The organism is Streptomyces sp. NPDC037410 (genome assembly GCF_055602235.1).
The window spans coordinates 274,608-388,273 of the sequence record NZ_JBVJWR010000002.1 but is presented as its reverse complement, the minus strand read 5'-3'; the positions used below and the strand labels follow the sequence as shown (position 1 = coordinate 388,273).

At 73.4% G+C, this 113,666-nt stretch carries 99 protein-coding genes (1 of these 99 only partly in view); 63 read left to right on the top strand and 36 right to left on the bottom strand.

Annotated elements, in window-relative coordinates:
• Positions 1–363 carry the 3' portion of a right-handed parallel beta-helix repeat-containing protein gene (locus tag ACZ7HT_RS04680; protein WP_471159693.1) on the top strand. Its footprint begins 702 nt before the window's first position, so the window shows 363 of its 1,065 coding nt (coding positions 703–1,065); its start codon lies beyond the left edge, outside the window; it ends in the stop codon at positions 361–363.
• A 49-nt stretch (positions 364–412) separates the two neighbouring features.
• Positions 413–1,441, top strand: coding sequence for a methyltransferase (locus tag ACZ7HT_RS04675; RefSeq protein ID WP_471159691.1), 1,029 nt, complete (start codon positions 413–415; stop codon positions 1,439–1,441).
• Between the two features lie 83 nt (positions 1,442–1,524).
• Here ACZ7HT_RS04675 and ACZ7HT_RS04670 read toward each other — a convergent pair whose 3' ends face one another.
• The 7 genes from ACZ7HT_RS04670 to ACZ7HT_RS04640 all read right to left on the bottom strand — a co-directional run bounded on the left by ACZ7HT_RS04670 (position 1,525) and on the right by ACZ7HT_RS04640 (position 6,807).
• Entirely contained in the window at positions 1,525–1,857 is a 333-nt protein-coding gene (locus ACZ7HT_RS04670; protein WP_030690533.1) for a TcmI family type II polyketide cyclase, read from the bottom strand.
• A gap of 35 nt (positions 1,858–1,892) precedes the next feature.
• Positions 1,893–2,372, bottom strand: coding sequence for an SRPBCC family protein (locus ACZ7HT_RS04665; protein ID WP_471159688.1), 480 nt, complete (start codon positions 2,370–2,372; stop codon positions 1,893–1,895).
• A gap of 1 nt (position 2,373) precedes the next feature.
• Positions 2,374–2,631 carry an acyl carrier protein gene (locus ACZ7HT_RS04660; RefSeq protein WP_471159686.1) on the bottom strand — a complete coding sequence of 86 codons (258 nt, stop codon included), beginning with the start codon at positions 2,629–2,631 and terminating at the stop codon, positions 2,374–2,376.
• Between the two features lie 26 nt (positions 2,632–2,657).
• Entirely contained in the window at positions 2,658–3,908 is a 1,251-nt protein-coding gene (locus tag ACZ7HT_RS04655; RefSeq protein WP_471159684.1) for a ketosynthase chain-length factor, read from the bottom strand.
• Positions 3,905–5,173 carry a beta-ketoacyl-[acyl-carrier-protein] synthase family protein gene (locus tag ACZ7HT_RS04650; protein WP_471159682.1) on the bottom strand — a complete coding sequence of 423 codons (1,269 nt, stop codon included), beginning with the start codon at positions 5,171–5,173 and terminating at the stop codon, positions 3,905–3,907. The genes ACZ7HT_RS04655 and ACZ7HT_RS04650 overlap by 4 nt, the downstream gene beginning before the upstream one ends.
• Complete coding sequence (locus ACZ7HT_RS04645) at positions 5,170–5,595, bottom strand: cupin domain-containing protein (RefSeq protein WP_471159680.1); 426 nt, start codon at positions 5,593–5,595, stop codon at positions 5,170–5,172. The genes ACZ7HT_RS04650 and ACZ7HT_RS04645 overlap by 4 nt, the downstream gene beginning before the upstream one ends.
• A gap of 90 nt (positions 5,596–5,685) precedes the next feature.
• Entirely contained in the window at positions 5,686–6,807 is a 1,122-nt protein-coding gene (locus ACZ7HT_RS04640; protein WP_471159678.1) for a SchA/CurD-like domain-containing protein, read from the bottom strand.
• A 231-nt stretch (positions 6,808–7,038) separates the two neighbouring features.
• Between ACZ7HT_RS04640 and ACZ7HT_RS04635 the strand changes: the two genes are divergently transcribed.
• Positions 7,039–8,697, top strand: a complete 1,659-nt coding sequence (locus tag ACZ7HT_RS04635; protein WP_471159676.1) for an FAD-dependent oxidoreductase — start codon at positions 7,039–7,041, stop codon at positions 8,695–8,697.
• Positions 8,698–8,860: 163 nt separating this feature from the next.
• Here ACZ7HT_RS04635 and ACZ7HT_RS04630 read toward each other — a convergent pair whose 3' ends face one another.
• Positions 8,861–9,508, bottom strand: a complete 648-nt coding sequence (locus tag ACZ7HT_RS04630) for an alpha/beta fold hydrolase (protein ID WP_471159674.1) — start codon at positions 9,506–9,508, stop codon at positions 8,861–8,863.
• A gap of 336 nt (positions 9,509–9,844) precedes the next feature.
• Between ACZ7HT_RS04630 and ACZ7HT_RS04625 the strand changes: the two genes are divergently transcribed.
• Positions 9,845–12,082 carry an alpha-N-acetylglucosaminidase gene (locus ACZ7HT_RS04625; protein ID WP_471159672.1) on the top strand — a complete coding sequence of 746 codons (2,238 nt, stop codon included), beginning with the start codon at positions 9,845–9,847 and terminating at the stop codon, positions 12,080–12,082.
• A 58-nt stretch (positions 12,083–12,140) separates the two neighbouring features.
• Here ACZ7HT_RS04625 and ACZ7HT_RS04620 read toward each other — a convergent pair whose 3' ends face one another.
• Positions 12,141–13,538, bottom strand: coding sequence for a TerD family protein (locus ACZ7HT_RS04620; RefSeq protein ID WP_471159670.1), 1,398 nt, complete (start codon positions 13,536–13,538; stop codon positions 12,141–12,143).
• A gap of 185 nt (positions 13,539–13,723) precedes the next feature.
• On the opposite strand from ACZ7HT_RS04620, the gene ACZ7HT_RS04615 reads away from it, so the two are divergent.
• The 4 genes from ACZ7HT_RS04615 (at position 13,724) to ACZ7HT_RS04600 (ending at position 19,161) form a co-directional block, all read left to right on the top strand.
• A complete protein-coding gene (locus ACZ7HT_RS04615; RefSeq protein ID WP_471159668.1) occupies positions 13,724–15,823 on the top strand; it encodes a DUF4139 domain-containing protein in 2,100 nt (699 codons plus the stop codon).
• A 7-nt stretch (positions 15,824–15,830) separates the two neighbouring features.
• Positions 15,831–17,393, top strand: a complete 1,563-nt coding sequence (locus tag ACZ7HT_RS04610) for a DUF4139 domain-containing protein (RefSeq protein WP_471159666.1) — start codon at positions 15,831–15,833, stop codon at positions 17,391–17,393.
• Positions 17,394–17,493: 100 nt separating this feature from the next.
• On the top strand, positions 17,494–18,708 hold the full coding sequence (locus ACZ7HT_RS04605; protein ID WP_471160064.1) for a nitric oxide synthase oxygenase: 1,215 nt from the start codon (positions 17,494–17,496) through the stop codon (positions 18,706–18,708).
• A gap of 159 nt (positions 18,709–18,867) precedes the next feature.
• Positions 18,868–19,161, top strand: a complete 294-nt coding sequence (locus ACZ7HT_RS04600) for a hypothetical protein (protein WP_471159664.1) — start codon at positions 18,868–18,870, stop codon at positions 19,159–19,161.
• Here the strand turns inward: ACZ7HT_RS04600 and ACZ7HT_RS04595 are convergent.
• From ACZ7HT_RS04595 to ACZ7HT_RS04575, 5 genes are all read right to left on the bottom strand, one after another.
• Positions 19,151–19,768 (bottom strand): class I SAM-dependent methyltransferase, encoded by a 618-nt coding sequence (locus tag ACZ7HT_RS04595; RefSeq protein WP_471159662.1) that lies wholly within the window; start codon positions 19,766–19,768, stop codon positions 19,151–19,153. The genes ACZ7HT_RS04600 and ACZ7HT_RS04595 overlap by 11 nt on opposite strands.
• A 37-nt stretch (positions 19,769–19,805) precedes the next feature.
• On the bottom strand, positions 19,806–20,153 hold the full coding sequence (locus ACZ7HT_RS04590) for a DUF190 domain-containing protein (protein ID WP_471159661.1): 348 nt from the start codon (positions 20,151–20,153) through the stop codon (positions 19,806–19,808).
• Between the two features lie 131 nt (positions 20,154–20,284).
• A complete protein-coding gene (locus ACZ7HT_RS04585) occupies positions 20,285–20,410 on the bottom strand; it encodes an ALQxL family class IV lanthipeptide (RefSeq protein ID WP_471159658.1) in 126 nt (41 codons plus the stop codon).
• 65 nt (positions 20,411–20,475) lie between these two features.
• Positions 20,476–23,304 (bottom strand): class IV lanthionine synthetase LanL, encoded by a 2,829-nt coding sequence (gene lanL, locus ACZ7HT_RS04580; protein ID WP_471159656.1) that lies wholly within the window; start codon positions 23,302–23,304, stop codon positions 20,476–20,478.
• A 94-nt stretch (positions 23,305–23,398) separates the two neighbouring features.
• A complete protein-coding gene (locus ACZ7HT_RS04575) occupies positions 23,399–23,557 on the bottom strand; it encodes a hypothetical protein (RefSeq protein WP_471159655.1) in 159 nt (52 codons plus the stop codon).
• A 227-nt stretch (positions 23,558–23,784) separates the two neighbouring features.
• On the opposite strand from ACZ7HT_RS04575, the gene ACZ7HT_RS04570 reads away from it, so the two are divergent.
• From ACZ7HT_RS04570 to ACZ7HT_RS04525, 10 genes are all read left to right on the top strand, one after another.
• Positions 23,785–24,819: a hypothetical protein gene (locus ACZ7HT_RS04570; protein WP_471159653.1), complete on the top strand. Its 1,035-nt coding sequence runs from the start codon at positions 23,785–23,787 to the stop codon at positions 24,817–24,819.
• Positions 24,820–24,864: 45 nt separating this feature from the next.
• Positions 24,865–26,841 carry a serine/threonine-protein kinase gene (locus tag ACZ7HT_RS04565; protein WP_471159651.1) on the top strand — a complete coding sequence of 659 codons (1,977 nt, stop codon included), beginning with the start codon at positions 24,865–24,867 and terminating at the stop codon, positions 26,839–26,841.
• Positions 26,842–26,979: 138 nt separating this feature from the next.
• Positions 26,980–28,488: a sensor histidine kinase gene (locus ACZ7HT_RS04560; RefSeq protein WP_471159649.1), complete on the top strand. Its 1,509-nt coding sequence runs from the start codon at positions 26,980–26,982 to the stop codon at positions 28,486–28,488.
• The gene (locus ACZ7HT_RS04555; protein WP_030212242.1) at positions 28,485–28,886 is read left to right on the top strand and encodes a roadblock/LC7 domain-containing protein; all 402 of its coding nucleotides are present in this window, start codon (positions 28,485–28,487) and stop codon (positions 28,884–28,886) included. Before ACZ7HT_RS04560 ends, ACZ7HT_RS04555 begins: the two co-directional genes overlap by 4 nt.
• Positions 28,883–29,236, top strand: coding sequence for a DUF742 domain-containing protein (locus ACZ7HT_RS04550; RefSeq protein WP_471159646.1), 354 nt, complete (start codon positions 28,883–28,885; stop codon positions 29,234–29,236). Before ACZ7HT_RS04555 ends, ACZ7HT_RS04550 begins: the two co-directional genes overlap by 4 nt.
• Positions 29,217–29,843, top strand: coding sequence for a GTP-binding protein (locus ACZ7HT_RS04545; RefSeq protein ID WP_471159644.1), 627 nt, complete (start codon positions 29,217–29,219; stop codon positions 29,841–29,843). The genes ACZ7HT_RS04550 and ACZ7HT_RS04545 overlap by 20 nt, the downstream gene beginning before the upstream one ends.
• Positions 29,840–31,069 (top strand): cytochrome P450, encoded by a 1,230-nt coding sequence (locus ACZ7HT_RS04540; RefSeq protein ID WP_471159642.1) that lies wholly within the window; start codon positions 29,840–29,842, stop codon positions 31,067–31,069. Before ACZ7HT_RS04545 ends, ACZ7HT_RS04540 begins: the two co-directional genes overlap by 4 nt.
• A complete protein-coding gene (locus ACZ7HT_RS04535; RefSeq protein ID WP_471159640.1) occupies positions 31,066–32,310 on the top strand; it encodes a cytochrome P450 family protein in 1,245 nt (414 codons plus the stop codon). The genes ACZ7HT_RS04540 and ACZ7HT_RS04535 overlap by 4 nt, the downstream gene beginning before the upstream one ends.
• A gap of 212 nt (positions 32,311–32,522) precedes the next feature.
• The gene (trpS, locus tag ACZ7HT_RS04530; RefSeq protein WP_471159638.1) at positions 32,523–33,614 is read left to right on the top strand and encodes a tryptophan--tRNA ligase; all 1,092 of its coding nucleotides are present in this window, start codon (positions 32,523–32,525) and stop codon (positions 33,612–33,614) included.
• Between the two features lie 75 nt (positions 33,615–33,689).
• A complete protein-coding gene (locus ACZ7HT_RS04525; RefSeq protein ID WP_471160062.1) occupies positions 33,690–34,127 on the top strand; it encodes an Lrp/AsnC family transcriptional regulator in 438 nt (145 codons plus the stop codon).
• Between the two features lie 17 nt (positions 34,128–34,144).
• On the opposite strand, the gene ACZ7HT_RS04520 is transcribed toward ACZ7HT_RS04525, so the two are convergent.
• Positions 34,145–34,597, bottom strand: coding sequence for an SRPBCC family protein (locus ACZ7HT_RS04520; RefSeq protein WP_471159636.1), 453 nt, complete (start codon positions 34,595–34,597; stop codon positions 34,145–34,147).
• Between the two features lie 236 nt (positions 34,598–34,833).
• On the opposite strand from ACZ7HT_RS04520, the gene ACZ7HT_RS04515 reads away from it, so the two are divergent.
• The 6 genes from ACZ7HT_RS04515 (at position 34,834) to ACZ7HT_RS04490 (ending at position 41,583) form a co-directional block, all read left to right on the top strand.
• On the top strand, positions 34,834–35,922 hold the full coding sequence (locus tag ACZ7HT_RS04515) for a substrate-binding domain-containing protein (RefSeq protein WP_471159634.1): 1,089 nt from the start codon (positions 34,834–34,836) through the stop codon (positions 35,920–35,922).
• A 165-nt stretch (positions 35,923–36,087) separates the two neighbouring features.
• On the top strand, positions 36,088–36,870 hold the full coding sequence (locus tag ACZ7HT_RS04510) for an ATP-binding cassette domain-containing protein (protein WP_471159632.1): 783 nt from the start codon (positions 36,088–36,090) through the stop codon (positions 36,868–36,870).
• Positions 36,867–38,141, top strand: coding sequence for a sugar ABC transporter permease (locus ACZ7HT_RS04505; protein ID WP_471159630.1), 1,275 nt, complete (start codon positions 36,867–36,869; stop codon positions 38,139–38,141). The genes ACZ7HT_RS04510 and ACZ7HT_RS04505 overlap by 4 nt, the downstream gene beginning before the upstream one ends.
• A 27-nt stretch (positions 38,142–38,168) precedes the next feature.
• Positions 38,169–38,675, top strand: coding sequence for a DUF6328 family protein (locus ACZ7HT_RS04500; RefSeq protein ID WP_471159628.1), 507 nt, complete (start codon positions 38,169–38,171; stop codon positions 38,673–38,675).
• Between the two features lie 209 nt (positions 38,676–38,884).
• Positions 38,885–40,162: an amidohydrolase family protein gene (locus ACZ7HT_RS04495; protein WP_471159626.1), complete on the top strand. Its 1,278-nt coding sequence runs from the start codon at positions 38,885–38,887 to the stop codon at positions 40,160–40,162.
• An 83-nt stretch (positions 40,163–40,245) separates the two neighbouring features.
• Complete coding sequence (locus ACZ7HT_RS04490; protein ID WP_471159624.1) at positions 40,246–41,583, top strand: amidohydrolase family protein; 1,338 nt, start codon at positions 40,246–40,248, stop codon at positions 41,581–41,583.
• Between the two features lie 102 nt (positions 41,584–41,685).
• Here ACZ7HT_RS04490 and ACZ7HT_RS04485 read toward each other — a convergent pair whose 3' ends face one another.
• From ACZ7HT_RS04485 to ACZ7HT_RS04475, 3 genes are all read right to left on the bottom strand, one after another.
• Positions 41,686–42,060: a VOC family protein gene (locus ACZ7HT_RS04485; RefSeq protein WP_471159622.1), complete on the bottom strand. Its 375-nt coding sequence runs from the start codon at positions 42,058–42,060 to the stop codon at positions 41,686–41,688.
• 261 nt (positions 42,061–42,321) lie between these two features.
• Positions 42,322–43,008, bottom strand: coding sequence for a hypothetical protein (locus ACZ7HT_RS04480; RefSeq protein WP_471159620.1), 687 nt, complete (start codon positions 43,006–43,008; stop codon positions 42,322–42,324).
• Positions 43,009–43,054: 46 nt separating this feature from the next.
• Positions 43,055–44,095 (bottom strand): NAD(P)-dependent alcohol dehydrogenase, encoded by a 1,041-nt coding sequence (locus ACZ7HT_RS04475; RefSeq protein ID WP_471159618.1) that lies wholly within the window; start codon positions 44,093–44,095, stop codon positions 43,055–43,057.
• A 242-nt stretch (positions 44,096–44,337) separates the two neighbouring features.
• Between ACZ7HT_RS04475 and ACZ7HT_RS04470 the strand changes: the two genes are divergently transcribed.
• Complete coding sequence (locus ACZ7HT_RS04470) at positions 44,338–45,060, top strand: beta-glucanase (RefSeq protein ID WP_471159616.1); 723 nt, start codon at positions 44,338–44,340, stop codon at positions 45,058–45,060.
• A 49-nt stretch (positions 45,061–45,109) separates the two neighbouring features.
• On the opposite strand, the gene ACZ7HT_RS04465 is transcribed toward ACZ7HT_RS04470, so the two are convergent.
• Both ACZ7HT_RS04465 and ACZ7HT_RS04460 read right to left on the bottom strand, forming a co-directional pair.
• Positions 45,110–46,249 (bottom strand): aminotransferase class V-fold PLP-dependent enzyme, encoded by a 1,140-nt coding sequence (locus ACZ7HT_RS04465; protein WP_471159614.1) that lies wholly within the window; start codon positions 46,247–46,249, stop codon positions 45,110–45,112.
• The gene (locus ACZ7HT_RS04460) at positions 46,246–46,389 is read right to left on the bottom strand and encodes a hypothetical protein (RefSeq protein ID WP_471159612.1); all 144 of its coding nucleotides are present in this window, start codon (positions 46,387–46,389) and stop codon (positions 46,246–46,248) included. The genes ACZ7HT_RS04465 and ACZ7HT_RS04460 overlap by 4 nt, the downstream gene beginning before the upstream one ends.
• A gap of 100 nt (positions 46,390–46,489) precedes the next feature.
• On the opposite strand from ACZ7HT_RS04460, the gene ACZ7HT_RS04455 reads away from it, so the two are divergent.
• From ACZ7HT_RS04455 to ACZ7HT_RS04440, 4 genes are all read left to right on the top strand, one after another.
• Positions 46,490–47,221 (top strand): hypothetical protein, encoded by a 732-nt coding sequence (locus tag ACZ7HT_RS04455; protein WP_471159610.1) that lies wholly within the window; start codon positions 46,490–46,492, stop codon positions 47,219–47,221.
• 190 nt (positions 47,222–47,411) lie between these two features.
• Positions 47,412–48,464 (top strand): iron-siderophore ABC transporter substrate-binding protein, encoded by a 1,053-nt coding sequence (locus ACZ7HT_RS04450; RefSeq protein ID WP_471159608.1) that lies wholly within the window; start codon positions 47,412–47,414, stop codon positions 48,462–48,464.
• Between the two features lie 15 nt (positions 48,465–48,479).
• Positions 48,480–49,514: a FecCD family ABC transporter permease gene (locus ACZ7HT_RS04445; RefSeq protein WP_471159606.1), complete on the top strand. Its 1,035-nt coding sequence runs from the start codon at positions 48,480–48,482 to the stop codon at positions 49,512–49,514.
• Positions 49,511–50,599 (top strand): FecCD family ABC transporter permease, encoded by a 1,089-nt coding sequence (locus tag ACZ7HT_RS04440; RefSeq protein WP_471159604.1) that lies wholly within the window; start codon positions 49,511–49,513, stop codon positions 50,597–50,599. Before ACZ7HT_RS04445 ends, ACZ7HT_RS04440 begins: the two co-directional genes overlap by 4 nt.
• A 6-nt stretch (positions 50,600–50,605) precedes the next feature.
• Here ACZ7HT_RS04440 and ACZ7HT_RS04435 read toward each other — a convergent pair whose 3' ends face one another.
• Positions 50,606–51,178: a histidine phosphatase family protein gene (locus ACZ7HT_RS04435; RefSeq protein ID WP_471159602.1), complete on the bottom strand. Its 573-nt coding sequence runs from the start codon at positions 51,176–51,178 to the stop codon at positions 50,606–50,608.
• A gap of 305 nt (positions 51,179–51,483) precedes the next feature.
• Between ACZ7HT_RS04435 and ACZ7HT_RS04430 the strand changes: the two genes are divergently transcribed.
• From ACZ7HT_RS04430 to ACZ7HT_RS04410, 5 genes are all read left to right on the top strand, one after another.
• Positions 51,484–51,711 (top strand): CbtB domain-containing protein, encoded by a 228-nt coding sequence (locus tag ACZ7HT_RS04430; protein WP_392152218.1) that lies wholly within the window; start codon positions 51,484–51,486, stop codon positions 51,709–51,711.
• A 14-nt stretch (positions 51,712–51,725) separates the two neighbouring features.
• On the top strand, positions 51,726–52,553 hold the full coding sequence (locus ACZ7HT_RS04425) for a CbtA family protein (protein WP_471159600.1): 828 nt from the start codon (positions 51,726–51,728) through the stop codon (positions 52,551–52,553).
• A 174-nt stretch (positions 52,554–52,727) separates the two neighbouring features.
• Positions 52,728–57,113: a DEAD/DEAH box helicase gene (locus ACZ7HT_RS04420; RefSeq protein WP_471159598.1), complete on the top strand. Its 4,386-nt coding sequence runs from the start codon at positions 52,728–52,730 to the stop codon at positions 57,111–57,113.
• Positions 57,110–57,358, top strand: coding sequence for a hypothetical protein (locus ACZ7HT_RS04415; RefSeq protein WP_471159596.1), 249 nt, complete (start codon positions 57,110–57,112; stop codon positions 57,356–57,358). Before ACZ7HT_RS04420 ends, ACZ7HT_RS04415 begins: the two co-directional genes overlap by 4 nt.
• Before the next feature lie 102 nt (positions 57,359–57,460).
• The gene (locus ACZ7HT_RS04410; protein WP_471159594.1) at positions 57,461–57,637 is read left to right on the top strand and encodes a hypothetical protein; all 177 of its coding nucleotides are present in this window, start codon (positions 57,461–57,463) and stop codon (positions 57,635–57,637) included.
• Positions 57,638–57,797: 160 nt separating this feature from the next.
• On the opposite strand, the gene ACZ7HT_RS04405 is transcribed toward ACZ7HT_RS04410, so the two are convergent.
• A complete protein-coding gene (locus ACZ7HT_RS04405) occupies positions 57,798–58,700 on the bottom strand; it encodes a LysR family transcriptional regulator (RefSeq protein ID WP_471159592.1) in 903 nt (300 codons plus the stop codon).
• Between the two features lie 61 nt (positions 58,701–58,761).
• On the opposite strand from ACZ7HT_RS04405, the gene ACZ7HT_RS04400 reads away from it, so the two are divergent.
• Positions 58,762–59,112: a DoxX family protein gene (locus ACZ7HT_RS04400; RefSeq protein ID WP_471159590.1), complete on the top strand. Its 351-nt coding sequence runs from the start codon at positions 58,762–58,764 to the stop codon at positions 59,110–59,112.
• Positions 59,113–59,145: 33 nt separating this feature from the next.
• On the opposite strand, the gene ACZ7HT_RS04395 is transcribed toward ACZ7HT_RS04400, so the two are convergent.
• Entirely contained in the window at positions 59,146–60,564 is a 1,419-nt protein-coding gene (locus ACZ7HT_RS04395) for a polysaccharide lyase 6 family protein (RefSeq protein ID WP_471159588.1), read from the bottom strand.
• 427 nt (positions 60,565–60,991) lie between these two features.
• On the opposite strand from ACZ7HT_RS04395, the gene ACZ7HT_RS04390 reads away from it, so the two are divergent.
• Positions 60,992–64,744 (top strand): choice-of-anchor D domain-containing protein, encoded by a 3,753-nt coding sequence (locus tag ACZ7HT_RS04390; protein WP_471159586.1) that lies wholly within the window; start codon positions 60,992–60,994, stop codon positions 64,742–64,744.
• Positions 64,745–64,790: 46 nt separating this feature from the next.
• On the opposite strand, the gene ACZ7HT_RS04385 is transcribed toward ACZ7HT_RS04390, so the two are convergent.
• From ACZ7HT_RS04385 to ACZ7HT_RS04365, 5 genes are all read right to left on the bottom strand, one after another.
• Entirely contained in the window at positions 64,791–65,669 is an 879-nt protein-coding gene (locus ACZ7HT_RS04385) for a DUF4232 domain-containing protein (RefSeq protein WP_471159584.1), read from the bottom strand.
• A 53-nt stretch (positions 65,670–65,722) separates the two neighbouring features.
• Entirely contained in the window at positions 65,723–66,796 is a 1,074-nt protein-coding gene (gene surE / locus ACZ7HT_RS04380) for a 5'/3'-nucleotidase SurE (protein ID WP_471159583.1), read from the bottom strand.
• A gap of 120 nt (positions 66,797–66,916) precedes the next feature.
• Positions 66,917–68,185: an MFS transporter gene (locus tag ACZ7HT_RS04375; RefSeq protein ID WP_471159581.1), complete on the bottom strand. Its 1,269-nt coding sequence runs from the start codon at positions 68,183–68,185 to the stop codon at positions 66,917–66,919.
• A gap of 94 nt (positions 68,186–68,279) precedes the next feature.
• Positions 68,280–69,671 carry an NAD(P)/FAD-dependent oxidoreductase gene (locus tag ACZ7HT_RS04370; RefSeq protein ID WP_471159579.1) on the bottom strand — a complete coding sequence of 464 codons (1,392 nt, stop codon included), beginning with the start codon at positions 69,669–69,671 and terminating at the stop codon, positions 68,280–68,282.
• Between the two features lie 426 nt (positions 69,672–70,097).
• The gene (locus tag ACZ7HT_RS04365; protein ID WP_471159577.1) at positions 70,098–70,955 is read right to left on the bottom strand and encodes a PaaX family transcriptional regulator; all 858 of its coding nucleotides are present in this window, start codon (positions 70,953–70,955) and stop codon (positions 70,098–70,100) included.
• A 155-nt stretch (positions 70,956–71,110) separates the two neighbouring features.
• Between ACZ7HT_RS04365 and ACZ7HT_RS04360 the strand changes: the two genes are divergently transcribed.
• From ACZ7HT_RS04360 to ACZ7HT_RS04345, 4 genes are read left to right on the top strand one after another with little or no spacing between them, the layout of a single operon-like run.
• Positions 71,111–72,022, top strand: coding sequence for an SDR family NAD(P)-dependent oxidoreductase (locus tag ACZ7HT_RS04360; RefSeq protein WP_471159575.1), 912 nt, complete (start codon positions 71,111–71,113; stop codon positions 72,020–72,022).
• Positions 72,023–72,036: 14 nt separating this feature from the next.
• Complete coding sequence (locus ACZ7HT_RS04355) at positions 72,037–72,906, top strand: amidohydrolase family protein (RefSeq protein ID WP_471160059.1); 870 nt, start codon at positions 72,037–72,039, stop codon at positions 72,904–72,906.
• 10 nt (positions 72,907–72,916) lie between these two features.
• The gene (locus tag ACZ7HT_RS04350; protein ID WP_471159573.1) at positions 72,917–74,431 is read left to right on the top strand and encodes an acyl-CoA synthetase; all 1,515 of its coding nucleotides are present in this window, start codon (positions 72,917–72,919) and stop codon (positions 74,429–74,431) included.
• A 59-nt stretch (positions 74,432–74,490) separates the two neighbouring features.
• The gene (locus ACZ7HT_RS04345; RefSeq protein WP_352028654.1) at positions 74,491–74,946 is read left to right on the top strand and encodes a MaoC family dehydratase; all 456 of its coding nucleotides are present in this window, start codon (positions 74,491–74,493) and stop codon (positions 74,944–74,946) included.
• Positions 74,947–75,036: 90 nt separating this feature from the next.
• Here the strand turns inward: ACZ7HT_RS04345 and ACZ7HT_RS04340 are convergent, their stop codons facing one another.
• On the bottom strand, positions 75,037–75,747 hold the full coding sequence (locus tag ACZ7HT_RS04340; RefSeq protein WP_471159571.1) for a TetR/AcrR family transcriptional regulator: 711 nt from the start codon (positions 75,745–75,747) through the stop codon (positions 75,037–75,039).
• A 149-nt stretch (positions 75,748–75,896) separates the two neighbouring features.
• On the opposite strand from ACZ7HT_RS04340, the gene ACZ7HT_RS04335 reads away from it, so the two are divergent.
• A complete protein-coding gene (locus ACZ7HT_RS04335; protein ID WP_471159569.1) occupies positions 75,897–77,531 on the top strand; it encodes an amidohydrolase in 1,635 nt (544 codons plus the stop codon).
• Between the two features lie 7 nt (positions 77,532–77,538).
• On the opposite strand, the gene ACZ7HT_RS04330 is transcribed toward ACZ7HT_RS04335, so the two are convergent.
• Positions 77,539–78,588 (bottom strand): LacI family DNA-binding transcriptional regulator, encoded by a 1,050-nt coding sequence (locus ACZ7HT_RS04330; RefSeq protein ID WP_471159568.1) that lies wholly within the window; start codon positions 78,586–78,588, stop codon positions 77,539–77,541.
• Positions 78,589–78,733: 145 nt separating this feature from the next.
• On the opposite strand from ACZ7HT_RS04330, the gene ACZ7HT_RS04325 reads away from it, so the two are divergent.
• Genes ACZ7HT_RS04325 through ACZ7HT_RS04305 form a run of 5 tightly spaced genes read left to right on the top strand, consistent with a single transcriptional unit; the run spans position 78,734 to position 83,967 of the window.
• Positions 78,734–80,371 (top strand): ABC transporter substrate-binding protein, encoded by a 1,638-nt coding sequence (locus tag ACZ7HT_RS04325; protein WP_471159566.1) that lies wholly within the window; start codon positions 78,734–78,736, stop codon positions 80,369–80,371.
• Positions 80,368–81,321, top strand: coding sequence for an ABC transporter permease (locus ACZ7HT_RS04320; RefSeq protein ID WP_471159564.1), 954 nt, complete (start codon positions 80,368–80,370; stop codon positions 81,319–81,321). Before ACZ7HT_RS04325 ends, ACZ7HT_RS04320 begins: the two co-directional genes overlap by 4 nt.
• On the top strand, positions 81,318–82,187 hold the full coding sequence (locus ACZ7HT_RS04315) for an ABC transporter permease (RefSeq protein ID WP_471159562.1): 870 nt from the start codon (positions 81,318–81,320) through the stop codon (positions 82,185–82,187). Before ACZ7HT_RS04320 ends, ACZ7HT_RS04315 begins: the two co-directional genes overlap by 4 nt.
• Before the next feature lie 5 nt (positions 82,188–82,192).
• Positions 82,193–83,176 carry an ABC transporter ATP-binding protein gene (locus ACZ7HT_RS04310; RefSeq protein ID WP_471159560.1) on the top strand — a complete coding sequence of 328 codons (984 nt, stop codon included), beginning with the start codon at positions 82,193–82,195 and terminating at the stop codon, positions 83,174–83,176.
• Positions 83,173–83,967: an ABC transporter ATP-binding protein gene (locus tag ACZ7HT_RS04305; protein ID WP_471159558.1), complete on the top strand. Its 795-nt coding sequence runs from the start codon at positions 83,173–83,175 to the stop codon at positions 83,965–83,967. Before ACZ7HT_RS04310 ends, ACZ7HT_RS04305 begins: the two co-directional genes overlap by 4 nt.
• Positions 83,968–84,099: 132 nt before the next feature.
• Here the strand turns inward: ACZ7HT_RS04305 and ACZ7HT_RS04300 are convergent, their stop codons facing one another.
• Entirely contained in the window at positions 84,100–85,599 is a 1,500-nt protein-coding gene (locus ACZ7HT_RS04300) for an alpha/beta fold hydrolase (RefSeq protein WP_471159556.1), read from the bottom strand.
• 139 nt (positions 85,600–85,738) lie between these two features.
• On the opposite strand from ACZ7HT_RS04300, the gene ACZ7HT_RS04295 reads away from it, so the two are divergent.
• The 3 genes from ACZ7HT_RS04295 to ACZ7HT_RS04285 all read left to right on the top strand — a co-directional run bounded on the left by ACZ7HT_RS04295 (position 85,739) and on the right by ACZ7HT_RS04285 (position 88,685).
• The gene (locus ACZ7HT_RS04295) at positions 85,739–86,671 is read left to right on the top strand and encodes a MerR family transcriptional regulator (protein WP_471159554.1); all 933 of its coding nucleotides are present in this window, start codon (positions 85,739–85,741) and stop codon (positions 86,669–86,671) included.
• A 116-nt stretch (positions 86,672–86,787) separates the two neighbouring features.
• Positions 86,788–87,615 (top strand): VOC family protein, encoded by an 828-nt coding sequence (locus ACZ7HT_RS04290; RefSeq protein WP_471159552.1) that lies wholly within the window; start codon positions 86,788–86,790, stop codon positions 87,613–87,615.
• A 113-nt stretch (positions 87,616–87,728) separates the two neighbouring features.
• Entirely contained in the window at positions 87,729–88,685 is a 957-nt protein-coding gene (locus tag ACZ7HT_RS04285; protein WP_471160056.1) for an SMP-30/gluconolactonase/LRE family protein, read from the top strand.
• 13 nt (positions 88,686–88,698) lie between these two features.
• Here ACZ7HT_RS04285 and ACZ7HT_RS04280 read toward each other — a convergent pair whose 3' ends face one another.
• Positions 88,699–90,168 carry an MFS transporter gene (locus ACZ7HT_RS04280; protein WP_471159550.1) on the bottom strand — a complete coding sequence of 490 codons (1,470 nt, stop codon included), beginning with the start codon at positions 90,166–90,168 and terminating at the stop codon, positions 88,699–88,701.
• A 122-nt stretch (positions 90,169–90,290) separates the two neighbouring features.
• Between ACZ7HT_RS04280 and ACZ7HT_RS04275 the strand changes: the two genes are divergently transcribed.
• Positions 90,291–90,746, top strand: a complete 456-nt coding sequence (locus ACZ7HT_RS04275) for a MarR family winged helix-turn-helix transcriptional regulator (RefSeq protein WP_116157378.1) — start codon at positions 90,291–90,293, stop codon at positions 90,744–90,746.
• Positions 90,747–90,753: 7 nt separating this feature from the next.
• Here ACZ7HT_RS04275 and ACZ7HT_RS04270 read toward each other — a convergent pair whose 3' ends face one another.
• Positions 90,754–91,146: a YrdB family protein gene (locus ACZ7HT_RS04270; RefSeq protein ID WP_471159548.1), complete on the bottom strand. Its 393-nt coding sequence runs from the start codon at positions 91,144–91,146 to the stop codon at positions 90,754–90,756.
• A 178-nt stretch (positions 91,147–91,324) separates the two neighbouring features.
• Here ACZ7HT_RS04270 and ACZ7HT_RS04265 point away from each other — a divergent pair, with 178 nt between their 5' ends.
• From ACZ7HT_RS04265 to ACZ7HT_RS04240, 6 genes are all read left to right on the top strand, one after another.
• The gene (locus ACZ7HT_RS04265) at positions 91,325–94,321 is read left to right on the top strand and encodes a carbohydrate binding domain-containing protein (RefSeq protein WP_471159546.1); all 2,997 of its coding nucleotides are present in this window, start codon (positions 91,325–91,327) and stop codon (positions 94,319–94,321) included.
• A 100-nt stretch (positions 94,322–94,421) separates the two neighbouring features.
• Positions 94,422–95,765, top strand: coding sequence for an RNA polymerase factor sigma-54 (locus tag ACZ7HT_RS04260; RefSeq protein ID WP_471159544.1), 1,344 nt, complete (start codon positions 94,422–94,424; stop codon positions 95,763–95,765).
• Positions 95,766–95,916: 151 nt separating this feature from the next.
• A complete protein-coding gene (locus ACZ7HT_RS04255) occupies positions 95,917–96,825 on the top strand; it encodes a hypothetical protein (RefSeq protein WP_471159542.1) in 909 nt (302 codons plus the stop codon).
• A gap of 43 nt (positions 96,826–96,868) precedes the next feature.
• Positions 96,869–99,313, top strand: coding sequence for a M15 family metallopeptidase (locus tag ACZ7HT_RS04250; RefSeq protein ID WP_471159540.1), 2,445 nt, complete (start codon positions 96,869–96,871; stop codon positions 99,311–99,313).
• Positions 99,314–99,315: 2 nt separating this feature from the next.
• Complete coding sequence (locus tag ACZ7HT_RS04245) at positions 99,316–100,704, top strand: hypothetical protein (protein ID WP_471159538.1); 1,389 nt, start codon at positions 99,316–99,318, stop codon at positions 100,702–100,704.
• On the top strand, positions 100,689–102,500 hold the full coding sequence (locus ACZ7HT_RS04240) for a PKD domain-containing protein (protein WP_471159536.1): 1,812 nt from the start codon (positions 100,689–100,691) through the stop codon (positions 102,498–102,500). The genes ACZ7HT_RS04245 and ACZ7HT_RS04240 overlap by 16 nt, the downstream gene beginning before the upstream one ends.
• Positions 102,501–102,509: 9 nt before the next feature.
• Here the strand turns inward: ACZ7HT_RS04240 and ACZ7HT_RS04235 are convergent, their stop codons facing one another.
• Positions 102,510–103,931, bottom strand: coding sequence for a sigma 54-interacting transcriptional regulator (locus tag ACZ7HT_RS04235; RefSeq protein WP_471159534.1), 1,422 nt, complete (start codon positions 103,929–103,931; stop codon positions 102,510–102,512).
• A gap of 289 nt (positions 103,932–104,220) precedes the next feature.
• On the opposite strand from ACZ7HT_RS04235, the gene ACZ7HT_RS04230 reads away from it, so the two are divergent.
• The 3 genes from ACZ7HT_RS04230 (at position 104,221) to ACZ7HT_RS04220 (ending at position 108,794) form a co-directional block, all read left to right on the top strand.
• Entirely contained in the window at positions 104,221–105,996 is a 1,776-nt protein-coding gene (locus tag ACZ7HT_RS04230; RefSeq protein WP_471159532.1) for a S8 family serine peptidase, read from the top strand.
• Positions 105,997–106,196: 200 nt separating this feature from the next.
• Complete coding sequence (locus tag ACZ7HT_RS04225) at positions 106,197–107,099, top strand: AurF N-oxygenase family protein (protein ID WP_116157386.1); 903 nt, start codon at positions 106,197–106,199, stop codon at positions 107,097–107,099.
• Between the two features lie 33 nt (positions 107,100–107,132).
• Positions 107,133–108,794, top strand: coding sequence for an FAD-dependent oxidoreductase (locus ACZ7HT_RS04220; RefSeq protein WP_471159530.1), 1,662 nt, complete (start codon positions 107,133–107,135; stop codon positions 108,792–108,794).
• A gap of 62 nt (positions 108,795–108,856) precedes the next feature.
• Here ACZ7HT_RS04220 and ACZ7HT_RS04215 read toward each other — a convergent pair whose 3' ends face one another.
• Entirely contained in the window at positions 108,857–109,435 is a 579-nt protein-coding gene (locus ACZ7HT_RS04215; protein ID WP_471159528.1) for a Type-2Aa cytolytic delta-endotoxin, read from the bottom strand.
• 125 nt (positions 109,436–109,560) lie between these two features.
• The gene (locus ACZ7HT_RS04210; RefSeq protein ID WP_471159526.1) at positions 109,561–110,379 is read right to left on the bottom strand and encodes a LysR family substrate-binding domain-containing protein; all 819 of its coding nucleotides are present in this window, start codon (positions 110,377–110,379) and stop codon (positions 109,561–109,563) included.
• A 63-nt stretch (positions 110,380–110,442) separates the two neighbouring features.
• Between ACZ7HT_RS04210 and ACZ7HT_RS04205 the strand changes: the two genes are divergently transcribed.
• The 4 genes from ACZ7HT_RS04205 (at position 110,443) to ACZ7HT_RS04190 (ending at position 113,574) form a co-directional block, all read left to right on the top strand.
• The gene (locus tag ACZ7HT_RS04205) at positions 110,443–110,841 is read left to right on the top strand and encodes a DUF5997 family protein (protein WP_471159524.1); all 399 of its coding nucleotides are present in this window, start codon (positions 110,443–110,445) and stop codon (positions 110,839–110,841) included.
• Positions 110,842–110,928: 87 nt separating this feature from the next.
• A complete protein-coding gene (locus ACZ7HT_RS04200) occupies positions 110,929–111,888 on the top strand; it encodes a universal stress protein (protein ID WP_471159522.1) in 960 nt (319 codons plus the stop codon).
• 288 nt (positions 111,889–112,176) lie between these two features.
• Positions 112,177–112,677: a nucleotide triphosphate diphosphatase NUDT15 gene (locus ACZ7HT_RS04195; RefSeq protein ID WP_471159520.1), complete on the top strand. Its 501-nt coding sequence runs from the start codon at positions 112,177–112,179 to the stop codon at positions 112,675–112,677.
• Between the two features lie 96 nt (positions 112,678–112,773).
• Complete coding sequence (locus ACZ7HT_RS04190) at positions 112,774–113,574, top strand: VOC family protein (RefSeq protein WP_471159518.1); 801 nt, start codon at positions 112,774–112,776, stop codon at positions 113,572–113,574.
• Positions 113,575–113,666 lie beyond the last annotated feature (92 nt).

The window sequence follows — 113,666 nt, the reverse complement described above, 5'->3', positions numbered from 1 at the left end:
GACGAGTCCACACCGCGCGCCGGGGCGATGACCGTGCGCCAGAACACCATCCGCGAGAACAACAAGTTCTGCCCCAAGACCCCGCGCCTGCCCGCCCTCCAGGGCTCGGGCATCGTGCTCACCGGCGCCGAGGACACCCTCGTCGCGCACAACACGGTCGAGGACAACGTGGGCGACACGCCGCTCTCCGGCGGCATCGTGCTCTTCAAGAGCTTCGTGGGCGTCCCCAACGAACGGATCGAGATCCGCGACAACGTGGCGCTGCGCAACGGCGCCGCCGACCTCGCCGACCGCGACACCGCCAAGACCAACACCTTCCGCGGCAACACCTGCGGCGTCTCCCAGCCCGCGGGCATGTGCTGACCTCCCTCGCCCACCCGTACCGCACGACAGCAAAGGCAAGGCGAAACAGATGACGACCGTCGAATCCGCTCCCCCGCCGCCCATGCGGCTGCGAGAACTCGTCTTCGGCGCGGCGTGCGCCGCCGCCGTGCGCGCGGCCGCCCGCCTGGGCGTGGCCGACGCGCTGGCCGACACGCCCATGAGCGCGGAGGCCCTCGCGGCCGCGGTGAAGACCGAACCCCGCACCCTGCGCAGGCTGTTGCGCGCCCTCGCCTGCCAGGGCGTCTTCACCGAGCAGCCCGACGGCACCTTCGGGCACACGGAGATGTCCCGGCTGCTGCGCGAGGACGACCCGCACAGCCTGCGCTACATCGCGCTGTGGTGCACCGAGCCCTGGACCTGGGACGTCTGGCCCAAGCTCGACGAGGCGGTGCGCTCCGGCCGCAACGTCTTCGAGGACGTGTACGAACGGGAGTTCTTCTCGTACCTCAACGAGGAGGCGCCCGAGTCCGCGTACGTGTTCAACCGGGCCATGACGACGTCGAGCCGCCAGTCGGCCGAGGACGTCGCCGAACTGCTCGATCTGCGCGGGGCCTCCTCCGTCGTGGACATCGGCGGCGGCCAGGGCCACGTCCTGGCGAGCCTCCTGGAGAAGCACCCCGGACTCCACGGCACGCTGCTCGACCTGCCGGCGGTGGTCGGCAACGCCGATCCGCGGCTGCGGGAGGGCGGCTCGCTGGCCCCCCGGGTCCGGATCGTGCCCGGTGACTGCCGGGAGGACATCCCGGTCCGTGCCGACGTCTACGTCATCAAGAACATCCTGGAGTGGGACGACGACAGCACCCGCAGGACGCTGGCGAACGTCCGGAAGGCGGCGGAGCCCGGGGCCCGCGTCGTCGTCATCGAGAACCTCGTGGACGACACCCCGTCCATGCGGTTCACGACGGCCATGGACCTGCTGCTGCTGCTCAACGTGGGCGGCGCGAAGCACACCCGGCAGAGCATGGTGGACCGGCTCACGGACGCCGGGCTCGTCATCGGCGAGATCCGTCCGGTGAACGCGTACCTCCACGCCTTCGAGTGCACCGTGCCCGCCTGACGAGGACGCCGGGAAACCCGAGGCCGCCCGCTCCGCGACTGTCGCGGGGCGGGCGGCCTCGGGTTTCACCTGTGGTTCCCGGCTCAGGAGCCGGCGTCCCGCTCCCAGCGGTAGAAGCAGTGCGCCATGGCGTCCTTGGGGCTGCGCCAGGTCGTCGGGTCGTACGCGCTGACGTACGCCGACAGACGCTCGCTGACGCCGCGGAACTCGGGGTGTCCGGCCAGCCTGGCGACGTTCGGCGCCGGGTCCTGCTCGGACTCGATGAGGTGCAGGTAGACGTCGCCGAACTGGAACAGGCTGCGCCGCGCGACCCCCACCAGGTGCGGCAGTTCACCGCGGTCGGAGTCGGCGAACACGTCCGCGATCGCGGGCGCCGAGCCGGGCGCCATACGAGCGACGATCAGTGCGTGGTGCATCGGTGTCCTTCCTTGGTCGGTCCTGACGGGGTGCGTCAGACGGGCCTGACCGACGCGCTACGGCCTTCGCGCGCGGCCTCCACGAGCTTGTCCCGGATGAGGGCCATCTGGGTGCGGGAGTTGCGGTTGATGTTGTCGGTCATCCAGTCGTCGTCGACGGGGGCGTCGGGCTTCATCGCGAAGTCCTGGACCCACCGCATCTGGACGCCGCCGGGCAGTTCCTCGTACTCCCAGGCGATGTCCATGTGCGCGAACGGTCCGGTCTCGACGCGGCGGGCGCGGACCCGGCGGTTCACCCGGTCCATGGTGCGCTCCGACACCCAGCTCCATACCTTCCCGTTGTCGTCGGGGTGCATGGTCAGGCGGAAGGTGGTCGTGTCGCCCTCGCGCTCGAGGACTTCGACGGAGGCGTACTCGCTGAAGAGCCGCGGCCAGTTCTCGATGTCGTTGGTCATGTCCCAGACGAGGTCGAGGGGGGCGTCGATGGTGATGCTGTTGTCGGTGTGTCCGGACACGTCAGACTCCTGCGAGGGCGTTGTTGACGAGGGCGACGAACTCGGCGGGCGTCTTGCAGCGCTCGGCGTCGGTGGGCAGCGTCACGCCGTGCCCGTTCTCCAGCTCGCCGACGATGCCGAGCAGGCCGAGCGAGTCGACGCCGAGGCCGCTGAAGGGGGTCTCGGGGGACTCCGCGAGCTGCTCCGCCGCGACGGTGACGCCGGCCGACTGCTTGATCAGGGCGGCCAGGTCGCCGTAGGTGAATTCCGTGGTGATCATGTGCGTTTCTCCTTCGCCGCCCGGTCCTACCGGGCGAGTCCGCCACCGCGGCGCACGACGAGCGCCGCGTTGGATCCCATGAGTCCCCTGCTGAGGACGAGGGCCGTGCGCAGCTCGGCGGGCCGAGCGCGGGACATCACCACGTCGAGGTCGCAGTCGATGTCGTACACGTGGGGGGTGGGGGGCACCAGGCCGTGTTCCATGGCGAGCACGGCGGCCGCGGTGTCCAGTACGGGTGCCCCGCAGTAGGCCCGGCCGTAGCCGGTCTTGGGGGCCGTCACCGGGACGCGCGTGGCGTGCGCGCCCAGGACGTCGGCGATCGCCAGGGCCTCGGCGCGGTCCGCCTCCGGTACGCCGAGGGCGTCGGGGAAGACGACGTCGATCTCCTCCGGGGCGCAGTCGGCCTCGTCGAGGGCCACCCGGATGGCCTGGGCGAGTCCCTCCCGGGACTCCTTCCAGCGGGAGGCGCCGGTGAAGGTGGCGCCGTGGCCGGCGACCGTGGCCCGCACGGTCGCGCCCCGGTCGAGGGCCCGGGTCTCGTCCTCGACGACGAGCATGGCGCCGCCCTCGGCGGGGACGAAGCCGCAGGCCTTGGCCGTGAAGGGGCGGTAGGCGCGGTCCGGGTCGTCGACGGTGCTGAGCTCGCGGTAGCCGAGCTGGCAGACCATCGAGTACGGCGCGAGGGGCGCCTCGGCGGCGCCGACGACGACCGCGCCGGTCCCGCGCCGGACGGCGCGGGCGGCGTGGGCGACGGCGTCGAGGCCGCCGGCCTCGTCGCTGGCGACGACCCCGCACGGCCCCTTGAAGCCGTGCCGGATGGAGATCTGGCCGGTGCTCGCGGCGTAGAACCAGGCGATGGACTGGTACGGGCCGACGAACCTGGAGCCCTGTCCCCACAGCTTCTGCAGCTCGCGCTGGCCGAACTCGCCGCCGCCCGATCCCGCGGCGGTGACGACGCCGATGTCGAAGGGCTCCTCGGATCCCTCCTCGTGGCCGAGGCCGGCGTCGTCGAGGGCGAGCGCGGCGGCGGCCATGGCGTAGTGGGTGAACCGGTCGGTCTGGACGAGGAAGCGCTCGTCGATGAGGGCCGAGGCGTCGAAGCCCTCGACCTGCCCCGCGACCTTGAGGGGCAGGTGCTCGCAGCCCTCGCGGGTGATCCGTCCGAGAACGCCGAGGCCTTCCCGGACGGACTTCCAGTACGCGTCGGTGCGCAGTCCGTTGGGGGCGATCACACCGATCCCGGTGACGACCGCCGGCCGTGGCCGCTGTGTGCTCATCGTGTCCTCCCGCCCGGCCCGGTCAGGAGCACGGCGGACTGGAAGCCGCCGAAGCCGCTGCCGACGGAGAGCACGTTCCTCAGCTTCCGGGGGCGGGCGGTGCGCGGCACGTAGTCCAGGTCGCACTCGGGGTCGGGGATCTCGTAGTTGGCGGTCGGGGGCACCACCTGGTGCTGCAGGGCGAGCACGCAGGCGGCGACCTCTATCGCGCCGATCGCGCCGAGCGAGTGGCCCACCATGGATTTGATGGAGCTCATCGGCGTGTCGTACGCGTGGGCGCCGAGGGACCGCTTGACGGCGGCGGTCTCGTGCCGGTCGTTCTGGCGGGTGCCGGAGCCGTGCGCGTTGACGTAGTCGATCGCCGTCGGGTCGAGCCTGGCCTGGTCGAGCGCGGTGTCGATCGCCCGGGCCATCTCAAGGCCTTCGCCGGTCAGACCGGTCATGTGGTAGGCGTTGCCGTAGGTGGCGTAGCCGCTGATCTCGCAGTAGATGTGCGCGCCGCGGGCCCTGGCGTGCTCGTACTCCTCCAGGACGAGGACCGCGGCGCCCTCGCCCATGACGAAGCCGTTGCGGCGGTTGTCGAAGGGCTTGGAGGCGTGCTCGGGGTCGTCGTTGTCGGGCGACGTGGCTTTGATGGCGTCGAAGCAGGCCATGGTGATCGGGGAGATCGGCGAGTCCGACGCCCCGGCTATGACCACGTCCGCCCGGCCCTCCTCGATGGTGTGGAAGGCGTAGCCGACGGCGTCGAGGCCGGAGGTGCAGCCGGTGGAGACCGTCTGCACCGGGCCCTGGGCGCCGTACTCCTCGGCGACCACCGAGGCGAGCGTGCTGGGCGCGAACGCCAGGTGCAGCTTCGGATCGGCGGCGCGGTGGTCCACGTCCCAGCGCCGGCCGCGCTCGCTGACCAGGACGTAGTCGTGCTCCAGACGGGTGGTGCCGCCGACGGCGCTGCCGAGGCTGACGCCGACGCGCCAGGGGTCCTCGGCGGCGGTGTCGAGCCCGGAGTCGCGCACGGCCTCTCCCGCGGCGACGACGGCGAACTGCACGTACCGGTCCGTGTGCCGGCTCAGCTCCGCCGACAGGCCGTGGGCGTACGGGTCGAAGTCGCACTCGGCGGCGATGCGGGAGCGCAGGCCCGCCGGGTCGAACAGGGTGATGCCGCGGGTCGCCGTACGCCCCTGGGTGAGGAGGTCCCAGAACGCCGCCGTTCCGGCGCCGCCGGGGGCGACCACGCCGATGCCGGTGACCGCCACGCGCCGGGTCACTCGAGGGCCCCCTCCCGCTCGCGCGCCCCCTCCGGCTCGCTCGCCTCGGTGTCGACGTGGCCGAGGCTCGGGTGCGGGGCGAGGGGGCCCAGGTGGAAGACCATGCGGGCCTCGATGTCGCCGACGTTCCGGAACCGGTGCCGGACGTCGATCGGGATGAGCAGCCCCTGCTCCGGGCGGAGCGTGTGCGTCTCACCGTCCAGGTCCACTTCGAGCAGGCCCTGGACGACGTACACGAACTCCTCGGAGTACGGGTGGTAGTGCTCGCCGATGCGGTCGCCCGGCTCGATGAGGGCCAGCCCCATGAAGCCGCTGGTGGAGCCGACCGTGGCGGGCGTGAGCATGGCCCGCAGGTCCCCACCGCGTCTGCGGTTGGGTTCCGTGTCGCTCAGGTTCACGATGCGCGGACGCTGCTGGAGCATGGTTGATACCTCCGGGTGTGGCGATGAGATGTGACGCACGGTCGGGGGGCGCGGCCCCTGGGAGGGGGCCGGTGCCCCGGGTCCGTCCTCTCAGGAGTCGGCCGCGCGGCGGTCGGTGACGGGCAGCATGTCGGCGTGCGACAGGAGCCGGTTGAGGTTGCGCTCGCTGTCCAGGGACCCCTCGATGCCGATGGCGGCGCCGTCGAGGAGGCGCTCCAGGACCTTGGCCTTCCGCTCGCCCTTGACGCCGAGGGCGGCGACGGGATGGAGGTCGAGGTCGCCCTCGGCGTCCACGAGCCGCACGACGACGTCGTCGCGCTGGAAGACGGTGCTGCCGTAGATCGGGCTGCCGGGGTCGACCGCCGCCTCCGCGTCCTGCTGGGCGAGCAGCCGGGCCAGGTCGGTGCCGCGGCCCTCCTTGGCCGGGTAGTACAGGGCGTGGCGCCGCAGGTCGGCCGGCTCGGGCCGGGCGGAGACCACGTGGTGCACGGCCGGGAGGGCCGCACGTGTGAAGAAGACGCGGGCCGACTCGGGGTCGGTGAGGTCCCGGTCCTGCTCCAGGTAGGGGTTGATGGCCTCCTCGACGGCCCGTACGCCGGGCTGCCGGGCGACGTGCCGCAGGGCGGACAGGAGGTCGCCCTCCACCTCGACCGCCCGCACGACGCGGTTGCCGTGCATGAACAGCGAGGTGCGGCGCAGCCGTGTGTTCTCGTCGACCTGGGCCTCGGGCGACTCGTAGCCGGCGAGGAGCTCCGCGACCTTGGACTCGGAGCCCGGCTTGACGGTGAAGGTGAGCGCGTGGCGGGTCACTCCGTCGCCGACACGGGCCGCGACCTGCTCGGCCGTGGCGGTCTCCGGGGTGAGCGGCCGCCGTGCGCCGGTCTCCCGGAGGATGCTGTAGCGCATGGACCGGGTGTCCCGGACGCAGCTGTGCATCGGCTTGACCATCTCGACGTGCTCCTCGCTGTTCACCCAGGCGAGGAAGGGCGGGGCGCTCTCCCATTCGCTGGTGATCAGCCACTGCGAGGGGTTCTCGATGGACTGGCACAGCTGGTCGCTGATGTGGCCGGGGACGCCGGCCACCTGCTTGCGCATCACCTCGTACGCTTCGAGGAACTGCTGCTGGGCTCCGTCGTACAGGTCGAGCAGCAGGATCACCCGCAGCCTGGACCCGTCGAACACCGACTGCGATATGCGTGCCGTGCTGGTCATACGGCGCACCTCTTCTCGTATGCGAGTGCGGGGAGGGACCGCCTGGCTCGGATGGCCGGGGTCGTCATGTACCGAACCTTCACGCGGGCCACACGTCGACGCGAGCCCCACGGGGCGGATGAGTGAACCGCGCGTCATTCGGGTGGCCCTCGCGCACGGTCCCGGGCTCGGCCGGGCAGGCATCTGCATCCCATCCCCGACCCGCGTCACCGGTGACGCTGGAGGCCATCGATGAACCGAAGCGAAGCGACCGGTGAGATCGGACACCGCACGCCCGTCCTGATCGTGGGCGGCTCCCTGGTGGGCCTGTCCACCTCGCTCTTCCTGGGGCGTCTCGGCGTGCCCCACACGCTCGTCGAGCGCCATGCCGGCACCTCGGTCCACCCGCGGGGACGCGGGAACAACGTGCGCACGATGGAGGTGTTCCGGGGCGCCGGCGTCCGGCAGCGCATCCACGAGGCCGCGAAGGTCCTGTCGTCGAACAACGGGATCCTGCAGACGCCGACCCTGGTGGGCGATGCCGGCGAATGGCTGTTCCGGAGCATCGACCCGGGCGGCGGCCTGGCCCGGTTCAGCCCCGCCGAATGGTGCCTGTGCAGCCAGAACGACCTCGAACCCGTGCTCCTCGACGCCGCGCGGGAGCTGGGCGGCGACCTGCGGTACTCGACGGAGCTGATGTCGTTCGAGCAGGACGACGAAGGCGTGACCGCGCGGGTCAAGAGCCGGGAGACCGGCGAGCACACCACCATCCGGGCGGAGTACCTCGTCGCGGCGGACGGCCCGCGCAGCCCGATCCGCGAGCAGCTCGGCATCGGGCAGACCGGGCCGGGCGACCTGTTCCACAACGTGAGCGTCACGTTCGAGTCGCGTGACCTGGCGGCCGTCGTCGGCGACCGGCGCTTCATCGTCTGCTACCTCACGTCCCCGGAGGGGGACGGGGCGCTCCTGCCGGTGGACAACGGCGAGCGGTGGGTGTTCCACGCCCCCTGGCACCCCGAACACGGGGAAACCCTGGAGGAGTTCACCGACGAGCGGTGCAGGGAGCACATCCGGCGTGCCGTGGGCGTGCCGGACCTGCACGTGGAGGTCACGGGCCGGGCGCCGTGGCACGCGGCCGAGCGGATCGCCGAACGGTACGCGGACGGGCGGGTGTTCCTCGCCGGCGACTCGGCCCACGAGATGCCGCCCACGGGCGCCTTCGGCTCCAACACCGGCATCCAGGACGCCCACAACCTCGCCTGGAAGCTCTCCGCGGTCCTCGACGGCTGGGCCGGTCCCGGGCTGCTCGACTCGTACGACGCGGAGCGCCGGCCGGTCGCGGAGGCGACGAGCGCCCGGGCCTCCTCGCGTTCGGTCGAGCACAGCCACCCCGGCTACTCCCCGGAGCCGGGGGCGGGCGGCCCCGGCGGGAAGCGGGGCGGCATCCTCAACGTCGCGCTCGGGTACCGCTATCCGCGCGGCGCGGTCCTGGGCGCGGACCCGGCGGTGCCGGTCGTCCCGGACGGGCTGCGGCTGACGGGCGAGCCCGGCAGCCGCGCGCCGCACCTCTGGCTCGACCGGCCGGGTGAGCGGATCTCCACCCTCGACCTGTACGAGCGGACTCCCGTGCTGCTGAGCTCGGCGGGGGCCCTCGGCGGCTGGCACACGGCGGCGGCGCACGTCGCCGAGCGCCTCGCGGTGCCCCTCGCCTCGTACCGCATCGGCGCAGGACCGGACGCGGAGCTCTCGACCGTGGACGGCGAGGACTGGGCCGCGGCCCACGGCGTCACCGTGGACGGTGCGGTCCTCGTCCGCCCGGACGGCTTCGTCGCCTGGCGGTCCGAAGGGTCGTCGGAGGACCCGGAGTCGGCCCTGCGGGGGGCCCTCGCGGCCGTGCTCGACCTGGGCTGACGAGCGGGGCGGTCCGCGCACCTCCGGGAGCGGGCCGCCCCGTTCCGTCTCCGCCGGCCCGAGGCGCCTATGCGGCGCGGCGCACGAGCCGCTGGTCCCGGCTCATCCGGGCCCCAGCACGGAGCATCTCGCCAGCCGCTGGTCCCGGCTCCCCCCGCCCGCCTCAGCCGTGTGAAAGGAGCGACGCCGTGAGTTCGGCCGCGCGGCGGTGCCAGAGGTCCGCGCCCCGGAGCATGGAGTGGCCGCCGGTGGGCATCGGGATCCCCGCCGCGTCGGCGCCCGCCGCCTTGGCCCGGCGGACGAACTCCCAGGACTGGCGGGCCGAGGTGACCCGGTCGGTCTCGTCGTGGAGCAGGTAGAGGCGACGGCCGCCGAGGTGCTCGACGGGCTCGTCGGCGGGGCACCACGGCGCCAGGGCGACGACCCCGCGTACGGCAGGGTCCCCCGCCGCGCGGAGGGCGGCCCGGCCGCCCATGGAGTGGCCGACGAGCACGACGGGCACGGGCCCGGCCTGCTCCCGGAGCCGCGCGAGGGCGGCCTCGGCGTCGCGGGCGGCGTCGGCGCGGTCGCCGTTCCAGCCGCGGTGGCGGTAGCGCACCTCGGCGACCAGCACTCCCCTGCCGCGCACGGCCCGGGTCACGGCCCCGGCGAAGGGGCGCATGCGGAGCGCCGGCAGGTTGAGCGCGGGCGGCGGCTCGGGGCCTTCGGCGCGGCCGCCATGGAGCAGCAGCACGGCGGCGGTGGGCTCGGCGGGCGCGTTGCGGACGACGAGCGCGGTCGGATCGGCCCGACGGGCGGGGCACAGGTTCATCGCGCGGCCTTCCCGCCCGCGCGCCGGCGCGGTGGCCGGGGGACGTACGCGCGCGTGCGGGCGGTGCGGGCCGTGTGACCGGGCCGCTGCGCCATGGGGCCTCCAGGAGTCGCGTGGACGGGACGACGTGAGGCCCGCAGTCTGCCAGGCCGGACGGGCCTTCAGGTACACCGCCTGTCCGGCTCCGGCGTGCCCCTCCGCTCGCACCCCCGGCTCGAACACGCACACCCGCACGGATGAGCCCCGCCGTTCCCCCGGCTCGGCTTGCGTGGCCGGGGGCGCGGGCCGTCGGAGAGTGGTCGCCCGAGCCGTCGTCCCGTTCGAGCAGGGAGTCTGATGGGCAGCCGCCTGATCCGTCGTTGCCGCACCACCTTCGCCGTCACGGTGCTCGCCGTCGTGACCGCCGCCGCGCCCGGCGTGCCCGGGCCGCCGGGCACCACCGCCGCCGCCGCCGCGCTCCCCTTCGACCCGGGTCCGGCCCGGGCGGGTCTGGAGCGCCTGCTGCCCTCCCGGGCGGAGCAGTTCACCCTGGTCCCGGTCGAGGAACCGGCTTCCGGGGACTACTTCTCGGTCTCGGGCAGGGCGGGCGCGATCCAGGTGAGGGGTACCTCGCCGGCCACGCTGCTCACCGGGGTGGGCTGGTATCTGGAGCGGGTCGCGGGGGTCGACATCGGCTGGCCGGGCGACAGTCTCGGCCGGCTGCCGGCCACGCTCCCCGCGGTGTCCGGAACGGTCACCCGGTCGGCGGCGGTGCCGCACCGCTACGCGCTCAACGACACCGACGAGGGCTACTCCGGCGCGTACCGCGACTTCGCCTCGTACCAGCGCGACATCGACCTGATGGCGCTGCACGGGGTGAACGAGGTCTTCGTGCCGACCGGCGCCGAGTACCCGTACTACCGGGCCCTCCAGGGCTTCGGCTACGACCCGGCGGAGCTGCGCGCCTGGATCCCGGGACCGGCGCACCAGGCCTGGTGGCTGCTGCAGAACATGTCAGGTTACGGCGGCCCGGTGTCCGAGCAGCTGATCGAGGCCCGGGCCGCCCTGGGCAGCCGGATCGCGGCGCACCTGCGCTCGCTGGGGATGACGCCCGTCCTGCCGGGCTTCTTCGGCACGGTGCCACCGGGCTTCGCCACCCGGAACCCCGGCGCGCGCACCGTGCCACAGGGCAAGTGGGTCGGGTTCGCCCGGCCGGACTGGCTGGACCCGACCGGACCCGTCTTCGCGGAGCTGGCCGCCGCCTACTACCGGGCGCAGCAGCGCCGGTTCGGTGACAGCGACATGTTCAAGATGGACCTGCTCCACGAGGGCGGCACCCCCGGGCCGGTCGACGTCACGCAGGCGGCGGAGGCCGTGCAGCGTGCCCTGGACACCGCCCGTCCCGGCGCCACCTGGGTGATGCTCGGCTGGCAGAACAACCCGTCCACGGCTCTCCTCAGCGGAGTGGACCGCGGCAGGGTGCTGATCGTCGACGGCCTCTCCGACCGGTACGAGGGGCTCGACCGCGAGAAGCAGTGGGGCGGCACGCCGTACGCGTTCGGCGCGATCGCCAACTTCGGCGGCCACACCAGCCTGGGCGCCAACACCGGCGTGTGGACGGAGCGCTTCCGGGCCTGGCTGACCCGGTCGGACAGCGCGCTGCGCGGCATCGCCTACCTCCCCGAGGGCACCGGCGGGAACCCGGCCGCGTTCGACCTGTTCACCGAACTCGCCTGGGAGCCGGGCCCGGTCGACCAGCGCGCCTGGTTCGCCGCGTACGCGGCCCGGCGCTACGGCGGCGCCGACGCGCACGCGGCCGCCGCGTGGGAGCAGCTGCGCCTCGGCCCGTACAGCGGCGCCTCCGGTACGTGGAGCGAGCCGCAGGACAGCCTCTTCACCGCGCGGCCGAGCCTGACCGCGACGAAGGCGGCCCGCTGGAGCCCGACCGCCATGCGGTACGAGGCCGGCACGGTGGAGCGCGCCCTGGCGGAGCTGCTCCAGGTGGCTCCGGCGCTGCGGACCTCGGACGCGTACCGCTACGACGTGGTGGACGTGGCGCGCCAGGCGCTCACCAACCGCGGCCGCGTCCTGCTGCCGCGCATCAAGGCCGCGTACGAGGCCGGGGATCCGGAGCGCTTCCGGGCGCTGGTGCGCGAGTGGAACGCCTCCGAGGAGCTGCTCGGCCGGCTCGTCGCCTCCGACCGGCGCTTCCTCCTCGGTCCGTGGCTCGCCGCCGCCCGCTCCTGGGCGGCCGACGCGGAGGAGCGGGACCGGCTCGAGTACGACGCCCGCTCGATCCTCACGACCTGGGCCGACCGCGGGCCGAGTGATTCCGCCGGTCTGCACGACTACGCCAACCGCGAGTGGGCCGGTCTCGTCCGGGACGTGTACGCGCCGCGCTGGGCCGCGTACTTCGCGAGCCTCGACACGGCGCTCGTCCAGGGCACGGCCCCGGCCGCCCTCGACTGGTTCGCGAGGGAGGACGCCTGGGCGCACGGCCACCAGGCCTATCCGACCTCGCCGACCGGTGACCCGGTCGCTCTCGCGGGCGAGGTCGGGGCGGCTCTGACCATGGCGAGCGCGGCCGAGCGGTGACGGGGTGCGCGGCCGGGCCCACCGTGAGGTGGGCCCGGCCGCCGCCGGTGGCCCGGCGTCACCCCCGGCCGCGTGAGAACCAGTTCTTCCGTCCGGCCTGACCGTCCTGCTTGTCCGGCCAGGCCGGTTCGCCGGGGGCGGCGAACGGGACGGGTGCCGCCGCGCCCGGCGGGGCCGGGGGCAGGGGCCGGGTCGGCGGCTGCAGGCGCTTCAGCCGCGCCCGCCACGGGCCGTCCGCCATCTCGAAGTGGACGAGGAGCGGCCCCTCGGGAAGCGGAACGGTCTCGCGTCGCTTGCCGATCTCGTTCACCGCGTTGTCGTACTGGGGCAGGCTCGTGTGGTCGTCGTGCCCCGCGAGCTCGTAGACGTGGACGATGAGGTTGTCGTCGCCGCGGTAGTGGATGGCCAGGTCCGCCACGCCTCCCGTGTGCAGCAGCACGTCGGGGCCGCGGAACTCCGCCTCCTCCTCCGTCAGGCGACGGGCCGCCGCCAGCGGCGACACCTGGACCTGCCAGGGCCCCTCGGCCTGCAGCTTCAGACGCAGGGTCCCGTGCGCCGGGACCGTGGCGAGCAGACGGCCCTGGAAGTCCTCCTCCGTGCTGTTGACGAGGTTGTCCTCCTCCTTGTTGCGCCGGTTGAGCACCCAGAGGCCCGTGTATCCGTCGCCCCGGACGTCGAGCTGCACGACGACCGGCCCCGGCGGAAGCCCGGCCACGGTGATCACGTCGTTGTCCCGGCCCGTCTCGGTGTACGGCGCGAAGACGGGCCCGTACGTCCACCAGTCGGCGGCGCCGGGAGGAACGGGAGTCACGGGCGGAACCCGGGTCACGGGCGGAACCGCCCCGGGCGGCGGCGTGAAGCCGGGCGCAGGCGGAGGCGCGAATCCTGGCGTGGGCGCCGGAGGCGTCACGGTCTGCGCCGGCGTGTTTCCGCCGGGCGGCGCTCCGTGCGCTCCCTCGTCGGCCACGTCCACGCCGTGGTCCGTGGCCAGGCCCGCGAGCCCGCTCACCCATCCCTGGCCCACGGCGCGGAACTTCCATCCGCCCGCCCGCCGGTAGAGCTCGGCCAGCACCATCGCCGTCTCCCCGGCGGCGTCCGTGACGTCGTACCGCACCACCGAGGTGCCGTCGGGCGCGAAGGCCTCCACCGACAGCCCGGCGGCGTCCCGCATCGCGCCGTGCTCCGTGGAACCGACCACGAGGACGCGGGTGATCTGCTCCTCCACCGCGGCGAGGCCGACCTCCAGCCACGCCGTACCGGGCCGCGTCGGCCCCGGCGTCGCCTCCGTCAGGCGGACCGCTCCGGAAGGATGCACCGGGGCTCCGTGGAAGACGACGTCCGCGTCGCCCCTGACCTTTCCGGTCTCGCCGAGCAACAGCGCCATGGCGTCCACGCCACCGCGTACCGCGATCCTCAACGGCACCGACGGAACGAATCCGTTGCTTCCCTTGGTCATCTCCCCCACGGCGACCCGACCTTTCCTTCTCCGCTCCCACCCGAATCCCTCACAAAGAGGATCTTGCAACCGTCGGCGCTCCCGGGACAAGGTCCCGGCCCCCGCCGCCGCCGGAGCTCCGCGACCGCGCGGACCGGTCCGGCGTAGGCTTCCCTCCGGCACGGACGCGGCGAAGTGGGGGGCGCATGACGGTCGGTACGGCGCGCAGGTGGGGGTCGAGCCTCGACTCGGTCGTGGTGTACGCGCAGGGCGCGCTCTGCCGGCGCCTGGCCCGGGGCGTCGTGCCACCGGACGGCCGGGTACGGGTGACGGGGCTGCCGCGCGCGCTCGACCCCGGTTCGCTGCGGGCCCGGGTCCTGGGCGCCTCCGGCGCGCGGGTCACCGAGGCGCGTGTGGAGGTCGAGGCGGAGCCGTACGAGGACGGCGCTCCCGACGAACTGCGGCGCGAGGTCGACCGGCTGGGCGAGGCGCTCGCGGCGGCCACGGCGCGTCGCGACCGGCACCAGGAGCTCATCGGGGAGGTCGGCGGCCTGCGCCCGATCCCGCCCGGCCGCAAGCGCGAGGACCCGCACCGCCGCACGCCGGTCGACGCCTGGCTGGAGCTCGCCGCATTCGTCGACGAGCGGCTGACGGGGCTGCACGCCCGGCTCGCCGAGCTGGACGAGGCGGTACGGCTCGCCGGGCACGAGCTCGACCTCGCCCACGACAGGCTCCACCGCGCCTCCACCGACGCGCCGTCGGCTCATGTCGCGACCTCGGTCTGCGCCGTACTGACCCTCGACGGCGGCGGTGGGCCGGAGGAGGTGGAACTGGAGCTGGAGTACGGCGTGCCGGGTGCCGTCTGGGTGCCGACGTACCGCCTCACCCACCGTCAGGGCGACGGCAGCGGGCAGCTGGTGCTGCGCGCCTCGGTCGCCCAGCGCACCGGCGAGGACTGGACCGGGGTGCGCCTCGCCCTGGCCACCGCCGACCTGCGGCGGCGCACCGATCTCCCGGCGCTCCGCTCGCTCCGGATCGGACGGCGTCAGGCCGCGCCCGCGCCGTCCGGCTGGCGTGAACCCCCGGCGGGGCTCGCCGATCTGTTCAACGGGTACGAGGCGGCCGGCCCCGCGCCGCTGCGGGGCGGCTCGGCGGTGGCGGGCGCCGTCGCCGGTTCCGCGTCCCTTCCCGTGGCGGCGCCCGCACCTGTGGCCGCGCCCGTGCCGGCACCGGCACCGCTCGCGCCTCCGGCGTTCACCGGGCCGCCGCAGCCCGGTGGCGCGTACGGCTCCGCTCCGGAGTTCCCGGGGAGCGGGGCGCCGGAGGCGAGGGCGGCGGCGCCACGGCCGGGCGGCCGGCCGCGCACCGGTGGCCGGGGCGGCTTCGGATCCCGCCCATCCCAGGGCCCCGCGGCTCCGGGCGCGGCGGCTCCCGGGGCGGCGGCTCCTGCGCCGCCGCCACCGCCGGCGGGTCCGCCGCAGCCGAGCGGCGCCGAACTCGACTACGCCGCCCTCGTGCTGTCCGGCCCCGAGGAGCCGGGCGCCCGCCGTGGCCGGCTGTTCCCGGGCGCCTCCTCCGACGCGGTGGCCGACGAGTACCGGCGCCGCGCCGAGGCGGTGGCCGGTCTCCCGCTGCCCCCGCACGCGGTGCGCCCCCGCACGTCGGCGGGCTCGTTCGACCACCGTTTCGACGCGGCCGCCCGCGCCGACATCCCCTCGGACGGCACCTGGCACACCGTCACCGTCGGCGAGATCCCGGTCGTCCTGCACACCGAGCACCTCTGTGTGCCGTCCGTGGACCAGACCGTGTACGCGACCCTCCTGGTCTCCAACACCACCCGTGAGGCGCTGCTGGCCGGCCCGGTCGAGGTCACCGTCGACGACGAGCACCTGCTGACCGCCGCCCTGCCCACGCTCGCGCCCGGCGGCGTCCGCCGGCTCGGTCTCGGACCCGCCGAGGGCGTCCGCGTGACCCGCCGCACCCATCTGAAGGAGTCGACCGCGGGCCTGCGCAACCACGTCACCGTGCTCGACCACCGCGTGCACGTCGAGCTCGCCAACCGCCTCGCGGGGCCCGTCACCGTCGAGGTCCACGAGCGGGTGCCGGTCTCCTCCGAGCCGGACGTCCGCATCGAGGAGCGCGCCGACTGGACGGCACCGGAGGACGCCGCGCCGGAGCGGCACGCCCCCGGCACCCGCGTCTGGCGGGTGGAGCTGCCCGCGGGCGGCACCGCCGCGCTCGACGGCGGCTACGAGATCCGCATCCCGGCCGGCAAGGCCCTGGTCGACGGCAACCGCAGGAGCTGACAACCCCATGTCCACGGAACCCAAGCCGATCGCCCTGCCCGTCACCGCCGTCACCTGTCTGGAGGACCGCGCCCACGTCGAGCGCACGGCCGTGCTCGACCTGGCGGCGGGCGTCCAGCGCCTGCGCCTCGGGCCGGTCAGCGCGCTCGCCGTCGACCGCACCCTCCACGCCGAGCTGGCCTCGGACCACCCCGCCACCGTCCTCGACGTGCGGATCGTCCGCGACTGGACGCCGCGCGGGCCGGTGCCGCCCGTCGAGGGCGACTCCGCGCTCCGCCACCGCGCGCACGCCCTCGAAGAGGAGCGCCGAGCCGTCGAGCAGCGCCGCGACCGGCTGCGGGCGCGCCTCGACCTCCTCGGCCGGCTCGCCGCCGACCTGCTGCGGGAGATCGGCGAGGGCGCCGGTCACGGAGAGTCCGAAGGGCCCCGCTGGGGCCGCGAACTCGACCGCGTGGACGCCGAGCGCGACACGTACGGCGAGGAACTCCGCACCAGTGAGGGCCGGTTGGCGGTCCTCACCGCGGAACTCGGCGAGACCCGGCGGGCCATGGAGCTCGCCGAGGAGGAGCCCGCCGAGCTCGTCGCCCATGTCGAGCTGACGGTGGACTCCGCCGTCGCCGGGCCCGTACGGCTGCGACTGAGCCACCTCACGCCGTGCGCCCTGTGGCGGCCCGCGTACCGAGCCGTGCTCGACGGGGACTCCCTGACCCTGGAGACCGACGCCGTCGTCTGGCAGCGCACCGGCGAGGACTGGTCGGACGTACGGCTGACGCTGTCGACCGCCCGCTCGGCACTCGCCACCGATCCGCCGCGGCTGACCGAGGACCGGCTGACGCTCAAGGACCGCACCGCCGCGGAACGCCGCACGATCGACGTCGAACTGCGCGAGGAGGAGATCGCGACGCTCGGACCGGCCCCGGTGCTCGGCCTGCCGGGTGTGGACGACGGCGGCGAGACGCGGGTCCTGCACTCGCCCGCGCCCGTCTCCGTGCCGAGCGACGGCCGCGCCCACCGGGTGCCGCTCTCCGCCTTCACGACGGCCGCGCGCGGCGAGTACGCCTGCTCACCGGAACTCTCCCCGCTGGTCACGCAGTTGGTGAGGTTCGACAACCTGTCCGGGCACGCGCTGCTCGCCGGTCCCGTGGACCTGGTCAGGGGCAGCGGCTTCACCGGCCGCGGCACGCTGGACTTCACGGCGCCCGGCGCGGCCGTCGAGCTCGCGTTCGGCAGCCGTGACGACCACCGGGTGGTGCGGTACGCGGAGGAGTCCCGCGACACGACCGGCCTCACGCAGCGGACCGTGGTCACCCGCACGGTCCGGCTGCACCTGTCCCGGTTCTCGGCGCCCGGGGAGGCGGACGACCGGCTGGTCGTCCTCCGGGAGCGGATCCCCGTCTCCGAGGTCTCGGCGGTGGAGGTGCGCCTGCGCGGGGAGGCCTGCTCGCCGGCGCCGGACGCCGTGGACGACGAGGGCATCGTCCGCTGGAACATCACGCTGCCGCCGGGCGGACGGCGTACGGTCACGCTGGTGTACGAGGTGTCGGCGACGTCGAAGGTCGCGGGGCTCTGAGCCGCTGACGGGTACGGGGCCGGGCACCCTACCAGCCCGGCACCCTTCCCATCCGGAACTCCCCCTACTCTCCACAACCGTGCGGTTGCATGCGGTAGTCATGAGGGCGGGAGGGAACACCTTGGTCTTCAGTCTGGGTCGCCGCCGCAAGGCCGCCGCTGTCAGTGCTTGTCCGTTCACGTCCGCCCCCTCGTCCGGCGAGTGGCCGGGCCGACCATACCCATCCGTACCGCAGGTGACGGACCGTCGGGAGGCGGAGAGCTTCGTCCGGCAGTTCCATCACGAGCAGCCCGACGCCGGGGACGTGGAGCGCAGGGTCCGCGAGGTGCTCGCCGAGATCGACCGCGGCGGCACGTACGAACACACCCCCGCCGAACTCTCCTTCGGCGCCCGGGTCGCGTGGCGCAACTCGGCCCGCTGCATCGGCAGGCTCTACTGGCGGAGCCTCGTGGTGCGCGATCTCCGGCACGTCTCCACGGCCGACGGCATCGCCGCCGACTGCTTCGAGCATCTGCGGATCGCGGGGAACGGCGGCCGGATCCGCCCGGTGATCTCGGTGTTCGCCCCGGACCGGCCGGGCCGTCCCGGGCCCCGGATCGTCAACGACCAGCTGGTGCGGTACGCGGGACACCGCACCGCCGAGGGCCGCCGGCTCGGCGACCCGCGCGCCGCCGCGCCCACCGCCCGCGCCCGCGATCTGGGGTGGAAGCGGTCCGAAGAGGCCTTCCAGGTACTCCCGTTGATGATCGAGGAACGTCCGGGCGCGCGGCCGGAGTGGTACGAACTGCCGGACGGCTCCGTGCTGGAGGTACCGCTCCGGCATCCGGACCACGGGTGGTTCGCGGAGCTCGGGCTGCGCTGGTACGCGGTGCCGGCGATCAGCGACATGACGCTGGAGATCGGCGGGGTGCGCTATCCGGCGGCGCCGTTCAACGGCTGGTACATGGGGACGGAGATAGGCGCCCGCAACCTCGCCGACGCCGAGCGCTACGACCTCCTCCCGGTGGTCGCCGACCACCTGGGGCTTGACCGCTCCTCGGAGCGGACGCTGTGGCGGGACCGGGCGCTCGTCGAGCTGAACGTGGCGGTGCTGCACTCCTTCCAGGAGGCCGGGGTGACGATGGCGGACCATCACACCGAATCCGAGCGCTTCCTGCGGCACATCGCGCAGGAGAGCCGGCACGGCAGGCCCACGCCCGCCGACTGGAGCTGGATCGTGCCGCCCGTGTCCGGCTCCGCGACACCCGTCTTCCACCGGTACTACGACCCGGTGGACACGTCCCTGCGCCCCGCGTTCCTCGCCCGGGAGCGCTGAGCCGGTCCGGAGCGGCGCGACGGACGGCCGGTCCGCAGCCTCCCGACGGCGCCGGCCCCGAGTGGCCCCGCCGCCGGGTGAGGAGGACGCTGTAACTGAGCGCGTCCGGGTCCCGGGCGCCCCGAGGGGAGCGCCCGCCCGGTCGGGAAAGGCCGCGTCATGCGCATGCTGCTGAAGGTTCAGATGGACACCCAGGCCTCCAACGAGGCCATCAAGCAGGGCAGGCTGCAGAAGCTCGTCGAGAGCGCACTGGAGGAACTCAAGCCCGAGGCGGCGTACTTCACCGCCACCAACGGGTGTCGGACCGCGTATATCTTCTTCGACCTCGCCGACCCCTCGCTGATGCCGAAGATCTCGGAGCCGTTCTTCATGGAGATCGGCGCCAAGATCGACTACTCGCCGGTCATGAACCCTGAGGACCTCCGCAAGGGCCTTGCGGCGATCATGCCGTGAGCGGCTTCTCCCAGGTCAGGGAGTACCGGCGGAGCACGTGCCGACGGTAGCGGACACCGGGCAGCAGCCCTCGCGCCTCGGCGCGTACCTGCCCGTAGGTCATCCGCGGCTCGGCGACCGGCATGCCCTGCGGGGCGCGTGCGCCGCGCAGCGACTTGGTGATGCGGACGGCCGGCTCGGCGGCCAGCCGGAACGTCCAGTCGGCGACGCCCGCGTCGAGGGCGAGTCCGACCACCACCAACGTACCTCCGGGCCGCAGCAGTTCACTCATGCGGATGAGGGCCTCTCCGAAGTCCAGGTGATGGACGGTGGTCACCGAGCAGATGAAGTCGTAGCCCTCGGCGGGCAGTTCGACGGTGAGGAAGTCGCCTTCCACGAAGGAGAGTTCCGGGTGGTCGGTTGCCGATGCTCGGGCGCGGGAGATCATGTCCGGGGACAGGTCGATCCCGGTGACGTGCCGCGCCCGCCCGGTGAGTCTCCGTGCGAGCAGCCCGTCGCCGCAGCCGACGTCGAGGGCCTCGCCGCACCCCGCGGGAACGGCACGCAGGATGCCCGCGTGGCGGGCCACGTTGGTGTTCCAGTACGGCTCCGCGTCAGCCTCGCGCATCGGGTCATCGTAGGCCCGGCACCGGTGTGAGACGGGCTCAGGCGGGTTTCTCGCGGCCCACGTAGCGGATGACCTCGCAGTCGTCGAGGATCACCAGGCCCTCCTCGACCAGCTCGTCGAGCTCCGACAGGAAGGCGCGGATCTTCTCCTCGGTGTCGACGATGACCACGGCCACGGGGAGGTCCTCGCTCAGCGAGAGCAGCCGCTGGGTGTGGATCAGCGAGGACGCTCCGAAGCCCTCGATGCCGCGGAACACGCTCGCGCCCGCGAGACCGGCCTCGCGGGCCCGGCCGACGATCTGGGTGTACAGCGGCTTGTGGTGCCACAGATCGGTCTCCCCCACGAAGACCGTCACCCGCAGGGCCCTGCCCGTCAGCCTGGTCATCGCCGCCTCCAGCCGTGAGCGCGGGGCGCGGCACGCCCGTCCTTCGAGTCTACGGGCGTGCCTCTCCACGGGCGTGCCTCCGAGGGAGGGGGCCGGCCGGGACGCCGGCCCCCTCGCCCGGGCGGAGTGGGTCAGCAGCCGCTCGTGAGCCAGCGGCAGGCCGTGATCAGCCCGGCGGCGTGCTCCTCGCCGCGGGCGTCCTCGGTGCGGACCTCCTCGGGCAGGACCTGCAGGGCGTCGATGTCGAACTCGGTCATGACGGTCTCCTTCGATGGATGCGGATACTTCGGTGGAACGCCGGCGGCCTCGGGCCGCCGGACACTCAGGGGTGGGCCGGCCCGTCCTCGGGCAGCCAGGCCCGCGGGCCCCCGCAGCGCATGCGCAGCAGCAGGGAGAGGCTCCCGGCGAGGCCGGTGGCGTACTCGGCGAGGACGGTCCTGCGGTTCTCGTCGGGCACCAGGAGGCGCCCGTCGCGCAGCACGGCCTGCGCGGCCAGGTGCTCGACGAGGAGCTCGGCGGCGGCGCGGTGACTCCCGTCGCCCGTCCGGTCGGCGGCGTCGAGGAGGAACTCGGCGTTGCCCGCGAGGCCGTGGCAGGTGGCCGGCGAGTCCGTCACCCTGCCCGCCCGTACGGCGCGGGCCGCGCCGTCCACCAGGTCGCGCACGCGCTTGTCGGACGCGCCGGTCGCCGCCCAGAGCCGGACCAGGAAGGTGCCGACGCCGGAGGAACCACTGCACCAGTGCCGGGCGAGCTCCGGGGAGTCCGAGAGGTGGCGGGCCCGGTCGACGGGCCAGAGCGCGCCCGCCGGTCCGCTGCGGGCGGCGGCCGCGAGGGTGGCCCCGGCCTCGGTGGCCGCGTCGAGGAACCGTACGTCCCCGGTGGCCTCCGCCGCGAGCAGGAGGAACGTGCCGACCCCGGCCACGCCGTGCGCGAAGCCGTAGTGCCAGGCGCCGGCGAGCGCCGAGGCGAAGTCCTCCGGCACCGGCCAGAAGACACCCTCCGGGGTGCGCCGCGCCGCGCCGAGCAGTCCCTCCGCGGCCTCGGCGGCGCGGTCCAGGAACCGGGGGTCTCCGGTGGTCCGCCAGAAGTGCAGCTGCGTCAGTCCGGAGCCGGCCACTCCGTGGCAGACGTCCGGGTGGGGGCCTCGCACGGGCAGGCCGAGGGCGAGCGAGACGGCCCGGCCCGCCAGGGCGGCGTCGTCCAGGGCCCAGGCGGCGTCGAGCAGGGCCCAGGCCGTGCCCGAGCGGCCGAAGTGCAGCCCTGGCGGGTCGCTGGGGAGGGTCTCCTGCCGCTCCACGGTCCAGCGGGCGGCGGAACGGAGGCCTTCGGCGAGCGCCTCGCGCGTCACGGTGCCGGTCTCCGGGAGGCCGATTCCGGTGTCCCAGTGGCCGAGGGCCCGGGCGAGGAGGGCGACGCCGCCGGCCGAGCCGTGCTGGAGGGCCACCGGGTCGCAGGTCTCGCCGAACGAGTCCGAGGTCCAGAGCCGTTCGGGGTCGTGCGGGCGCATCGTGGCCAGCAGGTGGGCGATGCCGTCGTGCAGGAGACGCGCCCGCGTGGCCGCCGGGTCCGGACGTTCGACGAGGGTCCGATCGGCTTGCGTCCGCGCCGGTGGACCCGCCAGGAACTCCCGTGCCCGGTCCAGGCTCCAGCGCTCCCCGGGCTCGTCCCGCGTCAGCCCGAGGATCAGGGGCGCGTAGTGGCGTACGAGTCCGTGGTCGCGGGCGAGCAGGTCCACGAGGTCCGCGAGGCGCCGCTCGTCCGGCCGTGCCGTCTCCCGTGGGAGATCCTCCGCGAGGACGGGATCGGCACCGCTCAGGGCGTGCAGGACGGTGGCGCCGAGGGCGTACAGGTCGACGCTCGGCGGCAGGGCGGGGGCCACCTGGCCGAGGGCGCGCAGCTCGGGGGCCGTGTAGCCGGGAGTGGCCCCGAGTATCCAGCGCTCCCCCTCCCGGGCCGCCATCTCCAGGTCGATGAGGACGAGCCGCCCGTCCGGGGTGGCCATGACGTTGTTGGGGTTGAAGTCGTGGAGGGTGACGCCGAGTTCATGGGCGGTGGCGACGAGCTCGACGAGCTGTCGGACCCGCGACGCGGCCGTACGGTCGTCGGCGCAGGCCTCACCGTCCCGGGCCAGGTGCTCGGCGACGGTACGCCGCAGCGTGGCCCCCGGGACCGCTTCGGTGGCGAGGAAGGCGCTGCCCTGCTGTTCGAACACCTCGACGAGCCCGGGGACCCGGTCGGGGCGCTCCCGTCCGAAGCGTTCGAGCAGTGCGGCCTCACGGCGCAACAGGTCCCGGACGTCCAGGCCTTCGAGGCCGGCGCCCACGTGGGGCCGCGCCTGTTTGACGACGACCTGCGCGCCGGTGACGGTGTCCTCGGCACGGAACACCCCGCCCTTGTTGGAGTGCTGGATCGCGCCCCGTACGAGGAAGCGGTCGCCGAGCAGGACGGGCTTGGCGGTGGCGGTGCTGCGCGCGGGTGCGGCGGGGCGGTCGGGGAACGGGTCGCCGGCCCAGGCCGGCGGGCTGAACCAGGCGTTGCGCTCGTCGGCGACGGGCCGGCCCTCTGGGTCGGTGAGGCGGGCCGCGAAGGAGCCGTCGGCGGTCAGTTCGCGGACGCCCTTGAACACTCCGTACCGGTAGAAGACCTGGCTGCCGGGGAGGTAGCGCCGGTCGGAGAGGACGGCGGGGCCCGGCAACCCCTCGGTGGCGTGGTGGAGTTCCTCGGCGAGCAGCCGGAACTGCTCGTCGTCGGCGGGGTACACGGTGAGGAACTTGCCGCCCCCGCCGCGTGCGAAGCGCCCGGACACCAGCGCGGCGACCTTCGCCGGGGTCCCCGCGAACTTGAAGGCCGCGCGGCGGGCCACCAGGACCTCGGCGGACCGGGCGAGGACCAGGGGCGCCGAGAGCGGGGTGGCCGGGACGTGCAGCTTCCATCCCTGGGCCCGTCCGACGGCACCCTCGGGCACGGCGTGGCACCAGAACGCGCCGGGTTCGACGCTCCAGTCCGCCTGCGCCGCGCACGCCGGATCCGGCCCCTGCCGGGCGATCACGGCGCGCACGATGTCCGGCAACAGGGCCCGGTCGGCGGGGTTCTCGGCGCGCGACCGCCGGGGGCCGGGGCCGGACGGGGAATGCGCGGTGGGTGACGACACGCTCTTCGTCCTCGCGTTTCGCATGGGTGACGAGCAGGGACCGGGGCGTCCTGCGGGAGGCGCCGGCTTGTCCTGCGGGAGGGGCCGATCGGTCCTACTGGAGGGGCCGGTCGTAGTCGTCGCCCCAGCTGGTGTCCAGGGGGCTCGCGGCGACCGTCCGTGTCGTCCCCGCTGCGTCGTCCGTCGTGGCGGCGGTCGCTCCGCCGGCGAGCAGGACGGCGAGAAGAAGAAGGCAGCGGACGGCAACGGACATGGCGCGGCTCCTGGTTCGGGAGAGGAGAGGGCGGCGGGAAGCTCCGTGTCTGGCGGGTTCACGCCGTATGTCGGCCTGATGGGGTTTCCCTCGGCCGGACACCACCAGTTCATCCCGGCGAGCCCGCTTGGTCCAGCGCCATGACCTGGCAATACCCTGCATGGCACGGAAGTAGCAGGGCCGCATCACGGGGGAAACGGGTGACTACTGGGGTGGATGTGGACGGAATGCCTCGGCTGGACGCCGGGGCCGTCGCCGTCTTCGCGTACGTACTGGAGCACGGCAGCCTCCCGGCCCTGCCGCCGGACGGGCTTCCGGCCCTCGGGCTGAGCGGGGCGGAGGTCGGGGCGGCCTGCCGCACCCTGGAGCGGCTGCGTCTTCTGCGGCCGGCGCCGGGGAACCCGGGGGAGCTGATCCCGGTCAACCCGGAGGCCGCCGCGGCGGAGGTCGTCGGGCCGGTGGAGGCGCGGCTGGCGCTGGCCGCCGCGCACGCCCAGTCGCTCCGTGACGATCTGCACTCCCTGATGCCGCGGTACCGCGCCGCACGGCGCGAACAGGGCCGCCGGGAGGGCCTCGACGTGCTGCCCGACATGGCGGCGGCCTCCGCGATGCTCACCGAGGAGTCGGCCCGCTGCCGGGAGGAGGTGTTCAGCATCCAGCCCGGCGGCGGGCGGGCCGCGCACCGTCTCGGGGACGCCGTCGAACGGGATGTGGCGATGCTCCGCCGGGGTGTGCGGATGCGCACGCTGTACCAGCACTCGGCGCGGGCCAGCCTGTCGACCCAGGGCTATGTGGAGCGGCTCACCGAGGCGGGTGCCGAGTACCGGACCGCCGCCGAACTCCCCGACCGGGCCGTGGTGTTCGACCGGTCCGTGGCCTTCCTTCCCCGGCGCGCCGACGGCGGTACGGGCGAGGGGGCGGTCCTGGTCAGGGACCCCGACGTGGTGGCGTACCTCTGCCGGGTGTTCGAGCAGCACTGGTCCGGCGCGGTCCCGTTCCGGGGCAGCAGCGAGGCGGCGTACAAGGAGGTCGGTCCCAGTCTGCGGCGGGCGCTCGTGGGGCTGCTCGCGGAGGGCGCGAAGGACGAGGTGATCGCCCGGCGCATGGGGATGTCGCTGCGCACGTGCCGCCGTCACATCGCCGAACTCCTGGAAGAACTGGGGGCGGAGAGCCGCTTCCAGGGCGGTGCGCTCGCGGAGCGTGCCGGGCTCACGGGTACGCAGGACGGGACGGACGCGGCCGAGGGCGCGAGCCACCGGTAGGGTGCCTCCGTTCATCAGTGTTCTGCGTGGGGAGACATGGGTTTCATGGGTGGTCAGCAAGCGGAGCGGGGCGGCTCCGAGGTCTTTAAGGCGCTGGCGGCGGACGACCCGACGACGGTCGCCGGCTACCGGCTCGCCGCCCGGCTCGGCGCCGGCGGCATGGGCAAGGTGTATCTGTCGTACACGCCCGGCGGCCGGCCGGTGGCGATCAAGCTGATCCGTCCCGAGTTCGGCGAGGACGCCGAGTTCCGCCGCCGGTTCGCCCAGGAGGTGCGCTCCGCGCAGCGGGTCCAGGGGCTGTTCACCGCGCCCGTCATCGACGCCGACCCCGAGGGCGCCCAGCCGTGGCTGGCCACCGCGTACGTGCCGGGTCCTTCGCTCGCCGACGCGGTCGTGGCGCACGGCGCGCTGCCCGTGGAGACGGTGCTGCTGCTCGTCGCCGGCATGGCCGAGGCCCTGCACGTGATCCACGGGGCGGACATCGTGCACCGCGACCTGAAGCCGTCGAACGTGCTGCTCGCCTCCGACGGGCCCCGCGTCATCGACTTCGGCATCGCCCACGCGGCCGACGCGACCTCCCTGACGGGCAGTGGAGTCACCATCGGGACCCCGTCGTTCATGGCTCCCGAGCAGGCGGCGGGCAGTCGGGTGACGCCGGCCACGGACGTGTTCGCGCTCGGTCAGGTCGCGGCGTACGCGGCGACGGGCGTCCCCGCCTTCGGCGAGGGCACCGGCCACGGGGTGCTGTACCGGATCGTGCACGAGCAGCCGGACCTGAGCGCCGTCCCGGAGCGGCTCACCGAGCTGGTCACGCGCTGCCTCGCGAAGGAGCCCGAGGCCCGGCCGTCGCTCGCCGAGATCATCCAGCTCTGCCAGGCCGCGAACGCGGCGACGGTGCTGCGCCGGCCCGAGGACTGGCTGCCGGGCGCGGTCTCCGCCGAGATCACGGCCCGCGCGGCGGCGCCCGCTCCCCCGCAGACGCCCCCGCCGCCGACGACCGCCCCGTCGGCCGCCCCTCCGGCCGCGCCGGTGGGGTACGCGCCGACGGCGCCGTCCGCGCCTTCCGCGCCGTCGACCCCGCCGCCCGGCTACGGCCCGCCGGTCACCCCGCCGCCGAACACGGTGCCGGTCGCCCCGTCGGCCCCGGTCGCCGCCCCTGCCGCCGCCGCTCCCGCGCCCGGCTTCGCGTACGCGCCGACGCAGGGCCCCGGGGGTCCCGCGTACCCGCCGCAGACCTACCCGGGTCAGCCGGGGCAGACCTACCCGGGCCAGCCCGGGCAGACCTACCCGGGCCAGCTCGGACAGACCTACCCGGGCCAGCCGGGGCCGACCGGTCACCAGCCGCCGCAGCCGCCCCGGCAACCGCAGAAGAAGGGCGGCAGGCGCGGTCTCGTGGTCGCCCTGGCCGCGGTCCTCGCCTTCGCCGTCGCGGGTGGCGTGACCGCCTACGTCGCGCTCAAGGACAAGGACAACGGCGGGCAGTCCGCCTCGAACGGCGGCGGGAAGCCGAACGGGAAGGGATCGGCGAGCCCGCAGGGCTCCGGGGGCACGGGCACCGGGAGCACGGGGACCGGGGGCACCGGGACCGGGAGCCCCGCACCGGCGCCGACGACGGCACCGGCCCCGCAGGCCGCCACGTACACGGACATCGACCTGACGGCCGGTTACCACCTGACCTTCGGGGACGAGAACGTGCGCCCGCAGGACGGCGAGGACAACAACTACGACCTCTCCTACGACACGGGCGGGTACCTCGACGCGGAGAGCAGCGGCGGCAATCTGGTCCTGCTCGACCCGGGCCAGGAGGGCTCCCTCGAAGCGTGCCGCGCGGAGACCCGGTTCACCCAGAACATCTACGTGAACAAGCTGTCGCCGGGCCGTCAGGTCTGCGTCACGACGGGGACGGGCCATCTCGGCCTGGTCACCGTCAAGGCGTTCTCGCCGGAGGACTCGCCGAGCACCTACATGACGCTCGATCTGACGCTGTGGCGCAACGCGGCACCTTCCGCGTCGTCGAGCTGATGACGGTTGATCAATTTCGATGCATATTCCGTGATCTGAATACCGATCCGATCAAGGGAGGTTCCTAACCGATCAAGATCAGATCTATAGTGCCGACGTTACGACTCCCCCGCGTGCCCGTTCTCGAGAGTCTGGTTGATGTCGGCGCCGTCCACCCCCTTCCGCCCCGCCCTGCTCGCCTCGTTGCTGACAGCCGCCGCGGGTGGTGCGCTCGCCGTCGCGGCGACCGCCGCGGCGCCGGCCGGGATCCGTCCCGCACTCGGCTGGTTCGCCGGCGGCGGTGTGCTGCTCCTCGCGGCCGCCGCCTTCGCGGTCTCCTGGTACGGGCGGACCTCACGCTCCCTGAGCCGCCGGGTCGAGGCGCTCACCGCCGAACTCGCCTCCCGGGAGAACCGCACCGCGCGGGAGACGGCGGCGCTGGAGGAGCGGTACGAGACGGAGGCCGCCGCCTCGGCGGCGGCCCACACGGCCCGGACCGCCGAGCTGACCGAGGGTCGGGCCGCCGACGTGCGGCGGCTGGAGGACCGGCTGCGGCGCGCCGAGTCCGGCCGGTCCGCCGCCATGGCCGCCGCCGCCAACGCGGCCGGCCGGATGCAGGCCCTGTCCACGAGCATGCTCGCCGACCTCCGGGAGATGGAGCACCGGCACGCCGACGAGGACGTCCTCGCCGACCTGCTCCACCTCGACCACCGCACCGCCCAGGCCGGCCGCCTCGCCGACTCCGTCGCCGTCCTGACCGGAGCCCGGTCGGGCCGGCGCTGGGCCCGCCCCATCGTCATGGAGTCGATCCTGCGCGGCGCCATGGGACGGATCGGCGGCTACCAGCGGGTGCGGCTGCACTCCAGCAGCGAAGCGGCCGTCGCCGGGCACGCGGCCGAAGGCGTCATGCACGCCCTCGCCGAACTCATGGACAACGCGGCGAACTTCTCGCCGCCCACCGCCGAGGTCCACGTCTACGTGGAGGAGGTCCCGGCCGGGGTCATCATCTCCGTCGAGGACAGCGGCCTGGTCATGAGCGACGTCCAGCTGCGCCGCGCGGAGGCCGCGGTCGGCTCGACCGCGCAGGACCTGGCCGGTCTCTCCGGCACCCGGCTCGGCCTGGCCGTCGTCGGCCGGCTGGCCCGCAAGCACGGTCTGACCGTGTCCTTCCGCCCCTCGGCGCGCGGCGGCACGGGCGCGCTGCTGATGCTCCCTCAGGAACTCGTCAGTCACGCACCCGTCGAGCCGCCGGCCGCGCCCGCCGCCCTGCCGCCCGTGACGGGCCGCCGGCTGACGGCGCCTTCCGCCCCCGCACCGGCCGGCGAGCCCGAGACCAGCCACGACACCGCGGCCGAGAGCACCGGCGAGCACCCCCTGCTCGGCGAGAGCGGGCTGCCGCGCCGCCGTCGCGGCCGGGCGATGGCCGCCGCCCACCCCGACGGTCCGGAGGCCGCCGGGCAGCCCCGCCCGACGGGCCCGCGCACCGGCGCGGCGGCGGGCGCCGCCACCCGCTTCGGCAGCTTCCGCCAGGCGGTCCGCGGCGGGGGCGGCCCGAAGGCGGAGCCACGTACGACGCCCGGCGACGAGCCCGCCGCCGAACCCCCCGCCGCGCCGAGCGGCGACGCACCCCCCTCGAACTCCCCGCACCCGGAAGGCACCCCGTCATGACCGGCACCACCACCGACGAGAAGCTCAGCTGGCTCCTGGAGGGCCTGCTGGAACGCACCCCGGGCACCCGGCACGCCCTGGTGCTCTCCCGGGACGGCCTCAAGCTCTGCCGTACGCCCGAGCTCTCCGTCGACCAGGCCGACCAGCTCGCCGCGATCGCCGCCGGCATCCAGAGCCTGTCGCACGGTGCCTCCGTGGAGTTCGGCGACGGCACGGGCGGGGTCCGCTCCGCGATGGCCGAGTTCTACGGCGGCATCCTGTTCATCGTGGAGGCGGGCGAGGGCGCCCACCTGGCGCTCGTCGCCGACGAGGACGCCGACGCCGGGCTCGTGGGCCACAACATGTCCGAACTGGTGGAGCAGTTGGGCGAGCACCTGGTCGCGAGGCCCCGGGGATGAGCCGCGGCAGGCCGGGCCGGGACGACTCGCCCGACCGGCTCTACACCCTGACCGGCGGGCGCAGCCGCGCCGGGTCCGACGCCTTCGACCTCGTGACGCTCGTCGTCTCCGAGAGCGATCCGGTCCCCGGCATGCAGTCCGAGCACGCCGCGATCCTGCGCATGTGCCGCTTCCCCACGGCGGTGGTGGAGGTGGCGGCGGAGCTCGGTCTGCCGGTGTCGATCACGCGGATCCTCCTTGCCGACCTGCACGACACCGGCCGGATCAGCGCACGGCACCCCCGCGCCTCGTACCGCCTTCCCGATCACGACATCCTGGAGCAGGTGCTCGTTGGACTCCGTAACCTCTGAACAGCGCCGGACCCTGGACAGCACCGCCGACAACGGACTGAAGATCGTCATCGTCGGCGGTTTCGGAGTCGGCAAGACCACCCTGGTCCGCTCGGTCAGCGAGATCCGTCCGCTGAACACCGAGGAGACCATGACCCAGGCCGGCGAGGACGTCGACGACACCGTCGGCGTCGCCGCGAAGACGGCCACCACGGTCGCCTTCGACTTCGGCCGGATCTCGCTGGACGCGCACAACGTCCTGTACCTGTTCGGGGCGCCCGGCCAGGAGCGGTTCTGGTTCCTGTGGGACCGGCTGTTCTCCGGGACGCTCGGCGCGGTCGTCCTCGTCGACACCCGGCGGCTCGCCGACTCCTGGTACGCGATCGACCGCCTGGAGCACCACGGCACGCCCTTCGTCGTCGCCTGCAACGACTTCGGCGGCCCCGCCCACACCCCCGCGCAGATCCGCGAGGCCCTCGACCTCGCCGACGAGGTGCCGCTGGTCTTCTGCGACGCCCGGTCGCGCGAGTCCAGCAAGCAGGTGCTGATCTCGCTCGTGGAACACCTGCGGACCGTCGTCGCGGCCGCGCGGCCGACCCCCCTCCCGATCCCGGAGCCCACCCCGTGACCCTCCCCGAGCCCCAGCCGGTCCCGCTGAGCGGGCCCCGGTTCCAGACCGACCCCACCGAGCTGTACCGGCAGATCCGCCGCGAGCACGGGGCCGTCGCCCCGGTCGTGCTCGACGGGGACGTGCCCGCCTGGCTGGTCCTCGGCTACCGCGAGCTGCACCAGGTGACCAGCGACCCGGTGCTGTTCTCCCGCGACTCCGAGCTGTGGAACCGGTGGGACGCGATTCCGGCGGACTGGCCGCTGCTGCCGATGATCGGCCGCAAGCAGCGATCCATCCTCTACACCGTCGGCGAGCGGCACCGCGAGCGGGCCGGGGTCGTGTCGGACGCCCTGGAGGCGATCGACCCGTTCGTCCTGAAGGAGCGGGCCGAGCGCTTCGCCGACGAGCTCATCGACGCGCTGTGCGGCAAGGGCTCCTGCGACATCATCGCCGAGTACGCGATGCTCCTGCCGGTCCGGGTCCTCGCCAGCTGCTACGGCTTCGCCGACGAGCAGGGTCCGGCGCTCGTCACCGCCATGAACGACATGATCAACGGTCAGGAGGGCGCCCTTGCGGGCCAGCGGCACCTGGCCGAGTCGATGTTCGCGCTGCTCGCCGCCAAGGCCGAGACGCCGGGCGACGACGTCGCTTCCCGGATGCTCGCCAACACCGCCGGGTTCACCCTCGAGGAGGTCGCCCAGGACCTCATGGTGATGATGGCCGCGGGCCACCAGCCGACCGCCGACTGGATCGGCAACTCGCTGCGCCTGATGCTGACCGACGACCGGTTCGCGGCCTCGCTCGCCGGCGGCCGGCACAGCGTCGGCGAGGCGATGAACGAGGTCCTGTGGGAGGACACCCCGACGCAGAACGTCGCCGGGCGGTGGGCCTCCCGCGACACCCACCTCGGGGGGCGCCGGATCGGCCGCGGTGACCTGCTGCTGCTCGGTCTGGCCGCCGCCAACTCCGATCCGCACGTGCGCACCGACTCGGGCGCGTTCACCGGCGGCAACAACGCCCACCTCTCCTTCGGCCACGGCGAGCACCGCTGCCCGTTCCCCGCCCAGGAGGTCGCCGAGACCATCGCCCGGACGGGCATCGAGGTGCTGCTCGACCGCCTGCCGGACGTCGACCTCGCGGTCGCCGGGAGCGCCCTCGCCCGCCGTCCCTCCCCCTGGCTGCGCGGCCTGACCGCGCTCCCCGTGACGTACACCCCGACCCCCGCGCTTGGAGCCCTCGGATGAGCTGCCCGTACGACCACACCGCCGCGTCCGGCACCGATGTGATCGAGCTCGACCCCTTCGTCAGCGACCTCGACGGCGAGAGCGCGCGGCTGCGCGCCGCCGGTCCGCTGGCCCGTGTCGTGCTGCCCGGCGGGGTGGCCTGCTGGGCCGTCACCCGGCACGCCGAGGCGCGCAAGCTGCTCACGGACGCCCGTCTCGTCAAGGACATCGGCGTGTGGGGTGCGTGGCAGCGCGGCGAGATACCCATGGACTGGCCGCTGATCGGTCTCGCGAACCCCGGGCGGTCGATGCTGACCGTCGACGGCGAGGAGCACCGGCGGCTGCGCACGCTGGTCGCGCAGGCGCTGACGGCGCGCCGGGTGGAGCGGCTGCGCGCGGGCATCGAGTCCCTCACCGCGGGGATGCTCGACCGGCTGGCCGAGCGGCCGTCGGGCGAAGTGGTGGATCTGAAGGCGGAGTTCGCGTACCCGCTGCCGATGAACGTGGTGGGCGAGCTGATGGGCGTCGACCCGGCCGACCACCCGCGGATGAAGGCGCTGTTCGACAAGTTCTTCTCGACGCAGACGCCGCCCGAGGAGGTGCCGCAGATGATGGCGGACCTGGGCGCGCTGTTCGCGGGGATCGTGGCGGGGAAGACGGAGCAGCCCGGTGACGACCTGACGAGCGCGCTGATCGAGGCGTCGGAGGGCGGCGACCGGCTGACCACGGAGGAGATCACCAACACCCTCCAGCTGATGGTGGCGGCCGGGCACGAGACGACGATCAGCCTGATCGTGAACGCCGTGGTCGCCCTGGAGGCCCATCCCGAGCAGCGGGCGCTCGTGCTCAAGGGCGAGGTGCCGTGGGAGAACGTGATCGAGGAGACCCTGCGCTGGTCGACGCCCACCTCGCACGTCCTGATCCGGTTCGCGGCCGAGGACATCGAGGTCGGCGACCGGGTGCTGCCCGCGGGTGACGCGCTGATCGTGTCGTTCGGCGCGATCGGCCGGGACGAGGAGCAGCACGGGCCGACGGCGGGCGCTTTCGACGTGACCCGGACGCCGAACCGGCACATCTCCTTCGGGCACGGCCCGCATGTGTGCCCGGGTGCGGCGCTCTCCCGTCTGGAGGCGTCGGTGGCGCTCCCCGCGCTGTACGAGCGCTTCCCTGAGCTGCGTCTGGCGGTGCCGCGCGAGGAGCTCCGCAACAAGCCGGTCGTGACCCAGAACGACCTGTTCGACCTGCCGGTCGTGCTGTCCTGAGCCGACACTCCCCCCATGCCCCGTGGCTCCGGCCGCGGGGCATGTACGCTGGGGCCATGCATCTGTCGTCGTGCCTCAGCTGGTGGCGCTCCTCCTAGGAGCGGCCACTACTCGCGCACGACCGGGCCGTTCGGACGAACGGCCCTTTCGCGTTTCCCGGCTCATGGGTCCTGTCGTCCCGACGGCGCCACCGACCCTGACCAGGAGACCCGATGACCACCACCCTCGCTCCCGCCGCCCCCTCCGACGACGCCCTCGGGACCGCCGCCGCGCGCACGCGCAGTGCCGTCCTGGAGCGGCAGATCCTCGAAGATCCGGGGAGGTTCCGCGTCCTGACCGGCGACCGCCCCACCGGGCGGCTGCACCTGGGGCACTACTTCGGCACGCTGCACAACCGGGTCCGGTTGCAGGACCTCGGGGTGGAGCTGTTCGTGGTCGTCGCGGACTACCAGGTCCTGACCGACCGCGACCTGGCGGACAGCCTCCCGGAACACGTCGAGGAGCTGGTGCTCGACTACCTCGCCATCGGCGTGGATCCGGAGCGCAGCACGGTCTTCACGCACAGCGCCGTCCCCGCCCTGAACCAGCTGCTGCTGCCCTTCCTCAGTCTCGTGTCCGTGGCCGAGCTGAACCGCAACCCCACCGTCAAGGACGAGATCGCGCACTCCCGGCAGTCCGCCGTGAGCGGTCTGATGTTCACGTATCCCGTCCACCAGGCCGCCGACATCCTGTTCTGCAAGGCGAACCTCGTCCCCGTGGGGCAGGACCAGCTCCCGCATCTCGAGGTCACCCGGACCGTCGCCCGCCGGTTCAACGACCGCTACGGCAGCGGCGCCGCCGTGTTCCCCGAGCCGGACGCCCTGCTGTCGGAGGCCCCGCTGCTGCTCGGCACGGACGGCACCAAGATGAGCAAGAGCCGCGGCAACTCCGTCGCGCTGTCCGCGGGCGCCGACGAGACGGCCCGGCTGATCAAGGGCGCGAAGACCGACTCCGAGCGGCATATCGCCTACGATCCGGCCGGCCGCCCCGAGGTGTCGTCCCTCCTGCTGCTCGCGGCCCTCTGCCAGGGCCGTACCCCCGAGGAGGTCGCCGCCGAGATCGGCTCCGCGGGGGCGGCCGCGCTGAAGCGGACGGTGACGGAGTCGGTCAACGAGTACCTGGCGCCGATCCGGTCCCGCCGCGCGGAGTACGCCGGGGACCGTGCGTACGTGCGCCGGGTCCTGCGCGAGGGGAACGAGCGGGCCCGGGCCGTCGCCGACGCGACGCTCGCCGAGGTGCGGGCGGCGATGAACAGTCACTACTGACGTATGTTTCCGGCAGGGGAACGACGGAGGGGATCTTGAGATGACGGAGGGGATCGGGGAATGACGGAGACGATCGTGGACGCCATCGACCGGGCACTGCTCGCCGAGCTCCAGCGGGACGCCACCCAGGCGTACGCGGTACTGGGCAAGGCGGTCGGTCTGTCGGCGGGCGCCGCGCACGAGCGGGTGCGGAAGCTGCGGGAGCGGGGCGTCATCCGCCGTACCACCGTCGACGTCGATCCCGCCGCCCTCGGCCAGGACGTGCTCGCCTTCGTGATGGTCGACTCGTCCGCCTGGATCGGGGACTCGGCGGCGGCGTTCGCCGCGATCCCCGAGATCCAGGAGGCGCACGTCATCGCCGGCAGTGCCTCGGTCCTGGTGAAGGTGCGCACCGCCACCACGGTCCGGCTGCAGGACGTGCTGCGCCGGTTGTACGCGATCGAGGGTGTGAGCGGCACGCAGGCGACGGTGTCCCTGGAGACCTTCTTCGAGCGGCCGGTCTCCACGGACTGATCTCGTGCCGTCCGGCGTCAGCCGGCGGCACCGCTCTCCAGGATGCCCTTGAGGGTCATCTCGTCCCTCGGCATCTCCTTCCGCACGTGCGGGCGGACGACGAGGGGGACGAGTGCCTTGCCGATGCCGTGCCCCTCGAAGTCGAGGGAGAGCGTCAGACGGGAGCGCTCGCCGTCGTCCAGCGGTTCGATGGTGCCCTGCACGTCGCCGCGTACGGGGCCGTCGATGCCGTGCACATGCCAGTGCCTCGGCGGCTCCAGCTCGATGACCTGCATGGTCGAGGTGAACTCCCGCTTGCCGAGCCGCCGGGTGACGGCGACCTTGGAGCCGACCGCGAAGGGGGCGTCGCCGATCTTGCGGACCGAGACCGCGCTCTCCTGCCACTCGGGCAGATGCGTCGGGTCGGTCACGTAGGAGAAGACATCCGCGGGCGTGCGGGAGATGTCGATGGATTCCTTGATGGCAGGCATGTCGCCTTCTTCGTTCGACGGGAGACCCCGCCGGAGGCCGAAGCGCCGAGGCGGGCCCGTAGTCGCTTCGTACAAATCGTCCCACTCCGGGCGTCGGCCCGCCAGCCCCCGGCCTCGGGGGCACACCCGCTTGCCGGTCCCCAGGTTGCGGCTAATGTCGATATGTAGGCCATATGTACATCCTCGTTCCCGCGCTCACGAGGTGAGGGACAGGGGGCGTACGGAAGGAGCCTCCCATGACCCGTACATTGCGGAGCGCGATAGCCCTGGCCGGAGCCGCGGCCCTCTCCCTGGGGGTGGCGGCGACCACCGCGACGGCCCTGGGCACGGGGAGCGAGCAACAGGGGAACGTCAGGATCGGACTGCTGCTGCCGGAGAGCAAGACCACGCGGTACGAGAAGTTCGACCGGCCCTACATCGAGCAGAAGATCAAGGAACTCGCCCCGGACGCCCAGATCGACTACTACAACGCCGCGGAGAGCGCCACCACCCAGCAGCAGCAGGTCAACACCGCGCTCGCCAAGGGCGACAAGGTGCTCATCCTGGACGCCGTGGACGCCAAGTCCATCCAGTCCTCCGTGCAGAAGGCCCATGACGCGGGCGTCAAGGTCGTCGCCTACGACCGTCTCGCGCAGGGACCGGTCGACGCCTACGTCTCGTACGACAACCACAAGGTCGGCGAGCTGCAGGGCAAGGCGCTCCTCGCCGCGCTCGGCGACAAGGCCAAGAGCGGCGAGATCGTGATGCACAACGGGTCGCCGACGGACCCGAACGCCGCCGAGTTCAAGGCCGGAGCCCACTCCGTCCTCGACGGCAAGGTGAAGATCGGCAAGGAGTACGACACTCCGAACTGGGACCCGAACAACGCCAACCAGCAGATGTCCGGCGCCATCAGCTCCCTCGGCAAGGACAAGATCGTCGGTGTCTACTCGGCCAACGACGGACTGGCCGCCGGCATCGCCACCGCCCTCAAGGCAGCCGGAATGAACGTGCCGTTGTCCGGTCAGGACGCCCAACTCGACGCGATCCAGCGGATCCTGATCGGCACTCAGACGTTCACCATCGAGAAGCCGTACAAGCCCGAGGCCGACATCGCCGCCACCATGGCCGTCAACCTGGCGGAGGGCAAGACGCTCGGGTCCGACCTGGTGCCCACCACCGTCACCAGCGACGGCGACCGCAAGGTCGCGGCCCGACTGCTCAACCCGGTCGTGGTCAACAAGGGCAACATCAAGGACACCGTCGTCAAGGACGGGCTCTACACGGTCCAGGAGATCTGCACTCCGACCTATGCGGCGGCCTGCAAGGACGCCGGCCTCGAATAGCCGCGTTCCGCAGCCACCGCGTATGCGTCTGCGCATATCGCAGTCACCGCGTAGCGCATCTCCGCGTATCGCGGCCACCGCGTGACGCTTCTCCGCGTATCGCGCCACCGCGTATCGCATCCGACAGCCGCTGAGCTGTTCGCGCGAGCAGAGGAGGCGGTTCCCGTGCCGGAGCCACCCGTGCTCACCCTGCGGGGGATCTCCAAACGGTTCGGCGCGGTCCAGGCGTTGAAGGACTTCGATCTGGAGGTCCACGCCGGCGAGGTCGTCGCCCTCGTCGGCGACAACGGCGCCGGCAAGTCCACCGCCGTCAAGTCGATCGCCGGGGTGAACCCGCCCGACGAGGGCGTCATCGAATGGCAGGGCCGGGCTGTCGACATCAACCGGCCCCACGACGCCCAGAACCTCGGCATCGCCACCGTCTACCAGGACCTCGCCCTGTGCGACAACCTCGACGTGGTCGGCAATCTCTTCCTCGGCCGCGAACTGCGCCACTTCGGCGTCCTGGACGAGGTCCGCATGGAGCAGCGCTCGCGCGAACTGCTCGACACCCTCTCCATCCGGATCCCCAGCGTGCGGATCCCGGTCGCCTCCCTCTCGGGCGGCCAGCGCCAGACCGTCGCGATCGCCCGCTCCCTGATCGGCGACCCCAAGGTCGTCATCCTGGACGAGCCGACCGCCGCCCTGGGCGTGGAGCAGACCGCCGAGGTGCTCGACCTGGTCGAGCGGCTCCGCGACCACGGGCTCGGCACCATCCTGATCAGCCACAACATGGTGGACGTGATGGCGGTCGCCGACCGGATCGCCGTCATGCGCCTCGGCCGGAACAACGGCTTCTTCGACAAGCGCTCCACGACCACCGAGGAGATCATCTCCGCCATCACCGGCGCCACCGACAGCGCCGTCACCCGCCGCCAGGCCCGCAAGCGGCAGGAGGAGGAGCAATGAGACGGGACCGAGCCCCCGACAACTCCTCACAGGAACCGGCGCCCGAGGCCATGCCCGCGGTCGACACCCGGCTGCTCGTCCGCGAGGAGGGCCTGAAGGGATACCTCGGGGAGTTCCGCCGCAAGCTGCGCAGCGGGGAGCTGGGGTCACTGCCCGTCGTCGTCGCCGTGATCATCATCTGGACGGTGTTCGGCAGCCTCGACTCCACGTTCCTCTCGGCCCAGAACCTCTCCGACCTCAGTCAGCAGATCGTCGGCACCGGCATGATCGCCGTCGGCATCGTCTTCGTCCTGCTGCTCGGCGAGATCGACCTCTCCGTCGGTTCCGTCAGCGGCCTGTGCGCCGCCATCTTCGCCGTGCTCAACGTCCTGAACGGCATGAACGAGTGGCTGGCGCTGCTCGTCGCCCTCGTGGGCGGAGCGGCCGTCGGGCTCATCCACGGGTTCTTCTTCGCGAAGGTCGGCGTGCCGGCGTTCGTCGTCACGCTGGCGGGCAACCTGTTCTGGAACGGCCTGATGCTCCAGATCCTGGGCTCCAACGGCACGGTCAACATCCCGAGCGAGAGCATCGTCGCGAAGCTGTACTCGACGATCTTCCACAGCCCCGCCGCTGCCTACGTGGCCGCGGCCGTGGGCGTCGGGCTCTTCCTCATGGCCTCGCTCCTGGACGCCCGGCGCCGGCAGGCCGCGCGGGTGCCGTTCCGGCCGGTCGCCGAGATCGTGCTCCGTACGGTCGTCATCGCCGCGATCGCGTTCGTCGCGGCGTACATCCTCAACCAGTACCAGGGGCTTCCGCTCGCGCTCCTCGTCTTCCTGATCCTGCTGGTGGTGCTGGACTTCGTGCTGCGCCGTACGACGTACGGGCGGCGGATCTTCGCCGTCGGCGGCAACATCGAGGGCGCGCGCCGGGCCGGCATCAGCGTGCCGTTCGTCCGGATGACCGTCTTCTCGATCTCCGGGCTCATGGCGGCGGTCGGCGGCATCTTCCTCGCCGGGCAGATCCAGTCCGCGAGCCAGACGTCCGGCGGCGGCAACCTGCTGATGAACGTCATCGCCGCGGCCGTCATCGGCGGCACCAGCCTGTTCGGCGGGCGGGGCACGGTCTGGTCCGCCCTGCTCGGCGCGCTGGTGATCGGCTCCATCCAGTCCGGGATGAACATCATGGGCGTCAGCAACGCCGTCCAGTTCATGATCACCGGATCGGTCCTGCTGGCCGCCGTCGTCGTCGACTCGCTGTCCCGCCGGAGCCAGAAGGCCGCGGGCCGCGCCTGAACACCGGGATCCGGAAGGGAGACCCCTATGGCGGCGGACGACCCGCATCCGAGGGAGGGGCTGCTGCACGGCCGGAACGAGACCGAGGAGGAACGGGCCGACCGGCGCTGGACGGACATCATGCAGGAGATCCGGGTGGCGCAGACCGGCGTGCAGGTCCTCCTCGGCTTCCTCCTCACCGTGGCGTTCACCCCGCCTTTCCAGAGCCTCCACCACACGAACAAGACGATCTACATCGTCACGGTCGTCCTCGGCTCACTGGCCACGGGCGCCCTCATCGGCCCCGTCGCCTTCCACCGGATCGTGTCGGGGCGGCGGATGAAGCGCCAGGCGGTCGTCTGGGCCTCCCGCCTCACCTTCACCGGTCTGGTCCTGCTCCTGGCGACCCTGACGTCCGCCCTCTTCCTCGTCCTGCGGGTGGTCACGCACTCCCGGTTCGTGCCGTGGCTCGTCGCGGGAGTCCTCGCCTGGTACGTGCTGTGCTGGTTCGCGCTCCCCCTGTGGGTGAGGTCCCGCTACACCAGCGACGAGTGAGCCGGCCTTCCGGCCCCTTCAGGGCCGTCGTCGGGGAGTAGAGCGCCGCCTCCCGATATTCGTATACCAAAACAACGAGCTAGGAAACCCCTTACCAGGCAGTTGGTAAGGGATTTCTGCCCGTCACCGATCTTCACCCTTGTCCAGCTCACCTCACTTGGTATACAAAACGGGGAGCCGCCGCCGGCCCACTCCCCCAAGGAGCCTCCATGTGCCTCGAAGCCACCCCTCCGCCCTCCCCCTCGGTGACCCGCCGCGGCATCCTCGCGGGTGCGGCCGCCCTCGCCGGCACCGTGGCCGTGTCCGGCACGGCGGCGGCCTCTCCGGCAGGCGCGGCCCGGGGTGACGGAAGCCCGGCCGGGGGCGACCTCGTGATCCGGGGCGGCACCCTCCTCGACCCCGCGACCGGCGAGGTCACCGAGAACGCCGTCGTCGTGATCGAACGCGGAACCGTACGCGCGGCGGGCCGCGAGGGGGCCGTCACGGTGCCGGAGGGAGCCGAGGTCCTCGACGCCCACGGCCACTGGGTCCTGCCCGGCCTCGTGGACGCGCACATCCACCTCAGCACCGCCGCCGAGGCCCGCGACGCCGTCCGCCAGGGCGCGACCAGCGCGCGCAGCGGATCGATCACCTTCTACCAGGACATCGCCGTCCGCGAACTCGCCCGGCACAGCCCGGCCCTCGCCCCCCGCGTGACCGCCGCCGGTGTCTTCGTCACCCCGGACCTCGGCGACACCGTCCTCGCCGACCCCGACCTCACCCCGCTCGCGCGCCTCAAGGACGGCGCGCGCTCGGCCGAGGCGCTGCGCCGCGTCGTCGAGGTCAACCTCGCCCGCGGCGCGGACGTCATCAAGACCCGCGTCAACGAGCGCGCCGGGCTCCCCGAGCAGGACCCGCTGGCCCAGGTGTACTCGTACGAGCAGCTCGCCGAGATCGTCGCCGCCGCCCGGCGGCGCGGCAAGGGCGTCCTGTGCCACAGCTACAGCGAGAAGGGCTGCCACGACGCCGTCACGGCCGGCATCCGGTCCCTGGAGCACGGCGCGTTCGTCGGCGAGCGCACACTGGCCGAAATGCGCCGCAGGGGTACGTACTTCACCCCCACGCTCTCCGCGATCGCCGGCATGGTCGACTCCCCGAACCCGATCCTCGCCGAACGCGGCCGCACGTACCTCCCCCTGCTGAAGCGGGCCGTCCTCGCCGCGCACGGACTCGGCGTGCCGCTCGCGGCAGGCACCGACTCCTCCGGCGGTACGGTGCGGCCGATCGGCCGCGAGGTCGAACTCATGCGTGAAGCGGGGCTGTCGGCGCTCGACGCGATCCGCACCGCGACGACGGGCGCCGCGCGGCTCCTCGGCACGGAGCGCACGGCGGGCCGACTGGCCCGGGGGTACGCGGGCGACGCGATCCTCGTGGCCGGGGACCCGCTGTCGGACGTGACCCTCCTGAAGCACCCGACGCGCGTGGTACGCGCGGGCATCCCTGTCTGACCCTCGCCCACGGCCGGCCGCCCTGGCGCGGCCGGTGCCCACCCCTGTGTGGGCCCCGCCCCACCCCCTCCCAAGGAGCCCCCATGCAGCCCCCGTCCACCCCCGCCTCCTCCCTCTCCCGTCGCACCATGCTCGCCGGTGCCGCCGCCCTCGCCGGGGCCACGGCTGCGGGCGCCGCGGCGGCCGCCCCGGCGCAGGCGGCGACAGCGCAGGCGGCGACCGGCCGCGCCGGGCGGCGCGACAAGGCCGTCGTGTTCCGCAACGTGCGCCCGTTCGGCGCGGCGAAGACCACCGACCTGGTCGTCGTCGACGGCCGGATCTCGGACGGCCCCGCCCCGCACGGCGCGAAGGTCGTCGACGGCGGCGGCCGCATCGCGCTCCCGTCCCTCGTCGACGCGCACATCCACCCCGACAAGACCACCTGGGGCGGCTCCTGGGTGTCGCGCCGCCCGGCCTCCACCATCGCCGACTACGTCGCGCAGGACGTGGATCTGTTCCGCGCGCAGAGCCGCCCGGTCGCCGAGCGCGCCTACGGCCTGATGGGTCACGCCGTCGCCCGCGGCACCCGCGGCATGCGGGCGCACGCCGACGTGGCCCCGGCCTACGGCCTGGCCGGGGTGGAGGGCCTGGCGGAGGCCCGCGAGCGGCTGCGTCACGCCCTGGACGTGCAGATCGTGGCCTTCCCGCAGCACGGCGTCATCCGTACCCCGGGCACGGCGGCGCTCCTGGAGAAGGCGGCGCGCGAGGGCGTGATCGACATGATCGGCGGCATCGACCCGATCGGTTTCGACCATGCGCTCGACGAGCAGCTGGACGTCGTCTTCGGCATCGCGGACCGGCACGGCGTCGGTGTGGACATCCACCTCCACGACCGCGGCGAGAAGGGCATGCAGGCGATGCGCGGGATCGTGGAGCGCACGCGCGCCCTCTCGCTCGCCGGCAAGGTCACGGTCAGCCACGTCTTCTGCCTTCCGGGCCTGACGGACAGTGAACTCGGATCCATCGCCACCGACTTGGGCGAGCAGGACATCGCGCTCACCACGGTCGCACCGTCGGACTCCCTGGTGCTGCCGATCGCCCGGCTGCGTGAGCACGGCGTGCGGGTCGGGCTCGGATCCGACGGTATCCGCGACTCCTGGAGCCCGTTCGGCGACGCCGACATGATGCACCGCGCCCACATCCTCGGCTGGGTGACGGACGTGCGTCTCGACGACGAACTGTCCGAGTGCTACCGCGTCGCGACCCACGGCGGCGCGGACGTCATGGGCCTCGCGCACGCCGACTTCGGGCCGGGATCCCCGGCCGACTTCGTCCTCGTGCAGGGCGAGTGCGTGCCGCGGGTCGTGGTCGACATGCCGCGCCGTGACCTGGTCGTGCACGGCGGCGTGGTCGTGGCCCGCGACGGGGTGTTCCTCGCCTGACGAAGCCGTACGAAAGCCGCACGACGCCGCACGAAGCCGTATGAAGCCGCACGAAGCCGTACGGGCCCGGTACCACCGGGCCCGTACGGTTCGCGGGTCGGCTTACAGGTACGGCCGGGTGATCAGCTCGATCGCGTGGCCGGAAGGGTCCTTGAAGTAGACCCCGCGACCGCCGTGTTCGGTGTTCGTCTCGCCGGGGCGCCGCATCTGCGGGTCGGCCCAGTGCTCGACGCCGCCGTCGCACAGGCGCTGGTACGCCCGGTCGAACAGGTCGTCGTCGACCATGAACGCGTAGTGCTGCATCTGGATGTCCACCGGGGGTTCGGCGAACTGGAGCAGGACGCCGTCGGTGAGCTGGATGTTGAGGAAGGGCCCCCAGGACGGTGCCTCGGGGAGTTCCAGCAACTCGCGGAAGAACCGCGCGGATTCGTCGCGGTTCTTGGACGCGATGATGGTGTGGTTGAACGTGACTGCCATGGGGAAGACCTCGCTGTCGATTCGGCGTGTGGAAGGGGCTCGCAGTGCTGCTGCACTGGGCGGTCCACGTGCCGAACCGTCGGGGTGCGTGTCGCGCACCCGCCGGGCGATCAGTCGTCCACCGGATGACCCGTCTGTGCGTGGCGCGAAGCCGGTCCGGTGTTCATGAGCGGCGACGCTACTCGATCACCCCCCACCGGGACAAGGCCGGCCGCCCGGTCACGCCGTACCGGCCACTCCGATCCGGCCACGCCGGGCCCGTCACTCCGCCCCGGTCACGAACTCCCGGTCCCCGTACCGCACCTGGGCCTGGTCCCAGTCGGCGCCGAGGGCCGTCGTGAACCGCCGGGCCAGCGGGAGGGCGTCGACCGGAGCCACGAGGACGAGGCGTCCGTCGAGGGTGACGGAGCCGCCGCCGAGCTCGTCGCGGGCCTCCGGGTCGGCGACGAGCGCCTCGCGCAGGCCGCTCACGCGGACGCCGGGGACCTCGATCTCGACCGCGTCGGTCTCCGGCGACGTGCGCGGCAGGCAGCGGAAGGTGAGGACGGCCTCCTGGCCGTACTGCTTGGCGATGACGCCCGCGATGTGGTGGAGCCCGTCCCGGCCGACCCTCTCGACGTCGAACTCGCGGGACCGCTCGTACGTCGCCTGCTTCAGCTCCTCGGACCAGAAGACGCCGTCGAGCAGTTCCGAGGCGCCCGGCCGTGCGCCGTGGGCGCGGATGATCTGCCGCACCTCGTGGCCGAAGCGGACGAGGCGGGTGTCGAGGCGCGGGTCGTCGGGGTCCGTGATGATCGCGGTGTTGTCGGTCGCGAAGATCTCGGCCGCCGGACAGTCCTGCGCGCCGGGGCTCGCGTACGTGCTCGGCGCCCCCATGGCGCCCAGCAGGAGGACGGCGACGGTCGAGGCGAGGAGGCGGGCGCGTCGCCCGGTACTGGCGTTCTTCATGGCGTGATCAACGAGCCCCGGTGGAGATCGTTGCGTCCGTGGTGGTTCAGCCGTTCGGAAGGATGACCGCCCGGCCGTTGATCCGTCCCGCGTGCAGCCGCTCGTACGCCTCCGGGGCCTCGTCCAGGCCGTACGTCTCGACGTGGACGTCGACGGCATCGGTCCGGGCCAGGTCGAACACCTCGATCAGCTCGGCGCGGGTCCCCCAGTACGGGGAGGTGACGCAGACCTCGTACGGCACGGCGCCGAAGCCGACGGGCAGGGTGCCGCCGCCGAGGCCGACGATGGTGACGTCGCCCTCCACCGCGGCCATCGCACCGGCGGCCGTCACCGTCGACTGGGCGCCCACGAAGTCGAGGACCACCTCCGCGCCACGGCCGCCGGTGACCTCGCGGACCGTGGCGGCGGCCGCCGCGTCGGACAGGATCGCGTCGTGCGCGCCGACGGTACGGGCGAGGGCGAGCTTCTCCTCGGTGACGTCCAGGGCGACCACCCGGGCGGCGGTCATGGCGCGCAGCAGCTGGATGGCGACGTGACCGAGGCCGCCCGTGCCGATGACGACGGCCGTGCTGCCGGGAACGAGCTTCGGCAGCGAGCGCTTGATGGCGTGGTACGGGGTGAGGCCGGCGTCCGTGAGCGGGACGGCCCGCACCGGGTCGAGGCCGCCGAGCGGCACCAGGTGGCGCGTGCTGTCGACGATCATGTACTCGGCGATGGCGCCGGGCGCGCCCAGCCCTGGCGGTCTGATCCCCAGCTCCGCGGCCCGGAGGCAGTAGTTCTCCTTGCCCTGGGCGCACATGAAGCAGCCGCCGCAGCCCCAGGGGCCGTACACGGCGACGGGGTCGCCGACGGCGAAGCCTTCGGCGCCGGGACCGAGGGCGGCGACGGTGCCGACGCCCTCGTGACCGAGGGTCAGGGGCAGCGGGAACGGCAGCTGGTCGGCGGGCCAGCTCATCACGGCGATGTCGGAGTGGCAGACTCCGGCGGCGGTGACCTTGAGCAGCACCTGGCCGGGCCCGGGTTCCGGGTCGGGGACGGTGACGACCTCGGGCGGGGCGCCCACGGTGCGGTACTGAAGTGCCTTCATGAAGGAGTCCTCTCGGCTGTCTCCGCGGCTTCTGCGGCCGGGACCGACGGCGTTGATACGTACCACCCGAGGGGTGTGTTCGAGTGCCGCCGTCCCGGTGAGGCCGTCGGTGCCGGGCGTCGAACGCGTCCACCCGCAGGTGGCGTTTTGTCGCCAATCGCCCCTCTCTCCGCGTCCGCGCCCGGCAAGGTGGGCAGCTCTCCCGTGGGTCGACGGAAGGCCCGCGCGAAAGGAGTGGTGCCGTGCTCAACGAGTTCTTCGACCGATTCCGGCGGGGCGGCGACGGCTCCGGTGGGGGCGGTCCGGCGTCGACCCCCGCGAACCTCGTCCTCGACGCGGACTTCTCCTCCGCCGAGCAGTGGGTCGCGGGCCATTCGTGGGCCTATCCCGACGGCGGGCCGACGAACCCCGGAGACAACAAGCTCGACTACCTGGTGGAGGACCCCTCGTACAGCCGGACGGGGAGGTTCCGGGCCACCCGCAGACCCGACGGCCTCTGGGACGCCGGGCTGCTCACGACCGAGGGCAGCGCCGAGGGGTTCCTGGTGCGGGCGGGCGACGTCCTGGAGGCCCGGGTGCGGCTGCCCGAGGAGACGGGCGCCTGGCCGGCGATCTGGACCTGGCTCGACGGCGGCCAGGAGATCGACGTCTTCGAGTACCACCCCGACAACCCGGATCTCCTGGAGCTGTCGAACCGGGTGCGGGGGCGGTACCTCTACTTCCGGGACCCGGCCGTCCGGCCCGGGGCGTGGGTGGACCTGCGGGTCGAGTTCGGGGCGCGGTCGGTGGTGTGGTGGGTGAACGGCGCCCGCGCCTTCGACGACCGCCGGGGGGTGGGGCGTTCCTGGCGGGCCCACCTCATCGTGAACCTCTCGGTCTGCGCGGGCCGGTACCACCCGGCCCCCGACCCGGAGGCCTCGGAGATGTCGTACGAGGTGGCGGAGCTGCGCGTGTACCGGGACTGAACAGCCCCTCCCCCATACCGCTCCCCCGTGCCCCCTCCCTCGTACCCGCTCAGCGGTCCGCGAGCAGCGTGCGCAGGCCGGCGGCGAGGCGTTCGTACTCTTCGGCCCGGTTGTAGATCTGCGCGCAGATCCGGATGCCGCCGCCGTCCGGCCAGGGCCAGATCAGCACGCGGCAGCCGAGCCGGGCGGCGATCTCCTCGCGCAGCGCGGCCGCCTCCTGATGCGTACGGGCCAGGCTTCCGGGCAGGCGCAGCGACCGCATGGCGAGGCCCTCGGTGTACGGGAGCGGCGTCAGGCCGGGGATGTCCGCCAGCAACTCGGCTCCGTGGCAAGCGAGTTCGTTGTTGTGGGCGCGGACGCGTGCGGCGCCGAGCCCGGCGATCAGACCGAGGCCTTCGGGGGCGGCGAGCCAGCCGGTGTAGTCGACGGTGGCGCGGAACTCGACCGCGCGCGGGAAGCCCCGCTCGTCCTCCCACGAGCGCACGGGCGCGGCGACCCGGGCCCGATGGGCGGGGGCCACGGCCAGGACGGCGCTGCCCGGCGGGGCGTACGCCCATTTGTGCAGGTTTCCGAACCAGAAGTCGGGCTCTCCGGCGAGCGGTTCGGCGAGCATGCCGGGTGCGTGGGCTCCGTCGACGACGGTGGTGACGCCGCGCTCGCGGAGTGCGGCGAGCAGCCGGGGGCCGGCGACGATCCTGGCGGTGGGCGAGCTGATGTGGTCGAGGACCGCCACCTTGGTCCGGGGGGTGAGCCCGGCGATCACCGCCTCGCAGACCGCGTCCTCGTCCGGCAGGGCGGGATCGAGGGCGACGGTGACCGTGCGGGCGCGGCGGGCCGCCGCCGCGACGACCGTGCCGTAGCCGTGGTCGGTGACCAGGACCTCGTCGTCGGCGTCCAGGCGGAGGGCGTCCAGGGCGAGTTGGGCCGCCTCGGTGGCGTTGGCGACGAAGGCGATCCCCTCGGGGTCGGCGCCGAGGTGGGCGGCGACGTGCCCGCGGGCCTCGGCGACGCGGTCGGGGACGCTCAGGAAGAAGGCGTCGGGGTCGGCCGCCGCCTCGGCGGCGAGCTCCTGGTGGAGCCGGGCGACCGGGGTGGGGACGGCGCCGAAGGAGCCGTGGTTGAGGTGGGCCACGTCCGGGCTGAGCCGGAACAGTTCGGGGCCGCCCGGGAAGCCGGCCGGCGTGCTCATCGGACCTCGCCGGCAGCGGTGCGGGCGGGGACGGCGTGGGTGCGGAAGTCGGAAGGCGTCACCCGGTCGATGATCCCGGTCCGGGCCCGGTCGCGCACCCCCTTCGCGTGTCCGCCGTCCGCCGTCGACGCGCGCGGCACAGGGGGGAAGGGTGCGTCGGGACGACGGGTGTTGCGTAGGCTCGAACGGAGCGTTCCGCGTGGTCGCGTACGGCGCCGTTCCTACGACGAGGAGGACCTTGTGAGCACCGCCGGAGAAGGACGGCAGCAGCTGGACGAGGCGAGTGTCCTCAACGCGAAGAGGACGCTCCTCCAGCTCCTCGCCCGGGCGGGCGTCTGGTCCGGCGACGCGGAGGAGCTGATCGGGTTCGTCGAGGCGGGCGCGCTGGCCCTCGCGTACGAGGAGGTGGGCGAGGCCGGGCGGAGCGCGCCCGACGGGAAGGGCGAGCCGTACGCCGCCGCCTGGCTGGACGGGGCGCGGGCCGTCACGGAGGCGCTGGGCGCCGTATCCGAGCGGGCGCTGAGGCACGCCGTGGCCTCGGATCCGTCGGCCGCGTCCCCGGACGACCGTCCGCCCGTCGGGCGGACCGAACTGGAGCGGACGAAGGTGGCGGTCACTCCGCTCTATCTGTCCTTCGCCGATGTCTCCGACTTCGACCCGGAGGTCACCGAGCAGGTGCTGCGGGCCCTGCTGGGCACGATGAGCTCGCGCCAGCGGGCGGGGTACGCGGGCCGGCTGACGGAGTTCACCTCGGCCCATCGCGCGCGCCTGGAGCGGCTGTACGCCGAGTACGGGCCGGGCAGCGCGATCGCGATCCACGGCCGGTACACCCTGATCCACTCCCCCACCAGCGTCGCCGTCCTCGAACGGCTCGCCACGGCACCGGAGGACCTGCACGTGGAGTGGGACGCCGCGGAGCTGCCGCCGGCGTGGCTTGACGGCCTGACGACGGCGTGGGAGGCGTCGGGCTGACGACGGCGCGGGAGGCGTCGGCCTGACGGCGCTTCACGGGAGGGAGCGGGCCCTGGCGCTCCGGGCCAGGTGAGGATAGGTTAGGCTCACCTAACAAGCGCCTCGCGATGGCCGCTGCCCCGGCATTCCCCTGCCCGGAGGGCGTCGGGCGGGGCGTCAGCACACCTCTGCCCGGAGACAAGGATCCGCCATGCCCTCTGTGTTCACCCCCTTCCGCCGCCGCGTTCTCGTGGCGGGCGCCGCCGCGGTCTCGCTCGGCCTCATGGTGACCGGGTGCGGCTCGGACGACAAAAAGGACGACGCGAAGGACTCGGCGGCCAAGGCTCCCGCGGGGGCGTTCCCCGTCACCATCAAGAGCGCGCTCGGCGAAGCCGTCATCAAGGAGAAGCCGAAGCGCGTCGTCACCCTCGGCCAGGGCTCCGCCGAGACCGCCATCGCCCTGGGCAACGTCCCCGTAGGCATCGAGAGCTACCCCTGGGGCAGCGACAAGACCGGCTACCTGCCCTGGATCCACGACGCGGTGAAGAAGTCCGGCGCCACGCTGCCCAAGCAGTTCGACGGCGGTGAGGAGCTCGACATCGAGGCCATCACCGAGCTGGAGCCCGACGTCATCCTCGCCCCCTGGTCGGGCATCACGCAGAAGCAGTACGACCTCCTCAAGGACATCGCGCCGACCGTCGCCTACCCCGACAAGGCGTGGAGCACCGACTGGGACCAGCAGATCGACATCGTCGCCAAGGCGCTCGGTCAGCCGGAGAAGGCCAAGGAGCTCACCGCCAAGATCGACAAGCAGCTCGCCGACGCCGCCGCCTCGCGCCCCGACTACAAGAACGTCACGTTCTCGTACATCTACAACACCGGCCCCGGCACCCTCGGCGTCTTCAAGCCCGAGGAGCAGCGCGTCGCGATGGTCTCCAAGCTGGGCCTCAAGGTCGACCCGGTCGTGAACACCTTCAAGGAGACCGAGGGCACCGACTCCGCCCTCATCGGCCTGGAGAACGCCAACAAGCTCGCCAAGAGCGACATCGCCTTCACCTTCTACATGGACGACAAGTCCCGCAAGGAGATCGAGGCGCAGCCGCTGTACGCCGCCATCCCCGCGGTCAAGAAGGGCGCGCTCGTCTACAGCAACGACCAGCCCTTCGTCACCGCCTCGTCGATGATCAACCCGCTGACGGTGCCGTACAGCATCGAGCGGTACCTGCCCATGATCGACAAGGCCGTCGCCAAGGCCGGGAAGTAGCGGCGGGTTCCCGGCGTGACCACTCTCTCCACCATCGGGCAGGGCCCCGCCGTCGTACGGCGGGGCCCTGCCCGGCACTTCGCGGCCGCCGCGCTGTGCCTGATCCTGCTCGCCCTCGCCGTGCTCGCCAGCGTGATGTTCGGCAGCAAGCCGACGTCCGCGGCCGACGTCCTCCGGGTCGTCACCGGTGACGGCGACGGCTATGTCCGCACCGTCGTCGAGAGCCGTTATCCGCGCACCGCGCTCGGCCTGCTCGCCGGCCTCTGCCTGGGCGTCGCCGGCACCCTGATGCAGGGCATCACCCGTAATCCGCTCGCCGAGCCGGGACTTCTCGGCATCAACGCGGGCGCCTCCGCCGCCATCGTCGCCGCGACGGCGTTCCTCGGCGCCTCCGGGCAGCGCGAGACCATCTGGTGGGCCCTCGCCGGCGCTCTGGCGACCGGTGTGGTCGTCCACCTCATCGGCACGGCCGGCGGCGGCAGCGGACCGGTCCGCCTGGTGCTCGCCGGTGCGGTGCTCTCCGCCGTCCTCGCCGCGTTCATCCAGGCCGTCGCGCTGTCCCGGCCGCAGGTGTTCGACACGTACCGCTACTGGGTCGTGGGCTCGCTCGGCGGGCGCGGCTTCGACGCCTTCTGGGCGGTCCTGCCCTTCGCCGCCGTCGGCTTCGCCCTCGCCGTCCTCCTCGCGCCGGGGCTCAACGCCATGGCGATGGGCGACGACAAGGCCGCGTCGCTCGGCATCAGCCCCGCCCGCGTCAAGGGCGCCGGTCTCCTCGCGGCGACGCTCCTCAGCGCCGCCGCGACGGCCGCCGTCGGCCCCATCGCCTTCGTCGGACTCGCCGTCCCGCACCTCGTGCGGGTCCTCGTGGGCGCCGACTTCCGGCTGCAGATCCTCTTCACCTCGCTCGCGGGGCCCACGCTGCTGCTGTTCGCCGACGTCATCGGGCGCGTGCTGCTCCGCCCGCAGGAGCTCATGGTCGGCGTCGTCACCGCCTTCGTGGGCGCGCCCGCGCTGCTCTTCGCCGTCCGTCGTATGAGAGGAGCGGCATGAAGACCGCCGAGCGGATCGACACCCCGGCCGTGACGGCGTCACGGCCCGAACGACCCACCGGCCGGAGCCTCGTCCGGATCGGCCCGTGGGTGGCCGTCCCGGTGCGGCGCCGCACCGGGACCGCCGCCGCGGTGACGCTGCTGCTGCTCCTCGGAGCGGCCGTGGCTACCCTCTCCCTGGGCCGGCTCGGCATCGACCCGGCCGACCTTCCGTCGGCGCTCATGGGCGAGGCCACCGGCAAGAACGCCTTCGTGCTCAACCGGCTGCGCGGACCGCGGCTCGTCGTCGCCGTCGCCACCGGCGCCGCCTTCGGCCTGTCCGGGGCCCTCTTCCAGTCGGTCACCCGCAACCCCCTGGGCAGCCCCGACGTCATCGGACTCGGCGCGGGTTCCGGGGCCGGCGCGGCGCCCGCCGCGCTGTTCTTCCCCGACGTCGTGCCGGTGCCGGTCGGCACGCTCCTCGGGGCCGTGATCGCCATGGCGGTCGTCTACTTCTCCACGGGGTCGGGATTCCGCAACCCCGGACGTCTGGTCGTGGCCGGCATCGGTGTGGCGGCGATGTCCACCGCCCTCACCCAGTACGTGGTCTACGCCGTCGAGCGGGACAAGGCGAGCGCGCTGACCGCGTACATCAACGGAAGCCTCGCGGCCCGCTCGTGGGAGGACGCGACGACGATCTGGCTGGTGCTGCTCGTCTGCCTGCCGCTCGCGGCGCTCCTCGCGCGGCCCCTGAGCATCGTCGAGATGGGCGACGACCTGTCGACCGGCCTGGGCGCCCGCCCGGCCCGTACGGCGACCGCGGCGGTCTCGCTGTCGATCGTCCTGTCCGCCGGCGCCGTGAGCGTCGCCGGACCGATCGCCTTCGTCTCCCTGACGGCGCCGCAGATCGCCAAGCGGGTCACCCGCGGCGGCGGCCCGCACCTGGTCATGTCGACCCTGCTCGGCGCGCTGCTCCTGGTCCTCGCCGACCTCACCGCCCAGCAGCTCCCGCTCTTCGACAACCTGCCGGTCGGCCTGTACACGATGGCCGTCGGAGGGGCGTACCTCGGCTACCTCCTGCTGCGGGAGTGGAAGCGCCCGGCCTGACACCCCCTAACCCTGTACGAGCTCCTCCCCCGCGCGCAGGTTCCAGCGGCCTGCGCGGCCGGTGAGGTGGACGGCGGTCAGGGGGCGGACGTCCAGGCGCCAGGCCGTCACGTCCGGTGCCGCGAGGGCGTGGACCATCGCGGCGCGGATGACGTCCGGTTCGGCGACGGCGGTGACGCGTCCGGAGTCGGCCTGGAGGCCGTCGAGCCAGGCGCCGACCCGGACGCGCAGGTCCCGCAGGGACTCCCCGCCGTGCGGGGCGGCCGCCGGGTCGGACAGCCAGGCGGAGACCCCGGCCTCCTCGGCGGCGGCCACGGCCGCCAGGGTCTCTCCGCGCCAGCGGCCCATGGCGCAGCCGGCGAGTTCGTCCAGGGGCTCCGCGCGCAGACCGAGGGCCTCGGCCGTGCCCCGGCAGCGCGGGGACGGCGAGGTGTACGCGCGCGGGGACGGGCCGACGGCGGCGGCGACGGCCGCGGCGCGGGCGATGCCCGCCGGGTCGAGCGGCCCGGCGTCGTCGAACCGCACCTCGCGGAGCGCTTCGCTCGTCGCGGGCGAGATCAGCGTCAACCTGAGGGTCATCGGGGTCCTTTGTGACGGGCGGGATGCCGGAGCGTGCTGTGGCGGGTGTGGTGCGCGGGACTCTACCCGGGGGCGTACGAAGGTGATCCAGGCCTCACGCCCTTGGCGGCGGCCCCCGCACGCGGTACCGTCAGGCGACATTTGAACAGCGTGACGACGGCGAGACGGAAGTCCGGTGAGAATCCGGCACGGTCGCGCCACTGTATGCCGCGGCGTCCCCCTGGGTGACGTCACGGGGAGTCAGACCCGTGGACCGTCGTCCTGCACCACCGACTGGGACGCGAGTTCCCGCAGGAGGTTCCATCATGGCCGAGGCCCTCGTCTCCGCTGCCGTCTCCACCCCGTCCGTCGCCGTACCGGCTCCGCTGCCCGTGCGCGCGGTGCTGCCCTGGGCGTTCTTCGTCGGGCTCCTCGCGCTGATCGCGCTCTACTTCGTCGGCGCCGAGCAGGGCGCCACCTCCCTCTTCGCCGGTTCCGACGTGCACGAGTGGGTGCACGACGGTCGCCACCTGCTCGGCTTCCCCTGCCACTGAGGGGCTCCCCGCACATGCACGCCTCAACTGTCCGATCCCTGCTGGTCCGCGGCATGCTCGCGGGCCTGATCGCCGGGCTCTTCGCCTTCGCCGTGGCCTACGCCGTGGGCGAGCCCTCCGTCAACGGCGCGATCGCCGTGGAGGAGGCCAAGGCCGCCGGGGAAGCCCCGGCCGGCCACGGGTCGCACGCGGGCCACGGGGGCGGAAGCGTCGCCGTGGCGGCCGCCGAGGAAGAGGAGGAGGGGTTCAGCCGCTCCACCCAGTCGACCTTCGGCCTCGCCACCGGTGTCCTCGTCTACGGGGTGGCGCTCGGCGGCATCGCCTCGCTGGCGTTCTCCTTCGCGCTGGGCCGCATCGGCCGCTTCAGCCCCCGGGCGACGGCGGCGCTCACCGCCGCCGGGGCGTTCACCACCGTCTACCTGGTGCCGTTCCTCAAGTACCCGGCGACCCCTCCGGCCGTCGGCAATCCGGACACCATCGGGCAGCGCACCACCCTGTTCTTCCTGATGATCCTGCTCAGCGTGCTGCTCGGGATCGCCGCCCTGATCACCGGGCGCCGGCTCGCGCCGCGCCTGGGGAACTGGAACGCGACCCTCGCGGCCGGTGCCGGGTTCGTCGCCGTGACGGCGGTCGCCTTCGCCGTCCTGCCCGACAACGAGGACTCGGTCGCGGCGGGCTTCCCCGCCGGGCTGCTCTGGGACTTCCGGCTCGCCTCGCTGGCCATCCAGGCCGTGCTGTGGGCGGTGTTCGGGATCGCCTTCGGCGTCCTCGCCCAGAAGGTGCTCGCGCCCCGGCCGGACGCCGCAGGCCCGGAGGTCCACATCGGGGCCGCCGCCGGTTGACCGGCCGTCCTTCCGACGACGCTGCCCCGTCCACCACCCCGGTGGGCGGGGCAGCGTCGTCGTTCCGGCCGCCCGCACCCACAACTGAGGCCGGGAAGCCCACCGTTGGGACCCTTGACTTCCGTATACTGGGCGCGCACGTCTCGTCACGTTCCGCGTACGGAGAGCCTTGTCTTGACTGGTCGTTCCCAGCTGGTCGACGGTGTCCGGCAGTTCACGGGTCCCGCAGGGACCGACGGGCTTCCGGCGTGGCACGAGCGGGCCCGACGGACCGTCACCGCGGGCCGGGCGGACCCCGCGACCGTGGCCGAGGCGGAGTCCCTGGCCCGGGACGGGCGGCTGACGCCCCGGGACCTGCGCCTGCTGCTGCTCGTCACCGACGACGACCCGGTGTGGCGGACGGCCCGCCGCCTCGCAGTCGCCTCGCTCGGGCGCAGGCCGGAGCAGGCGCAGGAGGTCCTCACGGCACACGTCCAGAGCGAGGTCTGGCCTCCCCTGGCGTACGAGGAGACCGCCGAGCACCTGCCGGACGGGCAGGTACACCACACCGCCGCGGTGCGGATCGGCCCGGCCGACGAGGCCGTGACCGGCCCCGCGCGCACCGAGCCCTCGCCGTCCGGTGCCCGCCGGTCGGCGGCCCTCGCGCTGCTCCACCGCCTGGCCGGGACCGACGGGCAGACCGCGCTTCCCCGGCTGAGGCTGCCCGGGATGGGCACGGAGGCCTTCGAGACCCTCCTGCACGCCAGGGCCGGGGCATCCGGCGGCCCCGGGGAGGAGCTCACCGCCGAGGTCGCCCGCAGGGTCGGATCGGCCCGGCTGCGCCACCGGGACCTCCTGCAGCTCCTGTTCGGCTCCCGGGGGCCGGAATGGCGGGAGCTGCGCCTGCTCGCCCTCGGGCACGCGGCCCGCATGCAGGCGTCCGCGGCGACGCTGCTGCGCTGGCACGCGGAGGAGGGGGGCGCCCAGGCCCTCCACACCCTCGTCGAGTCCGCCGGGAGCTTCACCTGCCACTGGAGCCGGCAGGGCGGCGCCGCCCCCACCGTCGAGGGCCCCGAACGCACGGCCCGGGACCGCCGGCAGGCCCTGCACCTCGGCGCGGTCGCCCTCCTGGCCCTGCTCGCCGAGCTCCCCGAACCCGGGGCGGAGCGGGCCCGGGACAGCGGCGCTCCCCGGCAGACGGTCCGGATCCAGCCGTTCCCGCAGGGTCAGGATCCGGTGAAGTACCTGAACAAGTACACCCAGTTGGAGGTGATCTCCAAGCCGGAGGCCGCCTTCACGAAGGCGCGGAGGACCCTCGCCTGCTCCTACAGCTGCGTCCTCGTCCGCACCGGGGCGGAAGCCCACGCCGACGGCCGGGGGAAGACGAAGGCGGACGCCCGGGCGGTGGCCGCCGAGGCCCTGATGAAGCGACTGGTCACGCTGGACGCGGAGGAGCCTGATGCGCCGACCGAAGTCGGGGCCCGGCCTGTACCCCTGCCGGGGCCACGCCCGTCCCCCGTACCCTTGCCGGGGCCGCGCCCCTCCCTCGTACCCCTGCCAGGGCCATTCCCGTCTCCCGTACCCCTGCGGGAGCCACGCCCGTCCCCCGCTGCCATCCCTGTGCCGGCGCCGGATCTCGCGCCCGCGGCGCCCGCGGTGCCCGCGGCGCCCGCGGCGCCCGCCGGGATCTCGGTCGGCGACGCCCTCCGGGAGGCCCTCGCCGTCGGATGTGCCGTCACCTTCCTGCCGGATCGGGGCGACGGCGAGCCCGCCGGGTTCCTGGTCCACCGCGCGGGCGGCGGGCCGATGCCGGACACCGGCCTCCCGGCGCCGGTGGTCGCCTGGCGCGGTGCGCTCCTGGTGGCCCCGGCGTACGAGCCCGTTCCGGTCGTGGCGTGGCGGGTTCCCCTCGCGTACGCCGTGCCCGTACTGCTGCGGCGGGACCGGAGCACCGGGTGGCATCCGACGGCGGACCAGTGGGAGCACGCGGCCCGGCTCGGCCTCCAGGCCGTGGCCGCCGGGCTCGTCCACCCCGCGCTCACCGCGGACGGCGTGGACCGGTGGCGGCTCGGACCGCTGCCGGACGCCACCGCCCGTGCCGCGGAGGGGCTCGCGCGCCGCATGTCCCCGTACGCCCATGCCGTGGCCGGCGCAGGGCCGCGCCTGACGGCGGAGGACGCGGTTCCGGCGTTCCTCGACGCGCTGGCCGACCACCTGCTGCGCCCTCCGGCGGCGGCGCTCTTCGGCACCGGACCGTTCCTCGGCGCCTCCGGGCGAGCCCTGCCCGCCGCCGAGGCCGCCGTCGTACGTCCGTGGCTCGACGCCGTCGAGGACCGGCTCTACGACGGCCCGCCGCCCGGTCTCGTCGTCGAGATCGCCGACCCCTCCGAGGAGGAGGCCGCAGCCGGGCGGCTGACCGGTCGTCTGCTGCTCACGGCGGACCCCCGGCAGCCCGACCGCGAGATCGCCGCCGAGGAGCTGTGGACCGGCCGGACCGCCGTGCCAGGCGTCGAGCCGTACCGGCTGCGTGAGCGTTCCCGGCGCCGGATCGAGCGCCTCGCCCGCCACTGCGCGCCCCTGGTCGAGCTGCTCTCCTCGCCCGGGCGGCTGGTCCTGGACGCGGAGGGGATCGCCCGCCTCCTCGGAGCCGAAGCCGCCCTGGCCGCCGAAGGCCTGCTGCTGCGTTGGCCCTCCCGGCTGCGCGAGCGGCTGTCGGCACACACCGTCGTCGGGGAGGCGGGGGGAGCGGGCGCCGAAGAGGCCGGGGCGCGTACGAGCGGGGGCGCGCCACGGTTCAGTCTCCAGGCGCTGCTCGACTTCCGGTGGCGGCTCGCGCTCGGCGGGGACGTGCTCAGCGAGGCCGAGATGGACGAACTCGCCGAGGCCGCCCGCCCGCTGGTCCGGGTCCGGGGCCGCTGGGTCCTGCTCGATCCCGGGACGGCGGCGCGGGCACGGCACCGGGACCTCGGCCCCCTGCCCGGCATCGAGGCGCTCACCGCGGCGCTCACCGGCACCGTCCGGGTCGGCGGACTGACGGTGGAGTGCCGGGCGGGCGGGGGCCTCGCCGAAGTCGTCGCCGTCCTGCGGAAGGGCGAGCACGCCGCCCCGGTGCCGGTGCCCGCCGGCCTGGACGCCGTGCTGCGCGCGTACCAGGAGCGGGCACTCGCCTGGCTCGCGCACACCGGCGAGAACGGCTTCGGCGCGCTCCTCGCCGACGACATGGGGCTCGGCAAGACGCTCACGGCGATCGCCTACGTCCTGCACCGGCACGAGACCGGCCATCGCGGCCCGGTCCTCGTGGTGTGCCCGTCGTCGCTCGTCACCAACTGGGAGCGGGAGATCCGCCGGTTCGCCCCGGGCATCGACGTGAGCGTCTACCACGGCACCCGGCGGAGCCTGGACCCCGTCGGCGACCGCACGGTCGTCCTCACCACCTATGGCGTCCTGCGCCGCGATCCCGGACTCGCCGCACCCACCTGGGACCTGGTCGTCGCCGACGAGGCCCAGCACGCCAAGAACCACGCCTCCTCCACCGCCCGATGCCTGCGCTCCCTCACCTCCACCGCCCGATGCCTGCGCTCCCTCACCTCCACCACGCGGCTGGCCCTGTCCGGGACTCCCGTGGAGAACAACCTCTCCGAGCTGTGGACCCTCCTCGACTGGGTCAACCCCGGGCTGTTCGGCACCCTCAAGGCCTTCCGGTCCCGGTACGCGGCCGCCGCCGAACGCGAGCCCGACGGTCCCGCCGCGCGGGCGCTCGCCGGGCTCGTCGCGCCGTTTCTGCTGCGCCGCCGCAAGACCGACTCCGAGGTCGCCCCCGAACTCCCGGCGAAGGTCGAGACCCGGCGGATCGTGGAGCTCACGCCCGAACAGGTCGGGCTGTACGAGGCGCTGGTCCGCGAGACGATGGACGAACTCAGGCTCTCCCCCGCGCTCGCCCGCTCCGGCCTGGTGCTCAAGCTGATCACCGCCCTGAAACAGATCACCAACCATCCCGCCCACTACCTGGGCGAGGACCATCCCGGCCGGTCGGGGGTACGGGAGTTCACGGCGCGGTCGGCGAAGCTCGCGGCCCTCGCCGAGCTGGTCGAGACGACCACCGGACGCGGCGAGGCGGCCCTGGTGTTCACCGGCTACGTGACCATGGGGCGACTCCTGGTGGAGCACCTCACCCTGCTCGGGCACCGCCCGCTGTTCCTGCACGGCGGGCTCGACACCCGACGGCGGCAGGAGCTCGTCGACGCCTTCCAGGCCGGTCGTTCCCCGCTGTTCGTCCTGTCCGTCAAGGCGGGCGGCACCGGCCTCAACCTGACCCGGGCCAGCCACGTCGTGCACTTCGACCGCAGCTGGAACGCGGCGGTGGAGGACCAGGCCTCCGACCGCGCGCACCGGATCGGGCAGCGGCGGACCGTGACCGTCCACCGGCTGCTCACCCGGGGCACGATCGAGGACCGGATCGACCAGCTGCTCACACACAAGCGGGCCCTCCAGGACACGGTGCTCGCCTCGGGCGCCGGTGGCCTCGCCCGGCTCTCGGACCGTGAACTCGCCGCCCTCGTCCGCCTGGGAGACGCCACGTGACCACCGCGCCCCGGGACCGCTCCTTCGCCTCCGTGCTGGACAGCCTCACCGAACAGCCGCCGGCTCCGCTGCCCGGTCCGGAGGTCCTGCGCGCTCTGACCGCGGACGCGGCGCGGCGGGCGGCCGCCCTCCTGGCCGCGCCGGACCTTCCGGACGACACCCCGGGCGGCGTGACCGCCGACCTTGCCGCCGCGTCCGCCTCCGCCACCGCTACGGCAAACAGCAGCCCGTTGGCCCGGCGGTAGGCGGGATCCACCGGCAGTCCGTGCTGGGCCTCGGCCGCTCGCGCCGCCGCGTAGGCACGCCCGCCCGGCCTGCTTCCGTAACCGATCAGGCGGTGCCCCACCGTGTCCCAGAACCACGGCAGGTGCTGCGGCGGCAGCTGCCGCGCCCGCCGTGCCATCGTGTCGACGACGGCGCCGGGCTTCGTCCAGGACCGGTTGATCTCGGCCCCCATGTCCTGGACCAGCGCACGCGCGGCCTCGACCGCGGCCGGGTCGTGGGCGGCGACCCAGTCGGCGTAGGTGGTCGACACGTGCGTTCCGGTGGCGGGCAGCAGGGCATCCAGCGAGACGATCATGCCTTGGATCGTCGCACGCGCCACTGACAACGCCCGAGGCGACGGGTGTTGGCGCCGGACAGGCACCGGACCCGGCCGAAGCCCGTGGTTCGCAGCCATGCCGCCTACGGCGTGTCCGCGTCCCTGATGTGCGTGCAGCAGCGGACGAAGTCCCGCACGGCCGGGTCGGTGTCGGCGGCGGGGGTGCGGGCGACGCCGACGCGGGTCGGTGCGATGCCGGTGACGGGTCGGTAGACGATGCCGGGGCGGGCGTAGAAGCGGGCCGCCGATTCCGGGGCGAGGGCGATGCCCTGGCCCTGGTCGATCGCGCTGAGCCAGTCGTCGGGCTGGTCGACGACGGCCCCGATGCGGGCGGGACGGCCGCCGCGCGCGTCGGCCGCGAGCCAGAAGTCCCGCCAGGCGCCCGTCTCGGCGGGGGCGGCGACGAACGGCTCGTCCAGGAGCTCGGCGAACGGGATCGTCTCGCGGCCGGCGAGCCGGTGATCGGCGGGGAGCGCGACCCAGCGGGGTTCGGTCAGCAGGACGTCCACCCGCAGGTCCTCCTGGCCGGGGAACGGCAGCCGTACGAGGGCGACGTCGACGTCCCCGGCGGCGAGCCCGGCCGTGGGGTCGGACCAGGCCGCCTGCCGCATCGCCACCCGCCAGTCTGGCCTGCGGCGCGTGAACTCCTCGACGATGGGACGGGTGGACTCGTTGGCGGCGCTCGCCAGGTAGCCGACCCGCAGCACCCGCGTCTCCCGGCCCACGGCGGCCTTCACCTCCTGGAGCGCACGGCCGAGGTCGGCGAGCAGCCGGGGCGCCCGTCCGGCGAGCACCCGGCCGGGTTCGGTGAGGCTCATCCCGGCCTTGGAGCGGGTGAAGAGCCGGGCCCCGAGCTGTGCCTCCAGGTGCTTGATCTGCTTGGTCAGCGCGGGCTGCGAGACGTACAGCCGCTCCGCCGCGCGCGTGAGGCTGCCTTCCTCCGCGACGGCGACGAAGTAGCGCAGGAGCCGGGTGTCCACATCCATGCCGCCAGGTTATGGATGTGGGTATTGGACGCCAAGACGACGCGTGGGGAGGGTTGAGGACATGTCCCTCACCTACACCCTGGTCACCCTCCTCACCGTCGCCGCCAACGGCGGCATCGCCGCCACGGACTTCGCGCGGGCCCGCTTCGTCCTCGCCAACTCGGCCGAAGTGGGCGTGCCGGAGCGCTGGATCCCCTGGCTCGCGACCCTGAAGGCGGCGGGCGCGGCAGGCCTTCTGCTCGGCCTCCTGGGCGCCCGCCTCATCGGCCTCGCCGCCGGGGTCGGACTGGTCCTCTTCTTCCTCGGCGCGGTGGCGGTGCACCTCAGGACCCGCGTCCTCCACAACATCGCCTTCCCCACCGTGTTCCTGGCCCTGGCGACCGGCTCCCTCGCCCTGGCCGCCACGCGATAGGGCCTGTCTGACAATTCAGACAGGCCCCGGGCGTCAGGAGGCGTTCGGGCCCACGTCCGTGGGGGTGAGGGGGCGGCGGACCGGGGAGAGGGTCGCGTACTCGTCGGAGCCGATGTCCCGGAGCGTGCCGCGGGGGTGGCCGTCGATGTCCTCCGGGACCGATGTCGTGGTCAGCGTCGCGGCGCCGATCGCGGGGCTGTCCGCCGCGAGGCGGAAGACGCCGTCGGAGGAGAGGGACAGGCGGGGGTCGACCCGGGTGTAACCGGCCGCGGGGATCGTGCCGTCGGAGGCCGCGCCCCAGAGGATGTTGCTCTGCCAGGTGAAGCCGGTGGTCGCTCCCATCGCGACGAGGCTGCCGCTGTCCCCGACGAGGAGGTTGTCGGCGACGACCACGTCACGCGGCTCGTAGACGCGGGTCTCGCCGGACAGGGAACTCTTGTTGGCGCGCAGGGTGTTGTGCACGATCACCGCACGGTCGCAGGCGTCGTTGCCGCGGCGCTCCTCGGTGGTCTCGCCCTCGTGGTGGTCGCGCGTGGTGCCGCTGCCGATCACCAGGGCGCGGCCGGTGAGGCCGGCGAGGTGGTTGTTGACGACGAGGTGGTCGTTGCCGTAGAGGCGGATGCCCTCCTTGCCGCCGAGCAGCCAGTTGCCGTCGACGGTGGAGCCGTTGCCGTGGCGGAGCACGATGCCGCCCTGGCTGTCGCGGACCGTGTTGTACCGGATGGTGTTGCCGGAGGACTTCACCGAGACGGCCTCGGGGTCCCCGTCGCACCGTTCGAACAGGTTGTACTCCACGACCGCGGCGGCGTTCGAGAGCGCGCGGCTGCTGACGCCGAGCCGGATCGACTCGCCGCCGTTGGCTCCCGCGTAACGGTGGTCGGAGAAGTGGTTCTTGAGGACGTGGAGGCGCTGGGCGACGGCGGTCGTGCCGGGGCCGTCGACGACGAGGAAGATGCCCTGGGTGGTGCGGTCGTGGAAGTGGTTCCGGTCGACCTTGGCGTCGTCGCCCTCCACGAGGACCCAGTCGAGGCCGTCCACGTCCGCGAACCGGATGTCGTTACGGGTCAGCCGGATGCCCGTGCTGCCGGCCGGGATCTCCAGGGTGCCGCTCTGCCGGAGCGCGAAGCCGCTGATGGTGACGGCGCTCGCGCCGTCGAGGACGAAGCTGCGCTCGCCCTGCAGGACGGCGCCGCCGCGGGTCTGCGAGACGATCGTGATGCCGCTGCGCCCGGAGACGTCGATGGCGCCGCCCGCGGGGACGGTGTACGTGCCGTCGGCGACGACGATCCGGTCGCCGGGGACCGCCCGGTCGATCGCGCTCTGCAGCGCGCTCAGGGAGGTGACCGGTGCCGGTTCGGCCGCCGAGGCCCCCGTGGCGAGCAGGGTGTCGAGCGGGACCGCGGCGGCCGCCGCGCCGAGCATCGAGCCCTTGAGGAAGGTACGTCGTCGCATGGATGCCTCCTGGAAGTGGGGGGTCGTCGTTCTGTGCTGACCTGGCACCAGGGACACCGAGGAGACCCCGGCCGGGGCCCGGGGCGAGCCCCCACGGCCCGTCCCGGGTCCCGACCGGTCAGGGCCGGTGCTGCGCGTTCCGGTCTGGCCCTCGGAACGCGTCGGCGGGCCTCCCGGGCGGATGGTCACGCCTCCCTGGCCTGCCGACACGCACCACCTTGCCGAGTAGCGCTCACGTTTCGCTCACGTTCCGCTAATGCCACGGGACGTGACGGACCGTCGGGATCCTCTGCGGGTCGCCCTCCGATCGGGTGGACCTGCGCGCCGGAACCGGACATCATGGCGTTCGCGCGAGACGGCCGGTTCACGATGAGGCCGGCGGAGCGTCCCGGTCTTCGTCCTCGTGCGTCCACCTGAAGGGGGAGAGATGGCCGGCCGACGCAGGGCGATCGCCCGACTGCTGACGATGTCCCTCACGGTGGGCCTCCTCGGCGGGACGGCCGCCGGGACCGCGGTCCCCGCCGATCCCGGGCCGCGGGACACCGCCGTCGCCGCCGCGCTCCCGCTCGCTCCCGCCGCGGACCAGACGACGATCTCCCAGGACGATCTGCGCACCGGCTGGGACCGGGACGAGCCGGGGCTCGCCCCCGACCAGGTGTCCAGTTCGGACTTCGGCCTGCAGTTCTCCACGAGCGTCGACGGCCAGGTCTACGCGCAGCCGCTGGTCGTCGGGCGCACCCTGGTCGCGGCCACCGAGAACAACAAGGTGTACGGGATCGACGCGGCCACCGGCGCGATCGGCTGGACGAAGGACTTCGGCGCCCCCTGGCCCGCCGCCACCATCAACTGCGGTGACCTGGTGCCGAACATCGGGGTCACCTCGACGCCGGTGTACGACCCGGCGAGCAACGCCGTGTACCTCACGGCGAAGGTCAACGACGGCGCCGACGCCCAGCATCCGAACTGGTACGTGCACGCGCTCGACCCGGCGTCGGGCGCCGAGCGCGCGGGCTGGCCCGTGAAGGTGGCCGGCGCGCCGGTGAACGACCCGGGCCGGGCGTTCAACCCGTACACCGCGGCGCAGCGGTCGGGGCTGCTCCTGATGGGCGGTTCGGTGTACGCGGCGTTCGCCTCGCACTGCGACCGGGGCCCGTACGTGGGCTACGTCATGGGGGTGAACACGTCGACGCGGAAGACGACGCTGTGGGCCACCGAGGACTCCTCCGCGAACGGCATGGCGGGGATCTGGATGAGCGGAGGCGGTCTGGTCTCCGACGGTCCCGGGCGGATCCTGTTCTCGACGGGCAACGGGGTCTCCCCCGCGCCCGGCCCCGGCAACCGGCCGCCGGGGCAGCTGGCGGAGTCGGTGGTCCGGCTCGGGGTGAACAGCGACGGCACGATCTCGGCGCAGGACTTCTTCAGCCCCTCCGACGCGCCGCTGCTCGACCAGAACGACACCGACCTCGGCTCCGGCGGCCCGGTGGCGCTGCCCGAGCCGCTCTTCGGGACCAGCCGGTATCCGCGGCTCCTCGTCCAGATCGGCAAGGACGGGCGGCTGTTCCTGCTCGACCGGGACGACCTCGGCGGCCGGAGCCAGGGCGCCGGCGGCACGGACAACGTGCTGGGCAGCTTCGGCCCGTACGAAGGCGTGTGGGGGCATCCCGCGGTGTACGGCGGGCAGGGCGGTTACGTGTACACGATCGGCAGCCGGGGGCCGCTGCGGGCGTTCGCGTACGGGCTCACCGGCTCGGGCCTGCCCGGGCTCACCAACACGGGCAGCAGCACCCAGACGTTCGGCTACACCTCGGGTTCGCCGGTGGTGACGTCCACGGGGACGAATCCGGGTTCGGCGCTGGTGTGGGCCGTCGCGTCGGACGGGGGGAACGGCGCGAACGGGCAGCTGCGCGCGTACGACGCGGTGCCCGTGAGCGGGGCGATGCGGCTGCGCTGGTCGGCGCCGATCGGCACGGCCTCGAAGTTCTCGGTGCCGGCGACCGACGGCGGTCGGGTGTACGTGGGGACGCGGGACGGGAAGGTGATGGCCTTCGGCCGTCCCGCCAACGCCGCTCTGACCGGTGCTCCGGTGGACGCCGGCGAGGTCGCGGTCGGGTCGACGGGGACGGCGACGGCGACCGTCACGGCGACCCGGGACGTGACGATCACGGGGGTGAGCACCCCGGCGGGCAGCGCGTTCGCGGCGTCGTCGGCGGGTCTGCCCCGTACGCTGCGGACGGGCGAGACCCACACGGTCCAGGTGACGTTCTCGCCGACCTCGCCGGGGCCCGACACCTCGTCCCTGACCTTCGCCACCGATCTCGGCGACAGCGCGCTCGGTCTCACCGGGTACGGGACGAAGCCGGGCCTCCTCGCGTCCCCGGCCGCCCTCGACTTCGGGACGGTGGCCACGACGACGCGGAAGACGCTCGGCGTGACGTTCACGAACACGGGGACGGCAGACGAGACGGTCTCCTCGGTCGCCCTGCCGTCCAGCCCCTTCACCGTGTCCGACCCGCCGGCCGCCGGCACGGTCGTCCCGCCGCGGCAGTCCGTCACCGTGCAGGTGGCGTACGCGCCGACGGCGGCCGCGCAGGACACCGGGACGCTCGCCGTCACCGGCACGAACGGCACGGTGTCCGTGGCCCTGAGCGGCACCGCCGTGACGGGGAAGGCGCAGCTCACGATCACTCCGACCTCGACGGCGTTCGGTCAGGTGAGGGTCGGTGAGTCCGTGACGAAGACCTTCGACATCAGCAACACCGGCAACATCCCCCTCACCATCACCAAGGCGAAGCCTCCGGCGGCCCCCTTCCAGGTCACCAATCCGATCAGCGAGGGCCAGGTCCTCGGCCCGGACGACGTGGTCCACCAGGCCGTCACCTTCTCCCCCACGTCCATCGGCGCGGTGACGGCCGCGTACGAGCTGACCTCCGACGACGGGAGCGGTGCGCACAGCGAGGCCCTGACCGGCTCGGGTGTCGCCGGGACCACGGTCACCGTTCCCACGCCCGGGGCGGGCGGCTGGAAGCTCAACGGCTCCGCGCGGATCTCCGGCAACGACCTCCAGGTGACCCAGGCGAGCGCCTCGCAGCGCGGTTCCGCGGTCTGGCCCGTGCCCGTCCTGACGGACGGTCTCCAGGCCTCGTTCACCACGGTGATCGGCGGCGGCACCGGCGCCGACGGCATGACGTTCGCGCTGCTCGACCCGGCGAGGACCACGCCGTCCGCGCTCGGCGGGGTCGGCGGCGGCCTCGGGTACACCGGCCTCCCGGGCGTGGCCGTCGCCTTCGACACGTTCAAGAACGCGGGCGATCCGTCCGCCAACTTCGTCGGCATCGCCACCGGGGGCAGCGGCTCCGCCCTCACGTACGCGTCGACGACGACGAACGTGCCGAACCTGCGGTCGGGCACGCACACGGTCGCCGTCTCGGTCACGGGCAAGACCGTGACGGTCACCGTGGACGGCACCCAGCGGCTGCGGACCACCGTCGCCTCGCTCAGCCCGACCGCCCTGCTCGCCTTCACCGGCGGGACGGGCAGCATCACCGACATCCACGCCGTGCGGGGCGCGACGATCACCGCCTCCTCGTACGCCGTGCCGCCGCCCGGTCCCAACGGCTGGACGTACAACGGCAGCGCGGCCCTTTCGGGCACCACGCTCGTCCTGACCCCCGCCCAGGCCTATCTGAAGGGTTCGGCGGTCCAGGCCACCGCGGTGCCGTCCGCGCGGCTGCGGGCCCGCTTCACCGCCACCCTCTCGGGCGGCACCGGCGCCGACGGGCTCGCGCTGATGCTCCTCGACGCGACCCGTACGACACCCTCCGCCCTCGGCGGCGGGGGCGGCGGCCTCGGCTTCGCCGGCCTGCCCGGAGTGGCGGTCACCCTGGACACGTACCGCAATGCCGGGGAGCCGTCGTCGAACTTCGTGGGCGTCGCGACCGGAGGCTCGGGCACGACACTCCAGTACGCGGCCACCTCGACGGCCGTGCCCGCGCTGCGTACGGGCAGCCATGTGATCGACGTGAACGTCACCGCCGCGGGCCGCCTCCTCGTCCTGGTCGACGGCACCCAGGTCATCGACGTGGCACTGACGCTCCCCAAGAACGTCCTGGTCGGATTCTCCGGCGCCACGGGCGGCTTGACGGATCGTCACGCGATCACGGGAGTGCGCGTCGGTTACTGAGGTGCCCTGCTCGCCCTCGGAGCACGGACGCGATCCTCCGGTGGGCTCAGCCCTTGTCCTCCTTCTTCCAGGGGCCGACGCCGAGCCGGCCCGTGGTGCCGAGGTCGAGCTCGGGGGTCACCGTCACCGGGGCGGCGCCGGGCTTCGCCCACACGCGCGCGTAGGGGGCGTTCACCGGGGTGCCGGCCTCGACGGTGTTGCGCCAGACGAGCCCGGCGTACGCCCGCTCGCCGGGCTTGAGCGCGAGCGGCCGTGCCGGGCCGTCGGCTCCGGTGCCCGTGGCGATGGCCTCGCCGCCCTGGAGGACCGTCACGTCCTTCACCGGCTTGCGCTCCTCGTCCCGGAGCTCGACGCGGGGGTGGCCCTGGAGCCGGTACGTACCGGTGCCGCAGTTCTCCAGGTGCAGGCCGACGACGCGCAGGCCCATCGCGGCGTCGCCCTTGTCGGCGTACACGCGCACGCCGGAGGGCGGGCAGGCCCCGCCCTCCGAGGGCGCCTCGGACGTCGGGACGCTCCGCACTTTCACGACCTTCACGCGGACGCTCCCGGACGCGCCGGGCGGGAGGTCGTCCGCGGTGACGGTGCGCCGCACGGTCGCCCCGGGGGCGACGGCCGGTGCCGTGTCCTCGACGGCGGTGAGCGCCTGCCCGGACGCCGAGAGGAACTGGAGGGTGACGGTGTAGGTGAAGGGTTCGGTCTCCCGGCTGGTGAGGGAGTACGCGGCGCAGGGGCGGGGACCGGTGCCCGTGGCGAGGACGGTGACGCCGTCCTCGGCCGGAGCGGCGGAGACGTGGTCCCCCTTCCCGCAGCCCGTCGTCGCGGTGGCGCCGCCTCCCCGGGCGGCTTCCTGGGACTCGGTACCGCAGGCGGTGAGGAGCAGGAGTCCGGCGAGGGCGGCGGGAAGGGCGAGGCGGGTTCGGCGCATGGGAGTAGTCGATCAGGCCGGGCTCCGCGCCGCCGAGGCGGGGTGGCGAAGGGTCAGCGGCCAGGGGCGTCGTGTTCGACGTACGCGCGGATCCTCCGCAGCGTGTCGGGGTGCGGTTCCCGCACGCCGTAGGTGCGGTCGGCGGTCACCGGTGCCACGGCGATCCGGCCGTCGCGGAACAGGGCGGTGGAGTCGGCGTCCTTCGCGGTCTCGGTGCACGGATCGCCCGGCGTCTCCTCGCAGACGCCGAGGCCGATCGCGAAGGAGTTCTCGCCGGTCTGCTCGTAGGCGTGCCAGACGACCTGTCCGTGGCCGACGCGCGTCCAGCGCGGCGGTCCGGCGGGGGTGCCCGTGCTGACGTCGGGGTAGTCGACCTTGAGGGCGAAGTCGGGGGTGAGCAGGCCGCGTTGCCGGAGACCGGCGACGAAGCGGGCGCCGAACTCGGCGTTGGCGCGGTAGTCGACGCGCGGGAAGTACGTGTTCGTCTCGTCGCCGGCGGACGAGAACGCGATCGCGGGGACGTGCTGGTCGATCGCGGCGACGGCGGCGCCCACCGTCCCGGAGTCGTTGACCTGCGCGGAGACGTTGGGTCCCGAGTTGATGCCGGTGAGGACGAGGTCGGGGCCCCCGGTCCAGCCCGCCTTGGCCTTGAGGCCGGCGCGGAGGGCGAGCTTGACGGTGTCGGCGGGGGTGGCGGACGGGGAGTCCCCGGCACAGGCGCCGTCGGCGAGGCACACGCCGTAGACGGCTCCCCCGGAGGGGGCCTGGGCGCAGTCGCCCTCGTACCCGGCGGGCAGGGCGGTGCGGCGCTGGGCGGTGAGCACACCGCCGTTGGTGACGGCCGTGCCCTTGCCGGACTGGACCTGCCACGGCGCCATGACGACGACGTCGGCCCCGGCGGCGCACATCGCGCGGCGGAGCTCGTACAGGCCGAGGCCGTCGGAGTTGCTCGCCTTCGCCGCCTGCATCGAGTCGTCGTTGGAGATCAGGATCCGCATCCCGGCCAGCGGGAGGGGTGCGGCCTTCTGGGGCGTGGTGGCGTACGCGGTCACTCCCGTCGCGGCGAGCAGTGCGGCCCCCAGGGCCGCGAGTCCGATTCTTCGCGTGATCGACGTCTTCGACGGCATGGGCGTGGTCCCTTCGGTGGGGAGGGGTGCCGGGCGGCGCTCGGTCAGGTCGCGCCGCCCGGCGTCGCGGCTCCGGGACGGCCGCGAGTAAGGGGAGGTGGTGCCGTGCGTGCGTACCGCTCAGCGCACCGACTTGACGGGGATGACCGCCGCCGCGCCGACCAGGGTGATCAGGGCGGCCGTGAGGTACAGCCCGTCGTAGCCGATCGCGCCGACGAGCACCGCGGCCAGCAACGGGGCGAGGATCTGCGGTCCCGCGTTGGCGATGTTGAGGACGCCCATGTCGCGGGCCGCGTCGTCGGCGCTGGGCAGGACCAGGGTGACGAGAGCGGTGTCCACGGCCATGTAGCAGCCGAAGGCGAGGCCCGCGAGGACGGTGAAGATCAGCATGCCGGTCCAGTCGGGCTTGACGACCGGGACGAGCATCGCGAGGCCGGAGAGGGCGCAGGAGATGCCGACCAGGGGCTTGCGGCGGCCGATGCGGTCGGAGAGCAGTCCGCCGAGGACGGTGGCGACGAGGGTGACGCCGGCGTCGATCGGGGCGATGAAGGCGACGGCCTCGGTGGGGTCGAGTCCCTCGGGGAGGGCGATGTGGTCCTGGAGGACGTACATCTGGAAGAGGGAGACGGAGAAGAAGCCCAGCATCATCAGGAAGCGGCCGATGAAGACCCAGCGGAAGTCGGCCGCCTTGAGGGTGTCCGCGAAGGCGGCCAACTGCCCCCGCAGCGGCACCGGTTCGACCGCCGGCCGCTTGCGCTCGCGCACGACGGCGGTGAAGAGGACGGCCGCGCCGGCGATCACCGCGCCGAACACGAGGTAGCCGAGGGGGATGTCGGAGGGCACGAACAGCGCGGCGGTGGAGATGCCGACGGCGGAGCCGATGGGGGTGCCGATGCCGACCATCGCCGAGGCCAGGCCGCGTCGTTCGACGGGGACGCGGTCGGGGACGACGGCGGTGAGGGCGGCCTGGTAGATGTTCATCATGGCCTGCACGAGGCACCAGGCGATGGTGACGAGGAGGACCGTGCGGGCGGCGCCTAGGAGCGCGAGCGCGCCGAGCGCCGCCAGACCGCCGCCCAGGATCCACGGGTTGCGCCGTCCCGAGCGGTCGGAGAGCAGTCCCGCCAGGGGGTTGAACAGCGTGGCGAAGATCGCGGCGACACCGGAGACGAGACCGAAATCGGCGACCTTGTTCGCCGGGTCGATCAGTTCGACCTGGACGGGCAGGAGCACCGCGCCGATGCCCATGTAGACCATGTACATGGCGGCGTTGGCCACCGTGAGCATGGGCATCAGGCGCCACAGGGCGCCCCGGCCGGCGGTGGCCGGGCCGGGGGTCTGCGGCTCCGATCCGGCCGGGGGCGCCGGCCGGACTTCGGATGCGTTCATGTCGTTCTCCTCGGCCGCGGGCCCCCGGGGGGCGGGCGTGCGACGGGTCATGCGTGAGCGGGGCCTGTGGTGCGAGGTGGTGCGGTGGTGCGGGTCAGCTGTCGAAGCCGAGGCCGAAGCGGTCGAGGGTGCGCAGCCAGAGGTTGCGGCGGCCCTCGTTCCGGTCGGCCCGCGCCATCGACCACCGGGTGATGCCGATCCCGAGCGAGCGGACGGGCTCGGGCGGGAACGGCAGGGGCTTGCGGCGTACGAGTTCGAGGTCGGTGCGCTCGGTGTGCTCCCCCGCGAGCAGGTCGAGCATCACGTCGGCACCGAAGCGGGTGGCGCCGACGCCGAGCCCGGTGAATCCGGCGGCGTAGGCGACCTTTTCTTGGTGACACGTGTCAAAGAAGACGCAGAAGCGGGTGCTGGTGTCAATGGCCCCGCCCCAGGCGTGACTGAACCGAACCCCTTCGAGCTGCGGAAACGTCGTGAAGAAATGTTCGGCGAGGGTCGCGTACGTCTCGGGCCTGCGGTCGTGCTCTGCGCGCACCGGGCCGCCGTGATAGACGGCGTCGTAACCGCCCCACAGGATGCGGTCGTCGGCGGAGAGCCGGACGTAGTGGAACTGGTTGGCGCAGTCCGCGAAGCCCTGGCGGCGCTTCCAGCCGACGGAGGCGAGCTGCTCCTCGGTGAGCGGCTCGGTCATCAGCGCGTAGTCGTACACGGGGACGGTGTACGGGCGGTGGCGCCGGATCAGGGACGGGTAGGCGTTGGTGGCGAGGGCGACGCGGCGGGCGGTGATCCGGCCGTAGGGGGTGCCGACGGCGACGACGGCGCCGTGCTCGTCGAGCGAGGTGGCGGGGGTGTGCTCGTGGATGCGGACACCGAGGTCGAGGCAGGCCCGCTTGAGTCCCCAGGCGAGCCGGGCGGGGTTGACCATGGCGACGTCGTCCTGGTTCCACACGCCGCCGAGGAAGGTCGGGGAGTCGATCTCGGCGCGGACCTCGTCGGCGTCCAGGAGGAGCGGGTTGCCGCCGAAGCGGGCGGCGGCCTGCGCCTCCTCGCCGAGGCCGTCGAGCTGGTATCGCTCGGTGGCGACGACGAGGGAGCCGGTGCGCTCCCAGTCGCAGTCGATGCCGTACCGCTCGATCGCGTCCTCGATGCCCTGGAGGTTCTCGCGGCCGAGGCGCTCCAGGCGGCCGATCTCCCCGGGCCAGCGCTGGAGGCCGTTCGCGAGGCCGTGGGTGAGGCTGGACTCGCAGAATCCGCCGTTGCGTCCCGAGGCGGCGCCGCCGACCTGGTCCGCCTCGACGAGCACGACGTCGGTGGAGGGGTCGCGCTCCTTGGCGAGGAGGGCGGTCCACAGGCCGGTGTAGCCGCCGCCGACCACGAGGAGGTCGCAGGTGGTGCCGCCGACGAGGGCGGGGGCGGGCTGCGGCCGGCGGGGGTCGTCGAGCCAGAACGGGGTGTGGTCGACGTCCCGGAGCGAGCTGAGGTGGTCCATGGGGATTCCTTCGGGGTCGCGGAGACGCCCGGGCGCGGGGCGCCTCCGAAGTGCCGCCATGAGACTCCGCCGCGTACGACAAGGTCAATGGTGTTGACATAAGACCGCCCGGGAGGGCCGGCGCACGGACGCTCCGCAGGTCAGCCGCGCCGGCCTGGGCCGGCTGACTCACGGACGCCCCGCAGGTCAGCTCCCGGCGCCCCGACCTCCGGAGCCTCACAGGGTCAGCTCTGGCGCTTCGGGCCTCCGGAGGCCTTGCAGGGTCAGCCCCGGCACCCCGACCTCCGGAAGCCCCGCAGGATCAGCCCCGGCACCCCGACCTCCGGAAGCCCCGCAGGATCAGCCCCGGCACCCCGACCTCCGGAGGCCTCGCAGGGTCAGCCCCGGCGCCCGGTCACCCGGGCGGTCGCCCCGCCGTCCCGGCCGTTACCCCTCCGGCTCCCAGCGGTCCAGGATCTCCTCCGCGATGCGGCGGGCCCCCGGCTCGAAGCGGGCGGAGAGTTCGTGGAAGAGCGTCTCCGCGGCCTCGGCGGGCCAGTCGGCGGGCAGGTGTCCGGCGGGCAGGTGCGGGTCGCGGCGGACCAGGTCGAGCCAGTCGGTGTGGAGCAGGAGCAGCCGGCCGAGGTCGTCGCGCGCCTCGCCGGGGGCGGCGCCGTCGCCCCAGCGGGCGAGGAAGGCGCGGTAGCCGTCGGCGATGGCGTCGACGTCGAAGGCGGTACGGAGCAGGTCCCCGGCCTCGGTGGGCGCGGCGGCCTCGCCGTGGAAGGCCCTGATACGGTCCCCCAACCCGAGCTCGGCCGCGATGGGCGCGACGTCGACCCGGCCGGGGGCGACCCAGAGGCCGCTCTGCAGGGGGCCGAAGCCCGCCCACATGAGCCGCGAACGCAGGTCGTGGCGTTCCCGGCGCCAGGATTCGGGCAGCGAGAAGCCGACCAGGGTCCAGGTGCCGTCCCAGGCGCGGTTGACGGCGCCGGTGCGGTGGATCCGCTCCTGGCCGTCGGCGAGGACCTCCGCGGCGCGGGGCGTGAGCGAGAAGTACATCCGGCGTCCGCGGCGGTGCCGTTCGAGGAGTTCGCGGCCGACCATGCGGGTGAGGGTCGAACGGACGGCGTCCTCGCCGACGTCCACGCGCGCGAAGGCGTCGATCACGCTCGCCGAGGACAGGGCGGTTCCCGTGCCGAGCACGTGGATGCCGAAGAAGGTCAGCATCAGGGACTGGGGGCGGGGCGAGGAGCCGGGTTCGGCGGGCGATCCGGTCTCGGCGGTCGGGGCGGGCTGTGTCACGGGGACAGCGTAGGGCGGGATCCGTCGATCCACCGCAACATTCGGCAATTCATTGACGGCCGACAAAAGAATGCCTAACTTGTTCGCTCGACGGTGCGTGTCCGGTCGCGATCTCCCGCGCCCCGCACCGCGTTCACGGGAAAGGACCCCCGTTCATGACTCATGTGGATCTCTCCGGCAAGGTCGCCGTCGTCACCGGCAGCGGCCGCGGACTCGGCCTCGCCTACGCCCGCTCGCTGGCCGCCGCCGGCGCGGCCGTGGTGATCAACGACGTCGACGACGAGGCCGCCGCCGAGGCCGTGCGCCTGATCACCGCCGACGGCGGCCGCGCCGTCGCCGAGGTGGTGCCGGTCGGCTCCACCGAGGCCGCCGAGGCCCTCGTCGCCCGCGCCGTCGACAGCTACGGCCGGCTCGACGTCATGGTCACCAACGCCGGAGTCCTGCGCGACCGGGTGCTGTGGAAGATGACCGACGAGGACTTCGACACCGTCGTCGAGGTGCACCTGCGCGGCACCTTCACCTGCGTCCGCGCCGCCGTCGAGCGGATGCGCGCCCAGGGCGAGGGCGGCCGGATCGTCGTCGCCGGCTCCCCCGCCGGCCAGCGCGGCAACTTCGGGCAGACCAACTACGCCGCCGCCAAGGCCGGGATCGCCGCCATGGTGCGCACCTGGGGCATGGAGCTGGCCAAGGCCGGCATCACCGCGAACGCCGTCATCCCGGTCGCCGCGACCGCGATGACCAAGACGATCCCCGTCTTCGCCCCGCACGTCGAGGCCCTGGAGCGGGACGGCATCGCGTTCCCGGACAGCCTGCGCAAGGGCGAGGGCTTCGGCACGCCCGAGGACGTCGCGGGTCTCGTGACCTTCCTCGCCTCGGACGCGTCCGCCGGGGTGACCGGCCAGTGCGTCGGCATCGGCGGCGACAAGCTCTCCCTGTGGTCGCACCCGCAGGAGGTGTCGGTGGCGTACGCCGACGGCGGCTGGAGCGCCGACGCGATCGCCGCCGCCTGGCCGGTGACCGTCGGACGCACCCCCGAGACCTTCGGCATCCCGGCGCCGCAGCTGTGAGCGCCGGCGAACCGATGGACGTGAACGCGCTCGTCGCCATCGACATGCACACCCACGCCGAGGTGTCCGAGAAGGGCGGGGCGTCGCTCTCCGCCGAGCTCGACGCCGCCGCCGGCGCGTACTTCAAGGCGGAGCACCGCCACCCCACGCTGCCGGAGATCGCCACGTACTACCGCGAGCGGCATATGGCCTGTGTGGTGTTCACGGTGGACGCGGAGTCGGCGACCGGCACCCCGCCGGTGCCGAACGAGGAGATCGCCGAGGCGGCGCTGCAACACCCGGACGTGATCGTCCCGTTCGCGGGCGTCGATCCGTACAAGGGGAAGGCGGCGGTCCGTCAGATCCGGCGGCTCGTCGACGAGTACGGGGTGAGGGGCTTCAAGTTCCACCCGAACATCCAGGCCTTCCACCCCAACGACCGCATGGCGTACCCGCTGTACGAGGCGATCGAGGACGCCGGGGCGATCGCGGTCTTCCACACCGGGCAGACGGGCATCGGCGCGGGCGCTCCCGGCGGCGGGGGCATCCGGCTGAAGTACTCCAACCCGATGGACGTGGACGACGTCGCCGCGGACTTCCCGGGCATGAAGATCGTCCTCGCCCACCCGTCCTTCCCGTGGCAGGACGAGGCGCTCGCGGTGGCCACGCACAAGCCCGAGGTGTACATCGACCTGTCGGGCTGGTCGCCGAAGTACTTCCCGCCACAGCTGGTCCGGTACGCCGACAGCCTGCTGCAGGACAAGGTGCTGTTCGGCTCCGACTTCCCGCTGCTCGCGCCGGACCGCTGGCTGGCCGACTTCGCCGAGCTCCCGATCAAGGACGAGGTCCGTCCGAAGATCCTCAAGGAGAACGCGGCCCGACTGCTCGGGCTCACCGGAAACTGAGGGGTACCCCATGCGCAACCAGGGCATCGGCTCCTGGCCCGCCCGCCGCGACCGCAGATCGCCACGGCGCACGGCCCTTCTGCACGAGGGCCGCGCGATCGACTACGCCGAACTCCACGACCGCTGTACGCGGTTGGCCCACGCCCTGCGGGGTGCGGGGGTCGAGCGCGGCGACCGGGTGGCGTTCCTCGGCCCCAACCATCCGGCCTACCTGGAGACGCTGTTCGCGGCCAGTGTCCTTGGAGCGGTGTTCGTCCCGCTCAACACCCGTCTCGCCGTACCGGAGTTGCTCCATCAGCTCACCGACTCGGGCAGCACCGTCCTGGTGCACGCCGGGCAGTCGTCCGAGCGGGTGAAGGAGCTGGTGGAGGCGGCCGGCATCGGCACCGTCCTCGCCGTGGACGGAGGTCCGGGCGCCTCGTACGAGGAGCTGCTCGCGGTCGCGTCGACGGAGCCGCTCGACGAGGAGGTGGGGCACGAGGACGTCTGCCTCATCATGTACACCTCGGGCACGACCGGCCGTTCCAAGGGTGCCGTCCTGACCCACGGCAACATCGTCTGGAACAGTCTCAACGTCGTCGTGGACACCGACCTCGCCGGCGACGAGGTGGCCCTGGTCGCCGCACCGCTGTTCCACACCGGCGCCCTCAACATGAGCTGCCTGCCGGTCCTCCTGAAGGGCGGCACGGTCCTCCTGGAGTCCTCCTTCGACGCCGCCCGCACCTTGCGGCTGATCGAACGGCACCGGGTGACCTGCATGTTCGGCGTGCCGACGATGTACGACGCGATGGCCTCGGCCCCCGGGTGGGCCGACGCCGACCTGACCAGTCTGCGCAATCTGCTGTGCGGCGGCGCCCCGGTGCCGACCCGCACCGCCCAGGCCTATCTGGACCGCGGCCTCGCCTTCGTCCAGGGGTACGGCATGACGGAGACCGCGCCGGGCGCGCTCATCCTGGACCGGGCCGACTCGGTGAGCCGCGCCGGTTCGGCGGGCGTCCCGCACTTCTTCACCGACGTCCAGGTGCTGCTGCCCTCGGGCGAGGAGGCGGGCCCCGGCGAGAAGGGCGAGGTCGTCGTCGCGGGGCCGAACGTGACCCCGGGCTACTGGAACCTCCCGGAGGCGACCGCCGCGGCCTTCCGCGACGGGGGGCGCTTCCGGTCGGGCGACGTGGCCACGGTCGACGAGGACGGCTACGTACGGCTCGTCGACCGCCTCAAGGACATGATCATCTCGGGCGGGGAGAACGTCTACCCGGCCGAGGTCGAGGACGCCCTGCTCGGACACCCGGACGTCGCCGAGGCGGCCGTCATCGGCGTGCCGGACGCCCGCTGGGGCGAGGTGGGACGCGCCGTCGTCGTCACCCGCGCGGGAGCGACCGTCACCGCGGAGGAGCTGATCGCCCACCTGGAGGCCCGGCTCGCCCGCTACAAGATCCCCAAGAGCGTCGCCCTCGCCCCGGACCTCCCCCGCAACGCCACCGGGAAGCTGCTCAAGGCGCCGATCCGGGCGCGCTACGGCGCCTGACCCCCTCTTCCAAAGATTCCGACACTTTCCGATACTTTCCGGTACAGAGGAGTACGTCCATGGCTCTCACCGTCCACGGCATCGACGAGATCAAGGCCCAGGCAGGGGCCGACCTCGGCCACAGCTCCTGGGTCGAGATCGCCCAGCCCCGCGTCGACACCTTCGCCGACGCCACCGACGACCACCAGTGGATCCACGTCGACGCCGAGCGTGCCGCCGCCGGCCCGTTCGGCGGCACCATCGCCCACGGCTATCTGACCCTGTCGCTGCTCATCCCGATGTGGAGCGAGCTGCTCCAGGTCGAGGGCGTGTCGATGGCCGTCAACTACGGCCTGAACAAGGTGCGTTTCCCCTCCCCCGTGCGCGTCGGCTCGAAGATCCGCACCCACGGCCGTGTGGTGTCCGTGGAGGACGTCAAGGGCGGCGTCGAGGTCGTCGTGGACCTCACCGTGGAGATCGACGGCGTCGCCAAGCCGGCGTGCGTCGCGCAGGCGGTGTACCGCTTCTTCGCCTGATCCCGGCGGTGTACGCGGAAGGGGGCGGCTGCCGATGCGGCCGCCCCCCTTCCGCGTACCGCGCGAGGGGTCGTGTCGAGGGCGGCGGGCTCAGGTGCGCGTCTGCGGTGGCCGGAGCGCCTCCACCGCCGCCAGCATCAGTTCCAGGGCGAACGGGTAGCCGCTGTCGCGCATGTCGGCGGCCAGGAGGGGGAAGGTCGCGGCGACGTTCGGGTGGGTGTCGGGGGACAGGCGGCCGTAGACCGCGTGCCAGACCTCCTCGTCCTTCTCCCGCGCGGCCGTCGGCAGGGCCGCCGCCGCGGCGTCCTGGGCGGCGAAGGCGAGGGCCTGGTCGACGAAGGCGTGGTAGATGCGCACGGCGAGGTCGTCGGGGAAGCCGCCGTCCCGGAGGATGCCGAGGATCCGTTCGACGGCCAGGGTCTCGTGGGGGCGGCCGGTGGTGCGGTGCGCCGCGAGGGCGGCGGCCTGCGGGTTGTTGCGGTAGCAGGAGTTGATGCGCAGCCCCATCGCCCGGAGGTCGGTGCGCCAGTCGCCGGTCGCCGTCCAGCCTTCCTGCGCGCGGCCGATGAGCTCGTCGGCGACGGCGAGGAGCAGGGCGTCGGTGTTGCGGAAGTAGCGGTAGAGGGCGGTGGGGTCGGCGCCGAGCGCGGCGCCCAGTCTCCGTACCGAGAGGGCTTCCGCGCCGTGCTGGGCGATCAGACGGAGCGCGGTGTCGACGATGAGCCGCTCCGAGAGGACGGCGCCCTGTTTGGTGGGGCGGCGGCGCTGCCGACTGCCTTCGGGGACGACACGTTCGGACATGGCCGGAACATTACGTCAACGTAGTTGACGTGTAAACGGCCCGACGCGGGCCTCCCCGGCCGGAACCTTACGTCAACACCATTGACGTGTGAACCGCCCGCCCGCTTGCATGGCGCCCACCCATCCACACCACACGTTCTGGAGCGTCCATGACCACGGCCGATCTGGTCTTCACCCGCGGGCCCGTCTTCACGGCGGACCCGGCCCGCACCCGGGCGACCTCGCTCGCCGTCGTCGGCGAGCGGATCACGGCCGTCGGGCACGACGAGGTACGGGACCTCGTCGGGCCCGGCACGGAGGTCGTCGACCTGACGGGGAAGCTGCTGCTCCCCGGCTTCCAGGACGCCCACATCCACGCCGTCGGCGGTGGCAAGGAGCTGGCGGAGTGCGATCTCACCGGCACGGTCGGCGTCGCCGACTACCTGGAGCGGATCCGGGAGTACGCGGACGCCCATCCGGAGCGGGCCTGGATCACCGGCGGCGGCTGGTCGATGGAGAGCTTCGAGGGCGGACTGCCCACCCGGCAGCTGCTCGACTCCGTCGTCCCCGACCGGCCGGTCCTGCTCTCGAACCGTGACCACCACGGCGCCTGGGCCAACTCCCGTGCCCTGGAGCTCGCCGGGCTCACCGCCGACACCCCCGATCCGGCGGACGGCCGGATCGAGCGGGAGGCGGACGGCACCCCGAGCGGCGTGCTCCAGGAGGGCGCGATCGGGCTCGTCGCCCGGCTGGTGCCCGAGACCACCGCCGAGGACCGGCTCGCCGGTCTGCTGCGCGCCCAGAAGCTGCTGCACTCGCTCGGCATCACGGCCTGGCAGGACGCGCTGCTCGGCACCTTCAGCGGCATGGCCGATCCGTCGGAGGCGTATCGGACGGCCGCCGTCGACGGCTCGCTGACCGCCCGGGTGACCGGCGCGCTCTGGTGGGACCGGGAGCGCGGCTCCGAGCAGATCCCCGAACTGGTCGAGCGCCGCGAGAAGTTGAGCGCCGGCCGGTTCCGCGCCGGCACGGTCAAGATCATGCAGGACGGCATCGCGGAGAACTTCACGGCCGCGATGACCACCCCGTACCTGGACGGCTGCGGCTGCGCCACCGCCAACAGCGGGCTGAGCTTCGTCGACCCCGAGGCGCTGCGCGGCTACGTGACCGAGCTCGACGCCCTCGACTTCCAGGTCCACTTCCACGCCCTGGGCGACCGGGCCGTGCGTGAGGCCCTGGACGCGCTGGAGGCCGCCATCGCGGTCAACGGGCGCCGCGGCAACCGCCACCACCTCGCGCACCTCCAGGTCGTGCACCCCGACGACCTGCCGCGGTTCGCGGCGCTCGGCGCCCTCGCGAACATCCAGCCGCTCTGGGCCGCGCACGAGCCGCAGATGGACGAGCTCACCATCCCGTTCCTGGGTTCCGAGCGCGCCGCCTGGCAGTACCCGTTCGGCGATCTCGTACGGGCCGGGGCCACGCTCGCCGCCGGCAGCGACTGGCCGGTCAGCAGCCCGAACCCGATCGAGGGCATCCACGTCGCCGTCAACCGCCGCGACCCCGAGGCCACCGACGACCGGATCTTCTACGCCGAGCAGCGCATCGACCTCACCACGGCGCTCGCCGCCTACACGGCGGGCACCGCGCACGTGAACGGTCTCGACGACACCGGCAGCCTGCGCCCCGGCAACCTCGCCGACCTGGTCGTCCTGGACCGCGACATCCTCACCGGCCCGCCGGAGGAGATCGCAGAGGCCCGGGTGGAGCGGACGTACGTCGGCGGACGGCTGGTCCACTCGGCCTGACCGGGCCTCAGGCCTTCGGTCGCACCGACGACGCCCGGACGTCGAGGCGCGTCGGGACCAGTGTCCCGGCGGGCTCCCGGCGGCCGTGCTCCAGGACCGCGACGAGGTGCTCGATGCCCGCCTCCGCGACCGCCTCGGGCCGCAGGCTCAGCGTGGTCACCGGCGGCTGGGTGTCGAGGGCCGTGGCGTCCTCGCTGACCAGGACGACCAGCAGGTCGTCCGGGACCTCGTACCCGTGGCGGCGCGCCGCCTCCAGGACGAGGGGCGGGCTCGCCTCGGCCACGACCAGGAGGGCGTCGGGACGCTCCGGCCCGGCCAGGGCGGTCTCGACTCCCTGCACCACCGGACCGTTGCCCGCTTCCGCGACGCGCACGACCCGCTCCGGCAGGTCGTGGGCGGCGCACCACTCCCGGTGCGCCGCGTACACCTCGGTGTGGAAGCGGGTGGTGCTGTCCGGCACCACGAGGACCGGCCTCCGGGCCCCCTGCTCCCGCAGGTGGTCGAGGGCCTCGTGGACGGCGCCGCCCGCGTCGACGTCCACCCAGTAGGCCCCCGGCAGCCCCTCGGCCGAGCGGTCCGTGAAGACGGGGACGCCGGCGGCGAGCAGGCCCTCGACGACCGGGTCGTCGGCGACGGGGTCGGCCACGACCACCGCGTCGAGGGACAGGTCGGCCCACTCGCTCTGCAGGGAGCCGGCGGGCAGCAGCACCACGGCGTAGCCGCGGCGCAGCGCGGTGGCCGCGGTGGCGCCGGTCAGTCTCGCGAAGTACGGCGACTCGAGAAAGGTCCATGGAGTGGCGGCGAACTCGCCGACCACGTATCCGATCAGCCGGGCCCGTCCCGCGCGCAGCCGTCGCGCGGTGGCGTTGGGCCGGTAGCCCATTCTGCGCGCGGTCTCGCGGACCTTCTCCCGTACCTCGGGGGAGAGCCTGCCGGTGCCGTTGAGCGCCGCCGAGACGGTCGTCTTGGACAGGCCCGCCTCGCGGGCCACGTCGACGAGGCGGACGCGCGGGATGGGCGGCGAGGGCTGCCCGCCGCGCCCTGAAGCTTCGGTCATGGGGTGATGGTGCCACCCCCGTGACCTCTGCAAAACCGTTCCCGCAAAGTCGTCTGCAGGTCTTGTGCGGGAACGTTCCCGCACCAATACTCGCTCCATCCCCCCGAGCCCGTCACTACACCTGTAAAGGGGTGGGTCCCTCCCCATGCGCATGCCCAGAGCCCTCGCGCTTCTCGCCTGTACCGCCGCCCTCGCGGCCACCACCAGCGCCTGCTCCGGCGCCACGAACCCGCCCGCGGCCGGCGGCGGCGCGCACTACAAGGTCAGCCCGACCTCCGCACCCGCGCAGGGCCCGCTGGACTCCTTCACCTGGTCCCTGTACGCCGAGCCGTACACGCTCGACTACGCCCTGGCGTACGACTACCCGCCGAACACCGTCCTCGCCAACGTGTGCGAGCAGCTGATGCGGGTCACCCCCGACATGAAGATCGTGCCCGGCCTCGCCGTGAAGTGGCGGCAGCCCGACCCCCGGACCCTCGTCTACACCCTGCGCCCCGGGGTGAAGTTCCACGACGGCACCACCATGACCGCCGACGACGTGGTCGCCTCCCTCAAGCGCCAGATGGACCCGAAGACCGGCTCTCCGTGGGGTTCCACCTTCAAGACCGTCGACTCCATCGAGAAGACCGGCCCGCTGGAGGTGACCATCCGCCTCGGCAAGGCCGACGTCCTCTTCCACGAGCTGATGGCCGCCTCCCCCGGCACGATCGTCAGCGCGGCCTCCCTCGCCAAGGAGGGCAAGGACTACGGCACCCCCAAGGGCAAGCTGAACTGCACGGGTCCGTACGCCCTCGACTCGTGGGCCCAGGGCGACAGCATCACCCTCAAGCGGCACGCCGCCTACTGGGACAAGACGCTCACGCCCAAGTCCGAGAAGGTGAAGTTCACCTTCATCGAGGACGCCGCCGCCCGCTCCAACGCCTTCCTCTCGGGTACGGCCGACGGCGGGTACATGGTCCCGTCCTCCTCCTTCTCGCAGCTGCGCGCGGGCGACAAGGGCACGCTGCTCTTCGGCCCCAACACCGCCGCCGCGAACCTCGCGGTCCTCGACTTCCACGGCACGCTCAGCAACCTCAAGGTCCGCCAGGCGCTGTCGATGGCCCTCGACCGGAAGAACATCATCAAGGCCGCGGCCGGCGGCGTCGGCGTCCCTGCCAAGGCCCCCGCCGCGCGCGGCGCCTGGGCGCTCGCCCCGGAGAAGACGGCGGAGCTCTACGACACGCTGCCCGAGCCGGTGTACGACGTCGCGGCCGCGAAGAAGCTCGTCGAGGAGGCCCACGCGAACGGCCGCACGGTCACCATCGCCACCAGCTCGATGGCGCCCGAGATCAGCGTCGTCGCCAACGCCGTCCAGGCCGCCGGCCGCCAGATCGGGCTCAACGTCGTCCTGAAGCCGGTGTCGCCCGACGCGTACAGCAGCATCTTCGTCGACCCGAGCGCGCGCGACGGCCTCGATCTGGTCATCACCAACGGCTACGACAACACGCCCGACCCGCTGGAGTTCTACCAGTACCTGCGCACCGGCGACTTCGGGAACTACGGCCGCTGGTCGAACGCCGAGTTCGACGTCGCCTTCGACCGGGCGGACTCCGAGCCCGACCCGGTCAAGCGCGCCGGGCTCACCGCGAAGCTCCAGAAGATCGCCATGGACGAGCTGCCGATCATCCCCGTGTACGAGGCGCCCTACTCGGTCTTCCTCGGCAAGCGGATCACCGGCGCGCCGACCGGAATCTCCCAGCTCTACTTCCCGTGGGCCGCGACGATCGGGGCCTCCAAGCGATGACGCGCTACCTCGTCGGACGGCTCCTCGGCCTGGTGGCGGTGCTGTTCGTGACCTCCCTCGTGGTCTTCGGCTCCGTCCACCTGGCCCCCGGCGACCCGGTGTCGTTCCTCCTGCACGGCCGCCCCGCGACCCCCTCGGCCGTGGCGGCCCTGCGGGCGGAGCACCACCTCGACGACCCGCTGGTCACCCAGTACGTGAAGTGGCTCGGCGGGGTGCTGAGCGGCGACTTCGGCCGCTCGGCCCAGTACCACCAGGACGTGGCCTCGCTCATCGGCTCGCGCCTCACCGGCACCGCCCTGCTCGTCGGCTACGCCGCCGTCCTCGTCGCGGTGCTCGGGGTGACCGCCGGCATCCTCGCCGCCCTGAAGCCCGGTCTCCCGGACCGGGTGGTGCTGATCGGCACGGGTGTCGCCACCGCCACGCCCTCGTTCGTGACGGCGATCGCGCTCGTCTCGGTCTTCTCCGTCCAGCTCGGCTGGTTCCCGGGACCGGGCGGCGGGACTCCGGCGGGCCTCGCCGACCGGCTGTACCAGCTGACCCTGCCGGCGTTCGCCCTGGCGCTGTCCTTCGCGGGTCTCCTCGCCCGGGTGACCCGCTCGGCGATGCTCGACGAACTCGGCCGCGAGCACGTCGAGGTGGCGCGGGCCCGCGGCGTCGCGGGCCGGTCCGTGGTCCGCCGGCACGTGCTGCGCAACGCGCTCGGCCCCGTCGTCACCGTCGGCGGCACGATGCTCGCCGGCCTGCTCATCAGCACCTCGATCGTCGAGACCGCCTTCGACGTCCCCGGGCTCGGCTCGCTGCTCGTGCAGTCCGTCACCGCGAAGGACTTCGCGGTCGTCCAGGCGATCACGCTGCTCAGCGTCGCGGCCTTCGTCCTCGTCAACCTCGTCGTGGACCTGCTCGCCCCGCTCATCGACCCCCGTCTCTCCCTCGGGGAAGGCTCCTCATGACCTCCACCACCTCCGCGGTGCCGTACCGCAGGCCCGGGCTGCGCGCCCTGCGCGTGTTCGGCCAGGGACCGCTCTTCGCGGTCTCGGTCGCGGTGCTCGTCCTGCTCGTCCTGGTCGCCGTGCTCGCGCCCGTCCTCACCCCGTACGACCCCGAGGCGCTCGACCTGTCGGCGAGTCTCGTCGGCACCACGGGCGACCATCTGCTCGGCACGGACCAGTCGGGCCGGGACATCCTGTCCCGGCTGCTCGTCGGCGCCCGCACCGGCCTGCTCGGGCCGCTGCTCGTCGTCGGCGTCTCCACCCTGCTCGGCACCCTGCTCGGCGTGGTGGCGGCCTGGCGGGGCGGCTGGGTGGACACGATGCTGTCCCGGTCGATGGACCTCGTCTTCGCGATCCCCGGCCTGCTGCTCGCCATCCTGCTCGTGTCGGTCGTCGGCGAGGGACTCACCGCGCCCGTGATCGCCATGTCCGTCGCCTACACCCCGTACGTGGGCCGGCTCGTCCGGGGCATCGCCCGGCAGGAGAAGGCCCGGCCGTACATCGAGGCGTACCGGGTGCAGGGCTGGTCCGGCTGGACCGTCTCCGTGCGCCATCTGCTGCCCAACATCGCGCCGACGGTCTTCGCGCAGTCCGCGATGAACTTCGGGTACGCGCTGATGGACCTGGCGGCCCTGTCCTTCCTCGGCTTCGGGGTGCAGCCGCCGGCCGCCGACTGGGGCGCCATGATCAACGAGGGGCAGGCGGCCGTCCTGCAGGGGGCGATGCTGCCGGCCCTCGCGCCCTCCGCGTGCATCGTGCTCGCGGTGGTGGCGTTCGGCATCGTCGGCGAGGGGCTCGCCGACCGGATCGCGAAGCGGGAACGGTGAACGCGATGAATACGGTGGCGACCGCGCCGGTCCTGGAGATCGAGAACCTCGGCGTACGCCTGGCCGGCGACCGGGCCGCCCGGCCCATCCTGGACGGGGTGAGCCTGACGGTCCGGCCCGGGGAGACCGTCGGCCTGGTCGGCGAGTCCGGCTCCGGCAAGTCCGTGGCCTGCCGCAGCGTCCTCGGGCTGCTGCCCGCGGGCGCCCGCACCGACGGCGAGGTCCGGGTCGCCGGGCGGAACGTCCTCGCGATGAACCGCGCCGAGCTGACCTCGCTGCGCGCCCGGCAGGTCTCCATGGTCTTCCAGGACCCGCGCGCCTCCGTCAACCCGCTGCGGCGGGTGGGCGACTTCCTCACCGAGGGACTGCGCGCGGCCGGGACCCCCGCCGCCGAGGCGACCGCCCGCGCCGAGGAACTCCTGGACGCGGTCGGCATCCGCGACCCGCGCGGTGCCCTGCGGCGTCATCCGCACCAGTTCTCCGGCGGCATGCTCCAACGGGTCGTCATCGCGGCGGCCCTCGCGAGCGAGCCGGCGCTGCTCGTCGCCGACGAGCCGACGACGGCGCTCGACGTCACCACCCAGGCCGAGGTCATCTCGATCCTGGCCCGGCTGCGGGCCGAGCGGGGCACGGGCATGCTGTTCGTCACCCACGACCTCGAACTGGCCGCCGCCGTCTGCGACCGGGTGTACGTCATGTACGCGGGCCGGATCGTGGAGACCCGGTCCACGGACGACCTGTTCGACGCGCCCCGCCACCCGTACACGGCGGGCCTGCTCGCCTGCACCCCGCGGCTCGAACCGGGCGCGCCGGCGCCCCGCCCCATCCCGGGCCGCCCCGTCTCCCTCGCGGAGGCTCCGCCCGGCTGCTCCTTCGCCGCGCGCTGCGCCCACGCGGTGCCGCGCTGTACGGAGGAGAAGCCCGCGCTCGTACGCCACGGGGACGGGCTCGCCGCCTGCCACCGTGCCGAAGAAGGGATCACGCTGTGACCGTCGCGCCCAAGGAGGGTCTCGCCGTCGAGGGACTGCGCAAGCGGTACGGGGACCACACGGCCGTCGACGACGTGTCCTTCGCGCTCGCGCCCGGGTCCTCGCTCGCCATCGTCGGGGAATCCGGCAGCGGCAAGACGACCACGGTCCGGATGCTGGTGGGTCTGGAGCGGCCGGACGGCGGCACGGTCCGACTCGACGGCCGGGACCGCTCCGCGCGGCCCCGGGGCCGGGCCGAACGGCTCGCCAGGGCCCGGGAGATCCAGATGGTCTTCCAGGACCCGTATCTGTCGCTCGACCCCCGGATCTCCGTCTCGGGCTGCCTGGACGAGGTCCTGCGCCTGCACACCGGCCTCGACCAGGCCGGGCGCCGGGACCGGGTCGCCGAGCTCCTCGACCAGGTGGGGCTCGGCGCGCGCGAGGCCTCGGCGCTGCCCCGGGGCCTGTCCGGCGGTCAGCGTCAGCGCGTGGCGATCGCGCGCGCCCTCGCCGTGAAGCCGCGGGTCCTCGTCCTCGACGAGGCGGTCGCCGCGCTCGACGTGTCGATCCAGGCGCAGATCCTCGAACTGCTCGGCACGATCCGCCGGGAGTCGGGCATCGGCTATCTGTTCGTCACCCACGACCTGGCCGTGGTCCGGCACATCGCGGACGAGGTCCTGGTGCTGAAGTCCGGCCAGGTCGTGGAGACGGGCCCGGCCGCGCGCGTCCTGGACGCGCCGGAGCACCCGTACACCCGGCTGCTCCTCGACTCCGTGCCCCGGCGACTCAGGCGGCCGGCGGGGCAGGGGTGACCCCCGCCTCCCCGGTCCACGGGGGCCGGGGAGGCGGGCCCGTCAGACCCGCGGGTGCCGTCGGACTCGCGGGCGCCGTCAGACCCGCGGGCGCCGTCTGTCCCGCGTGTCCCGTCGGTCCCGCAGATGCCGTCAGGCCCGCAGGCGGGCCAGGACCGCGTGCATCGAACGCTCCAGGACCGCCCGGGACTCGTCGGTGGGATCGACCAGTTCGAAGCTGTGGTGGGCGTTCGGCGCATCGATGATCTCGACGTCGGCCCCGCGCTTCCCGGCGGCGGTCAGGAACTCCTCGACGGTCGCCGCGATGGCCTCGTGTTCGAGTCCGGCGCGGGTCAGCACGATCGGAGGCCCGTCCGCGGTGCCCACGGTGTCCACCGGGCGGAAGCGGGACTCCACCGTCCCCCAGCCGGGCAGCGGCGCCAGAGCCGGGTAGTTGGCCGCCACGCACCGGAGCCACGGCGTGGGCGCGGCGAGCCAGTCCGCGGCGAGGAGCCCGCCGGTGGAGAAGAACCAGAGCGCGATCCGGTCCCCGTCGACGCGCGGATCGGCGCGGACCTGCTCGACGGCCGCGGCGAGGTCCCCGGCGGCCCGGGGGTAGTCGGCGAGGCCGTGGAGCCGGAGGTCCACGGTGACTCCGACGACGCCCGCGCCCGCCGCGTGGCGGCCGTACCCCAGGAAGAACGGCGTGTCCCGTGGCGTGGGCCGCCGCTCGGGGTCGATGGGGCCGCCGTGGACGAAGACGATCGCCGGCCGGGGCCCTTCGCCGTCCGGGAGGTGGAGGTCGACCCGTCCGACGCGGTCGCGCGGCCGCTCCGGCACGTCGATGAGGAAGGGCCTGAGGTGGGACGGCTCCTCGTGCTCGCGCTCGGGCGCCGTCACCCGGTGGCCCTCGCCTGCGGCCGCGCGGACCAGCACCCCGGCCAGTTCACCGGGGGCCGAGAGCATCGGCCAGTGACCGGTGGCGAGGTCGAAGAAGCGGAAGCGGTCCTCGGTGAACACGCGCAGCTGGGGCGGGCCCGACGCCACCGCCATCTCGACCATGGCGATGCTCTGCCCGTTGGCGTTGCAGAGGATCCCGGTGCTCGGCAGGGCGTGCGCGGCGCCGGTCAGGTGCAGCGGCTCGGTGAGCGTGCGGGGCGGCTGCGGCGCGGCCTCGCGCTCCAGGCGCGCCAGCGCGTCGGCGGGGATGCCCTCGACGCTGCCCCACCTCTGCCAGGTGCCCGGCGCGGGCGGCGGGACCGACGCGTCGGGCCGTCCGGCGAGCAGCTCACGGACCTCCGGGTCGGGCACGGAGCGTACGGCGGCGTCGCCGCCCTGCGGGGGTCCCGTGTCCACGGAGACGATCCGGGTGACGCGGCCGGCGCGCCGGTCGGCGGCGCCGAACACCGGATGCAGGCCGTATCCGTGCCCGACGAGGACCACCTCGTCGGCCGTGATCCCGTCGAGCAGCTCGACGAGTTCCTCGATGTGCGTCTCCAGGCCCGTACCGGGACCGGCCTCGGCGCGCCGGTCGCCCATCCCGGTCAGGGTCACGGGGTACGCCTCCGCACCCGCCTCCCGCAGCCGGGTGGCGGTCTCCTCCCACACCCAGCCACCGGTAAAGGTGCCCGACACCAGCACGAACGCCGTCATGACCGTCTCCTCACAACTCCTGGGGGATGTCTCGCGGTCACGTTAGGAACTCCCCCTGCGGGAGATTCAAGCGCGCCGTCGGGACGTCAGAATGGACAGGCCAGAAGGTGGTCGCATCCCGCTGAAAGAGGTTCACCCCGTGTCGTCCGACGGTCTGTTGAGCATCGGTGAGCTGGCCGCGCGGGCGGGTGTCACCGTGAAGACCGTGCGGTTCTACTCGGATCGCGGTCTGCTGCCCGAGGCGGCCCGCAGCTCCGGCGGCCATCGCCGGTACGGGGCCGAGGCGCTCGACCGGCTGCGGTTCATCCGCTCGCTGCGCGCGCTCGATCTGCCGGTGCCCGAGGTGGAGCGGGTCCTGGAGCGGGACGGGGCCGACGCGGTCCTCGAAGAGGCCGTCGCGGGGCGGTTGCGGGACGTGGGCTCCCAGCTGGTGGCGCTGCGCTGGAAGGAGGCCTCCCTGCGGCTGGTCCAGGAGGCCGGGGCCGGGGAGCGCGCGGAGCGGCTGCGGCTGCTCGGCGCGCTGCCGGCCCCGCCGGACACGGACGCCCTGGCCCGGTTCTGGCGGCGGGCCCTGCCGGCGCGGCTGCCGGGGCGGGTGGTGTCCACGGTCCTCGACGCGGTGGTGCCGACGCCTCCGGAGGACCCGGGCCCCGAGCAGGTGCTCGCGTTCGCCCGGCTGCACGCGCTCGTCACCGACCCGCGCCTCGAACGGCCGGAGTTCCGGCCCGCGCCGCCGCTGCCGGACGGCGAGTACCGTCCGGTCGTGCTCTACGAGGGTCTCGCCGAGGCGTACGGGCTCGCCTCGGCCGAGGTGCGGGCGGGGCGGGAGCCGCAGGACGGCGGGGCCCTGGACTGTTTCGTCGCCGCCTATGCCCTGGCGCGCGGGGAGCGGGACACGCCGGACTTCCGGCGCCGGCTCCTCGGTCTGCTCGCCCTGGACGACAGCCCGGTGCTCCCCCGGTACTGGAAGCTGGCCGCCGGTCTGTTCGCCCCGGGCGAGCCGCCGCTCGGTCTGCTGCACCATCACCTCTCGACGGCCCTCAGGGCCGAGGTCCACGGCCCGGCCGGCTGACGTCGCCGGTGCACCCGGGGGTGTGGTCATCGGCGGCACCCGGGTGAGTGCGCGCTTGCGGGGCGGCGGGGCGGGGAAGGGGCGCACGGACTCAGGACGACAAGGAGGTGGTGCCGGTGTCGGGGCCGACGACCGGGGAGGGGATGGGAGCGCCGTGCTGGCTGAGCCTGTCCGCGCGCGATCCGGAGGAGGCGCGGCGCTTCTACGGGGCCGTGCTCGGGTGGACGTTCCGGCGGGCCGGGCTCGACGACGCGTACGTGGTGGGTGAGCGGGACGGGGTGCCGGTGGCCGGGATCGCGGCGCTGGCCGCCGAGCCGGCGGTGCCGGTGGCCTGGACGGTGTTCTTCTCCGTCGACGACGCCGACGCGGCGGTGGCACGGATCCGGGAGCGCGGCGGGACGGTCGGCGTGGGGCCGATGGCGTGGCCGCTGAGCGGGCGTGCGGCGATCGCGACGGATCTCGACGGTGCGGTGTTCGGGGTGTGGGAGGGGCGGCCGGTGTCGCGCTGGCACGTCGGGGAGCGGCAGGCTCCGGCCTGGGTGGAGCTGCACACCCGCGACGCGTTCGACGCGGCCGTGTTCTACGGCGGGGTGCTCCGCTGGGCGGACGGGAGTCCGGGCGCGAGCGAGGTGTCGTACGAGCACGACCGGGTGGTGCTGCGGCGGGACGGCGAGGCCGTCGCCCGGCTCGACAGCGGGCCGGTCGAATCCGCCTCGCCCCGGCCGCAGTCGAGGCCGCGCTGGCTGGTCCGCTTCCGGGTGCGCGATCTGGCGGCGGCTCAGGAGGCGGTCGTGGCGCACGGCGGGGCGGTGGTGCCGGGCGGTGAGTGGGCCGGGGTGCGGCCGTCGGACGCGGAGGACACGCGCCGGGTGGTGGTCCGGGACCCGGACGGGGCGCTGTTCACCCTGGAGACGGAGGACGCGGGAGGATCCGGGGCCGTGTGATCCACCGCTCTCTGTTCGGAAGCTCCTTGTGTAGACCGTAGATGATCCTGCAATCTTCATCTTGCACAGGATCAGGTTCGGCATGCATGAGCGATGCAGGAGGGAAGGGCCCCATGAACGGCGAGCGCCCCGAGCTGTACGAGATGTTCGACGAGCGGTTCCTCACAGGGCGGTGCATGTACGGGGACGACGCCCTGGAGGTCCTCTACACGGGCTGCCGCTGGGCCGAGGGTCCGATCTATCTGCCCGCGTGGCGCCAGTTGGTCTGGAGCGACATCCCGAACGACCGGATGCTGCGCTGGGACGAGGAGACCGGGGCGGTCGGCGTCTTCCGCCGCACGGCCGGGCACACCAACGGCAACACCCTCGACCGCGAGGGCCGGCTGATCTCCTGCGAGCAGGGCAACCGGCGTGTGACGCGCACCGAGCACGACGGCACGGTCACCGTCCTCGCGGACCGCTGGCAGGGCAAGCGGCTGAACAGCCCGAACGACGCGGCGGTGAAGTCCGACGGGTCGATCTGGTTCTCCGATCCGGACTTCGGCATCACCAGCGACTACGAGGGCTACCGCGCGGAGAGCGAGATCGGCTCCAACAACGTGTACCGCATCGATCCGGACAGCGGTGAAGTGCGCCTGGTGTCCGACGAATTCGCCGCGCCGAACGGGCTCGTCTTCTCCCAGGACGAGCGGCAGCTGTTCGTCTCCGACACCCGGGCGGGCTTCATCCGGGTCTTCGACGTGCGCGAGGACGGCACGCTCTCCGACGGCAAGGTCTTCGCCGACGCGTCGGCCCGGGAGAGGGCCCGCTTCGACAACCTGCGCTTCGACGCGGACGGCCGTCTCTGGGCCGCCGCGATGGCCGACGGGGTGCACTGCTACGACCCCGACGGCACGCTGATCGGACGGCTGAACGTCCCGGAGCCGGTCGCCAACATCTCCTGGGGCGGCGCCAAGCGCAACCGCCTCTTCATCGCCGCCCAGACCAGCCTGTACTCGGTCGTGATGAGCAACACGGGCACCCACCCGACCGGCCCCGGCCACCGGCCCTGGTGGGACACGGCGGCCTGAGGCACGGCTCCCGTCAGGAAGCGGTCGCCCCCGAGGTCGCGCGCGGGCCTGCCCCGGATTCGGCTCCCCGGGCGTCGGCGGAGGCCGGCGCCGTGAACCGCGCGGGGATGAGCGCGGCGACGACGGCCGCCACCAGGCCGACGCCGCAGCCGATGAGCATCGCGACGCGGAAGCCGTCCTCGGAGGGCAGCGCGTGGCCGCCGAGGGTGGTGGTCATCTGCGCCAGGACGACGCCGATGACGGCGGCCGAGACGGAGGTGCCGATGGAGCGCATCAGGGTGTTGAAGCTGTTGGCGGAGGCGGTCTCCTCCTGCGGGACCGCGCCCATGATGAGCGCCGGCATGGCCCCGTAGGCGAGCCCGACGCCGGTGTTGCAGATGAGGGTCACGGTGAGCAGACCCCAGGTGGAGCCCATCAGGGCGAGCGAGGAGCCGTACCCGACGGAGATGACGAGCGCGCCGACCGAGAGCGTGACCTTGGGTCCGCGGGCGGCCGAGAGCTTGGCGCCGAGCGGCGCGAGGATCATCATCATCAGGCCGGCCGGGGCCATCCAGAGCCCCATGGCCATCATCGACTGGCCCAGGCCGTAGCCGGTCGCCTCGGGCAGCTGGAACAGCTGGGGGACGACCAGGGACTGCGCGTACATCGCGAAGCCGACCAGGACCGAGGCCGCGTTGGTCATCAGGACGACCGGGCGGGCGGTGACGCGCAGGTCGACGAGCGGGTCGGGGGTGCGCAGCTCCCAGGCGCCCCAGGCGAGCAGGACGACGGCCGCGACGGCGAACAGGCCGAGGGTGGTGGCACTGCCCCAGCCCCAGGTCGCGCCCTTGGAGACGGCGAGCAGCAGGGCGACGAGACCGACGCCGAGGCCCAGGGCGCCCGGCAGGTCGAAGCGGCCGGGGGCGGCGGCGCGGCGCCCGTCCGGGACGGCGCGCCAGATCAGGGCGCCGACCACGACGCTCAGTCCGGCGGCGACCCAGAAGAGCACGCGCCAGCTGGCGTTCTCGGCGACGGCGGCGGAGAAGGGCAGGCCGAGGGCGCCGCCGACGCCCATGGAGGCGCTCATCAGGGCGATGGAGCCGCCGAGCTTCTCGGGCGGGAGGACGTCGCGGAGCAGGCTGATGCCGAGGGGGACGACGCCCATGCCGAGGCCCTGGAGTCCGCGTCCGACGATCATGGGGACGACGGAGGTGGCGAGGGCGCAGACCACCGAGCCGGCGACCAGCGGGATGACGCAGACGAGCAGGACGCGCCGCTTGCCGAGGGTGTCGCCGAGCCGGCCGGCGACGGGGGTGGCGACGGCTCCGGCGAGGAGGGTGGCGGTGATCACCCAGGAGGCGTTGGAGGCGGTGGTGCCGAGCAGTTCGGGGAGGTCGCCGATGAGCGGCACCACCAGGGTCTGCATGAGTGCGGCGACGATGCCGGCCATGGCGAGGACGCCGACGACGCCGCCGGGGCGGGCGTCGGACTTGGAGCCGTCCACGGGTTCTCCCTCGGTACTTTCTTCGGTTTTTCAAGAACAGTCATATGCATCATGCACATCGATTGCAGCATGCACAAGTCATGCATGATGCACATGATCGCGGAACGGGAGAGAATGGCCCCATGGACAAGCCCACCCACCTGGTCGAGTTCGAGAGCATGCTGCTCGGACGCCACGCCCACCTGTACGGGCCCCGCTCGCGGGCGGCCGGCGATCACCTCGACCGCAGCGCGTACGTCCTCCTCACCCGCATCCGGATGCACGGGCCGATGTCCATCGGGCAGCTCACCGAGGCCTTCGGCCTCGACGCCTCCACCCTCAACCGGCAGACCGCCGCGATGCTGCGCGCCGGGGTCGTGGAGCGCATCCCGGATCCGGACGGCGGCATCGCCCGCAAGTTCCGCATCACGGAGGAGGGCGAGCGCCGCCTGGACGCCGACCGGGCCTTCAACGTCGCGGGCCTGGAGCGGGTGATGGAGGACTGGTCACCCGAGGACGTGGCCCGCTTCGCCGCCTACCTCGAACGCTTCAACCGGGACATCGAGCGGCTCGAAGGCCGCCCCTGGCCCCGGCCGTGACGTCCCGTCAGGCGCCGCGCGACACGGCGGCCTGACGGTCCGCCGTCACCAGGACGGTGTTGACGAGCGCCACGACGGCGAAGGAGACCGCCCACACCGGCCGGTCGAGGCCGTTCAGCGCGAGCGCCGCCGCGCCGAACACCAGGGCCTTCACGCACAGAACACCCGCGAGCGGCACCGTGAACCGGGCCCTCGGGGCGGCGAACAGCCCCCAGACGACGGCCGCGAGGGCGGGCGCGGCGACCGCGAGCAGCAGCCGGAGCGCCACGTTCTCCGCGCTCTCCCATCCCCACCAGGCCAGCACGGCCAGCGCGGCGAGCTCAAGGAGGAGCGCCAGGCCTTCGTTCAGTACGCGCAGTGGTGCGGGCAGCTTCATCGGGGACCTCTCGACGTCGATCACGCGTGCGACCGACCGAGCCTAGACGCCGCTTCCGTCAGAAGTCTTTACCTCCGGGCCGCGTCGACGGTAACTTCCCGGCGACGCAAGAGATTTCAGAAACTTTCCGACAGCGTTTCCAACGGCCGATCCCCGCTTCCCCGCCGGTCCGTACGGAACGCACCCCCGCCTGGAGAATCAGATGCCCCGCACCCCCACGCGGCCCCTCGGACGCCCGGTGGCCGTCCTGGCCTTGGCCGCCGGCCTGCTCGGCCTGCTCGGCCTGCTCGGCCTGCTCGCCGCACCACCCGACGCCCCGTCACCGCCGACCGCCCCGGCCGCGGCCGTCGCGGAGAACACCGCGACGGTCTTCTACTGGACCAGGACGAAGAACTGGGCCGCCTACAACCTCCATTACGCCCCCGACGGCGGCTCCTGGACCACGGTCCCCGGCGTCGCCATGGAGCCCGCCTGCACCGACTGGGTGAAGAAGACCGTCAGCCTCGGCAGCGCCGCCGGACTCCAGGCCACCTTCAACAACGGCAGCGGCACCTGGGACAACAACGGCGGCGCGAACTACGCCCTGGGCACGGGGAACATCACCGTCAAGGACGGCGTGGTCGCCCACTCCGACCCCTGCGCGGGCACCACGCCCGCCCCCGCCGCGAAGGCGACCGTCTACTACTCCACCGAGGCGCTCGGCTGGTCCACCGCCAACATCCACTACCAGCCGGCGGGCGGCGCCTGGACCGCCGTCCCGGGCGTCGGCATGCAGGCCGCCTGCGCCGGCTGGTGGAAGCGGGAGATCGACCTCGGGACGGCCGCCACCCTCAAGGCCGCCTTCAACAACGGCAACGGCACCTGGGACAACAACGGCGGCGCCGACTACACGATCGGCACGGGCGTCTCCACCGTGCGGAACCGGGTGGTGACGGCGAACGCCACCGACCCCTGCGCCGCCACCCCGCCCGACACCCAGGCCCCGACCGCCCCGGCCCGGGTGACCGCCACCGCCGACGGCGTCTCCGTCCTGCTCGCCTGGGACCCCGCCACCGACGACCGGGGCGTCACCACGTACCAGATCACCCGTACCGGCGGCAGCGGCGGCACGGTCGTGACCGACGTCGGCTCCACCGTGTACTCCGACACCGGCCTCGCCGAACGGACCGCGTACACCTACACGGTGAAGGCCGTCGACGCCGCCGGGAACGTCTCCGCCGCCTCCGCCGCCGCGACCGCGACCACCGGCGACAAGCCGGCCACGCCCGCGGCCGGGAAGCCGCTCGGCACCGACCCGCGCAAGGACCCGATCTACTTCGTCCTCACCGCCCGCTTCAACGACGGAGACCCGTCGAACAACCGGGGCGGAAGCCAGCACGTCAAGTCGGGCAACGCGGCCAACGACGACCCCATGTTCCGCGGCGACTTCAAGGGCCTCATCCAGAAGCTGGACTACGTCAAGGGCCTCGGGTTCTCGGCGATCTGGATCACCCCGGTGGTCCTCAACCGCTCGGACTACGACTACCACGGCTACCACGGCTGGGACTTCTACAAGGTCGACCCCCGCCTGGAATCCGCCGGCGCCTCCTACCAGGACCTCATCGACGCCGCCCACGCCAAGGGCATGAAGATCTACCAGGACGTCGTCTACAACCACTCCTCCCGCTGGGGCGCCAAGGGCCTCTTCGTCCCGACCGTGTACGGCGTGCGGGACAGCCAGTGGAGCTGGTACTACGACGAGAAGCAGCCCGGCTTCGAGTACGACGGCCTGACCATCGACGCGAAGACCGGCAAGTCGTACTACAACGGCGACCTGTGGTCGACGGCGGAGCCCACCGGAAACACCTGCGTGAACTGGGGCAAGCCGACCGGCGGCAAGAGCGCCGAGGGCTACACCGTCTACAACTGCCAGTGGCCGAGCCCCACTTCGGGCATGTTCCCCAAGGAGCTCTACCACCAGTGCTGGATCGGCAACTGGGAGGGTGAGGACTCCCGCTCCTGCTGGCTGCACGAGGACCTGGCCGACTTCAACACCGAGAACCCGACGGTCCAGAACTACCTGATCGGCGCGTACGACAAGTACATCGACATGGGCGTCGACGGCTTCCGCGTCGACACCGCCGTACACATCCCCCGCACCACCTGGAACCGCCGCTTCCTGCCCGCCATCCAGGAGCGGGTGGCGCAGCAGCACGGCGCCCAGGCCGCGCAGAACTTCTTCGTCTTCGGCGAGGTCGCCGCCTTCGTCAACGACAAGTGGAACCGCGGCTCGGTGAACCACTCGGCGCAGTTCTACACCTGGAAGGAGCGCAAGGAGTACGACGCCGACGACGCGAAGGCGGCGCTCGAGATGTACGACTACGAGCAGCAGCAGGGCACCGGAAACCAGCCGACCTCCACCAACGCCTTCCTGGCCGGGAACAGCTACCACACCCCCGACCACAGCCGCTTCTCCGGCATGAACGTCATCGACATGCGCATGCACATGAACTTCGGTGACGCGCAGAACGCCTTCTCCAACGGCAGGGACTCCGACGACAGTTACAACGACGCCACCTACAACGTCGTCTACGTCGACAGCCACGACTACGGGCCCAACAAGTCGAGCGAGCGGTACGCCGGCGGCACCGACGCCTGGGCCGAGAACATGTCACTGATGTGGACCTTCCGCGGCATCCCGACGCTGTACTACGGCTCCGAGATCGAGTTCCAGAAGGGGCAGAAGATCGACTGCGGGCCGACCTGCCCGCTCGCCACCACCGGCCGCGCCTACTTCGGCGACCACGTCGCCGGCTCCGTCACGGCCTCCGACTTCTCCCAGGTCTCCTCCGCCTCGGGAGCGGTCGCCACCACCCTCCAGCAGCCCCTGGTCCAGCACGTGCGGCGGCTCAACCAGATCCGCCGCGCGATCCCCGCGCTCCAGACGGGCCAGTACTCCACCGAGGGCATCTCGGGCGGCATGGCGTTCAAGCGCCGTTACACCAGCGGCTCGACGGACAGCTTCGCGCTCGTCACGGTCTCCGGGGGCGCCACCTTCACGGGCATCCCGAACGGCACGTACACCGACGCCGTCACCGGCGACGTCCGCACCGTCGTGAACGGCAGCCTCTCGGTCGCCGCACCCGGCAAGGGCAACCTGCGGGTGTACGTCCTGAACGGCCCCGGCAAGATCGGCACGGCCGGCCCGTACCTCAAGTAGCGGTCCACCGGCAGTCGTCCGGGCGCCCGGTTTGACAGCACCGGGTGCCCGGCGGACGGTGGGAACCGGGGGTGCTCCCGAGGGAGGAGAGGAGCACCGGATGTCCGCCGGGATGGAGCTCGCGACGACACCCGCCATGGCCCCGCAGGCCACACCGGCGCTCGTGACCTTCGCCGCCCTCCTCCAGCTGCCCGCCCTCGGCCTGGAGGCCCGGGTCGCCCAGGAGCTCGCGGAGAACCCGGCACTCGAAGAGGACCCGGAACCTGCGGTCTGCCCCCTCTGCGGGACGCCGCTCGGCTCCCCCGGCCTGTGCCCCTGCCTGTACGGCACCGGCGCGCGGACGGCCGAGAACCCCGGGGCCGGACCCGAGCCGCGCGCCGACGAGCGCGCCGCGTGGCTCCTCGCCGAGGTCGGGGCCGCGCTCCCCGCCGAGGACACCGCTCTCGCCGCGTACCTCCTCGGCAGCCTCGGCCCGCGCGGTCGCCTGGACGCCCCCGTCGAGGAGATCGCCGCCGCTCTCGGCGTCACCCCCGGCCGCGTCCGGCGCGCTCTGGCCGCCCTCCGCGCGGCGACGCCCGCCGGCACCGGTGCCCGTGACCTGCGTGAGTGTCTGCTGCTCCAGCTCGACCGCTGGGAGGAGCGGCACGGAACCCGGGAGCCCCTGATCAGGTCCGTCCTCAGCCACCACCTGGCGACCCTGGCCGACGAAGACCGCTTCGCGGAGGCCGCGCGGGCGCTCGGGGTGCCGGTCGAGGAGATACGGCGGGTCAGAGCGTTCGTCCGCGCCGAGCTGCGGCCCTCCGCCGGGCCGGACCTGACGCCCCCGCCCGCCGCCGCCTGCGCACCGCCCGACCTGGTGATCACCAGGGACCACCGGGGCGCCTGCACGGTCACCCTCCTCGAACCCCTCCGCCTGAGGCTCACCGTCAGCCCCTCCTACCTCGCGTTCGCCGCCGGCTCCAGGGGGGCCGGCCCGGCCGGTGAGCGCCTCGCGCGCGCCCAGGTCGGCCGGGCACGGGACTTCCTCGCACGGCTCGACGGCCGCTGGCGCACCCTGCGCCGGATCGCCGAGTACGTCGTGGACGCGCAGCGGCCCTTCCTCGACGAAGGACCGGCCGGGCTGCGACCGCTCCGCCGGCGCGAGGTCGCGGACGCCCTCGGTCTGCACGAGTCGACGGTCTGCCGGGCCGTCGCGGGACGCGTGGCGCTGCTCCCCTGCCGCCGGACCATGCCCCTCGCCGGGTTCTTCGGCGCGCGCACCGACGTCCGCACGGCCCTCCGGGACCTCGTCGAGCACGAGCCGCGGCCGCTCTCCGACGCCGAACTGGCGGGCCTCCTCGCCGAGCACGGCTTCCCGGTGGCGCGCCGCACGGTGGCCAAGTACCGCACGGACCTGGGCATCGAGCCCCGCGCCCACCGGGCGGCCCGCCCGCAGGCCGCCTGAGCCCGCCTCCGCTCCGAAGACTCCTTCGTGTCCCACGCCGGTGCGCACGAAGGGATCTTCGGCACACGACGGCCGGACCCCTGTCACCACGGCCTCCGCCCGCTGGCACGGAACTTGCAGGGAGAGGGATGAGCGTATCGAGGAGGCCGCAATGCACAACATGGATCGCACACAGCTCGAGTTCGGTTACGGGACCGGCGGCGGCACGGCCGGAGAGGCGGAGGCGTACGGCGCGTACGCCCCCGAGTTCGAGGGCGCGGCCGAGGGCGGCTTCGACGAGGTGCGGGAGATGGAGCTGGCCGGCGAACTCCTGGAGGTCGGCGACGAGGCGGAGCTCGAACAGTTCCTCGGCGGGCTGATCCGCGCCGCCGCTCCCCTGCTCAGGGGTGCCGCGGGCAAGGCTCTGCACGGCCTGTTGCGGGGCGCCGCCCGGCAGTTCCTGCCGGTGCTCGGCTCGGCCGCCGGCAATCTCGTCGCTCCCGGCGTCGGCGGGCTGATCGGCTCGCAGCTGGCATCGAAGGCGGGGAGTCTCCTCGGCCTCGAAGTGGAGGGGCTGAGCCGGGAGGACCAGGAGTTCGAGGCGGCCCGCCAGTTCGTCCGGTTCGCCGCCGACGCCGCGCGGACGGCGGCCGGGGCCGACGGCGGGGCGGGGACGTACGGGGAGTACGAGGGCGACTTCCAGGGCGAGTTCGAGGCGGCGGACCAGGAGTACGGGTACGAGTTCGAGGGCGCGGGCGGCCTCGCGGGCGAATACCAGGGCCCGGGCGGATACCAGGGCGAATACGAGGGTGAGTACGCGGGCGAGTACGAAGGCCAGTTCGCAGGCGAGTCCGAGGGTGACTTCGAGAGCGACTTCGAGGGTGTCGACGAGGTGGACGCGGGCGCCGCGCGGGCCGCCGTGCTCGGTGCCGCACAGCGGTACGCCCCCGGGCTCGTCCCCCTGGTCTCGGGTGCCGCCTCCGTCGTCCCCGACCTCAGGGGTCCCGCGGCCTACGGCGGGCGGGGCTCCAGCGGCCGCTGGGTCAGGCGGGGCCGGACCATCATCCTCCTCGGCATCTGAGGGACCCGAGGCATCCGAACGGGCACCCGAAGGGAGACCGGCCATGACCACGTACGAGTGCGGGTGCGGCGGCGGGCACCACCGGCGCGCCACGACACCGCGGCGGAGCGCCCCGACCGCTCCGGAGCTGCGGGAGTACGCGGCGGAGACGGGCCTGCTCGGCGGCGAGTACGGCAGTCCGCTGACCGAGGCGGAGGAGAGCGCGCTCGCCACGGAGCTCCTCGGCGTCGCCGACGAGCAGGAGCTGGAGGCCTTCCTCGGCTCGCTCCTCGCGCCTCTCGCGCGCCGCGACGGCGGGTTCCTCAGCGCGGCGGCGGGCGAGGCGCTGGGCGGGGTCCTGAAGAACGTGGCCCGGACCGCGCTCCCCCGGACCGCTCCGGCGCGCCGGAAGAGGGTGAGCCGTCCCCCGTGCCCCCTTCCGACAGGCCGGAGGGGGTCGCCCGATCCCGGATGCCTTGCGGTGGAGCGGCTGCCGATGCTGCGGGATCACGCGGGCACCCCGCCCGACATGTTCCTGAAGTGGAACGCGATGGACCGGCCGTCCCGGGTCGACGTCGTGGTCCATCTACACGGCTTCCACAACGGGCCGATGACCCTCCCCGACGACATGGACCCGGTCAGCGGGCTCGACTTCCACCCCGCCGGAAACGCCCCCGGCCGCACCGCTCCGACGCTGCTCGTCCTCCCCCGGGGCCATCACGTCGACGGCCCGTCGGGCCGCCGCTACTCTCACCCCGCCCTTCAGCTGCCCGGAGCGATCGACCGCCTGGTCGCCGAGGCCCTGGCCCACTTCAGGGCCGCGACGGGCGTGGACGCCCCGCTCGGGCGGCTCATCCTCACGGCGCACTCCGGCGGCGGCGCCGCGCTGATGTGCATCCTGTGCCACACCGACCCGGACGAGGTGCACACCTTCGACGCGCTGTACCAGGACCCCACGCCACTCATCCGCTGGGCCCGGCGGAGGATCGACCGGGGATCCGGCGCCCTCCGGGTGCTCTACCGGCCGTACGAGAAGACCGCACGCAACAGCGAACAGGTGGCCGCAGCCGTGCGAGGGGCGGGCTCTCCCAGGTTCCGGGTGGAGTGGACGACGGTGCAGCACATGGACATCCCCCGGCTCTACGGGCCGCTGCTCCTGGCCGACGCCGCCGCCGACCTGCCGGGGGCGAGACCGGCCCCCGCGCCCCGTCGCCGCGCCGCCGTACGCGAAGTCGCGGACACGTACGGGGAGCTGGAGAGCGAGACGGGCGAACGGTGGAGCGGTACGCCCGAGCAGCTCGGCTTCCGGCAACGGGTGCTCGACGCGCATCTGGCCCGCTCCCGTGCGAGGAAGGGCCGGCCCGGACGGGACCTGGCGCCCGGCGAGCTGAGCCACGTTCCCGGCACCCCTCACGCCGTCGCCATGCGGAGCGACGCCGCCGCGGCGGCCGGCCGGCTGCTCGCGGCCGCCAACGCGGCGCTCGCCGAGGCACGGGCGGCGGGCGACGCGGACGCCGGCCACACCACGCGGCTCACCGCAAGCAGCGGCTACCGGGGCAGCGAGCGTCAGCGGCGGCTGTGGCTGGGGCACTTCACGGGCTACTACGACGTGACGGCCGCCGCCCGGGCGAAGCTCCCCGGCGGCCCGCACGGCGACCGGGCCGTCCGGTACATGCTGGTCGACTTCCCCGTCCCCGACAAGATCGCCGCGCCCGGGTACAGCAACCACCAGAACGGGATCGCGATCGACTTCCTCCAGGAGCGCGACCGCGCTCACGGGATCTCCAACAGCACCGGACGGAAGGCCGTGGGGCGCTGGAAGTCCACCTGGTTCTTCGGCTGGCTGCGGGCGAACGCGCACCGCTTCGGCTTCGGGCCCTACATCAAGGAACCCTGGCACTGGGTCTACCGGGGCGGCGAGACGAGCAGCGCCGCCTGGAATCCGGCAGCCCAGCTCTTCGGGCTGACCGCCGAGACGACGGATACTCGAGAGGACGAGTTCGAAGTCGCGAGGCGGTTCGTCCGGCTCTCCGCCGCGGCCGCGCGGAACGCGGCGATGGCGCCGCGCGACCGGTACCGCCACTACCGTCCGTACCGGGGCCGGGCAGGCGACCGCGCGGTCGGCCGGGCCGCAGTCTTCACCGCCGCCCGGCGGTACGCGCCCGGGCTCTACCGTTCCTTCCACCGGTACGCGCGCCCGGCACCGTGGTCCTGGCCTCGCCGCCGTTACGGATACCCCTACGGCTACCGGTACCCGGGCGCGACACCCTGGCCCGTACCCCTGCCGTACGAACCGACGCCTGAACCGATGCCGTCCGCGGACACAGGCACCGGCCCCGTCGACACCGGTCCCGAGCCCGCCCCGGACGCCCCTGCGGCCCCGCCCCCTGCCGATGGACCGGCGGAGCCGCCCGCCGAACCTGCGGCCGCTCCCGTGCCACCGGACTCCGGCCCGACCTCCGGCACATGGGTGCGCCGGGGCGACCGGATCATGATCACGGAGGCCTGACCATGCCCGGAACGCCGTCGGAGGCCCGCCGGATGCTCTCCGGCGAGGCGCGGGCGCTGCTGGCCCGGCTCGACCAGGTCCGGCCCTTCGCCGTGCGCGAGACGATGCTCCCCGCCGCCGCGCCGTCCCCGGCCGCCCAGATCGGGATCGAGCGGACGCTCGTGGCGGGGCGGCGGGAGCTGCGCGGCCGGGTCCTGGCGTATCTGGACTGGCTCGACGGCGGGGGCGCGGCGGCTTCTCCCGCCGAGATGCAGCGGAGGTTCACGGTACTGCGCTGGCGGTTCAACGACGTGCTCGGCCAGTTCGACCTCTTCCAGCAGACGATCACCCAGCGCAGTGAGCACGAGGTCGGTCTGTGGCTGTCCGGCATGGACGTGGCGGCGGCCGACGCGCTCGACCTGCCGGACCTTCCGTTCGAGGCCCCGCCGGTGGTGTGTTATCTGGACCGGGGCCCCGGCGCGGCCATCAGGCGGGCCAGGACGCGCCTGCCGGGCGGTGGTGCGAGTCCCGTCGCGATCGTGCGGGTGCCGCGCGAGCGGATGGTCGGCGGGTACGGGCTGAGCTCCTCGCTCTGCCACGAGGTGGGCCACCAGGGCGCCGCGCTCCTCGGTCTGGTGCCTTCGCTCCAGGCCGAGCTGCGGGCGCGGGCCGCGGGGCCCGGTGGCCGACTGCCGCTGCCCTGGGCGCTGTTCTCCCGGTGGATGCCGGAGATCGTCGCCGACTTCTGGGCGATCGGGAAGCTCGGGGTGACGGCGACGATGGGACTGATCGGGGTGGTGAGCATGCCGCGCCGGTTCGTCTTCCGCCTCGACCCGTTCGACAGCCACCCGTTCCCCTGGATCAGGGTCCATCTGGGCACCGCCATCGGCGAGTTGCTCCATCCGGACCCGCAGTGGCGGGCAGTCGGCGAGCTGTGGTCCGCGCTGTATCCGCCGGAAGGTCTCGACGCGGAGGCGCGGGCGCTGCTCGACGCGCTGACCTCCGCCGCACCAGGTCTCGCCGAACTGCTCGTCTCCCACCGCCCGCAGGGTCGGGCGGAGCCGTCCCTCGGCCGGCTGTTCCGGCCGGCCGAACGGTCGCCGATGCGACTGCTCGCGCTGTACGAGGCGTCACGGCGCCGTCCGGAGCTGCTCGACCGGGCCGCGCCGACGCTCGCCTTCGCGGTCCTGGGACAGGCCCGGGCCGCAGGCCGCCTCTCCCCCGAGGAGGAGAGCCGCCGGGTCGAGGGGCTGCTGCGGGGCTGGGCCCTGCGCAGCACGCTCGCCACGACCGCCGCCTGCGCCCGCCGTTCCCCTCCGGCCGTCCGGCCGGTCATCCCCCGGAAGGCCGTCCCCGTGGGCGCCGGTCTTCTTCGTTCCCTGCCCGAGGAGGAGTCATGGGCACACCGCTGAATCCGCGCTCGCCGCTCCAGGTCACGCTGACCGCCGCACCCGACGAGGTGACGCGGGGCGAGATGGTGCGGCTGCGGGCCGACACGACGGAGCCCGGCGTCACGTACGCCTGGTCCGTCTCGGGCGGCTCGCTCGCCCGGTGGACGGCCACGGACGCCGCGGTCGTCTGGGACACCCGTACCGCCGACCCGGGCGTCGAGAACGCCACGGTCACGGTCACCGACCCGCACGGGCGGACCAGCACCCAGGTCGCCGACGTGCGGATCAAGATGCCGGTGGTCGACGGGCGGCACACCTCGCTCTCCGTGCACCTGGAGCCCGCGGGGGCCGTCAGGACCGACAGCCAGGCGCTGTGGACCGCCATCCGCAACAGCAGCGAGTCCCTCGGCTTCGCCGAGTACCAGGACTTCATCGACCTGGTGCTCTGCCGGCCGTCCCAGGGCCTCGACCGGGAGTCCCGGCAGCTGCGGGCCGAGGGGCGGGACGAGCTGAAGGCCCTGCGCAAGGGGCATGCGCTGCCCTACCCGGACGTGGACGCGTACTGGCTCCTGAAGACCGCGACCGAGGCCTTCATGCGGCTGCGCTGCGGGATCCTCGTCGACCCGAACCATCCCGGGGAGCCCTTCGAGGGCATCGACCTGCTCCAGGAGCAGGCGCGCTACCAGGACGACGGTGTGACCCGGCAGGAGATCGAGTCGATGTGGCAGGCCTTCATCGAGCCGATCCCGCAGGACCCGAACCTCTACACGCTCCCGTACTTCGCCCGGATCCTGGAGGGGCTGCGGGACGTGCCGGTGCGCGGCGCGGGGAAGCTCGGCTTCCCGTGCGACGCGATCCTGCGGTACAAGCTCACCCACCCCTGCCTCATCGAACTCCTGTGGAACTACTGGGAGGAGGAGAGTCTCCTCGTCCAGTCGCTGATCGAGATCAGCCGCCGCTTCCAGAACATGCGGCGCGCGGTGGAGCCGGATCCCCTGGCCCATCTGGAGCTCGCCCCGCTGCTGCCGCTCGGCAACCTGCTGTGGGGGTACATCCAGGACGAGCAGCACCGGCTGTCGGTGGTGCGGCGGGCGTACGAGTACGACCACCACTACGGGATCACGCTGCTCGGCCGCGCGGTGCCGCCGCTGCGCGGGGCCGACAGCCGCTCCAAGTTCCTGGAGGCCTTCCACAGCCTCCTGAAGCTGTGCACCACCTTCTTCACCCAGGCCGACGACATGACGGTCAAGCCGGACGGGTTCCCGGTCCTGAACGCGCTGAAGGAGGTGCATCTGCTGCTCACCGAGGGCCAGCACAACCAGTACGGCGACCTGCCGTGGACGGCTCGGCAGGAGATGCTGATGCAGCAGTGGCTGCTCGCCAGGCCGGAGATGCGGCACTTCCTGCCGGCGCGCACGATGGTGGCGTACCCGGAGCCGTGGATGGGCACGGTCGACGTGATGAAGAAGCTGCAGGGCTGGACGGACACGCCGACGCTGCACTTCCACAACCTGGCGGTCTTCGGCGAGCGGATCCTGCTCTCCATCCGGTTCGGCGACTGGAACTCGGTCATCGAGCGGGACGAGGCGGCGAACTGGGCCCGCTACTGGCGGGCGGAGATCCAGGGGTACATCCACGCGTACCGCGCGGCGACGGGCGTCGACCTCACCTCGGACCGGCTCGACGTCACCATGCCGGCCGTCCATCTGCGGCGGCGCACCGCCCAGCAGGCCGGCCTCGCCGGGCGCCGGCGCGCCGCGGCGGGCGGAGCCGTCGGGGCCGGGGCCGGAACGGCGGGCCGCCGGATGCGCCGGTAGGCGCGCCGCTCATCCCTCCGCTGTGCCGTTCGCGGCGCGGCGGCGGAGCTGGAGGGCCCGGTCCGTGACGCCGAGGGCGCGGGCCGCCTCCTGGAGGTTGCCGTCCGCCTCCCGTACGGCGATGTGGACGGCGGTCTCGCGGGCGCGTACGCCGATCTCCTTGAGGCACACGCCCGAGGCGAGGGCCGTGCGGATCGACTCCTCGAACCCGGCGTCCGGCCAGCCGCGCGGGGGCTCCGCGGAGTCCGGGCCGGCGCCCGGCGGACGTTCCTCGGGTGGTACGTCTCCGGCGCTGATGAGTCCCGAGCCGACGTGCCGACGGGCCATCCTTCCGACGAGCTGCCGCAACTCCCGTACGTTGCCCGGGTAGTAACGCTCGATGAGGAGCCGGCAGACCGCCGGGTCGAAGTCATCCGCGCCGGGGGCGGGGTCGTCCTGGCGTGCCGCGCGGAGGAAGTGGCGGGCCAGGGGCAGGATGTCCTCGGGGCGTTCGCGGAGGCTGGGCAGGCGGCAGGTCCAGGCGGCGATGCGGTGGTAGAGGTCGCCCCGGAAGCGGCGGGCGCCCTCCTCCGTGGTGAGGTCGCGGTTGGTGGCGCAGATCAGCCGGAAGCCGGTGGTGTGCCAGGTGTTGCTGCCGACGCGCTTGTAGGTGCCTTCCTGGACGACGCGGAGCAGTTCGGCCTGGAGTTCCAGGGGCAGTTCGCCGACCTCGTCGAGGAAGAGGGTGCCCCGGTCGGCGAGGGCGAAGGCTCCGTCGCGGGAGGCGAGGGCGCCGGTGAAGGCGCCCTTCTCGTGGCCGAAGAACTCGCTTCCGGCGAGCGCGGGCACGATGGTGGTGCAGTCGAGGAGGACCAGCTGTTCCGCTCCGCGCCGGGGATCGAGGGCGTGCACGAGCCGGGCGACGAGTTCCTTTCCCGTGCCGCTCTCGCCGGTGACGAGGACCGAGGCGTCGCTGTAGACGGCCATCTCGACGATGTCCCGGAGGAGTCGCTGCCAGGCGGGTCCGGCGCCGACGAGGTTGTCGGTGACGAGGGGTGAGGCGACGAGGGCGTCGACGGCGGCCCAGCGGCGCAGGCGCCGTACGACGTCCTCGGCGGGGGTGGCGGAGGCGTCCCAGGTGAGGACGTCGGTGGCGCCGGCGCGGAGCAGGGGCCAGGGGCCCGCTCCGTCGAGGGCCGTACGGGTGAGGGCGACGGCGAGGATCCGCTGCCGTCCGCCGTCGCCGAGGCCGCCGAGGCGCTCGGTGAGAGCGTCGTCGGCGGCGGTGAAGAGGAGCACGCCGGGGCCTTCGGTCCCGTGGCGTGGGCGGTACGGGTCGAGCCCGGCGCGGCGCAGGAGCGCGACGACCTCCTCGCCGCGCTCCTCTTCGTCCGGCGGGTGGAAGGCCACCCAGGCCCGGACGGTGTCCGCACCCCCGCCTTCGTCACTCACGGTCACCGATTATCGCGCGGCGCGGTCGCTCCCGCACGTTCGGGGCGCGGGGGACTCACCCGGACGGGAGCGCGGGGGAACGAAGGGGGCGGACTGGGGGATACATCCACCTTCCTGACGTGCCCAGATCAACAATATGTAACGCCAACCGGCTTCTCGGACAGAACACTTCCTTCCGCACCGCCCGTCTGGGATCTTGCGTCCACCCCACACATCACAGGGCCCGGCCGGCGCCACCCGCGCCACCGGGTCATCGGAGGACGCATTGTTTTCCCAGATATCCGGCCGGATGAGACTCTCGGCCCTCGCGCTCGGCACGACGCTGGCGCTCGGCACGGCCACCGGCCTCGCACAGGCCGCACCCCAGGACAACGAGCCCCTCGCGGCCCGTTCGGCCGCCCCCGCCGCCGCTCCCGCGGTCGCCGCGGCGCCCGCCGCCTGGGCCGCCGGGACCCGCGCCTACCTGGTCATCACGGCTCCCGGTGACACCACCGCGGTCCGCAACGCCGTGGCCGCCAACGGCGGTTCGGTCTTCTCCTCCTTCGACGCGATCGGCGTGATCGTCGCGCACTCGACCTCCGCCTCCTTCGCCGCCACGATGCGCGGCGTCACCGGCGTCCAGAAGGTCGGCGCGACCCGCACCTCCGACGTCCCCGCCGACGCCTACAACCCGGCGCTCCCGGCCAACCCGGCGCAGGCCGCCGCTCCCACCACGGAGCCCGTCCGCTCGGACATGACCCAGATCAAGGCCGACCAGGCCTGGGCCGTCAACCCGGGCTCCGCCACGGTCAAGGTCGGCATCCTGGACACCGGCGTGGACGACCAGCACCAGGACCTGGCGCCGAACTTCAACGCCGCCGACTCGGTCTCCTGCGCGTACGGGAAGCCGGACACCCGGGTCGGGGCCTGGCGCGACGTCGACCAGCACGGCACCCACGTCGCCGGCACGGTCGCGGCCGCCAAGAACGGCAAGGGCGCCATCGGCGTCGCGCCGGGCGTGAAGATCTCCTCGGTGCGCATCGCCGAGCCCGGCACCACGCTGTTCTTCGCGGAGAACACGATCTGCGGCCTCGTGTGGGCCGGTGACCACGGCTTCAAGGTCACCAACAACAGCTACTACACGGACCCGTGGCAGTTCAACTGCCCGAACGACCTCGACCAGGCGGCCCTCCTGGAGGGCGTGGGCCGCGCCCAGGCGTACGCCGAGAGCAAGGGCTCCCTCCAGGTCGCGGCGGCCGGCAACTCCAATGTCGACCTGGCCAACAAGACCACCGACACGTCGAGCCCGAACGACTCGACGCCGGTGACCCGGACCCTCACCAACGACTGCCTCGACATCCCGGCCGAGCTGCCGGGCGTGGTCACGGTCGCGGCGAACGGCACCAGCGGCACGTCGAAGGCGTCGTTCTCCAACTACGGCACGAACGTCATCGAGGTCTCGGCCCCCGGCGAGTCCGTCTACAGCACCGCCCCCGGCGGCAAGTACGCCACGCTGAGCGGCACGTCGATGGCCTCCCCGCACGTCGCGGGCGTGGCCGCGCTGCTCGCCAGCGCCAACCCCGCGTACACCCCGGCGGACATCCGGGCGAAGCTCGGTGAGCAGGCCACCGACCTGGCCTGCCCGGCAGACGCGCGATGCACCGGCACCACCGCGAAGAACAGCTTCTTCGGCGAGGGCCGCGTGGACGCCCTGAAGGCCGTCGGCGGCTCCACCCCGCCGGCCGGGGCGTACTTCGAGAACCTCACGGACTACGCGATCGCGGACAACTCCACGGTCGAGAGCCCGATCACCGTCAGCGGCGTGACGGGCAACGCGCCGGCCACCCTCAAGGTGGGCGTCGACATCAAGCACACCTACATCGGTGACCTGAAGGTCGACCTGGTGGCCCCGGACGGCACCGTCTACACGCTGCACAACCACACGGGCAGCAGCACGGACAACATCCTCCAGACGTACACGGTCAACGCCTCGGCGGAGGTCGCGAACGGCGTCTGGAAGCTGCGGGTGAACGACAACGCCAGCCAGGACACGGGCCGCATCGACGCCTGGAACCTGACCTTCTGACCCACCCCACCCGGGAAACGGGGCCGGAGCCGCTGTGGCTCCGGCCCCTTTCGCGTCCCCGGGCCACGTCGCCGGAAGAAAGTCCGTACCGAGGGGTAGGCCTTCCCCGGGCCCTTGCTATACGTTCCGTCTAACAAGCTTGCTAGACACGGTGTCTAACAAGCGCCCGAGCCGCACGAGCGACCCCGAGGAGCCGCACCATGGCAAGCAGCACCGTCCGCCCGGACGACGAAGACCGCGACGTCGCCGCACGGCTGCTCCTGTCGGCCGCGAAGCTCTCCTACGATCCCGCCGCCGAGGTCGACTGGGACACCCCCCTCGACAAGGACTTCCACGGCCAGAGCCCGGAGTGGAACAGCCTCTACGGGACCGCCTACTGGCAGGAGATGACCGAGGAGCAGCGCAAGGAGCTGACCCGTCAGGAGTCGGCCTCGGTGGCCAGCACCGGCATCTGGTTCGAGATGATCCTCCAGCAGCTGGTGCTCCGCGACATCTACCTCATGGACCACACCGACCCCCGGTTCCAGTGGGCGCTCACCGAGATCGCCGACGAGTGCCGCCACTCGATCATGTTCGCCCGCGGCTCCGAGAAGCTCGGCGCGCCCGCCTACCGGCCCAAGCGGGCCGTGCTCGAACTCGGGCGCTTCATGAAGACCGTCGGCTTCGGCGAGGCCGCGTACGCCGGCATCCTCGTCGCCGAGGAGGTCCTCGACGTCATGCAGCGCGACTGGATGCGCGACGAGCGGGTCGTCCCCTTCGTCCGGACCATCAACAACATCCATGTCGTCGAGGAATCCCGGCACATGAAGTTCGCCCGGGACGAGACGCGCCGCCACCTCGCCCGCGCGAGCAGGCCGCGCCGCCACTTCCAGGCCCTCGTCGTCGCCATCGCCGCGTACTACATCATCACCAGCCTGGTGAACCCGGAGGTGTACGTGCGGGCCGGACTCGACCCCGAGCGCGCCCGCCGCGAGGCCGCCGCCAACGAGCACTACAAGGCGCTGCTGCGCGCCAGCTGCGCCGGGCTCATGGAGTTCCTGGCCTCGGCCCGCCTGCTGACCCGGCCCGCGCTCCACTTCTACAAGCGCGCGAACCTCATCTGACCCCCTCCCACGGATCCGAGCTGAGCCGACGCCATGACCTACGCCATCACCCAGACCTGCTGCAACGACGCCACCTGCGTCGCCGTCTGCCCGGTCAACTGCATCCACCCGACGCCGGACGAGCCGGACTTCGGCACGACGGAGATGCTGTACATCGACCCGAAGAGCTGCATCGACTGCGGCGCCTGCGCCGACGCCTGCCCCGTCGACGCGATCTTCCCGGCCGACCGCCTCACCGAACGGCTGCGGGAGTACGAGGGGATCAACGCCGCCTACTACGCGGACCGCGAGCCCGCTCCCGTCCTCGCCTCGCCGACCTTCCACCGCTGGGGCGAGCCGGCCTTCGACCGCTCGCTCCCCTCCGACTTCGCCCCGATCCGCGTCGCGGTCGTCGGCACGGGACCGGCCGGCATGTACGCCGCCGAGGACCTGCTGCTGCACACCAACGCCGAGGTCACGCTGATCGACCGGCTGCCGGTCGCCGGCGGACTCGTCCGGTACGGCGTGGCGCCCGACCACCCGGCGACCAAGGGAGCCGGGGAGACCTTCGCCCGCTTCCACTCCCACCCCCGCGTCCGCATGCGGCTCGGCGTCGAGATCGGCACGGAGGTCACCCCCGGAGAGCTCGCCGCGCACCACGACGCGGTCGTCTACGCCGTGGGCGCGCCCTCCGACCGCCGGCTCGGCATCCCCGGCGAGGACCTGCCCGGCAGCGTCTCGGCGACCTCGGTCGTCTCCTGGTACAACGCACACCCGGAGACCGGCGCGGACGCCGTCCGGCCCTCCGCCGAGCGGGTCGTCGTGGTCGGCAACGGCAACGTGGCGCTCGACGTCGCCCGCGTCCTCGTCACGGACCCCGGCGCCCTCGCCCGTACGGACATCGCCGACCACGCGCTCGCCGCCCTGCGGGACGCGTCCGTACGGGAGGTGGTGCTCCTGGGCCGCCGGGGCCCCGAGGACGCCGCGTACACCACCTCCGAACTGCTCGCCCTGAAGCACCTCCCCGGCGTCGAACTGGTCGTCGACGACCGGGACCCGCGTACGCGCGCGGCCATCGACGCGGCCGCGCCCGGCACGAAGGCGGCGCTCCTGCGGGGCGTGGCGCGGGAGGCGGTGGACTGGACGGGGTCCCCGGCGCTGGACCGGCGGCGGATCGTGCTGCGCTTCCACTCCGCCCCCGTCGCGGCCCTCGGCACCGACGCGGTGCGGGCGGTCCGGGTGACGGAGGACGGAGAGCCGTCCGGTACGGAGATCGCGGCGGGGCTCCTCGTCCGGGCCATCGGCTACCGGGGCGTGCCGCTCGCGGGGCTGCCGTTCGACGAGACGACCGGCACCGTGCCGCACGAGGCCGGCCGGGTCGTGGGGATGCCGGGCAGTTACGTCGTCGGCTGGATCAAGCGCGGGCCCTCCGGGGGCATCGGGGCCAACCGGGCCTGCGCCGAGGAGACGGTGGGGACGCTGCTCGCGGACGCGGTCGCCGGGGCGCTGCCGAAGCCGACGGGCACTGCTCAGGAGTTCCGCCGCCTCGCGCGGAGCCGCAGCGGGAAGGGGCTCGTCGACGGGCGCGGTCTCGCCTCCATCGACCGGGCCGAGCGGGCCCGGGGCCGGGACGCGGGGCGTCCGCGGGTCAAGCTCGCCACGGTGCCGGAGCTCGTCGCGGCGGCAAGGGGCAGCCGGTTGCGGCTGCGGGGCTGATCGGCAGGACGACCCTGAGGGTCCGGCCCGGGACGGCGGGCCGGTACGGGTCAGCCGTACGGTCAGACGGAGACGGTCAGCGCCTGGCGGACGACGATCGCGTTGAGCCGCACGGCGAAGGGCACGACGTCGGTCAGGTCGAGCGCCAGGGTCTCGGCCTTCGGCAGCTCGACGGTCACGTCGACACAGAAGGCCAGGGCGTAGATGTGGTCCCCGGTCTCCTCGTCCTGGAGGGCGAAGAACAGGTCCCGGTAGAAGCGGGTGCGGTCCCCGGACTCCTCGTAGAAGGAGAGACCGGGCTGCCCCTCCTGCGCGGCGAGCCCGGTGAAGGCCTGGACGAGCTCCCGCTCGACCGTGGCCCAGAAGCCGGCCTCCGCGCACTCCGGCGGCAGTGCCTGGCGGACGGCCTCCTTGAGGGAGAGGACCATGACGAGGACGGGGGCGTGCTCCTGGAGCCCCCAGCCCCGGACCATCTTCACCACGTCGCTGTCCGGGACGGCCGAGGCCGCCCGGTGGATCGCCTCGAAGTCGAAGTTGACGGTCGCCGGGGCGATCGCCTCCTGGAACACCCGGTCGATGGACCGGGCCTGCGCGAGGTGGTCCGGTGCCACCTCGACGACGGTCCTGAAACTGGCGGCCAAAGCTCCTCCTGGATGATCTCGGCGATCGATTCGTCGATCGATGAGGTGATCGATTCGGTGATCAGGAGGGGTCAGTATGCCGACGCGCCCGCGGGCGGGTACCGGGCGTCCGCCGTGCGGACGGTTCAGCCGCGGCCGCGGCGCGGCTTCCCGCTGCGGCCGGAGCCCTGGCCGCCCTTGCGCGGCGCCGAGGGCCTGCCGCCGGTGCGGGTGCCGCCGCCCGCCTTCCCCGGCTTCGCCTGCTTCGCGGCCCGCTGCTCCCTGGGCTGCTTCTGGCCCTTCTTCTCCTCGGCGCGGCGGCCCCGGGTGCTGTTCACGGTGCGGCCGCGCACGATGCCGATGAACTCCTCCACCAGGTCGGGCGCCTCGTCCGCCGCCGGCCACGACAGGGCCACCCGCGACTGCGGGACGCCGACGAGGGTCCGGTAGGTGAGGTCCTTGCGGTGGTGCAGCCGGGCCAGCGACTGCGGGACGGCGAGCACGCCGACACCGGCGGCGACCAGCTCGATCGCGTCGGCCGTCGTCGCCGGGCGCTCCATGGCGGGGCGGCCGGGCGGCTGCTCCCAGCCGAGGGTGTCGTCGAGCGGGTGCAGGACGAGCTCGTCGGCGAGGTCGTCGGCCGAGACCTCCTCGACCGCCGCGAACAGATGGTCCTTGGGGACGACGACGACCGTCGTCTCGGTGTAGAGCGGGATCGCGCTGAGGTCGTCCCGGTCGACGGGCAGCCGGACGAGGCCCGCGTCCACGGTGCCCTCCCGCAGCGCGCCGAAGGCCTCGGCGGGAGTCACGGCGACGAGCGTCAGGGGTACGTCGGGCAGGCGCTCGTTCCAGATCCGCACCCACTTCGCGGGTGTCGCTCCCGGCACGTAGGCGAGCCGGAAGGAGGAGGAAGGGGAAGCGGAGGAAGAGGGGGAAACCGAGGGGGAAGCGTCCGTGCCTGTCACCCCGCCAGGTTACCGGTAGCCGTGTGGTCGGAGCTCGCCCGCATGCTCGATACCCTTGACACCATGACGTCGCACCAGAACACCCAGACGATGAAGCCCGCGACCGCGGCGAAGAAGCTGGGTGTGTACCTCGAGGCCACCCCCGCAGAGTTCCAGGAGGGTGTCGTCTCGCGCTCCGAGCTGAACGAGCTCCAGGCCAACCCGCCCGCCTGGCTCCAGGAGCTCCGCAAGAACGGTCCGCACCCCCGTCCGGTCGTCGCGGCGCGGCTGGGCGTCTCCATCGCCGGTCTCGCGCGCGGCGGCATCACCGACCCGCTGACCACCGAGCAGATCGAGGCGCTCCGGCAGGAGTCCCCGGAGTGGCTGCAGAAGGAGCGGGCCACCCAGGCGGAGGTCCGCAAGGAGAACGTCCGCATCAAGGAGCGCAACGAGGAGCGGGCGCGCAAGCAGCAGAGCGCCTGATCGGCTCTCTTCCCCACGCCGGTCCGGACCGAAGCACCTCGGTACGGACCGGCGTGGCGTTTCCGCGGGTGAGGGAGGCATTCCCCCATGAGTGACACCAGCACCGCGTACGAGCCGGCGGTCGTCGTCGGCGTGGACGGGTCCGAGCACAGTCTGCGGGCCCTGGAGTGGGCGCTGAGCGCCGCGGAGGGCATGGGCGCGCCGCTGGTGGTGGCCCATGTGCGCTCGGAGGCGCTCCAGCTGGGCGCGGCCCGTATCGCCTCCCTGGGCAAGGAGCCGGAGCTTCCCGACACGGTCGCGAAGGCCGTGCGGACGGTGGTGGAGGAGCGGGGGCACCGGGTGCCGGTGCGGTACGACTCGCTGGACGGGTCCGTGACGGACGCCCTGCCGGAGGCGGCGCGGGGGGCGCGGCTCCTGGTGACCGGTTCCCGGGGGCACGGCGGCTTCGCGAGCCTGCTGCTCGGCTCGACCAGCCGGACGCTGGCCATGACGGCGCCCTGCCCGCTGGTGGTCGTCCCGCACGAGGCGCGCGCCGCCGCGCTCGTGGACGGGGCGGAGGCGGGGCGGGTGCTGCTCGGGCTGCACACGGAGGAGACCCCGGACGAGGCGGTGGGCTTCGCCTTCGAGGCGGCTCACCACCGGGGCGTTCCGCTGGAGGCGGTGAGCGCGTTCCGGCTGCCTCCGCCGCAGGCCGCGCTGCTTCCGGTGCCCTCTCCGGCGCTCCAGGTGCCGCCGCCGCTGCCCGCCGCGGACGAGGTGGAGGAGGCGGACGAGCTCGTGAAGGAGGCCCGACGGCAGCAGGAGGAGCGGCTGCGGCCGTTCGCCGGGCGGTGGCCGGGGGTGGAGCTGGTCCCGGTGGTGGTGCCGGGGGACGCCGCGGGCCGGCTCGTGGAGGGGTCGCGGGACGCGGGTCTCGTGGTGGTGGGCCGGCATCACCGGCACCGCTTCGGCGCGCTGCACATCGGCTCCGTGGCGCACGTGGTGCTGCATCACGCGCACTGTCCGGTCGCGGTGGTGCCGCCCTCGGCCGCGCCACCCAGGGCATGACAGCCCGCACATGACACTCCGGACACGACAGTCCCCGGCGGTCCGGGTCGGTTCGCGCGGTCGTCGGCCGTCGCCGACGGCTCCGTGCCCGACCGGCCCCGCCGGGGGCCTGGCCAGAGCCGAGATCAGGGTCACGCGGGCCTTCGGACGTCTCCGTCGGCGGGTGCGGCTCTTTCCGGTTGTCCGGTGTAAGAACGAGTCTCCTCCCTTTTCCGCCCATTTCAAGGGGTTCGCTGCTTTTATTACGCGCGAGGGGGCGTTGTCGGAGGTGCCTGGTAGACAGGGGCCATGACGACCGCAGATCACGCCGCCACCGCCGCCCGCAACCTCAAGGCGCCGCCCGCCACCGCCTCGCTCGGCGCGGGCGTCGTGGTGACCGACGCCTCCGGCCGCGTCCTGCTCGGCCTGCACCGCTCCGGGGTGTGGGAGCTGCCGGGCGGCATGGTCGAGCCGGGCGAGTCGATCGAGTCCGCCGCGGTCCGCGAGCTGGCCGAGGAGACGACGCTGGTGGCGGAGGCGGCCGAGGTCGAGCTCCTCGGTCTCGTCCTGGACTCCGTCACCTCGTCGCGGCTGACCCGGCTGACCGCGGCCACGGCCGTGCGCGGCTTCCGTGGCGTGCCCGCCGTGGCCGAGCCGGACAAGATCGAGCGCTGGGAGTGGACGGACCCGGATCAGCTGCCGGAGGCCCTGTTCCTGCCGTCGGCACAGGTCCTGCGGATGTGGCGGCCCGGGCTCCCGATCCCCGACGGCCCGTTCCACCGCTACGGCCTGGGGCGCCTGCCCGGCTGAGGACGGGCTCGCTGTGCGTCACCGCGCGGGCCCGGGCGAGCGTGGTTAGCGTGGCACAGGGAACACGTCATCGAATCGGAAGTGGGAGTGACCGTCATGGCCGCACGACCTGAAGGCACGCCGGTCTGGACCGACGCGATGTTCACCGACGTCGAGGGCGCGAAGAAGTTCTACGGCGATGTCCTCGGCTGGGACTTCGGCGAGGCCTCCTCGGAATTCGGCAACTACACGCAGGCCTCCAAGGGCGGCAAGGCGGTCGCGGCCGTCGTCCCGCCGATGCCGGGCCAGGACGGCGAGCCGCAGTCGGCCTGGTGTCTGTACTTCGCCTCGCCGGACGTCGCGGCGACGGCGGACAAGATCCGGGGCGCGGGCGGCAGCGTCCTGATGGGGCCGATGCAGGTCGGCGACTTCGGCTCGATGTGCATCGCGCAGGATCCGACGGGTGTCACGTTCGGCGTCTGGCAGGCCGGTGTGCACGAGGGCTTCGAGCGGGAGAACGAGCCGGGCGCGTACGCCTGGGCGGAGGTCTTCACGCGGGAGCCGGCGACGTCCGACGCCTTCTTCACGGAGGTCTTCGGCTACGGCTCGAAGAAGATCAAGGACGAGCACATGGACTACCGCGTCTTCGACGTCGGTGGCGAGCGGCCCGTTCTGGGCCGGATGACGATGACGGCGGAGGACTTCCCGGCGGAGATCCCCTCGTACATCCAGATCTACTTCGCCGTCGACAACTGCGACCTGGCCGTCGAGCGGGCCGAAGCACTCAAGGGCCGGAAGGTGTTCGGACCGATGGACAGCCCGTTCGGCCGGTTCGCGGCGATCGTGGACCCGCAGGGCGCCGCCTTCGCGGTGATCGACGAGAAGACGACCGTCGGAGACATGCCCGAGTTCGAGTGAGGGCACACAGCGGTTGCGGGGGGGGGGGGGGGGGGGGGGGGGGGGCGGGGGGGGGGGGGGGGGGGGGGGGGGGGGGGGGGCGGTTAGGAAAA

Bases quoted from the DNA above. Each gene is read 5' to 3' on its own strand.
- ACZ7HT_RS04675 (WP_471159691.1), top strand. From the start codon at position 413: ATGACGACCGTCGAATCCGCTCCCCCGCCGCCCATGCGGCTGCGAGAA.
- ACZ7HT_RS04670 (WP_030690533.1), bottom strand. From the start codon at position 1,857: ATGCACCACGCACTGATCGTCGCTCGTATGGCGCCCGGCTCGGCGCCC.
- ACZ7HT_RS04660 (WP_471159686.1), bottom strand. From the start codon at position 2,631: ATGATCACCACGGAATTCACCTACGGCGACCTGGCCGCCCTGATCAAG.
- ACZ7HT_RS04655 (WP_471159684.1), bottom strand. From the start codon at position 3,908: ATGAGCACACAGCGGCCACGGCCGGCGGTCGTCACCGGGATCGGTGTG.
- ACZ7HT_RS04645 (WP_471159680.1), bottom strand. From the start codon at position 5,595: ATGCTCCAGCAGCGTCCGCGCATCGTGAACCTGAGCGACACGGAACCC.
- ACZ7HT_RS04640 (WP_471159678.1), bottom strand. From the start codon at position 6,807: ATGACCAGCACGGCACGCATATCGCAGTCGGTGTTCGACGGGTCCAGG.
- ACZ7HT_RS04635 (WP_471159676.1), top strand. From the start codon at position 7,039: ATGAACCGAAGCGAAGCGACCGGTGAGATCGGACACCGCACGCCCGTC.
- ACZ7HT_RS04630 (WP_471159674.1), bottom strand. From the start codon at position 9,508: ATGAACCTGTGCCCCGCCCGTCGGGCCGATCCGACCGCGCTCGTCGTC.
- ACZ7HT_RS04625 (WP_471159672.1), top strand. From the start codon at position 9,845: ATGGGCAGCCGCCTGATCCGTCGTTGCCGCACCACCTTCGCCGTCACG.
- ACZ7HT_RS04620 (WP_471159670.1), bottom strand. From the start codon at position 13,538: ATGACCAAGGGAAGCAACGGATTCGTTCCGTCGGTGCCGTTGAGGATC.
- ACZ7HT_RS04615 (WP_471159668.1), top strand. From the start codon at position 13,724: ATGACGGTCGGTACGGCGCGCAGGTGGGGGTCGAGCCTCGACTCGGTC.
- ACZ7HT_RS04610 (WP_471159666.1), top strand. From the start codon at position 15,831: ATGTCCACGGAACCCAAGCCGATCGCCCTGCCCGTCACCGCCGTCACC.
- ACZ7HT_RS04605 (WP_471160064.1), top strand. From the start codon at position 17,494: ATGAGGGCGGGAGGGAACACCTTGGTCTTCAGTCTGGGTCGCCGCCGC.
- ACZ7HT_RS04600 (WP_471159664.1), top strand. From the start codon at position 18,868: ATGCGCATGCTGCTGAAGGTTCAGATGGACACCCAGGCCTCCAACGAG.
- ACZ7HT_RS04595 (WP_471159662.1), bottom strand. From the start codon at position 19,768: ATGCGCGAGGCTGACGCGGAGCCGTACTGGAACACCAACGTGGCCCGC.
- ACZ7HT_RS04590 (WP_471159661.1), bottom strand. From the start codon at position 20,153: ATGACCAGGCTGACGGGCAGGGCCCTGCGGGTGACGGTCTTCGTGGGG.
- ACZ7HT_RS04585 (WP_471159658.1), bottom strand. From the start codon at position 20,410: ATGACCGAGTTCGACATCGACGCCCTGCAGGTCCTGCCCGAGGAGGTC.
- ACZ7HT_RS04575 (WP_471159655.1), bottom strand. From the start codon at position 23,557: ATGTCCGTTGCCGTCCGCTGCCTTCTTCTTCTCGCCGTCCTGCTCGCC.
- ACZ7HT_RS04570 (WP_471159653.1), top strand. From the start codon at position 23,785: ATGCCTCGGCTGGACGCCGGGGCCGTCGCCGTCTTCGCGTACGTACTG.
- ACZ7HT_RS04565 (WP_471159651.1), top strand. From the start codon at position 24,865: ATGGGTGGTCAGCAAGCGGAGCGGGGCGGCTCCGAGGTCTTTAAGGCG.
- ACZ7HT_RS04560 (WP_471159649.1), top strand. From the start codon at position 26,980: ATGTCGGCGCCGTCCACCCCCTTCCGCCCCGCCCTGCTCGCCTCGTTG.
- ACZ7HT_RS04555 (WP_030212242.1), top strand. From the start codon at position 28,485: ATGACCGGCACCACCACCGACGAGAAGCTCAGCTGGCTCCTGGAGGGC.
- ACZ7HT_RS04550 (WP_471159646.1), top strand. From the start codon at position 28,883: ATGAGCCGCGGCAGGCCGGGCCGGGACGACTCGCCCGACCGGCTCTAC.
- ACZ7HT_RS04535 (WP_471159640.1), top strand. From the start codon at position 31,066: ATGAGCTGCCCGTACGACCACACCGCCGCGTCCGGCACCGATGTGATC.
- trpS (WP_471159638.1), top strand. From the start codon at position 32,523: ATGACCACCACCCTCGCTCCCGCCGCCCCCTCCGACGACGCCCTCGGG.
- ACZ7HT_RS04520 (WP_471159636.1), bottom strand. From the start codon at position 34,597: ATGCCTGCCATCAAGGAATCCATCGACATCTCCCGCACGCCCGCGGAT.
- ACZ7HT_RS04515 (WP_471159634.1), top strand. From the start codon at position 34,834: ATGACCCGTACATTGCGGAGCGCGATAGCCCTGGCCGGAGCCGCGGCC.
- ACZ7HT_RS04505 (WP_471159630.1), top strand. From the start codon at position 36,867: ATGAGACGGGACCGAGCCCCCGACAACTCCTCACAGGAACCGGCGCCC.
- ACZ7HT_RS04500 (WP_471159628.1), top strand. From the start codon at position 38,169: ATGGCGGCGGACGACCCGCATCCGAGGGAGGGGCTGCTGCACGGCCGG.
- ACZ7HT_RS04495 (WP_471159626.1), top strand. From the start codon at position 38,885: ATGTGCCTCGAAGCCACCCCTCCGCCCTCCCCCTCGGTGACCCGCCGC.
- ACZ7HT_RS04490 (WP_471159624.1), top strand. From the start codon at position 40,246: ATGCAGCCCCCGTCCACCCCCGCCTCCTCCCTCTCCCGTCGCACCATG.
- ACZ7HT_RS04485 (WP_471159622.1), bottom strand. From the start codon at position 42,060: ATGGCAGTCACGTTCAACCACACCATCATCGCGTCCAAGAACCGCGAC.
- ACZ7HT_RS04480 (WP_471159620.1), bottom strand. From the start codon at position 43,008: ATGAAGAACGCCAGTACCGGGCGACGCGCCCGCCTCCTCGCCTCGACC.
- ACZ7HT_RS04475 (WP_471159618.1), bottom strand. From the start codon at position 44,095: ATGAAGGCACTTCAGTACCGCACCGTGGGCGCCCCGCCCGAGGTCGTC.
- ACZ7HT_RS04465 (WP_471159614.1), bottom strand. From the start codon at position 46,249: ATGAGCACGCCGGCCGGCTTCCCGGGCGGCCCCGAACTGTTCCGGCTC.
- ACZ7HT_RS04450 (WP_471159608.1), top strand. From the start codon at position 47,412: ATGCCCTCTGTGTTCACCCCCTTCCGCCGCCGCGTTCTCGTGGCGGGC.
- ACZ7HT_RS04440 (WP_471159604.1), top strand. From the start codon at position 49,511: ATGAAGACCGCCGAGCGGATCGACACCCCGGCCGTGACGGCGTCACGG.
- ACZ7HT_RS04435 (WP_471159602.1), bottom strand. From the start codon at position 51,178: ATGACCCTCAGGTTGACGCTGATCTCGCCCGCGACGAGCGAAGCGCTC.
- ACZ7HT_RS04430 (WP_392152218.1), top strand. From the start codon at position 51,484: ATGGCCGAGGCCCTCGTCTCCGCTGCCGTCTCCACCCCGTCCGTCGCC.
- ACZ7HT_RS04425 (WP_471159600.1), top strand. From the start codon at position 51,726: ATGCACGCCTCAACTGTCCGATCCCTGCTGGTCCGCGGCATGCTCGCG.
- ACZ7HT_RS04405 (WP_471159592.1), bottom strand. From the start codon at position 58,700: ATGGATGTGGACACCCGGCTCCTGCGCTACTTCGTCGCCGTCGCGGAG.
- ACZ7HT_RS04400 (WP_471159590.1), top strand. From the start codon at position 58,762: ATGTCCCTCACCTACACCCTGGTCACCCTCCTCACCGTCGCCGCCAAC.
- ACZ7HT_RS04395 (WP_471159588.1), bottom strand. From the start codon at position 60,564: ATGCGACGACGTACCTTCCTCAAGGGCTCGATGCTCGGCGCGGCGGCC.
- ACZ7HT_RS04390 (WP_471159586.1), top strand. From the start codon at position 60,992: ATGGCCGGCCGACGCAGGGCGATCGCCCGACTGCTGACGATGTCCCTC.
- ACZ7HT_RS04385 (WP_471159584.1), bottom strand. From the start codon at position 65,669: ATGCGCCGAACCCGCCTCGCCCTTCCCGCCGCCCTCGCCGGACTCCTG.
- surE (WP_471159583.1), bottom strand. From the start codon at position 66,796: ATGCCGTCGAAGACGTCGATCACGCGAAGAATCGGACTCGCGGCCCTG.
- ACZ7HT_RS04375 (WP_471159581.1), bottom strand. From the start codon at position 68,185: ATGAACGCATCCGAAGTCCGGCCGGCGCCCCCGGCCGGATCGGAGCCG.
- ACZ7HT_RS04370 (WP_471159579.1), bottom strand. From the start codon at position 69,671: ATGGACCACCTCAGCTCGCTCCGGGACGTCGACCACACCCCGTTCTGG.
- ACZ7HT_RS04360 (WP_471159575.1), top strand. From the start codon at position 71,111: ATGACTCATGTGGATCTCTCCGGCAAGGTCGCCGTCGTCACCGGCAGC.
- ACZ7HT_RS04355 (WP_471160059.1), top strand. From the start codon at position 72,037: ATGGACGTGAACGCGCTCGTCGCCATCGACATGCACACCCACGCCGAG.
- ACZ7HT_RS04350 (WP_471159573.1), top strand. From the start codon at position 72,917: ATGCGCAACCAGGGCATCGGCTCCTGGCCCGCCCGCCGCGACCGCAGA.
- ACZ7HT_RS04345 (WP_352028654.1), top strand. From the start codon at position 74,491: ATGGCTCTCACCGTCCACGGCATCGACGAGATCAAGGCCCAGGCAGGG.
- ACZ7HT_RS04340 (WP_471159571.1), bottom strand. From the start codon at position 75,747: ATGTCCGAACGTGTCGTCCCCGAAGGCAGTCGGCAGCGCCGCCGCCCC.
- ACZ7HT_RS04335 (WP_471159569.1), top strand. From the start codon at position 75,897: ATGACCACGGCCGATCTGGTCTTCACCCGCGGGCCCGTCTTCACGGCG.
- ACZ7HT_RS04330 (WP_471159568.1), bottom strand. From the start codon at position 78,588: ATGACCGAAGCTTCAGGGCGCGGCGGGCAGCCCTCGCCGCCCATCCCG.
- ACZ7HT_RS04325 (WP_471159566.1), top strand. From the start codon at position 78,734: ATGCGCATGCCCAGAGCCCTCGCGCTTCTCGCCTGTACCGCCGCCCTC.
- ACZ7HT_RS04320 (WP_471159564.1), top strand. From the start codon at position 80,368: ATGACGCGCTACCTCGTCGGACGGCTCCTCGGCCTGGTGGCGGTGCTG.
- ACZ7HT_RS04315 (WP_471159562.1), top strand. From the start codon at position 81,318: ATGACCTCCACCACCTCCGCGGTGCCGTACCGCAGGCCCGGGCTGCGC.
- ACZ7HT_RS04310 (WP_471159560.1), top strand. From the start codon at position 82,193: ATGAATACGGTGGCGACCGCGCCGGTCCTGGAGATCGAGAACCTCGGC.
- ACZ7HT_RS04300 (WP_471159556.1), bottom strand. From the start codon at position 85,599: ATGACGGCGTTCGTGCTGGTGTCGGGCACCTTTACCGGTGGCTGGGTG.
- ACZ7HT_RS04285 (WP_471160056.1), top strand. From the start codon at position 87,729: ATGAACGGCGAGCGCCCCGAGCTGTACGAGATGTTCGACGAGCGGTTC.
- ACZ7HT_RS04275 (WP_116157378.1), top strand. From the start codon at position 90,291: ATGGACAAGCCCACCCACCTGGTCGAGTTCGAGAGCATGCTGCTCGGA.
- ACZ7HT_RS04265 (WP_471159546.1), top strand. From the start codon at position 91,325: ATGCCCCGCACCCCCACGCGGCCCCTCGGACGCCCGGTGGCCGTCCTG.
- ACZ7HT_RS04260 (WP_471159544.1), top strand. From the start codon at position 94,422: ATGTCCGCCGGGATGGAGCTCGCGACGACACCCGCCATGGCCCCGCAG.
- ACZ7HT_RS04255 (WP_471159542.1), top strand. From the start codon at position 95,917: ATGCACAACATGGATCGCACACAGCTCGAGTTCGGTTACGGGACCGGC.
- ACZ7HT_RS04250 (WP_471159540.1), top strand. From the start codon at position 96,869: ATGACCACGTACGAGTGCGGGTGCGGCGGCGGGCACCACCGGCGCGCC.
- ACZ7HT_RS04245 (WP_471159538.1), top strand. From the start codon at position 99,316: ATGCCCGGAACGCCGTCGGAGGCCCGCCGGATGCTCTCCGGCGAGGCG.
- ACZ7HT_RS04240 (WP_471159536.1), top strand. From the start codon at position 100,689: ATGGGCACACCGCTGAATCCGCGCTCGCCGCTCCAGGTCACGCTGACC.
- ACZ7HT_RS04230 (WP_471159532.1), top strand. From the start codon at position 104,221: ATGAGACTCTCGGCCCTCGCGCTCGGCACGACGCTGGCGCTCGGCACG.
- ACZ7HT_RS04225 (WP_116157386.1), top strand. From the start codon at position 106,197: ATGGCAAGCAGCACCGTCCGCCCGGACGACGAAGACCGCGACGTCGCC.
- ACZ7HT_RS04220 (WP_471159530.1), top strand. From the start codon at position 107,133: ATGACCTACGCCATCACCCAGACCTGCTGCAACGACGCCACCTGCGTC.
- ACZ7HT_RS04205 (WP_471159524.1), top strand. From the start codon at position 110,443: ATGACGTCGCACCAGAACACCCAGACGATGAAGCCCGCGACCGCGGCG.
- ACZ7HT_RS04200 (WP_471159522.1), top strand. From the start codon at position 110,929: ATGAGTGACACCAGCACCGCGTACGAGCCGGCGGTCGTCGTCGGCGTG.
- ACZ7HT_RS04195 (WP_471159520.1), top strand. From the start codon at position 112,177: ATGACGACCGCAGATCACGCCGCCACCGCCGCCCGCAACCTCAAGGCG.
- ACZ7HT_RS04190 (WP_471159518.1), top strand. From the start codon at position 112,774: ATGGCCGCACGACCTGAAGGCACGCCGGTCTGGACCGACGCGATGTTC.